Annotated in this window: 112 protein-coding genes and 9 pseudogenes (2 of these 121 cut by a window edge); 75 read left to right on the plus strand and 46 right to left on the minus strand. The window is 62.0% G+C overall.

Annotated features, from left to right (window positions below; translation table 11 throughout):
• On the minus strand, positions 1–753 hold the 5' end (the start) of the coding sequence (locus tag AOT96_RS30585) for an FAD-dependent oxidoreductase (RefSeq protein ID WP_042926008.1). 999 nt of this gene lie to the left of the window's left edge; 753 of the gene's 1,752 nt are visible here — the first part of the coding sequence; its start codon is at positions 751–753; its stop codon lies off the left edge, out of view.
• A 430-nt stretch (positions 754–1,183) separates the two neighbouring features.
• Between AOT96_RS30585 and AOT96_RS30590 the strand changes: the two genes are divergently transcribed.
• Positions 1,184–2,437 (plus strand): PucR family transcriptional regulator, encoded by a 1,254-nt coding sequence (locus AOT96_RS30590; RefSeq protein WP_042926010.1) that lies wholly within the window; start codon positions 1,184–1,186, stop codon positions 2,435–2,437.
• Between the two features lie 53 nt (positions 2,438–2,490).
• Here the strand turns inward: AOT96_RS30590 and AOT96_RS35475 are convergent, their stop codons facing one another.
• A complete protein-coding gene (locus AOT96_RS35475; RefSeq protein WP_128638070.1) occupies positions 2,491–2,895 on the minus strand; it encodes a hypothetical protein in 405 nt (134 codons plus the stop codon).
• Between the two features lie 711 nt (positions 2,896–3,606).
• Positions 3,607–4,911 carry an IS256-like element ISRer3 family transposase gene (locus AOT96_RS30600; protein ID WP_042927240.1) on the minus strand — a complete coding sequence of 435 codons (1,305 nt, stop codon included), beginning with the start codon at positions 4,909–4,911 and terminating at the stop codon, positions 3,607–3,609.
• Positions 4,912–5,038: 127 nt separating this feature from the next.
• Here AOT96_RS30600 and AOT96_RS30605 point away from each other — a divergent pair, with 127 nt between their 5' ends.
• Together AOT96_RS30605 and AOT96_RS30610 are read left to right on the plus strand one after the other, a co-directional pair.
• Positions 5,039–5,692 (plus strand): TetR family transcriptional regulator, encoded by a 654-nt coding sequence (locus AOT96_RS30605; protein ID WP_042920075.1) that lies wholly within the window; start codon positions 5,039–5,041, stop codon positions 5,690–5,692.
• Positions 5,693–5,891: 199 nt separating this feature from the next.
• Positions 5,892–6,920, plus strand: a complete 1,029-nt coding sequence (locus tag AOT96_RS30610) for a helix-turn-helix domain-containing protein (protein WP_051649474.1) — start codon at positions 5,892–5,894, stop codon at positions 6,918–6,920.
• Positions 6,921–7,052: 132 nt separating this feature from the next.
• On the opposite strand, the gene AOT96_RS30615 is transcribed toward AOT96_RS30610, so the two are convergent.
• On the minus strand, positions 7,053–8,171 hold the full coding sequence (locus AOT96_RS30615; RefSeq protein ID WP_051649475.1) for a hypothetical protein: 1,119 nt from the start codon (positions 8,169–8,171) through the stop codon (positions 7,053–7,055).
• Positions 8,168–8,425, minus strand: a pseudogene (locus tag AOT96_RS36145) (hypothetical protein); the annotation flags it as partial. The pseudogene AOT96_RS36145 and the gene AOT96_RS30615, both read right to left, overlap by 4 nt.
• A gap of 705 nt (positions 8,426–9,130) precedes the next feature.
• On the opposite strand from AOT96_RS36145, the gene AOT96_RS30620 reads away from it, so the two are divergent.
• The 8 genes from AOT96_RS30620 to AOT96_RS30655 all read left to right on the plus strand — a co-directional run bounded on the left by AOT96_RS30620 (position 9,131) and on the right by AOT96_RS30655 (position 15,740).
• Complete coding sequence (locus tag AOT96_RS30620; protein ID WP_042920077.1) at positions 9,131–10,237, plus strand: NDMA-dependent alcohol dehydrogenase; 1,107 nt, start codon at positions 9,131–9,133, stop codon at positions 10,235–10,237.
• Positions 10,238–10,265: 28 nt separating this feature from the next.
• Positions 10,266–11,276, plus strand: a complete 1,011-nt coding sequence (locus AOT96_RS30625) for an NAD(P)/FAD-dependent oxidoreductase (protein WP_042920079.1) — start codon at positions 10,266–10,268, stop codon at positions 11,274–11,276.
• A gap of 27 nt (positions 11,277–11,303) precedes the next feature.
• On the plus strand, positions 11,304–11,621 hold the full coding sequence (fdxA, locus tag AOT96_RS30630) for a ferredoxin (protein WP_042920082.1): 318 nt from the start codon (positions 11,304–11,306) through the stop codon (positions 11,619–11,621).
• 89 nt (positions 11,622–11,710) lie between these two features.
• A complete protein-coding gene (locus AOT96_RS30635; protein WP_042920084.1) occupies positions 11,711–12,706 on the plus strand; it encodes a R2-like ligand-binding oxidase in 996 nt (331 codons plus the stop codon).
• A gap of 1,003 nt (positions 12,707–13,709) precedes the next feature.
• On the plus strand, positions 13,710–14,060 hold the full coding sequence (locus tag AOT96_RS34950; protein ID WP_074447157.1) for a transposase family protein: 351 nt from the start codon (positions 13,710–13,712) through the stop codon (positions 14,058–14,060).
• Positions 13,993–15,012: a transposase gene (locus tag AOT96_RS30645; RefSeq protein ID WP_081558937.1), complete on the plus strand. Its 1,020-nt coding sequence runs from the start codon at positions 13,993–13,995 to the stop codon at positions 15,010–15,012. Before AOT96_RS34950 ends, AOT96_RS30645 begins: the two co-directional genes overlap by 68 nt.
• Positions 15,013–15,039: 27 nt before the next feature.
• Complete coding sequence (locus AOT96_RS36645; RefSeq protein ID WP_051649477.1) at positions 15,040–15,471, plus strand: tyrosine-type recombinase/integrase; 432 nt, start codon at positions 15,040–15,042, stop codon at positions 15,469–15,471.
• Positions 15,468–15,740: a hypothetical protein gene (locus AOT96_RS30655; RefSeq protein WP_058228369.1), complete on the plus strand. Its 273-nt coding sequence runs from the start codon at positions 15,468–15,470 to the stop codon at positions 15,738–15,740. Before AOT96_RS36645 ends, AOT96_RS30655 begins: the two co-directional genes overlap by 4 nt.
• Before the next feature lie 178 nt (positions 15,741–15,918).
• Here the strand turns inward: AOT96_RS30655 and AOT96_RS30660 are convergent.
• Both AOT96_RS30660 and AOT96_RS30665 read right to left on the minus strand, forming a co-directional pair.
• Positions 15,919–16,431 (minus strand): annotated as a pseudogene (locus tag AOT96_RS30660) (ATP-binding protein); the annotation flags it as partial.
• Between the two features lie 72 nt (positions 16,432–16,503).
• Positions 16,504–17,755, minus strand: a pseudogene (locus AOT96_RS30665) (Mu transposase domain-containing protein).
• Between the two features lie 67 nt (positions 17,756–17,822).
• Between AOT96_RS30665 and AOT96_RS36150 the strand changes: the two are divergent.
• Positions 17,823–18,251, plus strand: a pseudogene (locus tag AOT96_RS36150) (IS1380 family transposase); the annotation flags it as partial.
• Positions 18,252–18,330: 79 nt separating this feature from the next.
• Here the strand turns inward: AOT96_RS36150 and AOT96_RS30670 are convergent.
• On the minus strand, positions 18,331–19,017 hold the full coding sequence (locus tag AOT96_RS30670) for a response regulator transcription factor (RefSeq protein WP_058228370.1): 687 nt from the start codon (positions 19,015–19,017) through the stop codon (positions 18,331–18,333).
• Between the two features lie 102 nt (positions 19,018–19,119).
• Here AOT96_RS30670 and AOT96_RS30675 point away from each other — a divergent pair, with 102 nt between their 5' ends.
• From AOT96_RS30675 to AOT96_RS30745, 16 genes are all read left to right on the plus strand, one after another.
• Entirely contained in the window at positions 19,120–20,454 is a 1,335-nt protein-coding gene (locus AOT96_RS30675) for a sensor histidine kinase (RefSeq protein ID WP_051649478.1), read from the plus strand.
• 302 nt (positions 20,455–20,756) lie between these two features.
• Entirely contained in the window at positions 20,757–20,912 is a 156-nt protein-coding gene (locus AOT96_RS35480) for a hypothetical protein (protein WP_156519336.1), read from the plus strand.
• A 62-nt stretch (positions 20,913–20,974) separates the two neighbouring features.
• On the plus strand, positions 20,975–22,459 hold the full coding sequence (locus tag AOT96_RS30680) for an aldehyde dehydrogenase family protein (RefSeq protein WP_042920093.1): 1,485 nt from the start codon (positions 20,975–20,977) through the stop codon (positions 22,457–22,459).
• A 12-nt stretch (positions 22,460–22,471) separates the two neighbouring features.
• On the plus strand, positions 22,472–22,882 hold the full coding sequence (locus AOT96_RS30685) for a sterol carrier protein (protein ID WP_042920096.1): 411 nt from the start codon (positions 22,472–22,474) through the stop codon (positions 22,880–22,882).
• An 85-nt stretch (positions 22,883–22,967) separates the two neighbouring features.
• Positions 22,968–24,653, plus strand: a complete 1,686-nt coding sequence (locus AOT96_RS30690; protein ID WP_081558941.1) for a long-chain fatty acid--CoA ligase — start codon at positions 22,968–22,970, stop codon at positions 24,651–24,653.
• Positions 24,654–25,028: 375 nt separating this feature from the next.
• A complete protein-coding gene (locus AOT96_RS30695) occupies positions 25,029–25,706 on the plus strand; it encodes an MlaE family ABC transporter permease (RefSeq protein ID WP_231915856.1) in 678 nt (225 codons plus the stop codon).
• 141 nt (positions 25,707–25,847) lie between these two features.
• On the plus strand, positions 25,848–26,627 hold the full coding sequence (locus AOT96_RS30700; protein ID WP_081559622.1) for an MlaE family ABC transporter permease: 780 nt from the start codon (positions 25,848–25,850) through the stop codon (positions 26,625–26,627).
• A gap of 1 nt (position 26,628) precedes the next feature.
• Positions 26,629–27,792: an MCE family protein gene (locus AOT96_RS30705; RefSeq protein WP_058228372.1), complete on the plus strand. Its 1,164-nt coding sequence runs from the start codon at positions 26,629–26,631 to the stop codon at positions 27,790–27,792.
• Entirely contained in the window at positions 27,789–28,793 is a 1,005-nt protein-coding gene (locus AOT96_RS30710; RefSeq protein ID WP_042920102.1) for an MCE family protein, read from the plus strand. Before AOT96_RS30705 ends, AOT96_RS30710 begins: the two co-directional genes overlap by 4 nt.
• A complete protein-coding gene (locus tag AOT96_RS30715; RefSeq protein ID WP_042920103.1) occupies positions 28,793–29,791 on the plus strand; it encodes an MCE family protein in 999 nt (332 codons plus the stop codon). Before AOT96_RS30710 ends, AOT96_RS30715 begins: the two co-directional genes overlap by 1 nt.
• Complete coding sequence (locus AOT96_RS30720; protein ID WP_042920106.1) at positions 29,788–30,894, plus strand: MCE family protein; 1,107 nt, start codon at positions 29,788–29,790, stop codon at positions 30,892–30,894. The genes AOT96_RS30715 and AOT96_RS30720 overlap by 4 nt, the downstream gene beginning before the upstream one ends.
• Positions 30,891–32,030, plus strand: a complete 1,140-nt coding sequence (locus AOT96_RS30725) for an MCE family protein (protein ID WP_042920109.1) — start codon at positions 30,891–30,893, stop codon at positions 32,028–32,030. The genes AOT96_RS30720 and AOT96_RS30725 overlap by 4 nt, the downstream gene beginning before the upstream one ends.
• Positions 32,030–33,490 carry an MCE family protein gene (locus AOT96_RS30730; protein ID WP_042920112.1) on the plus strand — a complete coding sequence of 487 codons (1,461 nt, stop codon included), beginning with the start codon at positions 32,030–32,032 and terminating at the stop codon, positions 33,488–33,490. The genes AOT96_RS30725 and AOT96_RS30730 overlap by 1 nt, the downstream gene beginning before the upstream one ends.
• Positions 33,466–34,065 (plus strand): hypothetical protein, encoded by a 600-nt coding sequence (locus AOT96_RS30735; RefSeq protein WP_042920115.1) that lies wholly within the window; start codon positions 33,466–33,468, stop codon positions 34,063–34,065. Before AOT96_RS30730 ends, AOT96_RS30735 begins: the two co-directional genes overlap by 25 nt.
• The gene (locus AOT96_RS30740; protein ID WP_042920118.1) at positions 34,062–34,592 is read left to right on the plus strand and encodes a hypothetical protein; all 531 of its coding nucleotides are present in this window, start codon (positions 34,062–34,064) and stop codon (positions 34,590–34,592) included. The genes AOT96_RS30735 and AOT96_RS30740 overlap by 4 nt, the downstream gene beginning before the upstream one ends.
• A 59-nt stretch (positions 34,593–34,651) precedes the next feature.
• Complete coding sequence (locus AOT96_RS30745; protein WP_042920120.1) at positions 34,652–35,704, plus strand: ABC transporter ATP-binding protein; 1,053 nt, start codon at positions 34,652–34,654, stop codon at positions 35,702–35,704.
• A gap of 415 nt (positions 35,705–36,119) precedes the next feature.
• Here the strand turns inward: AOT96_RS30745 and AOT96_RS35485 are convergent, their stop codons facing one another.
• Positions 36,120–36,302: a hypothetical protein gene (locus AOT96_RS35485; RefSeq protein ID WP_128637843.1), complete on the minus strand. Its 183-nt coding sequence runs from the start codon at positions 36,300–36,302 to the stop codon at positions 36,120–36,122.
• A 1,071-nt stretch (positions 36,303–37,373) separates the two neighbouring features.
• Between AOT96_RS35485 and AOT96_RS30755 the strand changes: the two genes are divergently transcribed.
• From AOT96_RS30755 to AOT96_RS30770, 4 genes are all read left to right on the plus strand, one after another.
• Positions 37,374–37,565, plus strand: a complete 192-nt coding sequence (locus AOT96_RS30755) for a hypothetical protein (protein ID WP_042920127.1) — start codon at positions 37,374–37,376, stop codon at positions 37,563–37,565.
• A 117-nt stretch (positions 37,566–37,682) separates the two neighbouring features.
• Positions 37,683–37,991 (plus strand): hypothetical protein, encoded by a 309-nt coding sequence (locus tag AOT96_RS35490; RefSeq protein ID WP_058228373.1) that lies wholly within the window; start codon positions 37,683–37,685, stop codon positions 37,989–37,991.
• A gap of 174 nt (positions 37,992–38,165) precedes the next feature.
• Complete coding sequence (locus AOT96_RS30765; protein WP_042920323.1) at positions 38,166–40,070, plus strand: alkyl/aryl-sulfatase; 1,905 nt, start codon at positions 38,166–38,168, stop codon at positions 40,068–40,070.
• A 152-nt stretch (positions 40,071–40,222) separates the two neighbouring features.
• The gene (locus AOT96_RS30770) at positions 40,223–40,810 is read left to right on the plus strand and encodes a DUF4203 domain-containing protein (protein ID WP_058228374.1); all 588 of its coding nucleotides are present in this window, start codon (positions 40,223–40,225) and stop codon (positions 40,808–40,810) included.
• A gap of 333 nt (positions 40,811–41,143) precedes the next feature.
• Here the strand turns inward: AOT96_RS30770 and AOT96_RS34965 are convergent.
• Positions 41,144–41,719 (minus strand): annotated as a pseudogene (locus AOT96_RS34965) (steroid 3-ketoacyl-CoA thiolase); the annotation flags it as partial.
• Between the two features lie 306 nt (positions 41,720–42,025).
• On the opposite strand from AOT96_RS34965, the gene AOT96_RS30780 reads away from it, so the two are divergent.
• From AOT96_RS30780 to AOT96_RS30790, 3 genes are all read left to right on the plus strand, one after another.
• On the plus strand, positions 42,026–42,391 hold the full coding sequence (locus tag AOT96_RS30780; protein ID WP_019747233.1) for an ArsR/SmtB family transcription factor: 366 nt from the start codon (positions 42,026–42,028) through the stop codon (positions 42,389–42,391).
• Between the two features lie 122 nt (positions 42,392–42,513).
• Positions 42,514–43,371: a hypothetical protein gene (locus AOT96_RS30785; protein ID WP_042920135.1), complete on the plus strand. Its 858-nt coding sequence runs from the start codon at positions 42,514–42,516 to the stop codon at positions 43,369–43,371.
• Positions 43,372–43,439: 68 nt separating this feature from the next.
• A complete protein-coding gene (locus AOT96_RS30790) occupies positions 43,440–45,338 on the plus strand; it encodes a phosphoenolpyruvate carboxykinase (GTP) (protein WP_042920139.1) in 1,899 nt (632 codons plus the stop codon).
• 154 nt (positions 45,339–45,492) lie between these two features.
• On the opposite strand, the gene AOT96_RS35495 is transcribed toward AOT96_RS30790, so the two are convergent.
• Positions 45,493–45,666 carry a hypothetical protein gene (locus tag AOT96_RS35495; protein ID WP_154606736.1) on the minus strand — a complete coding sequence of 58 codons (174 nt, stop codon included), beginning with the start codon at positions 45,664–45,666 and terminating at the stop codon, positions 45,493–45,495.
• Positions 45,667–45,752: 86 nt separating this feature from the next.
• Between AOT96_RS35495 and AOT96_RS30795 the strand changes: the two genes are divergently transcribed.
• From AOT96_RS30795 to AOT96_RS30810, 5 genes are all read left to right on the plus strand, one after another.
• Positions 45,753–47,483, plus strand: coding sequence for a SulP family inorganic anion transporter (locus AOT96_RS30795; RefSeq protein WP_042920142.1), 1,731 nt, complete (start codon positions 45,753–45,755; stop codon positions 47,481–47,483).
• A gap of 6 nt (positions 47,484–47,489) precedes the next feature.
• A complete protein-coding gene (locus AOT96_RS30800; protein WP_042920144.1) occupies positions 47,490–47,876 on the plus strand; it encodes a DUF5313 family protein in 387 nt (128 codons plus the stop codon).
• Entirely contained in the window at positions 47,873–48,001 is a 129-nt protein-coding gene (locus AOT96_RS36400; protein WP_257784574.1) for a hypothetical protein, read from the plus strand. The genes AOT96_RS30800 and AOT96_RS36400 overlap by 4 nt, the downstream gene beginning before the upstream one ends.
• A gap of 93 nt (positions 48,002–48,094) precedes the next feature.
• Positions 48,095–49,291 carry an acetyl-CoA C-acetyltransferase gene (locus AOT96_RS30805; RefSeq protein ID WP_042920147.1) on the plus strand — a complete coding sequence of 399 codons (1,197 nt, stop codon included), beginning with the start codon at positions 48,095–48,097 and terminating at the stop codon, positions 49,289–49,291.
• 166 nt (positions 49,292–49,457) lie between these two features.
• Positions 49,458–49,805 carry a zinc ribbon domain-containing protein YjdM gene (locus AOT96_RS30810; protein WP_042926495.1) on the plus strand — a complete coding sequence of 116 codons (348 nt, stop codon included), beginning with the start codon at positions 49,458–49,460 and terminating at the stop codon, positions 49,803–49,805.
• On the opposite strand, the gene AOT96_RS30815 is transcribed toward AOT96_RS30810, so the two are convergent.
• Complete coding sequence (locus tag AOT96_RS30815) at positions 49,792–50,313, minus strand: hypothetical protein (protein WP_042926483.1); 522 nt, start codon at positions 50,311–50,313, stop codon at positions 49,792–49,794. The two genes, AOT96_RS30810 and AOT96_RS30815, sit on opposite strands and share 14 nt — an antisense overlap.
• A gap of 189 nt (positions 50,314–50,502) precedes the next feature.
• A complete protein-coding gene (locus tag AOT96_RS30820; RefSeq protein ID WP_042926492.1) occupies positions 50,503–51,648 on the minus strand; it encodes a thiolase family protein in 1,146 nt (381 codons plus the stop codon).
• A gap of 223 nt (positions 51,649–51,871) precedes the next feature.
• Here AOT96_RS30820 and acpM point away from each other — a divergent pair, with 223 nt between their 5' ends.
• The 5 genes from acpM (at position 51,872) to AOT96_RS35870 (ending at position 55,559) form a co-directional block, all read left to right on the plus strand.
• Positions 51,872–52,159, plus strand: a complete 288-nt coding sequence (gene acpM, locus AOT96_RS35500; protein WP_042926481.1) for a meromycolate extension acyl carrier protein AcpM — start codon at positions 51,872–51,874, stop codon at positions 52,157–52,159.
• Positions 52,156–53,412 carry a KasA/KasB family beta-ketoacyl-ACP synthase gene (locus tag AOT96_RS30830; RefSeq protein WP_042926479.1) on the plus strand — a complete coding sequence of 419 codons (1,257 nt, stop codon included), beginning with the start codon at positions 52,156–52,158 and terminating at the stop codon, positions 53,410–53,412. The genes acpM and AOT96_RS30830 overlap by 4 nt, the downstream gene beginning before the upstream one ends.
• A gap of 23 nt (positions 53,413–53,435) precedes the next feature.
• Complete coding sequence (locus AOT96_RS30835) at positions 53,436–54,257, plus strand: alpha/beta fold hydrolase (RefSeq protein ID WP_042926476.1); 822 nt, start codon at positions 53,436–53,438, stop codon at positions 54,255–54,257.
• A complete protein-coding gene (locus tag AOT96_RS30840; protein ID WP_042926474.1) occupies positions 54,254–55,207 on the plus strand; it encodes a hypothetical protein in 954 nt (317 codons plus the stop codon). The genes AOT96_RS30835 and AOT96_RS30840 overlap by 4 nt, the downstream gene beginning before the upstream one ends.
• 193 nt (positions 55,208–55,400) lie before the next feature.
• Positions 55,401–55,559, plus strand: coding sequence for a hypothetical protein (locus tag AOT96_RS35870; protein WP_167349918.1), 159 nt, complete (start codon positions 55,401–55,403; stop codon positions 55,557–55,559).
• Positions 55,560–56,062: 503 nt separating this feature from the next.
• On the opposite strand, the gene AOT96_RS36155 is transcribed toward AOT96_RS35870, so the two are convergent.
• Positions 56,063–56,203, minus strand: coding sequence for a hypothetical protein (locus AOT96_RS36155; protein WP_231917508.1), 141 nt, complete (start codon positions 56,201–56,203; stop codon positions 56,063–56,065).
• A 222-nt stretch (positions 56,204–56,425) separates the two neighbouring features.
• Here AOT96_RS36155 and AOT96_RS36650 point away from each other — a divergent pair.
• A pseudogene (locus AOT96_RS36650) lies at positions 56,426–57,096 on the plus strand (transposase); the annotation flags it as partial.
• A 202-nt stretch (positions 57,097–57,298) separates the two neighbouring features.
• On the opposite strand, the gene AOT96_RS36655 reads toward AOT96_RS36650, so the two are convergent.
• Complete coding sequence (locus tag AOT96_RS36655) at positions 57,299–57,370, minus strand: helix-turn-helix domain-containing protein (protein WP_408990032.1); 72 nt, start codon at positions 57,368–57,370, stop codon at positions 57,299–57,301.
• Between the two features lie 40 nt (positions 57,371–57,410).
• On the opposite strand from AOT96_RS36655, the gene AOT96_RS30855 reads away from it, so the two are divergent.
• The 7 genes and pseudogenes from AOT96_RS30855 to AOT96_RS30885 all read left to right on the plus strand — a co-directional run.
• Positions 57,411–59,036, plus strand: coding sequence for a hydantoinase/oxoprolinase family protein (locus AOT96_RS30855; protein ID WP_231917490.1), 1,626 nt, complete (start codon positions 57,411–57,413; stop codon positions 59,034–59,036).
• A 65-nt stretch (positions 59,037–59,101) separates the two neighbouring features.
• Positions 59,102–59,538, plus strand: a pseudogene (locus AOT96_RS30860) (acetone carboxylase subunit gamma).
• Between the two features lie 22 nt (positions 59,539–59,560).
• Positions 59,561–61,687, plus strand: a complete 2,127-nt coding sequence (locus AOT96_RS30865) for a hydantoinase/oxoprolinase family protein (protein ID WP_065352980.1) — start codon at positions 59,561–59,563, stop codon at positions 61,685–61,687.
• A gap of 49 nt (positions 61,688–61,736) precedes the next feature.
• On the plus strand, positions 61,737–64,064 hold the full coding sequence (locus AOT96_RS30870; RefSeq protein ID WP_042926467.1) for a hydantoinase B/oxoprolinase family protein: 2,328 nt from the start codon (positions 61,737–61,739) through the stop codon (positions 64,062–64,064).
• 98 nt (positions 64,065–64,162) lie between these two features.
• Complete coding sequence (locus tag AOT96_RS30875) at positions 64,163–64,972, plus strand: hypothetical protein (RefSeq protein ID WP_042926486.1); 810 nt, start codon at positions 64,163–64,165, stop codon at positions 64,970–64,972.
• 647 nt (positions 64,973–65,619) lie between these two features.
• A complete protein-coding gene (locus AOT96_RS34980; RefSeq protein ID WP_328587284.1) occupies positions 65,620–66,165 on the plus strand; it encodes a DDE-type integrase/transposase/recombinase in 546 nt (181 codons plus the stop codon).
• A pseudogene (locus AOT96_RS30885) lies at positions 66,081–66,632 on the plus strand (PDDEXK nuclease domain-containing protein); the annotation flags it as partial. The gene AOT96_RS34980 and the pseudogene AOT96_RS30885, both read left to right, overlap by 85 nt.
• 128 nt (positions 66,633–66,760) lie before the next feature.
• Here AOT96_RS30885 and AOT96_RS30890 read toward each other — a convergent pair.
• The 22 genes from AOT96_RS30890 to AOT96_RS30995 all read right to left on the minus strand — a co-directional run bounded on the left by AOT96_RS30890 (position 66,761) and on the right by AOT96_RS30995 (position 85,695).
• Positions 66,761–67,558 carry a hypothetical protein gene (locus AOT96_RS30890; protein ID WP_058228359.1) on the minus strand — a complete coding sequence of 266 codons (798 nt, stop codon included), beginning with the start codon at positions 67,556–67,558 and terminating at the stop codon, positions 66,761–66,763.
• Positions 67,558–69,519, minus strand: a complete 1,962-nt coding sequence (locus AOT96_RS30895; protein WP_231917492.1) for a hypothetical protein — start codon at positions 69,517–69,519, stop codon at positions 67,558–67,560. Before AOT96_RS30895 ends, AOT96_RS30890 begins: the two co-directional genes overlap by 1 nt.
• A gap of 16 nt (positions 69,520–69,535) precedes the next feature.
• Complete coding sequence (locus AOT96_RS30900) at positions 69,536–69,850, minus strand: type II toxin-antitoxin system PemK/MazF family toxin (protein ID WP_042926284.1); 315 nt, start codon at positions 69,848–69,850, stop codon at positions 69,536–69,538.
• The gene (locus tag AOT96_RS30905) at positions 69,851–70,072 is read right to left on the minus strand and encodes a hypothetical protein (protein ID WP_042926289.1); all 222 of its coding nucleotides are present in this window, start codon (positions 70,070–70,072) and stop codon (positions 69,851–69,853) included.
• A gap of 183 nt (positions 70,073–70,255) precedes the next feature.
• Positions 70,256–70,603, minus strand: coding sequence for a hypothetical protein (locus AOT96_RS35875; protein WP_063892177.1), 348 nt, complete (start codon positions 70,601–70,603; stop codon positions 70,256–70,258).
• A gap of 29 nt (positions 70,604–70,632) precedes the next feature.
• Positions 70,633–71,934, minus strand: a complete 1,302-nt coding sequence (locus AOT96_RS30915; protein WP_058228360.1) for an AAA family ATPase — start codon at positions 71,932–71,934, stop codon at positions 70,633–70,635.
• Between the two features lie 70 nt (positions 71,935–72,004).
• Positions 72,005–73,192, minus strand: coding sequence for a hypothetical protein (locus tag AOT96_RS30920; protein WP_058228361.1), 1,188 nt, complete (start codon positions 73,190–73,192; stop codon positions 72,005–72,007).
• Positions 73,189–73,383 (minus strand): hypothetical protein, encoded by a 195-nt coding sequence (locus AOT96_RS30925; protein ID WP_037129470.1) that lies wholly within the window; start codon positions 73,381–73,383, stop codon positions 73,189–73,191. Before AOT96_RS30925 ends, AOT96_RS30920 begins: the two co-directional genes overlap by 4 nt.
• Positions 73,380–74,618, minus strand: coding sequence for a vWA domain-containing protein (locus tag AOT96_RS30930; RefSeq protein WP_058228362.1), 1,239 nt, complete (start codon positions 74,616–74,618; stop codon positions 73,380–73,382). The genes AOT96_RS30925 and AOT96_RS30930 overlap by 4 nt, the downstream gene beginning before the upstream one ends.
• The gene (locus AOT96_RS30935; RefSeq protein WP_042926277.1) at positions 74,615–75,715 is read right to left on the minus strand and encodes an ATPase AAA; all 1,101 of its coding nucleotides are present in this window, start codon (positions 75,713–75,715) and stop codon (positions 74,615–74,617) included. Before AOT96_RS30935 ends, AOT96_RS30930 begins: the two co-directional genes overlap by 4 nt.
• A 388-nt stretch (positions 75,716–76,103) precedes the next feature.
• Positions 76,104–76,913 (minus strand): hypothetical protein, encoded by an 810-nt coding sequence (locus AOT96_RS30940; protein ID WP_128638076.1) that lies wholly within the window; start codon positions 76,911–76,913, stop codon positions 76,104–76,106.
• A 340-nt stretch (positions 76,914–77,253) separates the two neighbouring features.
• Positions 77,254–79,011, minus strand: coding sequence for an arsenical pump-driving ATPase (arsA, locus tag AOT96_RS30945; protein ID WP_003944661.1), 1,758 nt, complete (start codon positions 79,009–79,011; stop codon positions 77,254–77,256).
• A gap of 16 nt (positions 79,012–79,027) precedes the next feature.
• Complete coding sequence (gene arsD / locus AOT96_RS30950; protein WP_003944649.1) at positions 79,028–79,435, minus strand: arsenite efflux transporter metallochaperone ArsD; 408 nt, start codon at positions 79,433–79,435, stop codon at positions 79,028–79,030.
• A 31-nt stretch (positions 79,436–79,466) separates the two neighbouring features.
• Positions 79,467–80,549 (minus strand): ArsO family NAD(P)H-dependent flavin-containing monooxygenase, encoded by a 1,083-nt coding sequence (locus AOT96_RS30955; RefSeq protein WP_003944597.1) that lies wholly within the window; start codon positions 80,547–80,549, stop codon positions 79,467–79,469.
• Positions 80,550–80,602: 53 nt separating this feature from the next.
• Entirely contained in the window at positions 80,603–81,010 is a 408-nt protein-coding gene (locus tag AOT96_RS30960) for an arsenate-mycothiol transferase ArsC (RefSeq protein ID WP_003944607.1), read from the minus strand.
• A 27-nt stretch (positions 81,011–81,037) separates the two neighbouring features.
• Positions 81,038–82,024 carry a thioredoxin-disulfide reductase gene (gene trxB, locus AOT96_RS30965; RefSeq protein WP_003944628.1) on the minus strand — a complete coding sequence of 329 codons (987 nt, stop codon included), beginning with the start codon at positions 82,022–82,024 and terminating at the stop codon, positions 81,038–81,040.
• Between the two features lie 41 nt (positions 82,025–82,065).
• Entirely contained in the window at positions 82,066–82,482 is a 417-nt protein-coding gene (locus AOT96_RS30970) for an arsenate reductase ArsC (protein WP_003944644.1), read from the minus strand.
• Positions 82,479–83,567: an ACR3 family arsenite efflux transporter gene (gene arsB, locus AOT96_RS30975; protein ID WP_003944591.1), complete on the minus strand. Its 1,089-nt coding sequence runs from the start codon at positions 83,565–83,567 to the stop codon at positions 82,479–82,481. The genes AOT96_RS30970 and arsB overlap by 4 nt, the downstream gene beginning before the upstream one ends.
• Positions 83,564–83,947, minus strand: a complete 384-nt coding sequence (locus tag AOT96_RS30980) for an ArsR/SmtB family transcription factor (RefSeq protein ID WP_037131620.1) — start codon at positions 83,945–83,947, stop codon at positions 83,564–83,566. The genes arsB and AOT96_RS30980 overlap by 4 nt, the downstream gene beginning before the upstream one ends.
• A gap of 24 nt (positions 83,948–83,971) precedes the next feature.
• A complete protein-coding gene (locus AOT96_RS30985) occupies positions 83,972–84,298 on the minus strand; it encodes a DUF3349 domain-containing protein (protein ID WP_054186447.1) in 327 nt (108 codons plus the stop codon).
• A 36-nt stretch (positions 84,299–84,334) separates the two neighbouring features.
• On the minus strand, positions 84,335–85,006 hold the full coding sequence (locus AOT96_RS30990; RefSeq protein WP_011331629.1) for an arsenate reductase ArsC: 672 nt from the start codon (positions 85,004–85,006) through the stop codon (positions 84,335–84,337).
• On the minus strand, positions 85,003–85,695 hold the full coding sequence (locus tag AOT96_RS30995; RefSeq protein ID WP_058228364.1) for an arsenate reductase/protein-tyrosine-phosphatase family protein: 693 nt from the start codon (positions 85,693–85,695) through the stop codon (positions 85,003–85,005). Before AOT96_RS30995 ends, AOT96_RS30990 begins: the two co-directional genes overlap by 4 nt.
• 231 nt (positions 85,696–85,926) lie before the next feature.
• On the opposite strand from AOT96_RS30995, the gene pstS reads away from it, so the two are divergent.
• The 6 genes from pstS (at position 85,927) to AOT96_RS31025 (ending at position 91,788) form a co-directional block, all read left to right on the plus strand.
• A complete protein-coding gene (gene pstS / locus AOT96_RS31000; RefSeq protein ID WP_054827611.1) occupies positions 85,927–87,054 on the plus strand; it encodes a phosphate ABC transporter substrate-binding protein PstS in 1,128 nt (375 codons plus the stop codon).
• Between the two features lie 98 nt (positions 87,055–87,152).
• A complete protein-coding gene (pstC, locus tag AOT96_RS31005) occupies positions 87,153–88,133 on the plus strand; it encodes a phosphate ABC transporter permease subunit PstC (RefSeq protein WP_058228365.1) in 981 nt (326 codons plus the stop codon).
• Positions 88,130–89,032, plus strand: coding sequence for a phosphate ABC transporter permease PstA (pstA, locus tag AOT96_RS31010; protein WP_003944617.1), 903 nt, complete (start codon positions 88,130–88,132; stop codon positions 89,030–89,032). The genes pstC and pstA overlap by 4 nt, the downstream gene beginning before the upstream one ends.
• Before the next feature lie 21 nt (positions 89,033–89,053).
• Positions 89,054–89,830, plus strand: coding sequence for a phosphate ABC transporter ATP-binding protein PstB (gene pstB / locus AOT96_RS31015; protein WP_003944636.1), 777 nt, complete (start codon positions 89,054–89,056; stop codon positions 89,828–89,830).
• Between the two features lie 91 nt (positions 89,831–89,921).
• Positions 89,922–90,671, plus strand: coding sequence for a winged helix-turn-helix transcriptional regulator (locus AOT96_RS31020; RefSeq protein WP_054186436.1), 750 nt, complete (start codon positions 89,922–89,924; stop codon positions 90,669–90,671).
• A 52-nt stretch (positions 90,672–90,723) separates the two neighbouring features.
• Positions 90,724–91,788: a helicase associated domain-containing protein gene (locus AOT96_RS31025; protein ID WP_011331631.1), complete on the plus strand. Its 1,065-nt coding sequence runs from the start codon at positions 90,724–90,726 to the stop codon at positions 91,786–91,788.
• 360 nt (positions 91,789–92,148) lie between these two features.
• Here the strand turns inward: AOT96_RS31025 and AOT96_RS31030 are convergent, their stop codons facing one another.
• The gene (locus tag AOT96_RS31030; RefSeq protein WP_003944650.1) at positions 92,149–92,607 is read right to left on the minus strand and encodes a heavy metal-responsive transcriptional regulator; all 459 of its coding nucleotides are present in this window, start codon (positions 92,605–92,607) and stop codon (positions 92,149–92,151) included.
• 303 nt (positions 92,608–92,910) lie between these two features.
• Here AOT96_RS31030 and AOT96_RS31035 point away from each other — a divergent pair, with 303 nt between their 5' ends.
• The 4 genes from AOT96_RS31035 to AOT96_RS31050 are packed head-to-tail and all read left to right on the plus strand — an operon-like array spanning position 92,911 to position 96,409.
• Complete coding sequence (locus AOT96_RS31035; protein ID WP_003944657.1) at positions 92,911–93,291, plus strand: ArsR/SmtB family transcription factor; 381 nt, start codon at positions 92,911–92,913, stop codon at positions 93,289–93,291.
• Positions 93,284–95,236 carry a heavy metal translocating P-type ATPase gene (locus AOT96_RS31040; protein ID WP_003944623.1) on the plus strand — a complete coding sequence of 651 codons (1,953 nt, stop codon included), beginning with the start codon at positions 93,284–93,286 and terminating at the stop codon, positions 95,234–95,236. Before AOT96_RS31035 ends, AOT96_RS31040 begins: the two co-directional genes overlap by 8 nt.
• Positions 95,233–95,757 (plus strand): signal peptidase II, encoded by a 525-nt coding sequence (gene lspA, locus AOT96_RS31045; RefSeq protein WP_011133466.1) that lies wholly within the window; start codon positions 95,233–95,235, stop codon positions 95,755–95,757. The genes AOT96_RS31040 and lspA overlap by 4 nt, the downstream gene beginning before the upstream one ends.
• Positions 95,758–95,806: 49 nt before the next feature.
• Positions 95,807–96,409, plus strand: coding sequence for a cadmium resistance transporter (locus tag AOT96_RS31050; RefSeq protein WP_003944587.1), 603 nt, complete (start codon positions 95,807–95,809; stop codon positions 96,407–96,409).
• 362 nt (positions 96,410–96,771) lie between these two features.
• On the opposite strand, the gene AOT96_RS31055 is transcribed toward AOT96_RS31050, so the two are convergent.
• From AOT96_RS31055 to AOT96_RS31080, 6 genes are all read right to left on the minus strand, one after another.
• On the minus strand, positions 96,772–98,139 hold the full coding sequence (locus AOT96_RS31055; RefSeq protein WP_003944677.1) for an MBL fold metallo-hydrolase: 1,368 nt from the start codon (positions 98,137–98,139) through the stop codon (positions 96,772–96,774).
• A gap of 53 nt (positions 98,140–98,192) precedes the next feature.
• Entirely contained in the window at positions 98,193–98,462 is a 270-nt protein-coding gene (locus tag AOT96_RS31060) for a metal-sensitive transcriptional regulator (protein WP_003944639.1), read from the minus strand.
• A 78-nt stretch (positions 98,463–98,540) separates the two neighbouring features.
• A complete protein-coding gene (locus tag AOT96_RS31065) occupies positions 98,541–99,314 on the minus strand; it encodes a sulfite exporter TauE/SafE family protein (protein ID WP_003944622.1) in 774 nt (257 codons plus the stop codon).
• Complete coding sequence (locus AOT96_RS31070) at positions 99,314–99,730, minus strand: DUF302 domain-containing protein (RefSeq protein WP_011133463.1); 417 nt, start codon at positions 99,728–99,730, stop codon at positions 99,314–99,316. The genes AOT96_RS31065 and AOT96_RS31070 overlap by 1 nt, the downstream gene beginning before the upstream one ends.
• 44 nt (positions 99,731–99,774) lie before the next feature.
• Positions 99,775–100,026, minus strand: a complete 252-nt coding sequence (locus AOT96_RS31075) for a YgaP-like transmembrane domain (protein ID WP_003944652.1) — start codon at positions 100,024–100,026, stop codon at positions 99,775–99,777.
• Positions 100,027–100,052: 26 nt separating this feature from the next.
• Positions 100,053–102,209 (minus strand): MMPL family transporter, encoded by a 2,157-nt coding sequence (locus AOT96_RS31080; protein ID WP_030538075.1) that lies wholly within the window; start codon positions 102,207–102,209, stop codon positions 100,053–100,055.
• A 544-nt stretch (positions 102,210–102,753) separates the two neighbouring features.
• On the opposite strand from AOT96_RS31080, the pseudogene AOT96_RS36160 reads away from it, so the two are divergent.
• From AOT96_RS36160 to AOT96_RS31090, 3 genes and pseudogenes are all read left to right on the plus strand, one after another.
• Positions 102,754–103,140 (plus strand): annotated as a pseudogene (locus AOT96_RS36160) (HAD-IC family P-type ATPase); the annotation flags it as partial.
• Positions 103,141–103,196: 56 nt separating this feature from the next.
• Positions 103,197–103,622, plus strand: a complete 426-nt coding sequence (locus tag AOT96_RS36165; RefSeq protein WP_087503898.1) for a DUF3703 domain-containing protein — start codon at positions 103,197–103,199, stop codon at positions 103,620–103,622.
• Complete coding sequence (locus AOT96_RS31090; protein WP_003944633.1) at positions 103,609–103,947, plus strand: hypothetical protein; 339 nt, start codon at positions 103,609–103,611, stop codon at positions 103,945–103,947. Before AOT96_RS36165 ends, AOT96_RS31090 begins: the two co-directional genes overlap by 14 nt.
• A 364-nt stretch (positions 103,948–104,311) precedes the next feature.
• Here the strand turns inward: AOT96_RS31090 and AOT96_RS31095 are convergent, their stop codons facing one another.
• Entirely contained in the window at positions 104,312–104,677 is a 366-nt protein-coding gene (locus AOT96_RS31095) for a DUF4229 domain-containing protein (protein ID WP_019747393.1), read from the minus strand.
• 128 nt (positions 104,678–104,805) lie between these two features.
• On the opposite strand from AOT96_RS31095, the gene AOT96_RS31100 reads away from it, so the two are divergent.
• The 6 genes from AOT96_RS31100 (at position 104,806) to AOT96_RS34995 (ending at position 110,549) form a co-directional block, all read left to right on the plus strand.
• A complete protein-coding gene (locus AOT96_RS31100) occupies positions 104,806–105,444 on the plus strand; it encodes a TlpA family protein disulfide reductase (RefSeq protein ID WP_003944602.1) in 639 nt (212 codons plus the stop codon).
• Positions 105,441–106,085, plus strand: a complete 645-nt coding sequence (locus tag AOT96_RS31105; RefSeq protein ID WP_003944594.1) for a TlpA disulfide reductase family protein — start codon at positions 105,441–105,443, stop codon at positions 106,083–106,085. Before AOT96_RS31100 ends, AOT96_RS31105 begins: the two co-directional genes overlap by 4 nt.
• On the plus strand, positions 106,082–106,888 hold the full coding sequence (locus AOT96_RS31110) for a cytochrome c biogenesis CcdA family protein (protein ID WP_003944619.1): 807 nt from the start codon (positions 106,082–106,084) through the stop codon (positions 106,886–106,888). The genes AOT96_RS31105 and AOT96_RS31110 overlap by 4 nt, the downstream gene beginning before the upstream one ends.
• On the plus strand, positions 106,885–108,516 hold the full coding sequence (resB, locus tag AOT96_RS31115) for a cytochrome c biogenesis protein ResB (protein WP_058228113.1): 1,632 nt from the start codon (positions 106,885–106,887) through the stop codon (positions 108,514–108,516). The genes AOT96_RS31110 and resB overlap by 4 nt, the downstream gene beginning before the upstream one ends.
• 89 nt (positions 108,517–108,605) lie before the next feature.
• The gene (gene lnt, locus AOT96_RS31120) at positions 108,606–110,114 is read left to right on the plus strand and encodes an apolipoprotein N-acyltransferase (protein WP_231917504.1); all 1,509 of its coding nucleotides are present in this window, start codon (positions 108,606–108,608) and stop codon (positions 110,112–110,114) included.
• Between the two features lie 24 nt (positions 110,115–110,138).
• Positions 110,139–110,549: a PASTA domain-containing protein gene (locus AOT96_RS34995; RefSeq protein WP_058228112.1), complete on the plus strand. Its 411-nt coding sequence runs from the start codon at positions 110,139–110,141 to the stop codon at positions 110,547–110,549.
• Positions 110,550–110,843: 294 nt separating this feature from the next.
• Here AOT96_RS34995 and AOT96_RS31130 read toward each other — a convergent pair whose 3' ends face one another.
• Complete coding sequence (locus AOT96_RS31130) at positions 110,844–111,170, minus strand: metal-sensitive transcriptional regulator (RefSeq protein WP_051720984.1); 327 nt, start codon at positions 111,168–111,170, stop codon at positions 110,844–110,846.
• Positions 111,171–111,691: 521 nt separating this feature from the next.
• Between AOT96_RS31130 and AOT96_RS31135 the strand changes: the two genes are divergently transcribed.
• The 3 genes from AOT96_RS31135 to AOT96_RS31150 form a co-directional block, all read left to right on the plus strand.
• Positions 111,692–112,534, plus strand: coding sequence for a F510_1955 family glycosylhydrolase (locus AOT96_RS31135; RefSeq protein ID WP_030537778.1), 843 nt, complete (start codon positions 111,692–111,694; stop codon positions 112,532–112,534).
• Between the two features lie 7 nt (positions 112,535–112,541).
• Entirely contained in the window at positions 112,542–114,467 is a 1,926-nt protein-coding gene (locus tag AOT96_RS31140) for a copper resistance CopC/CopD family protein (RefSeq protein WP_030537779.1), read from the plus strand.
• Between the two features lie 521 nt (positions 114,468–114,988).
• A protein-coding gene (locus AOT96_RS31150; RefSeq protein WP_231917494.1) for a DUF305 domain-containing protein crosses the window boundary here: on the plus strand, positions 114,989–115,343 show its 5' portion. Its footprint extends 317 nt past the window's final position; the window shows 355 of its 672 coding nt (coding positions 1–355); its start codon is at positions 114,989–114,991; its stop codon lies off the right edge, out of view.

Consider the following 115,343-nt stretch of genomic DNA (forward strand, 5'->3'; position numbering starts at 1 on the left):
GCCGGTGCGCTCGGTGTCGACATCCCAGGTGCCGTCGGATCGGGGGCGCAGGCCGGACACCGTCGTCATCGGCACGATCTCGGCTCCTGCGCGCTCGGCGAGACCGAGGTAGTTCTTGAGCAGGGTGTTCTTGGCTCCGTGGCGGCAACCGGTCATGCACTCACCACATTCGATGCAACCGGTGCGCTCGGGGCCTGCGCCGCCGAAGTACGGGTCCGGGACGGTCTTGCCGGGCTCGTCACCGAAAAACACGCCCACCGGTGTCTGAATGAAAGTGTCGGCGACGCCCATGTCCTCGGCGACCGACTTCATCACCTCGTCGGCAGGGGTCATGTGCGGATTGCGCACCACGCCCAGCATGCGGGTGGCCTGGTCGTAGAACGGCGAGAGCTCACTGCTCCAGTCGGTGATGTGCGCCCACTGCTTGTCCTCGAAGAACGGTGTCTGCGGCTTGTAGAGGGTGTTCGCGTAGTTCAGCGATCCACCGCCCACTCCGGCACCGGCGAGGATGAGGCAATCGCGCAGCAGGTGTACGCGCTGGATGCCGTACAGACCGAGTTTCGGTGCCCACAGGAAACGCTTGAGATCCCAACTGTTCTTCGCGAAGTCCTTGTCCTCGAAGCGTTGCCCGGCTTCCAGGATCCCGACGCGGTACCCCTTCTCCACCAGCCTCAGCGCGGTGACACTTCCGCCGAAGCCCGAACCGACGATCAGAACGTCGTAATCGATTGAACTGCTCGGTGGCGTCGCCATGGCGTCTCCTTCTGGTTCTTCAAACCGGATAACTGCTCCTCGCCCCAGGGGCCTGGACCCCAGCGCAAGAGTGCGCCCCCTCGACGGTGAGACCAAAGCCGACCGCCTGCCTACCCGGGCACACTACTATACAGACGATGACTTTTTGTCCAATTAATTGACAGATGCAGCCTGCGTGTACAGATACTAGTGATGCAGCTCATCAACCACAAGCCGCTGACGCTTCCGTCACCGGCGAGCCGAACCGAAAGGAGCCGGTGCGTCAGAAGCCAGCAAGGAGGGCTCTGACGAGAAGCCGAGGTGCACAGGCGGCGGGGCAAGCCCCGAGATCGACAAGCTAGATCCGCAGCGATCGTCACCGAAATGGCGTGCCGCTCCAGAATTGAACTACCAGGGTAGGTATGACACTAAAATGATATCGACTCATTTGATGGAAACACTTGTGGACGAGATGGAGGACAGGAAGGCAGAGTTGACCGAGAATATCTCTTCATTCATAAGTGCATCAATCCATGAAATGAACGGCAATGCAGACGCAACCGGACTTCTACACACCAGTGTGAAAGCCAACATCAATGCGGCTATCGACTTCCTGGCCGACAGGACTGAGCACGACAACTTGCGAGCTCCGCATGCCGCCCTGTGCCATGCTCGCGTTCTCGCACACACGCATGTCCCGCTGACGGCGCTCGCCCGCGCTTATCACCTGGGCCAATCGAGATTTCTTGAGCATGTCCTGTTCTCGCTCTCGCGAGCTACGCACACGTTGGCCGCGAATCAACTTGCGCATCTGGTCAGCAGGTCTGCCGTCTTCATAGACCGCGTGTGTCAGGACGCATGTTCAGAATACGAAGCGGAGAAATCGAAGATACGTGAAGAAAATAGTTCTGTAAACACGGAACTCGAACGCGCAATGTCGCCATCATGCACAGATCCTTTGGACGCATACAAAATCGATTCATATTACAATCTCACAGGAAACCCTATTGCCATTGAGTTTTGGACGAATGACCGGGAACCATTCCCGAGCAAGTCCTGGCACCAGCTCGTAGATACCGTTAACGTCAGACTCGGTACGATCGGTCGACCGCAAGTCAACAGTAAAGGCGATGCCCGATCCCTGGTTTGGTTTCCGATAATTCACGCCGGAAGGATTTGCCTTGAAAGCGTTACAGACGTTCTTCAGAAGTACGGCCGAATTCGAGCAGCAATTGGAACCGTGCAGAGTGGTGAAAATGGTTTTCGGAAGACAGCCAGGCAGGCAGAGCGCGCGGCCCGCGTGGTTTCGGACGGCAAGGTCGATATCAGTCCGGTGGTAACTTTCGAGGAAGTTGCAGCCATCACTCTTCTGCTCGAAGATCCGGAAAGCCTAAGGGCTCTAGCGGAAGACTCACTCGGAGGCTTGCTTCTGGACAGTGCGCGGAACCGCTGGCTCCGCGAGACCTTGCGAGTCTACCTGGCAAACAACTGTAGCGTTACCGCGACCGCTCACGACATGACGATCCATCGCAACACGGTCAAATACCGCATCCGACAAGCAGCGAAAGAGTGCGGTTGCAAGCTGGACGATGCCGGCATCCTCATGAACCTCAGGATTGCGCTGGATGCCGCGTGGTGGACACCCAGCACAGTACTCAAATTACCCATACCGCTCGGCTCAGTAGACGCACGGTTGACGGTTTGAGCAGGGTGGCTGCGACCCGGCTCAAACCTTCCAGGTTTCCAGCGCCACGTTCGTCAGACTCCATTGCCATGCTGATTCACGATTGTTGCTATCAGAATATCGAATGCCGCATTCGGTGAAAGCGACTTGATTCGGTCATTGATATCCATTTCTTTGCCCTCGATTCCTTCACTTGTCGCAATGTTCGCCGCATTTGATTCGACAGATCCTTCGGACGTCTCCAAGATTCGACCGGCCCACACTCCGGCTGGCGAAGGATCAGTAGCAAGATACTGCTCGCAGTCGGTCAGTATATGACATTTCATGCAAGAGTCCGCTGCAGTTTTATGACGCGCAGCTCGCTGAGCAACCGTCTCGTAGGGTGGATCGGATTCGTAGTCCCACAGTTCGGGCTCCCCCTGGCAGGGTGTGACCAGCACCCGACCACGAACTGCGAGACGGTCCAATGCTCGATTCAAGGTTGATTCCTTTAAATACGGGAGCGAACTCGATACGACCTAGTTGTACGATAGCCATTCCTCATGTGTCAAAGAGGGAAGGATGAGTTGTGCATAAAGAACAAGGACTCCTTGCGACTTTGGCCAACTTGGACATATCACAGAACGGTGCCGATCCAGTACGATCGACACCACGACGACGGCTTCTTCAGGCCTCCATGAATGCAGTGGAAATCGAGGTATCGTGCTGGATTTTGTATTCTTCACATTGACACCGCTCCTACTGTTAATGTTGGCACCCGCGTGGATTCCGTTGACTTACCATGGGTGCGCGAGTCTGATCGAACGCCGAAATATTCGCGACGTGAAAACCAGCCAGATGTAGGTCGAGCTACGCAGACGAGGGGTGTGCGTAGCCGACCTCTGCAATGGAGAGCTTTTCTGACGCCACACGCCGGCAGTTGTGCCGAGTTGCATGCTCTGCGTTCGCTGCACGCCGCTCGGGAAACCTACCGAAAGAACAGATGAGTTCTTCGTAGGTGTTCGGCTCACCGCTGCGCCTGGTTCGTTCGCCCGCCGATAACGCCACTGGTCGCATCGCTGGCAGCATCGACGCGCTGGCGACAGCGACATCATCCCCCACCACCAATGTCCGAACGCGCCTAGACTTCTATTCATGAGTTCCGTCCACACTGCGCGGAGATATTGTCAAGACCTGTGGATGAGGGTGTTTCAGGCGACCTCCGTTTCGCTTGATTCGTCGGGCTCAGCGGGTGAGATGTCGATGGGTCGTTCGAGCAGCTTGCCTTTGTGGAACACCGCGCCGGCACGGACCAGCGCGACCAGATGGGGGGCGTTGACCGCCCGCCAGCGGGCTTGTGCGGCGTCGATCAGCTTGTAGGCCATGGCAATCCCCGCTGCGCGTGACCCAGGGCCCTTGGTGACCTTGGTTCGCAACCGCACGGTCGCAAACGTCGATTCGATCGGATTCGTAGTGCGCAAGTGGATCCAGTGCTCGGCCGGGTACCGGTAGAACTCCAGGAGCACGTCGGCGTCGTCGACGATCTTGGCGACCGCCTTGGGGTACTTCGCGCCGTAATCTACCTCGAAGGCCTTGATCGCGACCTGGGCCTTGTCGATGTCCTCGGCGTTGTAGATTTCCCGCATCGCCGCGGTCGCACCTGGATGAGCCGACTTGGGCAGCGCAGCAAGCACATTGGCCTGCTTGTGAAACCAGCAGCGCTGTTCACGGGTATCCGGAAACACCTCCCGCAGTGCCTTCCAGAACCCCAGCGCCCCATCACCGACGGCCAGCACCGGGGCGGTCATCCCGCGGCGTCGGCATGAGCGCAGCAGATCAGCCCACGACTCTGTGGACTCCCGGAACCCATCGGTGAGCGCGACGAGCTCCTTGCGGCCGTCGGCGCGGACGCCGATCATCACGAGCAAGCACAGCTTCTCCTGCTCCAGGCGGACCTTGAGATGGATGCCGTCGACCCATAGGTACACGAAATCGGTGCCCGAGAGATCCCGGTCGGCGAAGGCCTTCGCCTCGTCCTGCCATTGCGCGGTCAGCCGGGTGATCGTCGAGGCCGACAGCCCGGCACCAGTGCCGAGGAACTGCTCCAACGCCGCACCGAAGTCGCCGCTGGACAGCCCGTGCAGGTACAGCAGCGGCAACACCTCGGTCATCTGCGGGGACTTGCGTGACCACGCCGGCAGGATCGCCGAGGAAAACCGTTGCCGTTCACCGGTCTCGGCGTCGACACGGCGGTCGTTGACCCGCGGTGCGGTCACCGTCACCGCCCCCGCCGCGGTGAGCACGTCACGCTCGTGGTGATAGCCGTTGCGGACCACCAGCCGCCGGCCGTGCTCATCGAGATGCTCGGCGAACTGCTCGATGTATGCGGCGACTTCGGCGGCCAACGCCGCCGCGAGCATCTGCCGGGCACCGTCGCGAACGATCTCGTCAAGCAACGACCGACCAACACCGCTGTCGTCGTTGGAGGATTGCTGATCCTGAACTACCGTGAGCATGGGCGTACCTTCCCGAACCAGCGCGCCAACGCCGGTCCTGATCAGAGCTGATGGAATTTCAGATCATTCCCGGGAAGGTGCGCCCACTCACGCCGCCTCGCCGAGAACCATCCACAGGTTCTGATCATTGCTCACTGCGCGCCCTGATGGTGGCTACCGGACAGCGGCAAGCACTCTCCTTCGTGCGACCGCGTTAGACGCATTGAGCGCTCTCCTGCTGCGGCAGAGCTGGAAGTCCGTGACCATGTCCGAGGTCGCGAAGGAAGCCGGTTTGTCTCGACAGACCATCTATAACGAGTTCGGGTCCCGGCGCGGTGTGGCGGAGAGCTACGCGATACGACTGACCGATCAGCTGGTCAGTGTGGTGGACGATGGACTCTACACTTGCGTTGGTGATATCAGATTGGCGCTCGGCCGAGGTTTGGCTGCGTTTTTCGCCGTCTCCGAACGTGACCCATTGGTCAGATCGCTACGAGAAGAAGACGCATCCGCAGACCTCCTGCGGCTCATTACTGTTCACAGCACCCAGCTTGTCGAGCGAGCCGCAGATCACCTCTCTGCCACATTTCAGCGATGCTGGGTGCAAGCCCCGAAACGCCAAGCCGATATCCTGAGCACGTCCATCGTTCAGATGGCCTTGGCGTATGTCTCACGGCCCCCGACTGACGCAGCCCAGACCGCCACCGATATCGCAGACCTACTCGCTCCGTACATCGAGGGGTTCCAAGATTTTCAAGCCAATCCAGAGTTGAGCAAGACGACTCGATTCGGTCGACCGTAGCGACAGCGGTGTAGCGCCGCTAGCGTCGGTGTCACGCAATATTCCCATTCTCAAGAGAAACGAACTTCCGGACAAGAATCCGTCCAGCTTGCCACCACCTCAGTTCCTGGCGTGATCGACGAAAGTGTCGTCGCAAACGTGGGTGACGGCTATGTTCGGTGGAGTCATAAACTTGTGAATTCGGGTCAAAGGAATCACCGTGAAGCTGAGCGATGAGGGTTTGCCACCGCTTGCGTTCGTGCAGCTGCTCGAACGCCGCGCACTCGACCCTGGCGCCGCCGCGCGCCTTCGCGCGATCATGCACCGCGAAGGAACCAGTGAAGCGACGCTCATTCAGCATGACGTCCAGGCACCGATACGGTGGTTTCGGGAGGTCTATCCCGAACTCGATATCGCCCAGGCCACTCGACTCGGATTTGCGTTTGCCGAGCAGGCCCAGTTGACATCGTTCGGGCCCCTGAGTTCACCTTTGATCAGCGCTGGTTCGGTCGCCGAGATCGTCGATCTCCTAACATACCTGCCATTGATCTCCACGGCGTTGAAATCGCAGTTCCACACTGGCGACTACGGTCTGATCGTCGGGCTCACTGCGCACACAGGCGATTCCGCACTGGACTGCTTGGTCATCACCTACGGTGGGTCGGCGTTATTACGACTGCTGGACATGCTCGCCGGTGACATATCGCCGGTGACACTCCATCTGAGCTGGCCGGAGCCGACCGAGGTGAGCCACGACAAAGGTCCGGGGGCGAATCGCCGGTTCTTCGACGCTCCGATTTCCTTCGTCCACGTACCCGAGGACACACTAAACAAGGCTTGTCGGTTCTCGGACCCTCTCGCATATCGACTCGCTATCGCTGATCTGCAGCGAACACTCGCCCATCGGAGTGGGTCCATGCCATCCGCCGAGAAGGTGAGGCAACTGTTGGAAAAGGACCTCGGACAGCGAACCAACCATGATGTTGCACAAGCTTTGTCGATGTCCAGCAGCACGTTGAAGCGGCGGCTTGCCGAAGAAGGGACCACTTATAGCAAGTTGCGCCAATCGCTGCTGTACGAACGCGCGATGCTACGGCTCCTCGACCGCTCGGTTTCGGTCAGCGAGATCGCTTCTGAACTCGGATACAGCGACCTCGCCAACTTCTCTCATGCCTTCAAACGCTGGACCGGGCGCTCTCCGAAAGACTTCCGAAACCCACGACTCTCGGACGACCCGGATTCGACGTAGACCACACAGACGGGGTCAGATCGATGCCTCCGTTCGCGGCCTGGTCGATCTTCATCGCGGAGATTTCGGAGACGTCACCGCCACCCTGCCGTGAGAAGAAGAGTTTGTGCAAACCCGAGTACGAACCACTTGTCACTCGACGGTGTCGGCCGGTACGCGTGTGGTCTCCGATTCGAGAAAGTCGACGAGTGCTTCCAACAGGCTGTCCGCGCGCGTTTCGACATCGGCCAGAACGGAGTCCACGTCGTCGAGAAGACCGTGGGCGTGTCTACGCGCAAGCGTTCCGCGTTCGCAGTAGCCGGGGTCGAGTAGGACCCGCGGTACTGGATCCGGTGCCGCGATCTGCTCCGGCTGTTGTGACCGCGCAGTGGGCTGCAGGTGGGTGGGTGCCCGTCCGTCCAGGTGCATTCGCACGATGCCCGCGACCGCACGGGCGGTCAGCGGGGTCGCAGCCAACGGGGTGTGGCCCCACCGGTCGATAGGAGTCGACAGCGGCTGTTTCCCGGCCGGGTCGAAATACCGGTCGTATCCGCCGAGCCCGGCGCCGCCGTCCACGGCATCGAGAGCGTCGGCGATCATTCGAGTGCTCGGATACCGGGTCCGATGGCCGAGCACCTCACACCAGCGCTGGTACACCATCCGCGGCGAGATGCCCGTCCCCGCCAGCGCGAGGGAGGTGAGGGTATGAACGCCGCGGCCTGTCTCGACGCGAAGGGCGTCGAGACCCGCATCGGCGGTGACATCGCACGCCCGCAGGGCCGCGATGTGCGTGTACGGCAGACCTGTCGTAGCGAGCGTGAGGATCAGTGCGTCTCTGCGTGCGAACAACGCTGACGGCCAACCGTATTCGGGAAGCCGCGCGATGATTCCGCCGATCACGGCTGCCACCTCTTGCAGGCGCGACGTGCGGGCACCATCCAGCGCAGCCCGGACGGTCTCAGCGCGCCCGGGAGGAGGTAATAGATGCCGATGATGAGCGGTGTCGATCACCGCGATCCGACGGCGTTGGGTCGTCGGCGCGGCGGGGTGCGCGTGAAGGAACCGAGCAAGTGACTCCGGAGAGGCCGCCAGTGAGGGTTCGCCATGGGCGGTGCACCAGTCCTCGAACAGTGACCACGTGTGCCGATCCCGCCTCGGTATCGACGTGTTCGTGATGTCCGCTGGTCGTATCGGACAAGGGCGGTCGTCGTGGTCAGCATCTGCCCCGGTCGTCCCGTCGCCGGTCACGGGCTCGGTCGGGTGCCTGGTCATAGGCCGAGCTCGGTAACGGCGTTGCCGACCAGTGGCGCATTCTCGTGAGCGTATGTTTCGACCATTGCGGGTTGTGGTGTACCCGGTTTGGTGCATGATGGCGCGTACGTCTGCACCGTTACGGAAGGCTTGGGTGACGAATCCGGCACGCAGTGAAGCCCGCCCAGTTGGGCGACGGTGGCGGTATCGTAGCCAGCGCGACGCCGGATTGCCGCATGTACCGTAGCCCCGGACAGGGCTGTGTCGGAGAGATTTTCTCGTATGGCAAATAGGTCTCGCCCGCAAATAAGTCTCGACCTTCGAACTCGTTCCGTGAACCAGCATCAGCAGGAGCGCACGAGCAGGCGGGTCGAACCTCGTGTGCCAGCGCTCCGTCCAGTAAGCCGACGGCAGGGTGGAGTGGCCTTCGTGCGATTTCATTCTCCAAGACCGTGTCAGGGCACGGTCGGGCGTACGGCCACACCTCGCCGACACGTCTCGAGGCCGCGCAAGTATCCTCTTTCAACACCCGGGACCGTGTAGTAAGTAGGCCCGTGATCCATCAAATTCGCCCGAATCTGGTTCATCGCGCGGGCACGCGGTGCTAGCGCCGCCGTACGCACGGGAAGGATACCACGAAATGACGTACGGACCCTTGTCCCGGTGAATCCCGTCGATTGACGATGCCAACCCGCCGAAGACATAAGGATGCACAGACCGAATGACTTTTTGCCCTGCTCACAAAGGCCTCGTGGGGCCGAACCTAGTGGCACTGATAGACCGCTAGCACGCCCCACGCTAAGGACAACCACCTCGGACGAAACCCCACCAGCACACCCCAAAGGATCGGTCGAGGCGAATTCTGCCGTGATGCCGGGTGGCGCGCTCGGGCCAAAGGTGGCGCTCAAGGACCGCGCGGTGATGTACACCACACCGGCACAGTAGACGTGTCGGAGGTTACTGATGAATGGAGAATATGGATGAAAACTAAGGCTGCGGTCCTGTGGGGACTCGGCGAGAAATGGCAGGTCGATGAACTCGATCTCGACGATCCCAAGCCAGGCGAGGTGATGGTCAAGCTCACAGCCAGCGGCTTATGCCACTCAGACGAGCATCTGGTCACGGGCGATATTCCGATTCCCTTCCCCGTCGTCGGCGGTCATGAGGGCGCAGGGATTATCCACAAGGTGGGAGCCGGCGTCACCGAAGTCGAAGAGGGCGATCCCGTCGTCCTTTCCTTCCTGCCAGCTTGCGGACGATGCAGCTACTGCGCCCGAGGCATGACGAACTTGTGCGACATGGGCGCCTCCATCGTTCTGGGGCCACAGCTTGACGGCACTTACCGATTCCACGGACGCGGTGAAGACATCGGGCAGATGTGTGTGCTCGGCACATTCAGCGAGTACACCGTGGTCCCCGTGGCCAGCGTCGTGAAGATCGATCAAGGCTTCCCCCTCGACCGCGCTGCCTTAGTCGGCTGTGGCGTGACGACGGGCTTCGGTTCAGCGGTTCGCACTGGCGAGCTGCGCGCAGGCGACACCGCGGTGGTCATCGGAGTGGGGGGGATCGGCAGTAACGCAGTGCAGGGCGCGCGGATTGCCGGTTGCCGCTACGTGATTGCTATCGATCCGGTCGCATTCAAACGTGAGAAGGCACTTGAGTTCGGTGCAACGCATGCCTTCGCCACCGTTGACGAGGCATGGCCGGTGGTCGCGGACCTCACCCGCGGGCAACTGGCAGATGCATGCATCATCACCACTGGTGTAGCCGAAGGTTCCTACATTCTCCCTGCCCTTTCGTTGGTCGGAAAGCGTGGCCGAGTGGTCGTCACTGCCATTGGCCATCCGGACGAAGAATCGTTTTCCGGGTCACTATTCGAACTCACCCTGTACGAGAAGTCGATCAAGGGATCCCTCTTCGGCTCGTCCAACCCCCAGATGGATATTCCTCGCCTCCTTGAGCTCTACAACCTTGGTCAACTCAAACTCGACGAGCTCATTACCAAGGAGTATGCACTCGAGGACATCAATGAGGGCTACGAAGACATGCGTCAAGGACACAACATCCGCGGGCTAATCCGCTTCTAAACCCTGGGCTGACAGAGAGATCAGAAGAATGGCTAGCACGGAATATTCAGTCGATGTCGACCTGCTCATTGTAGGCGCCGGTCCGGTAGGTCTGTACGGCGCCTACTACGCAGGCTTCCGCGGACTGTCGGTCGCCGTCATCGACGCACTACCCAACCCGGGTGGACAGATCACGGCGATGTACCCGGAGAAGCTGATCTTCGACATCGCCGGATTCCCATCAGTAAAGGGACAAAAGCTGATCGACGGACTTCTTCAGCAGGGCGCACCGTTTCAATCGACATATCTGTTGGGGCAGCAGGCGGTTAGTCTCGACCCAGTTGGAGACCGGTGGAAGATTGCAACCAGTACAGGCTTGCAGATTCTGGCTTCGGCTGTTGTCATTACCGCCGGGGTGGGGTCCGTGTCGCCTCGACCTCTGCCCTGCGGCGAAGAGTTTGTGGGCAAGGGTGTGCAATATTTCGTCCCCCGGCTCGACGTGCTTGAAGGGCAAGACGTGCTCGTGGTCGGGGGCGGCGACTCAGCGGTTGACTGGGCGCTGGCTTCTGTTGAGCGTGCCCGATCGACAACCCTGGTGCATCGCCGCAAGCAATTCCGCGCCCACGCACACAGCGTCAAACTGTTGCAGGAATCGTCATGCCGCCAGCTCGTCGATGCCGAAATCATCTCACTGAACGGAAATGGCAGCGTCGACTCCGCCATCGTCAACGTCAAAGCCTCTACCGAGCCGGTCACGGTTCCCTGCACGCTGGTCGTCGCGGCCCTCGGATTCACGATGCAACTCGGTCCGCTCGCGAACTGGGGACTCGAACTTGAGAATCGGTCGATCCTGGTCGATACCACAATGAGGACCAATCGAAACCGCGTCTTTGCTGCCGGTGATATCGCCACATATCCAGGAAAAGTGAAACTTATCGCGGTCGGTTTCGGGGAGGTCGCCTCTGCGGTGAACAACGCCGCGGCCATCCTTCAGCCCGAAGTCGGTCTTGCACCCGGACATTCCAGCGACAATGCGCCGGTATTCGCAGCCATCAGCTAGAAACCCGGATCGGAAAGGAGCATCGTCATGGGCTTCGTCATCGGCGAAAATTGTATTGACATCATGGACAAATCCTGCATGGAGGAATGTCCGGTCGACTGCATCTACGAGGGCGGGCGGATGGCGTACATCAACCCAACCGAGTGCATCGACTGTGGCGCGTGCGAAATCGTGTGCCCGGTAGAGGCGATCAAACCCATGCAACGTCTGGCCGACAAGTGGAAGCCCTTCAAAGAAGCGGCTGCCAACATTTTCGAGACCATTGGGAATCCCGGCGGCTCAACCACAGTCGAGGAAGCACTTGAGGATCCGGAATTCGTCAAGAACTTTGTCAAAGACGACTAACCCGGCGAGTCACGCCACCGACACGCTATATGCATCAGTCGTCGCGGAACGCGCGGCGACATCACCGAAAAAACTGTTAGGAGCAGAGTATGGAGCGCTCGATCACACACAACGGTCGGACCGGTTTCGGCAGCCTTACCCCAGGTGGCCTGAAACTCGACAACTTCCCGATGAAACTTTTCACCAAGGGTAATGGGAAGGTCTGGAATCCGGCGGCCATCGACTTCACCCAGGATGCGGTGGATTTTGCCGCAATGAGCGCGGACGAACAGCGATTGACCATGGTGCTGGCGTCTCAATTCATCGGCGGCGAGGAATCGGTGACTCAGGACCTGCAGCCGTTCGCGGCGGCAATGGCTGCAGAGGGGCGCCTCGGTGACGAACTGTACCTGACACAGTTTATCTACGAGGAAGCTAAGCACACCGAGGGTTTCCGGCGCTTCTTCAATGCCATTGGCCACGAGAATACAGATCTGCACCAGTACGTCGAGTACAGCGACGCGTACAAGCAGATTTTCTTGGACGAATTGCCCAGTGCTCTATACACCCTGACCGAGGACCCATCCCCGGCGAACCAAATACGGGCGAGCGTGACGTACAACCACGTCGTTGAGGGTTGCATCGCTCTGACAGGCTATTTTGCGTGGGCCAAGATGTGTCAACGACGGGGGATCTTGCCCGGTATGCAAAAGCTCGTCAAACACATCGGTGACGACGAGCGCAGGCACATGGCGTGGGGAACATTCACGTGCCGCCGTCACATTGCAGCTGACGATCGTAACTGGGACGCTGTCAGTGACCGCATGCAGGAACTGCTCAATCCTGCGTTGAACCTAATCGTCAATCTCTTCAGCGAGTACGAGGATCGCGGAATTCCGTTCGGCATCACGATCGACGAGATGACCGACTACGCACTCGACAAGGTCAACCGTCGACTCGAATCGATGGAGAGTGCTCGCGGTCTAGATCCCGCGGGTATCGATCTCGACTACTCCCCCGCCGATTTGGAAGAACGCTTCCATATCCAGGATCAGAAGGCAATCGCTGACGCCATCGCACAGGACAAGAAACTGGTCGGCAGCTAGGCTATTTAGACCTTGGGGGGCTGGTCTCGACCAGCCCCCCAAGTCCCTTCAATCGCCGCCCCGTTAAGCCTGGATACACCGATCCAAATAGTGGCCGAACGCAAGTCGTAATGCGAAAAGCCTTGCCGTAGTGAATGAACAAGATTTCCTGAAGATCACATTCGGACGCAGCGAAGAGCACCTCGCAGATGCAACTATCTCAACCCCGACCATCGCAACTTCCAGATTCGACGACCCGAATCTTGTTTCCACCGTATGGCTGGGCCCCAGTGGTCGCGTTGGCCGAGCGACCCGGACTGCTCACCTGTCCGTACCGACTGATGCAGGCGCCAATGCCGGCCGAAGATTGATCACTCGGCGGCGCTCACGTCGACGGCACAGCTAGGCTAGCATGTTGCCATGGCGATCCTCCGCCACGGAGCAATGAAATCGCTATTCGACCACCCTTAGGCACCTTCGACGTCGGGTTCGTGCCTGCGCAAATTCGCCTTCGGGCACGCGCGCCAACTCGACGCCGTGGCGTCACGGTTTCTCTGCGGACTCGCTGAAATCGCCCTGACTGCCGGCGACGGCGGTCGGGTGCTAATCGACATCAACGACTCGATCATCGAAGTCCACGGCCACAGTTCAACAAGGACGCCCACACCGCGCCAACGATTGTCAGACAGACGGCTGAGGAAAGGTTCGTGCGGTTCCTCCCGAGAAACGGCCCGAAGGATCGCCGACAATGGCGCTGATCCCCAAAGGATATCGAAGCCATTACGCGCAAACTCCGCGTTTTCCGGATATCCCACTATCGGTGCGGCAGTTCGGGGAGGCTCTGTCAACGACGGGTTGGAATTGGTTCTGGCCCACTTTCCGTGACGGCTCCACCTTCACGCCGCGTGTCGTTCCGATATGACGTGGACCGTGTGGGAGATGATCGTTCTGATGTCCTGAGAACTGGTGTGACCTGCGTGCATTTCTTCCGCATCTGGCGGGTGTCGACATCGATTCGGTCGATGTGACCGCAGGCGGAGTCCGTATTCGGGCGTCACCGTTGTCGACGTTGGCGAGCTGCCCGACGTGCGGTGTTTCCTCGAAACGAGTGCACAGTCGGTACGAACGAATGCTCGCCGATACGGCTATAGCTGGCCGATCGAGTTACGTTGTCTTGCAGGTACGTCGACCTATGTGCTCGAACACCGGCTGTGACCGACGCACATTTGTCGAGCAGATCGACGGACTGACCAAGGCTTACGCACGGACCACTCCGCTGCTACGCGGAACCCTCGAGAAGATCGCATTTGGCATCTGCGCTGGGCATATATGTCGGACGCTCTACCCTGTTGCGCCTGGTCCGAGCGCTACCTGATCCGCCCACGACCACTGTCGAAGTGCTCGGTGTCGATGATTTCAAGCTGGGAAGGCGACATCGGTACGGCACAGTTCTGATCGATATGGACACTCACCGGCCCGTCGATGTTCTCTTACCAACCGGAAAGCCGAAACAGTCACCAAAATGGCTCACCGAACATCCGGGAACACAGGTGATCTGTCGTGATAGCGCTGGCGCGTATGCCGAAGCCGCCCGTGCCGGAGCGCCCGAGGCGATCGAAGTCGCCGACCGCCGGCACCTATGGCACAACCTCGCCGAAGCTGTGAGGAAAACCGTTGCAGCCCATCATAATTGCCTGAAGAATCCTGAGTTCGAGCCTGAACCTTCGATCGAACGCACCGCGTCGAAACAACTGAAGCAGGTCGCCGAGCAGGTACACACCACCCGTCCGGAGAGTTCAATGCTCGTCATCCGCACGAAGAATCGTTTCCAGGCGGTCGAGACTCTCAAGAACGAAGGCATGGGAATCCGAACTATCGCACGGCAACTCGAACTGGCACGGGAGACCGTTCGTCGTTTCTACTACGCGAACAGTGTCGATGAGTTGTTGGGGCATCGCGAGCCGGCCTGCCAACTATGTTGGACGAGTTCGCCGAATATCTTCACGAGCGTTTCAACGACGGCCATGCCTACGCTGCTGCACTTTACGAAGAACTTCAAGAATTGGGATATCGCGGCAGCTATACAGCTCCGTTCTGGATTACCTTCGCCCGTTTCGCAGGATAGGGGCAGCTCCACCGTCCACACCGAAAGGTGCCGAAAGTGCGGCGGATCACCTCGTGGATGCCGCGGCATCCCGACAACCTCACCGACGATGGGCAGATCAGGCTCAAGCAGGTTCTCGCCAGCTGCCGGCACCTCGAAGCAACTGCAGGCCATGTCAAGTCGTTTGCAGGGATGCTCACCGGACGCCTTGGCAAACAATTGAACCTGTGGATGTCGGCCGTTTCGGCTGATGATCTGCCGAACTTGCATCGGTTCGCTCGAACGAGGCCAAGCCGATACGTCGGCTTTGTGGGTCGGGCGACGTCAGGCAAAGGGTCGTCCGTTGCGCTACCCAGCTTTCGAGGCGTCGTTTCGGGCCACTGCGACTCGGCTCGGTGTTCATGCGACATCGCACATGTTTCGGCATACGGTGGCTCAGTTGCTGGTCGACACGGCGGGACTGCATGTGGCACAACAAATCCTCGGACATCGGAATGTGTCCACCACTGCCGATGTGTATGCCTATGTCGATGAGAAAGCTATGTTGAAGGCGCTCGTGGAAAGTCGCTCGCCGTCAGCGGAGCGCGCACCTGACTGTTGTGGAAGGAATCCGGACGTCGGTATGCGCGACTACGCCCCGGAGACAATTGCGGCATTGGACGATCTGGGAGGGTGCCGGTGAACGCGGTCAGCCTTCAGATCGATCGGGACCTGCGCAAAGAGCCATTCGAACCCGATCGGGTGATGGCTGCCGTCAGGGAAATGGTGCGCACCTGGGACTGCGGACCGCGGCGCCGACAGCACGTCATATCGGATACGGCGGCGATACTTACGAACACTCCTGCGCAAGAGGGTATTTCGTTGCAGCAGTGGTGGCTGATAGCCGAGGAACGGTGCACCGTCTCGGAGGGGCGGGCATTGGTGCTCGGCCGTTTCGTTCAGCCGACATGACCGTTCATCACATCCGCCCGGATTCCGCAGAACAAGGCACGAGCCATCGGTGAACCCGCCGGACGAATCGCTGCCCGCGAACTCGAAGTAGAATGACTCCGCAAGGCACTACGACGAGCCGAAGAACTCAACGACGACGTCGCCACCGCCCTCGAATCCTTCAGCTGACCAACACAGCATCAAACTCTTGAGACAAGACCTCGTCGATGATCAGTTTGTAGCGGCGAATCTTCTTCAGTTCCGCTTCGATCCGGCCTGCATGGTGTACGGCACCGAGACGAGCAATCCAGTTCGATGCCGTGTCGAAGAGGACGGAGTAGCCGGCGTGGGCCGCTTTTGCGCCGAGTCCGATTGCTATGTGTGTTTTGCCGATGCCGGGCGGGCCGAGCAGGATCACGTTCTCTGCCTTCGCCACGAATGTTTCGGTGGCCAAGGGCGCCAACACCTCACGACGTAGCGATGGCAGGCGGTCGAGGTTGAAGTCCTCGAGTGTTTTCACCGCCGGAAAGTGCGCAGTGCGGATCCGCATGATGGCACCCTTGGATTCGCGCTCAGCGACCTGCTGTTAAAAACAGCGCTGCAAGGTATTCCTCGTGTGGGACCAGTTCTCATCCCGCCCCTGGGCTGCGAGATCTTCCCAGGTTGCTCCGGTCGTCCGCGTTTTCAGTACCCGGGTGAGGTGGGCGATCATCGACGGCAACCCATCGGATGATCCTGCCGGCTTCGTTGGCGTTGTGGTCTTCGAACTGGTAAAGGTAGCCACTTACGTTCTCGCTTTCGTTGTGGGAATGCAGAAATCGACCCTGAAAAGGGCGTCATAGTCAGGCAGAGCACGCAAGGCGGCCCGGTGCCCGTCGAGATGGTGGCGGTCGGCGTCATGGTGACGTCGCTGGTCGGCGGTGAACTGTTGCCGCAACTGCGCGGCCGCCTGGACGTGAGCCGGATCGGTAACCACGGCATGTTCGCCCAGGATCGTCGGTAAGAGCCGACGACCTGTCCCTCGCAGGTGACCACCACCTCGTTCGGGTGATGCGGCGACGTCGACGAACCTGCCGATCACTCGTGGGTCGACGGAGTAGTCTACTGCATCCATCCTGATGTAATAGTCACGGGCCAACTGGATTCGGTGGTGCAGTCCGATCGGCGGGTTCACCGGCGGCGGTGGAAGCATCGCCGAATAGTCCGTGTCGAGCAGGTCGATCGCGCGGCCCCCGATCGAGCGAACCATCCGAGAGTTGGCGCGTAGGAACCAGTCGCCGAGTTAGTCGTTGAAGTCCTCGGGGGAAGCGAACCGGCGGCCAGGCGGAAACGAGGTCTCGAGGTAGCCGTTGTGCCGTTCGACTAAGCCCTTGTACTCGGGGTCCCGCGGTGGAGCGAGTTTGATCTGCGTGGCCAATGTTCCCGCGAACGCCACCGCTGGAGTGATCACCCTTCCAGTGCCACCGATCGCCGAATCTCTATCCCACAGCAGTGTTTTGGTCACTCGACCGATCTTCGCGACCGAGGTCCACATTCCCGAGAGAATACCCCCGCCCTGCCTCGAAGGAATCATCGATGCGGTCGTGAACCGTGAGAACGCAAATGTCATCACCCGCACAAGGCAGGATTCGTTCTTGCCCGGCTGCGACCGGGATTCTCGTCTCTGGGAACCAGAGATCGTATTGGGTGAGTTGACCAGGCTCCTAAGTGATTCGGTCGGCGGAGTCGATTCCCTGGTACTCCGGCCGGATCTGTCCCACCCGATCATTGAGTGTGGTCAGCGAATGTTCCCAGCCGATCCGTTCGGCGATCACCGTCGCGGGCATCCGCGGATACTCGGACAGCAGTTGCCTGATCTGTGGCTCGACTCCATCGGCGAGTGAGCCGCGTCCCCCGACCCGGCTCTGGCCCTGCGCGCGTAACGCAGTGCGCCCGGCGTCCCAGGCGATGCCCATCCGTCGTGCGATTTCCTTGATCGGTGTTTCTTCGCCGCGCTGCAGACGACGAATTTCTGCCCAATCCTCCACTGATATCACCCTCCTAGCATCGGAGACGGTCAATCCCAATCCGTCGCTAACCCCAACGGTTCAACGTGTGGCGCTCCACGCATTCTTCACCCCCACCGACCTCGCAGACATCGACACTTGTTGCGGCCGATGGAATCCATCGCCGGCATACGATCATCGAGCAAGTGCATGCGGATCTGGAGAACTCCGTGCTCGCACACAAAGCCCACAGTGCGTTTTGCGCGAATGCCGACTGGCTCGTCTGCGCTGGAATGGCCTTCAACCGCACGCACACTGCAGCGACACTAACCGGTGACTCCGCACTGGCGAAAAGCGAGCGCCGGCGCCATCCGCCGGACGGTGATCTCGGTCCCCCAACGGATCGCCTAACTCCGTCCAAAAACTGACCTTGCACCTCCCGCCGGGCTGGCCGTGGGAGAAACCGTGGACAACGTTGTTCGAGAGCATGTTCTACCGCCCCGATCATCGCCTGACCGGGTCCGACTCTTGCGCGCCCACGTTGTGAAGATCCAGTAGGACGACCCGACAGCTGAGGTCGGCTGATCGACCACGCTCACAGCTCACCCGATGGCGCGCAAGATAATTCACAACGACGAATCATTACCTCGGTGCATCCAGGAATCGGCGTCGAGTAGCCCATAGCGACCCGCCATGGCCGCTGCTTCGATACGATTTCGCGCCCCTACCCGTTGAATAAGTGATGCGACCATCCTCTTGGCTGTTCTTTCGCTGACATGCACTCGCTCAGCGATTTCCGTTGTCTCCAGACCATGAGCGAGCAGGCTCCACAGTTTCACTTGTTGTGGACCGAGCTTGTCTAGGAGATCATTCTCGGGCTTGCGACTACTTCTGAGTATTTTCTCAAGCACGCCCGCCTCGACGACTTTCATTCCGGCCGCAAGGGCGAGTAGCGGGGCCACGAGCGCGTCCGCGTCGGACGACTTCGCCATGAACCCGTCCGCACCGCTCCGCAATGCACGTTCGGCCAAGGCGAGGTCCTCAGTGCCCGAAAGTGCCAAGATCCGCGTCGTAGGATAGGCGGCACGGACTGCTGCGATGGCCTCCAATCCGCCTCGTGGTGGCAGAGTCAGGTCAATCGTCACGATGTCCGCTCGGTTCTTCCCGACCAGTGCGACTGCCTCATCGCCGTTCGTCGTGGTGCCAGCAACATCGAAAAGGTGGTCAGCCCTGACACCTAACAACAGTTCGAGCCCCTGAGTGAAGAGCGCATGGTCGTCCACGATAACTACGACGAGTGGGGTACCAGACATAGATTGTAGTGTGACATGCCCGACAAGTACGCGATGCTATGCGGGCTCTCACCTAGAGAATCTGAAGGGATCGACTCAGCGCAGCCTTGAGGAGCAACGATCATGTTCAGAGGGTATGACCCTATCGCGGGAGCTGCGATAAAGCCTGTTCATTGGAAGGAACCCGAGCGAGTAATCGCGGTGCTGCGAGTTCTCGTCATCGGCAGCATCACCGTGGTCGTAGCTTTCGGAACACCGATAAACCGTACATACCTGCCGATAGCGGTGCTCGGTCTCGGGTTCGCCTTCACGTATGCCAGTTACATTTTGATTGCCGATCTGCAGGGCCTGCGCCAACTACCCCAGGATGTGGTCGCGGCCCTCGACGGGGTGGCGTCGGTGACATTGGCGGCCGCAACTGGTGGAGCAATGAGCCACCTTGTCGCAGTTCTGCCTTTGGCGATCGTCGCGATCGCGATACGCCAGGGGATTCGGCACGCCATTGCCGGCGCCGCGTGCGTGGGTGCACTATTTGCCGTGGTTGCACTCGCCATACCGCTGCCTAGTGCGTCGATGGCGTACCGCATAGAGACGGCATGGTGGTGGTGCGGTTACCTAATTATGTTCGCAGTCTTGACCGGCACCCTACGGAGCCTCCTCGATCGTGAACATGACCGAGCGGTCCAGGCGAGGGCCGAGGCGCTCTCGGAGCATCTGACAATTGTCGAGGAACGCGATCTCCGAGCCAGACTGCTCGAAGCCCAAGCGATGCGAGATGATGGGCTGAGGATCGTACTGCACGAATTCCGCACGCCGATATCGTCATTGAGTTCGTTGGCTAACTCCCTCGCCACCCCGGGCCGGTTTGACACCCAGGCCCAGGAAAGGGCCATCAGTCTGATTGCAGCACATAGCCGGCACCTCACCGACATGCTCGACAGTTTGGCCGATGTGGCGTTGAGTACGGGCGATCCCACCGGCGTCGCCCGCGTGCGGCGCATCGCATTGGACGAGCTTGCCCACGGGTCGCTCGCAGCGGCTGGCATCTCGCGCGCGAACAGCAAAATCACCATCACACCGCCCGGTGCCGTGGTCCACTGCGATGCCCACCGACTACAACGTGTCATGACGAATCTTCTCGAGAATGCGCGACGATACGGTGCGGACCATCCCGTGGAACTGTCCCTGATCTGCACCCCATCGTCCCTGAAGGTCGAAATCGGCGACCGCGGACCGGGTTTGACCGATGACGAGGCCACCCTGGTTACCCGCAAGTTCGTTAGCCTCGGCGAGCGCAGAGGCACGGCGGGGCTCGGTTTGTGGATCGTCGCGGAAATATCGAGCGCGATGGGCGGTACCTTTGTCTTGGTACCGCGCCCGGGGGGAGGACTGATCGCCCGAGTCGTCATCCCACTGGACAGCCCTCCGGAGATCTCAGCACGCGTCGACCCACGCTGACGCGACTCCCGCACGCCGTAAGTGCAGGAAACGGTCCCAGTCTCAAGCCACGATTCCAACTGGTCAAACAGCACCGGCCTGCCTGACTCGCCTGCCTGCACCGCTCACCACCTTACGGAGAGCTTCTGCCCAGTCGATGCCGTCAATCCGGGTCCTGGTCACATATAGCTTTGCCCGTGAAAGCTGGCACCACCCCGCGACCAGAAAGCCTGTCACTGCGGATATTTCATCCCGATGCACCAAAACCAGCCCCTTTGCAACGCACTTTTCTCAAGCCTCGCACCGGCCCCGGATTGCCCGCAGTGACGGGATCCGCAGCGGTAGTCCTCTCGTGCATTATGGGCACCTCCCGCCCGTCCGCCAACTACCCGCTCGTCGGAAGCTTCGGGCCTTTCATCGCGGCCGCCGACGGCCCGCTCGGGCCATCCATGGCCCGTATGACCCGCGCAAAGACGTGACCTGGATCACCAGACTTGACCCCTAGTGCGCCGAAGTCCGGCGTCCATAAGCAGGAGATTCGATGACCACGATCATCCCTGAAGGCACGGCACCGTCCTTGGATGGTGCCGAGGAGAGTATCTTCATAGCGGGACAGCGCCGCCCAGCGTTGAGCGGCAACACTTTGGATACTGTCGACCCAGGAAACGGGAAGGTCCTGACCCGGATCGCGCTGGGCACCGGCGATGATGTCGACGCCGCTGTGCGCTCGGCCCATTCCGCCCAGACCGAATGGGGTGCGCTTAAGCCCACTGCACGTAGTCGTGCGCTTGCGGAGCTTGCGCACCTCGTCGAGCAAAACGCTGAGGAGCTTGCCACACTCGAAACCCTCGACAACGGTAAGCCCCTCACAGAGTCCCTCTTCCTTGACCTGAGCATCGCAACGGAAGTCTGGCGTTACTACTCGGGTAGTCCATCCCGGTTGACCGGCGATGTTTTGCCGGTGTCGCCACTGGTGGGCGAGGCCCTGACGTATACTCGGCGGCAACCACTCGGTGTCGTCGCGGCCATCGTCCCGTGGAACTTCCCGCTCCTTATCGCCAGCTGGAAGATTGCGCCCGCTCTGGCCGCTGGTAATGCCGTCGTCGTCAAGCCGAGCGAGATGACCTCGTTGACGACGGTGCGGCTCGCAGAATTGGCGATCGAGGCAGGGCTACCTCCTGGCTTGTTCAACGTCGTAACCGGCTTGGGTCACGAAGCGGGACAAGCACTCGTAGAACATCCCGGTGTAAACAAGATTACGTTCACCGGGTCGACTGAGACGGGTCGGCGCATCGTTGCCGCCAGTGCCCGCAACCTTGCGAAGGTGACGCTCGAACTCGGTGGCAAGTCCGCCAACATCGTCTTCGCGGACGCAGACCTCGATGCAGTGGTCGAGGGTGTCCTGACTGCCATCTTCGTAAATCAAGGACAGGTCTGTTGCGCTGGTAGCCGCCTGTTCGTGCACCGCAGCATTCATGACGAGGTGGTTGCCAGACTGGTAGAGGCGACACAGAGAATCGTGACCGGTCACGGCCTCGACGATGGCACGCAGATGGGACCATTGATCTCGGCAAATCAGCTCGACCGGGTCGAAGGTTTTGTTCAGGCCGCACTCGCGGAAGGAGCGGTCCTGCAAACCGGCGGCAACCGCTGCTCGGACTCCGCCGGCTACTTCCTCGAGCCCACGATCTTCACCGGCGTGACCGACCACATGCGTATCGCCCGCGAGGAAGTGTTCGGCCCGGTTCTGTCGGTCCTTGCATTCGATGACGAAGCCGAGGCAATCGCCCGGGCGAACTCGAGTGAATACGGACTCGCAGCCGGCGTGTGGACCCGTGATGTCTCACGCGCACACCGGGTTGCGCACGCACTCGACGCAGGGACGGTGTGGGTCAACATGTACAACATGCTGGACCCAACCTCGCCTTTCGGTGGCTTCAAAAATTCCGGGTATGGACGTGACCTCGGCGAGGAAGCGCTTCTCGGCAATACCCAGACCAAGTCGGTCTGGATAAATCTCGACTAAGGAGAAACACAAATGGGCATCTTCAAGAACGCCGACGATGTGTACAAGTATGTCGGCGGTGTATTCAATCAGGGAGTTTCGGATCCCGAATTGGGACCGAAGTTTGCGGAGTCGGGTGTGACTCTTCGGATTACGTACACCGACCCTGATTCGGTGATCACGGTCGACTTTCCAAACGGTAAAGTTTACACCGGAGTGGATGTCGGGCCCGACCCGAACGTCGAACTGTTCATGTCGGCCGACAGCGGAAACAAGTTCTGGCTCGGCAACCTCAATCTCCCCGTCGCCATGGCGAAGGGCACGGTGCGTGCCAAGGGGCCAGTGCCGAAGCTTCTCAAGATCATCCCTACAGCGAAGACACTGTTTACCCCGTACCGAAACATGCTTGCCGTCGACGAGCGGACTGATCTGCTGAACGCCTAGCCGTGTATGGGAGCGTGGTGCGTCAATTTCACCGCGCCGCGCTCCCGTCGACAAGTCCCCCTTTTTTCTGAAACCTGGAGACCCCGTGCTTAGTACGATGCAAAACTCCCCACTGCTGGTCCGCGAGATACTGCTACACGGGCAGCGCATATACGGGAACTCCACTGTCGTGACCTACGAGCCGGATTCCTGCCGTCGCACCACATTTGACGAAGTAGCCCGCCGTGCCGAACGCCTCGCCAGCGGGCTGACCGAAATCGGAGTTTCTCCAGGCGACCGGGTCGCCACGCTTCTGTGGAATACGCAGGAACATCTTGAGTGCTACCTCGCGATCCCCTCGATGGGTGCCGTCCTCCACACCCTCAACCTGCGACTGACCCCAGAGCAGTTGTCGTTCGTGATTAACCATGCTCAAGACAAAGTCATCATCGCCGACAGGACTACTCTTCCGCTACTGGCCCGAGTACTCGACCAGCTCACGACCGTCGAGCATGTAATCGTCGTCGGCGACACCGACCAGCTACCCAACAACCGATACTTTCACTACGAGGACCTCCTGACAGTGTCCCGCGCACCATACGTGTGGCCGGATCTGGATGAATCGCAGGCCGCGGCAATGTGTTATACAAGCGGCACGACGGGCGACCCGAAGGGTGTCGTCTACAGTCACCGCTCGACGTACCTACACTCCATGGCATCTGCCGCAGGGAACGTCTTCGGTCTCACCGAGCACGACATCGTGCTTCCAGTAGTACCGATGTTCCATGCGAATGCGTGGGGATTGGCCTACACATCATGGCTTTCCGGGTCCGATATGCTCTTACCTGGCCGCTATCTCCAGGCCGATCACCTGGCAAAGATGATCGAGTCCGAGCGACCCACCCTCGCCGGCGCCGTACCGACAATCTGGAACGATCTCCTCAGCTACGCCCGAACACACAGCACAGATCTGAGCAGTCTACGACTCGTCGCGTGTGGAGGATCCGCGGTTCCACGCTCTCTCATCGAGGGCTACGACTCCGATTTCGGTGTCCGCATCATTCAGGCCTGGGGAATGACCGAGACCAGCCCGCTCGCAGCGATAGCTCTGCCACCGAAGGGAAGCGCGCCGGAAGACGAAATGTACTGGCGATCCAAGACTGGCCGAGTGACCGCGGGCGTTGAAGCGCGTCTGGTAGACGACTCCGGCAACGAGGCGCCCTGGGACGGAAAGTCGATCGGCGAGATCCAGGTGCGAGGGCCATGGATTACCGCGGCATACTACGGAGTCGACGCAGCCGACAAGTTCGCGGACGGATGGCTGCGCACCGGCGACGTCGCCCATATTGACCCCCGCGGATACATCCAGATCACCGACCGAACGAAGGACGTCATCAAGTCCGGCGGCGAGTGGATCAGTTCGGTCGACCTCGAAAACGCCCTGATGGGACATCCGGAGGTCTTCGAAGCAGCCGTTATCGCCGTACCCGACGCCAAGTGGGAAGAGCGGCCGCTTGGCTGCGTTGTGCGCACCCCGGGCTCGACGATCGGCACCGATGAACTGCGCACATTCCTGAACGCACAGGTCGCACGGTGGTGGATTCCCGAACGCTGGGCATTTCTCGAGGCGGTGCCCAAAACCAGCGTCGGAAAGTTCGACAAAAAGGCGCTGCGCGCGCTGTACGCCCGAGGTGACATGGAAGAGCAACTCTCGACCCGCACAGCGCAGCTCAGTCATGATTCACCCAACGCCGACGGTACTCGGAGCCTCCGGCAGGGATCCCTCGGATAGCACGATCGGACCGTCACAAGTGGTGACGGCTTTCATTGGGTCACCGGGCTGTGCCGGGGTTCCCACAGTCGCGGGAACCCCGGCACAGCCCCTCTTCACCGTCGGTGTGGACCGCACCCCACTGGTACCGAGCGCCGAAAAGGGGCCCATCCCAGTCAAACCCGGCCGGAGGCGTCTCTGTCGACGCGAATCGAACGCTGCGGCATCCGTCGACACACTCATACACAGGCACTCATCATCGCGGAGGACTACGTGCAACTGCTGGACAGATCCCGATCGGCGGGCGAGAGTGGCGCGAAGGCTTTGGCCGCCTTACGCGTGGCACCCCGTGCGGTCGGTGCTTTCTACGCCACGTCCCTTGAGACGTTTCGCTTCATGTTTCGTCGCCCCTTTCATCTGCGCGAATTTCTCCTGCAGGCGTGGTTCATCGCCAGTGTGTCGATCATGCCGACTCTGTTGATGGCGATCCCCTTCTGCATGATGTTCGTCTATCAGATCAACATCCTGCTGGCAGAGATCGGTGCCGTGGACCTCAGCGGTGCGGGTGCCGGTGTAGCCATCGTTCGCGAAATCGGGCCAATCGTCACAGTCCTGGTCGTCGCGGGCGCCGGATCGACCGCGATCTGCGCGGATCTCGGCTCTCGGACGATCCGCGAGGAAATCGATGCGATGAAGGTCCTCGGGATTGATCCCATTCACCGGCTTTGTGTTCCGCGAGTGTTGGCCTCCATGGTCATCGCGATGTTCCTCAACGGCCTGGTCTCGTCCGTCGGTCTGGTGGGAGGTTATATCGCCACCGTGTACATGCAGGGCGCGTCGCCCGGTCAGTACGTCACCTCGATCTCCATTCTGACCGGTCTCGGGGACTTCTTCGTCGCCGAAATCAAGGCCGCGGTGTTCGGGATGCTCGCCGGACTGGTCGCATGCCACCTCGGCTTGAACGTACGAGGAGGACCGAAGGGCGTCGGTGACGCCGTCAACCAGACAGTGGTCTTCAGCTTCCTGCTGCTGTTCCTGGCGAACTCGGTGATCACGACTTTGGCCTTGCACTGAACACGTTTGGACAACTGACAGAAACCGAACGACAAGAATGACGGGAATCTCGTGTCGATAGCCAACAAACCTACGGTTCTCCGGGGAACCGGAGCCGCCGCGATCAAGTTGATTGATGCGCCGGTCAGCCATCTCGAGGAGATGGGCCGACAACTCTCCTTCTACAACCACACCATCGCGTCGATTCCGCGGACCCTTCGGCGCTACCGCGCTGAGACCGTCCGCCTCCTCGCCGAAGTGAGCATGGGCACCGGAGCCCTCGCCGTAATCGGCGGCACCCTCGTGGTCATCGCCATGCTCACCGCCGCCGTGGGATACGAGGTCGGCCAGCAGGGTTCAACCTCGCTCGGCCACATCGGCCTCGGCGCCCTGTCCGGTTTCATCTCTGCCTTCTTCAACACCCGCGAAGCGATCCCGGTGATAGCCGGCATCGCACTGACAGCGACAGTCGGCGCCGGTTTCACCGCACAGCTCGGGGCCATGCGCGTGAGCGAGGAGATCGACGCAATGGAAACCATGTCGATTCCGTCACTGCCGTACCTCGTCACCACAAGGGTGCTAGCCGGCGTGATCGCAGTGATCCCACTGTATTCGGTGGCCTTGTTCATCGGCTTCGCCGCCACCCAGCTGGTCACAGTCTATATAGTTGGGGAAGCCGAAGGCACGTTCTCGCACTACTTCAACGTCTTCCTCGTACCCAGCGATGTGATCTGGTCCGCGGTCAAGGTGCTGGCGATGGCCGTCGTGGTGATGTGCGTGCACTGCTACCACGGCTATAATGCCGTCGGAGGTCCAGCCGGTGTGGGGGTCGCGGTCGGTCGAGCAGTGCGGACCTCGCTGATTTCCATCATGATCATCGACCTACTTATCGGTATCGCCGTGTACGGCGGCACCGCCGGGGCTGTGCGGGTGTCGGGCTGACATGAGTGGACATCTGACAGAACACAGCCGCAAGGCCTACGTCACACTCGGCCTGGTCCTGATCGTGGTAGGAGCGCTCGCGACGGCGACCTCGATCGCCGTCTACCGGGGAAGCTTCACCTCGGCCATCCCCGTCAAGCTGTATGCGACCCGCGCCGGATTGTCGCTCGAACCCGGATCCGACGTAAAGATGCGCGAGGTCGTCGTCGGCCGCGTCATCGACGTGAAACTGGTCGACGGACACGCCGAGATATCGATGGACATCGACAAAAACCGTGCGTCCTCGATCGCAGCGAACGTCTCTGCGGCAGTAGATCCCACGACCCTGTTCGGCCGCAAGTTCGTAACCCTCATGCAACCCGAATCTCCCTCCCCCGAGTCGATCTCGGCGGGAACTGTGCTGTCGACCGGGCAGGTTGCGACGGAAATCAACGATCTGCTCGAATCATTGGTTACGGTGTTACGCACCGTTGAACCGGAGAAGGTCAACGGGACCTTGAATGCGTTGGCGACGTCGCTCCACGGCCGCGGCGACAAACTCGGCGACACCTTGGTCGACCTCGACACCTATCTGTCGAGTTTCAACGACAGCATCCCCACACTGCAACGTGACCTTGCGCAAGGCGCACAGACCACCGACATCCTCGCAGCCGCGACTCCTGACCTCATGGCAACTGTCGATCACGCCAGCACCACCGCGACGACGATCACCGAACGCCAAGACCAACTCAACGCGTTCATCCTCAGCTTTACCGGCTTCGGCAACAGCGGTCATTCCTTGCTCGACGCCGCCGGCGCACCGCTGAAAGAATCCCTGTCATCGTTGGCGCCGACCACGGACCTGCTCGCCGAGCGCGCGCCAGCCCTTCCCTGCTTCGTCGAAAGCCTGAAGCAGTCCAATACCTACCTCGAACGGACGCTCGGGGGAAGCGATATGCCGGGGTTGAACATCCTCGGCACCCTGTTGATGGGCGACCCGCCGTATACGAACCCGGCCAACCTACCAGTGGTGCAGGCGGACGGTCCCGTTGCCTGCTACGACTGGACACAGCCGCAGGGGCACACCAACTTTGATGACGGCAGTAACGCATATCGTCCCGCACGGACCCCGACGGATCTGATCGGGAACCCCTTCGCGCAGTTCTTCCTGGGAGGTCTGCGATGACCAAAAGCACACCGGTATTCAAGTTGCTGATCTTCGTGTTGGTGACCATGCTGACCGGGTTCGGTGTCGCCACACTGGTCGGCAATCTTCGGTTCGGCAGCACACACACTTACAGTGCAGTCTTCTCCAGCGCTTCCGGAATCGGGAGCGGTGCAGACGTCCGGGTGGCGGGAGTGCCAATGGGCAAGGTCACCGATGTCGCTCTCAACTCGGACAGCACGGCCGTGGTCACCTTCTCTCTGTCCACCGAGCGGCCGCTGACCTCTGCCACCGAAGCGAAGATCAAGTACAAGAACCTGATCGGGGACCGATATGTCGACCTGTCCCAGGGTGCATTCGATCCGCGTCCGCTCGACGGCCCCATCCCACTCGCGCAGACGACCTCCGCTCTGGATCTTGACCAGGTCGTCAACGGTTTCCGTCCCCTTCTCCAGGGCCTGGACCCGGACCAGACCAACCAATTGTCCACCTCTCTGGTCCAGGTCCTCAACGGTCAGGAATCGAGTATCAGCACGCTGATCACCCAAGTCGACACCCTCACTAACACCCTCGCTGACCGCGATCAGGCCATCGGTCAGGTGATCACCAACTTCAACACCGTTCTCGGCACCGTAAATAGCCGGCACGACCAGTTCGGGGCGCTCGTCGATCAGCTGCAGCACCTAGTCGCAGGTCTCAACGACGACCGGGGACTGATCAGCCGCTCCTTGGGACAGATCGACGACGCATCCAAGACATTGGCCGAGGTTCTTACCGAGAACCGTCCCGCCATCGCGCAGGACGTATCGGCCCTCGGCGACCTGGCCGGTCGACTCAATGCCAAGACCGACACCCTAAACATGATCTTGGCCAAGCTGCCCGAGAACTACCGCCTGACTGGTCGGGCCGGTGGATACGGAAGCTATATGAACCTGTTCGTGTGCGGGCTGGCGGTCAAGTACGCGCAGGGACCAGGCGGAGTCACGCCGATGTTCACCGCGCCCGCCGAAAGGTGTAAATAATGATGACTAAGTCATTCCTCGAACGGAACCCGATCCGTATCGGCGTCGTAGGCACCCTCATCCTCGTCGGTGCAATCGCCCTCGCCCTCAACTTCGACACGATGCCCGGTATCGCTGCGAAGACGTATCACGCCGAGTTCGGCGACGCGAGCGGTCTGGCGGTGGGTGACACCACCCAGATCGCCGGTGTCAAGGTCGGCGAGGTGCGGAAGATCTCGCTGGACGGAGACAAGGTCGACGTCGAATTCGATGCCGACAGCGGCGATATACGCCTCGGTGACGACACCCATGCCACTATCAAGGTCGAGACTGTGCTCGGACGCCGGTATCTCGAACTCGCGCCGGGAGGCGGCGGGGAGCTCGGTCGAGGCGGCACGATTCCGCTCGCCAACACCACGTCCGGATATGACCTGACACGATCGCTCGAAGAAGTGACCGACAAGGTTTCCAAGACGGACACCGTCGATCTGTCCGGCGCTCTCGATCAGCTCTCGCAGGTCGAACAGGCTCTCCCCCCCGACCTGCAGTCGTCACTGACTGGACTGTCCCGGTTGTCCGAGACGGTGGCCAGTCGCGATGCCGAACTGCGTCACCTGCTGACCAACACCGCAGGCGTCAGCAACGTCCTCTCCGACCGCAGTCAGCGTGTCGCCCAACTGCTCGGCCAGGGTCAGTCCCTGTTCTCCACGCTCAATCAGCGGGCCGACTCTATCCACAACATCCTCGTGCAGGCCCGGCAGATCGCCGACGAACTCACCGCGTTGAAGCGGGACAACGAAGGCACCCTCACACCCACCCTCTCGCAGGTGGACATCCTGGTGACCACCTTGAACAACAACTACGACAACATCAACGCCTCCCTAACCGGTCTCGAACGCTATTCCAAGCAAATCGGTGACGTCGTGGGCAGCGGGCCATTTTTCGGGGCGCTTCTGCAGAACATTCTGCCCGCGAATCTTGCAGGTCAGCTTCCCGGCAGTCTCGGAGGTCCTCGATGAAGGGGACACGCAAGCCCACTCGTATGCCGGCGAAAGTTCTGCTGCTCATCGTGGTCGTGGTCGCCGTCGTGGCCGGAACTGGGACCTGGGTCGCTACCAACGCCACCCACCAGGTCTCCGCTTACTTTCGGAGCACGACAGGACTATATGTCGGCGACCGCGTCATGATCCTCGGCGTCCCTGTCGGCCGGGTCAACGAGATCATTCCGGAAGGTGATCGCGTCCGGGTCGAGTTCGAATACGACGGCGACTACGACGTCCCGGTTGACGCACAGGCAGTGATCGTGGCACCGGTCCTGGTCACCGGCCGATACATCCAGCTCGCGCCGGCCTACACCGAGGGCGAGAAGATGCAGGACGGACAGATGATCCCCGTCGAACGCACCGCGATACCAATGGAGTTCGACGAGGTCAAGGAGCAAGTCGTCAAACTCGCGCAGGACGTCGGCCGCACGCCTGAGAACCCAGACGGATCACTAAACGACTTCGTGGCGAACACCGCAGACACCCTGCGCGGCAACGGCCAGACCCTGCACGATTCCCTCGTCCAGCTCGCCGACGCGACCACCACGCTCAGCAAGGGCGGGGAGGACCTGTTCGCCTCCGTCCGGAATCTGCAGTCGTTCACCAGCGCACTGGCCGCCAACGAGCAGCAAATCACGGCCTTCAGTAGGGAACTCGCCACCACGTCGTCGGTACTCAACGACAACCGCACCGAACTCGATGCCCTGCTCAACAGCATGCTCACAACCTTCAACGAGGTCACCCAGTTCCTCCAAAACAATCGCGGAGCACTGACCACCGACGTGGGTAAGCTCACCGACATCACCCGCCAGCTAGTCGACCGCGAGGACGCGCTCGCCTCGATACTGCACTCCGCTCCAACCTCGCTGACGAATTTCTACAACATCTACGACCCCGACTCGAACTCGCTGACAGCCGCGATAGCCGTTTCCGATACCCCCGACCCACGGTCATTGATCTGTGCCCTTCTCACCACAGTCGACGCTCCGGCCGACGAATGCATCAAGGCCACAGGAACACTCGCCAACGGCCTGGTCCAAGGCGCTGGCGCACCAGCTCCGAGTGGAGGAACCCGATGATTTCGATCAAACAGCTCGCCACCTGCTCGGCCTTGGCACTCGGGATCGCGGTGACAGCCACCGGATGTCGATTCGACGGCATCAATTCCATCCCGCTACCAGGAAACGCCGTCGGCGGCGAGACCTACGAAGTCACAGTCGAGCTCGCTGACATCCAGAATCTGGTTGGCAACTCGCCGGTCAAGGCGGACAACGTCATCGTCGGGAATATCGCTCGCATCGGTGGAGAGGATTGGATCGCTCACCTGACACTCGAGCTGCGCGACGACGCCGCGATCCCAGCGAACGTCACTGCGAAGCTGACACAGAACAGTGTGCTCGGCTCGCAGTATCTGGAACTGACGGTTCCAGCCGCAGAAGAGCCAACGGGAACCCTGCAGGACGGAGCCATCATCCCCCTGTCCCGTACCAGTCAGTACGCCTCCACTGAAGAAGTTCTGTCCGCCCTGTCCCTGGTTCTCAACGGCAGTGGGCTACAGCAGGTCCGCACGGTGACCTCCGAACTCGTTCGTGTCCTGGACGGTCGGGAGCAGAATCTGCATGAGCTCTTCGGGAACTTGGAGACCTTTATGGGCGGACTCGATCAGCAGCGAGCCGACATCGTGCGCGCTATCGACGGGCTCGACCGGCTCGGCGGCGAGTTGGCAGCGCAGAACGGAACACTCGACCGAGGCATCGAGACCATCACCCCGGCCATACAAGTGCTCAACGACCAGCAAAAGCAACTGACGACGATGCTGACCAGCGTCGGTGAGTTCGGCCAAGTCGCCACTGAGGTGCTCGACAGCAGCCGGGCGAATCTGCACGCCAATCTCACCGCGTTGCAGCCCACATTGAGTCAACTCGCCTCCGTCGGGGATTCGATCCCCGAGGCGCTCAAGATCGCCGCGACCATGCCGTTCCCGATCGAAACCACCGAGCGCGCGGCGCGTGGTGACTACGTGAACCTGTTCCTCACCCTCGATGTGAGCGCCGAGACAGTGGGCGGAAAGGTGCTCGGCAGCATTCCGTTTTCCGAGCTGGCCGGCCTCAACCCGGCCAGACAAGCCGCCAACCCGCTGCTGGCACCCACCGAGTCGCACCCGGCCGCACTTCCTGCCGTCGGGACACCCCAACAGCAGGGAGGTCAGCGTTGATGCGCACGAAACTTGTCCGCACCCAACTCGTCATTTTCACCGTTGTCGCAATCGTCGCCGTCGGTAACTCCGTCTACAGCTACATGGGGTTGAAGCGATTTTCAGGTATCGGAATGTACTCGGTGGATGTCGAACTCGAACGAGCTGGCGGACTCTACCCGAACGCGCTCGTCACCTACCGCGGCGTCGACGTCGGCGTCGTCGAATCCCTCGACGTGAACCCCGACCACGTGACCGTGCATATGCAGCTGGACTCAGACCACAAGATTCCCCAGGCGACCGATGCATACGTACGCAGCGTGTCAGCGATCGGTGAGCAGTACGTCGATCTGATGCCGACTACCTCCGAGGGACCATTCCTGGGCGACGGCGACGTCATCGATCGATCCCGCACCACCCTGCCCGTGCCAGCCGCGAAAGTGGTCGACGAGGTGAACACCCTCCTGGAAGGACTGCCCAAGGAGGACCTGAAGACCACCGTCGACGAGGCGTACATTGCTTTCGATGGTGCCGGCACCGCCCTGTCCCAGCTGATCGACTCCACCCGCCCACTCATCGCGCTCGCGCAAGCGAACCTGACACCGACCACCACCTTGATCGACGACGCCGAGCCTGTCCTCGCTGCAGCCAACGAGGCCGGCTCGGACATCACCAGCTTCGCCACCGATCTGGCCTCGTTCACCGAGCAGCTGACCATGAATGACACACAGATTCGCGGAGCATTGGACAGCGGCCCCGCATTCTTCGACGCATTCGGCGGAACTATGACCGATCTCCAACCGTCGCTGCCGCTGCTGTTGGCGAACCTGCAGAGCACAGGTGAAGTGTTGCGGGTCAACTTACCCGGTCTGCGCCAGATTTTGGTGGTCTATCCGGCGTTGTCGGCCGCGATCAACTACTCACATCTGGGCGTGCAGGGCGCAGACCGCACCTACGGCCAGGGACCTCTCGATATCAAGCTGGGCAACACCGCTAATCCCCTGCCCTGCACCGAAGGATACGGACAGACCCAGCGCCGGGACCCCGGCGATCTGTCCCCTGCCGAACCGGCCATCGACCCGTACTGCAAGTTGCCCCCGAACGAGCCCCGTGTGGTCCGTGGTGCTCGCAACCTCCCCTGCGCCACCGACCCTGCTGTGCGCACGGCCGAGGTCGGGGAATGCCCAGGCGGCCTGCCGTCGAACTGGCCGCAGATGCTGGCTCGGCCAGGGCAGCCCTACACCCCGGCGCCGGGGGAACCGCCCACGACGCCCGAACAGTCCGACAGCTCTCAGCCGACGCCCGTCACGGCAACCCCAGCCTCCTGGGACATCAGCAAAACGCCGGCGATCACCACTTCACCCTACGACCCGATCACCGGCACGTTCCGAGCCCCAGACGGCACCCTGTACTCCATCGACGCCACAACCCCCACCCGGTCCAAGGAGGAACTGACATGGCAAAGTCTGCTACTGCGTTAGCCACCGAGACGATCGACGACGAAAACGTCCTCGACCAACCCGAAACACACACTCACACCACCGATTCCGGCGACTCCGCAAGCCGACAGACCGGCCGTATTACCCTCGCTGCAATCGTGTTCGCCGGTGCTCTCGTGCTGGCGGGCACTGTTTTGGGGATAAACTCGTGGAACGACTGGCGGACTACGGAAACAGCCGCATCCCGCGACATCACCATCCTCGATACCGCCACACAGATGGCCACCAATCTGGTAACCCTCCGCCACCAGAGCCTCAAGGAGGATATCCAGAGGGTCTCCGACGGCACTACCGGAACATTCCACGACCAGTTCACCACCTCCTCAGGTGGTTTCGGTGATGTGCTGAACGAGGGACAGGTCGAGTCCACCGGGGAAGTGAAGTCCGTCGGAATCATCGACGCGACAGACGATCACGCCACCGTCCTCGCGGCAGTCACATCGACGGTCAAGAACACCGAGGCACCCGACGGTGAGCTGCGGGTCTACCGCATGAAAATGACACTCGACCAGGTCGACGGTCGCTGGCTGGTATCCAACGTGGAGTTCGTCGCATGATTACCTACATCTCTCGCATCACCTCGTTCCTCAACACGTGGAGCAGCCGCAAACGCACCCTGGTGGTCGCCGGCCTCGGCGTCCTGACGGTCGCGGTGACAATCGCCAGTGCGACGCTGACAATCCTCGCCTACGAAGGCCGCAGCCAGGAAGACACCCGGCAGCAAGCCCTCACGCAGGCCACGCAAATGGTCCCCGACATCCTGTCCTACGACTTCAACACCGTCGACGACCACTTCACCAGCGCACTCGCGCATCTCGGGGGCGACTTCCGCACTCAGTTCGAGAGCGTAAGCAAAGACATCATCATCCCGTCCGCGAAGAAGCGACAGGTAGTCACCTCGGCCACTGTCGTGGAATCTTCTGTAGTCTCGTCCGACACCGATGCCGCCACCGTGCTGATGTTCGTCAACCAGTCGACCACCAGCACTGACAGTCCCGCCCCCAAGCTGGACGGCAGCCGTATCCAGGTTTCGCTGCACCTCGACGACAACGGTTGGCAGATCACCGAAATGACCCCGATCTGAGCCCCGGCATCAACTACCCGAATTCCCCCGTTCACGAATCGATGTAAGGAAGTCACGCGATGGGTGTCGAAGTTTCAGTCAGCGACCTGACCAAGTCTTTCGGCTCGCAAAGGATTTGGCAGGATGTGTCGTTGACGCTCCCTGCCGGAGAGGTCAGTGCTCTTCTGGGACCGTCGGGCACCGGTAAGTCGGTATTTTTGAAGTCCCTGATCGGACTACTCCGCCCGGAACAGGGCTCCATCCTGATCGACGGCACGGACATCCTCCAGTGCTCGTCCAAGGAACTCTATGAGATTCGCAAGTTGTTCGGTGTGCTCTTCCAGGACGGCGCACTTTTCGGTTCCATGAACTTGTACGACAACATCGCTTTCCCATTGCGCGAACACACCAAGAAGTCCGAGTCGGACATCCGCAAGATCGTGATGGAGAAGCTCGATCTGACGGGTCTCGTCGGCGCCGAGGAAAAGCTCCCCGGCGAGATCTCCGGTGGTATGCGTAAACGTGCAGGTTTGGCGCGGGCGCTCGTTCTCGATCCCGAAATCATCCTCGTCGACGAGCCGGACTCCGGCCTCGACCCGGTTCGCACCACCTACATCAGCCAGACGCTCATCGACATCAACGCGCAGAGCGACGCCACGATTCTAATCGTGTCGCACAACATCAACCTCGCACGAACCGTGCCGGACAACATCGGCATGCTTTTCCGTCGCCAACTTGTCATGTTCGGCCCGCGTGAGGTACTCCTCACGTCGGACGAGCCCGTCGTCAAACAGTTCCTCAACGGCACCATGATCGGTCCGATCGGTATGTCGGAGGAGAAGGACGAGGCTCAGATGGCGCACGAGCAGGCGCTCGTCGACGCCGGTCACCACGCCGGTGGTGTCGACGATGTCGAGGGCATCGTTCCGCAGATGAAGGCAACGCCCGGTAACCCGGAGCGTCAGGCCGTCGGTCGCCGTCAGGAACGTGTCCGCCAGATCATGCACACCCTGCCTGAGAGTGCACAGATCGCCATCCAAGAAAGTTTCGAGGAACACCAGATCTACAGCGACTTCGATTCCGCTACAGAAGAACTCGGAGCCATCGACGTTCATGATTGGAGCATTCCCTAACCTATGCCTGTCTCCGTTGCGCATGTGCACACGGCCGGTGAAGCCGATAGCCGCGATTTCGGTCATGTCGGCGAGTTTCGAGGCGGCTACTGGTTTGCTGCACGTGCGCACCCCGGCTGCGATCCTCATGCAAAATCAAGTGATCTGCATCTACTGCCGGACAATGCGGTGCATCACGGCCGGAAACGTGGTGCGTGTGGGTGCGTCGAGAGAATTCCAATGGCGGTGTGGGCGAAACCGCGGAACTCGCGGGTGGTTCCGCTGAATTTCCTGGTGATGCGGGCATTGGATCTGTACTTGCTCGAACGGACAGAAACTGGGTGATGCTCGTCGTAGCGGCGAGTGCGACTTCGTGAGCGATGCGCTGCGCTCGGACTTTGACGAAAACTGAGGAATGCGCCTCACACCATCGAGATCACACGCCGGAAACTATCGCTGCGCTCCTGGCCGCTTGTGCGGCAGGCACCGCTGCGGTCGTTGCCGTCGACCCGCCAGCGAGTGCGTCGCCGATCTCTACCCGGCCGCGTTGTCCGACAGCTTCTACACCTCGCCCGCCGATCTGACCGACCACCGACCTGGTGACGTTCTCGCTGCGCAACCAGCACCTGACCTCCTCGCAGTCCTTCTCACCCCATCGAAACAGTGAGCGCCCTACTCCTCTTCAAGCTGCGTGCGATGATCACCTCCCCCCTGATGACGACAGGTTACCGAACCGACACCCGCTTCCTCGAAGCATCAAATTGGATTTACACCACCCGCCAAACGCATAAAATGCGGGACAGCCTGCAGTACAATACGATTCGATTCAGATGCACATCACCGAAAGGCCCATAACCGTCGATGGACAAGGGATACTTCCGCACACAATGCCGCCACTGTGGCAACCTCGTCTACGAAGGACCCTGGATCCCACCCCAGCGGCGCCACCACATCCATCACGACCACCGAACAACCTGCACCAGCAGTGCTGAGCAACGTCACCCGCTACGACCACTGCTCAGCCTCGTCGGAGCCACCTCGGCCGAGCCCCACTGACCGCGCGCGCCCCGGCTTCACGTCACACCCTCGCGCAGCACGCGGCGAGGCAACTCAGCTAGCCGCTCACTGTCCGCCTGCTCCGGCTACGCCCAAGGGTGCAAGCTGACAGTTCCGTTTCACCGCAACCCTCGACGGGTAGCCAACTTCACGGCGGAGAGCTGCACACGCAACGAGTCGCCGACCAGGGCCTTCCCCAGGTGAGCACCAACCGGAAAACGGCCTGCGGCATCCCCACACGCGAGCAAGGGATACACCCGATTCGTCGGCTGCCACCACCAGCAGCCGGCGAATCGCCCACACCACACGACACTCGCTGCGCTCGACGACTTCCGTCTCACTAGTGTTTACGACCGCCGAGCCCGGAGTTCGTGACTTCTATCGGGATGGCGGGCCTATCGCCGCCCTCCGCCCATATTGCTTTACGTGACTGACTGTTTCGGCATTCCACGCCCGTCTGCGCCATGTCCGCGCTGACATACTCGCCTCCTGGAACCGATGCAGGAGACCAGACGAGACCGTCACCTTTCTTCAACGTCGACCTCGCAATGTAAAACTCAGGGGTAGTAACACCTGACCATCGTGCTCGCCGACGCGGGAGACGAATGGCGCACTGACGCGAGCGGGCTATCTGGTGACGTACTCGAATGTCCTGCCGGACGCCGGCGCAGAGAATACCGTGATCGTCGGTCCCGGCGATGCGGTGACCGGGCTCGGATGGTCCGCACCCGAAGGCCCGGACGAGGCCATAGCCCTCGGAAGATTCGAGGGCTCGCCGGTTGTGACGATCACCCAACCAAACGGTGATCTCATCTCCGGTTTCTGACCAGACCGGTGGTGTCCACGTCCGATTCCGATCGCAGCGACCCACAGGCGCTACGCACGGTACCTGCCGTCGGCAACGAAGTTCCCGTGGACTCGCTCGGCGCCGACACCACGGCCCGTGCAGATCACCGACAGCATCGCTGGCGGATCGGATACTCCCTCGCTGATCTGCCAAGGTCACTGTATTCCGCAATCGATTCGGGTCGTCATGCAGATTCCCTCGCCCCCGGACGATCTCACCTGGATCCTCGATGTTCAGCTCAACGGCCAACTCATCGAGTGTCGCCGACTCGACCGCACGATGGCGGCGACACCATCGCCGCCGTCGACGAGGCCGCCGGAACCTACCCCGGACGGATTGCTTGATCTGGCAACCGAGCTCGGTGAAATACGTGCCTGGCTACCTGTGCTTTCGACTACTGCGTAGCTACTTCACCTTGAGGTCGACCCTGAGCTTGATCTATCCGCCGATACACCCGCGCCGTGCCGGCGCACGGGCGCGTCACGCTGTTGCACGACTTCACCGTTCGAGACTTCGTCGGCCGTCAATCACCCCTAACAGGTGAAGTGAAACATGCCCACCGCGCTCCACACTGTCGGTATGGCTACGACATCGAATGCGGCATCCGAGTCAATCATCCGCCAGCAGAAGGCACTCCTCGAGAGTCTGCCGTTCTCCGATACGCAGGATTTCGACGACGCACACCGCGGCCTTGTCGGCCGCCGCCAACCGAACGCGGTCACCGCCGAGGACGGAACCGTCCTCTGGGACAACGACACCTATTCGTTCCTGCAAGGCGACGCACCCGACACCGTCAATCCGAGTCTGTGGCGGCAATCCCAACTCGTTGCCATCGCCGGATTGTTCGAAGTAGTCCCGGGCATCTATCAGGTCCGCGGAATGGACTTGTCGAATACCTCCTTCATCGAAGGTGACGAGGGGGTCATCGTCATCGACACCTTGCTCTGCGCCGAAACAGGTAAAGCTGCCCTCGAACTCTATCGAGAACATCGCGGCGACCGGCCGATCAAAGCGATCATCTACACCCACTCGCACGTCGACCATTTCGGGGGTGTCAAAGGTTTCGTCTCGCAAGAGGAAGTTGACTCCGGGGCGGTGAAAATCATTGCACCGGAAGGATTCGTCGAACACGCCGTCTCCGAGAACGTCTACGCGGGAACCGCGATGGGGCGACGCGCCGGCTACATGTACGGCGCTGCACTGGCCCGCGGCCCACAGGGACAGGTTGGCGGCGGATTGGGACAGACCGTGTCCATCGGAACCGTCACGCTCATCGCTCCCACCGACATCGTCACCACCACCGGACACGAGGACACCATCGACGGCGTGCGCCTCGTCTACCAAATGGCGCCGGATACCGAAGCGCCCTCGGAGATGTTGATCTACCTCCCCGATTTCAAGGCGCTGTGCGCCGCCGAAGACGCGACCCACACCTTCCACAATCTGCTGACCTTGAGAGGCGCCGTCGTGCGTGATCCCCACGGCTGGTCGCAGTACCTCACTGAAACCATCGACATGTTCGGTGACGACGTCGAAGTCGTCTTCGCCTCGCACCACTGGCCGACCTGGGGCAAGGAACGTGTCGTCGACTTCCTGTCTACCCAGCGCGATCTGTACGCCTATGTGCACGATCAGACGCTGCGCATGATCAACCAGGGCCTCACCGGACCTGAAATCGCCGAGCGGATCCAGTTGCCACCCTCGCTCGAGAATGCCTGGAGCGCAAAAGGTTACTACGGTTCGATCAGCCATAACGTCAAAGCGATCTATCAGCGCTACATCGGCTGGTTCGACGGTAATCCGGCCAGTCTGTGGGAACACACACCGGTCGAACAATCCATTCGATACGTCGAATTCATGGGTGGTGTCGACGCGGTCGTCACGAAAGCCCGCGACTCGTTCGACGCCGGCGATTACCGTTGGGTCGCACAGGTACTCAATCACGTTGTGTTCGCGGAACCTGACCACGCCGGAGCAAAAGCGCTGCTGGCCGACGCCTACGAGCAACTCGGCTACGGTGCCGAAAACGGTACCTGGCGCAACTGGTATCTCTCCGGTACCACAGAACTGCGTGACGGCCAGTTCGGCACCCCGACCGAAACCGCCGCGCCCGACGTCGTCGGCCAACTGACCCCGGCGATGCTCTTCGACGCCATCGCCATTCAAGTCAACGGCCCCGAGGCGTGGGACGAGCGACTATCCATCGACATCGTGCTCACCGACGTGGACGAACGCTACCGACTACGACTTGCCAACGGCGTGCTCACCTACACCGCTCACAATCAGAAGGGCTCCGCCGACGCCACACTGACCACGACCAAACGAGCCCTACCTGCCTTGGCACTCGGAGGACTCTCTGCCGATGGACTCGCGGACGCGGGCATCGAAATCAGCGGCGACGCCTCTGTTCTCGGCCGCCTGGCAGCGGTGCTCGAACCAGGTGACAAGAACTTCGCGATCGTCACCCCGGAACGGCCGAGCTAACCCGCACTCCTCACCCGGGATTCTGCGTAACGGCGAAGACTCCCGGGCGAGGGGTTCGTGAATGACCAATCGACACCGGTCACCTCGCTGAACTTGGTCTGACCCGGTCCTGTCGCCACCATCCGCAGACCTGCACCGATCAAGGAGTGAACATGAACGGAATCGCGGTCCTACTGGTCGGGCTCCTGCTCTGCTTCTACGGCATCCGCTCCCTGCACCTGGGTGTGTTGGCCATCGGTTTCGGGCTCGGCTGGATGATGGCGGACCTCTTCCACGCCTCACTGACTGCGCTGCTGCTGTTCGGACTCATCGGCGCTGTCAGCGCCTGGATCGTGACCACTCTCGTCTTCAAGTTCTCCGCCTACTTCATCGGCGGGCTCGCCGGCGCGATGGCCGGCGCCCGCACCGCCGACGTGCTTCAACCCGGAGACAACGACTGGGCTTTGAGTGCGATCGTCATACTCGCCGTCGCGGTCGCCGCAGCCTTCCTGGCAGACAAATACCGCGCCCGAGCACTACTGTGGCTCACCTCCATCGGAGGTGCAAGCATGATCCTCAACGGGCTGGGACGGACCACGGACGCGCTCGAATTCCTCCGAAGCCCACAGCCAGGCTGGCAACAGATCTTCGCCACGGCCGCGTGGATCGCGCTCAGCGTCGCCGGATGGATCGTCCAGCGACACCTCTTCGCAGAGAAGCTCGGAGTAAAGAACACTCTAGTTGGTAGCACCAGTCCCTAGGCCGAAAGGTCCTGAATCCCTCCAGGACCTTGTGCGGTCGACTCCCCTGCATGCACCCTTAGCGTCATTACCCACACATGCAGTGATCCCCCACACATGCAGTGGCCAAATACTTTTCGAAACTCAACCCAGCGAACCCCCCAAGTGCAAATCGATTCGTCATCGCTGGGTTCGGATATTTCCGAGCATCTCGGCACTGCTCGATAGGGCGCAGACATCACCTGTATCGGTCGACCGATCAGCTCACCTTCGACTCCCATGAGAACGCCAAGACCGGCTACGCAAATCACTCGCAGAAGCCCGTTTAGCGAAAGGCCTAAAAAACTCGAATCCAACAGGCAGCACTTCGGTGTCGAAACGGTGCTCCGCCCACGCGCGGTGCGCTTTCACCTGCGAGTGCACACCGAAGGCTTCGATGTCGGCCCGGGTCAGATTGCGACGACGGGCGATGCGTTCGGCGGCCTCGAATTGATCGGGCATGTCGATGTTCCAGGAGGCAGGACGACGAGGTCCGGCATGCACACCGACATTGGCGCCGAGGGGCACCCGGCTCATCGCTTCGACGCCACAGCCGATCCCGACGTCGAGCGCATCGGTGGCGATCAGACCGGCGATCAGATGGGTCGACTGTTGGGCGGAACCGCATTGGCAGTCGATGGTGGTACACCCGGTCTGCCAGGGAAGACCGGCATGCAGCCATGCGGTCCGCGTCACGTTGTTGGACTGTTCGCCAGCCTGCGTGACGCACCCCCCGATGACTTGTTCGACGAGCATCGGATCGAGTCCCGCACGATCGAGTAGCCCTCGTTGAGCGGCTCCCAGCAGTTCGGCGGCGTGCAGACCCGAGAGCCATCCTCCGCGCTTTCCGATGGGAGTGCGTACCGCTTCCACGATCACAGGATTTCCCATGTGTTGTCGTACCTCCTCGAGTAGCAAAAATTATTAGAACGTGTTTGTCCTTTTCAGGGCGACGAATAAAGCTATACCACAACATGTTTCAAATCACTGACGCCCCTTTTCTGAAACATGTTGTGCTTTGAGTCTTCGCCATGGCCGACACTTCCCGCTCTGCGCCGACGAATACCCACGCAAATTGCTAAGATTCGCAAGTACCACAACCGGTGGGAGCTTCTGCGCTCGATTCGCAGGGGCAGGACAGCGGCGCGCCACACCTACGCGCATGCCGCCGATCCGACTCGAGTGACAGGAGGCGTCGTGGTTGTGAACTCGCGCCAGCCGCTTTATCAGATGAAGGCCGATTTCTTCAAGACGCTGGGACACCCCGCACGTATTCGCGTCCTCGAGCTCTTGAGCGAGCGTGAGCATGCCGTCTCGGAGATGCTTCCCGAGGTAGGGATCGAGCCGGCCAATCTGTCGCAGCAACTGTCCATTCTGCGTCGAGCAGGTCTGGTGACTGCGCGGCGGGAAGGGTTGTCCGTCTCATACGCTCTGACGTCGCCGCGTGTCGCCGATTTGTTGACCACGGCGCGCGCCATCTTGACCGGGATGGTCGCCGGCCAGGCCGAAATGCTGGTCGAGGAGATTCCGGAGCCGCCCGCTCTGGCCGGTAAGGCACGGTAGGGCGCACATCATGCAGGACTAGTTCCTGCACTTATCCACCAGTTGCGAAATTGCTAAAGTACGTACATTGTAGAACTGGTAACCGGACGACCGGTTGATCGATTCGAAAGAGGTGGCGTGCGGTGACGACCAACGACGTCCATCCGAACAGTGCAGTCTTGAGCCGCGGCGATGTCGCGGTGGTGGGAGTTGCGGCGGCCCGATCGCATCGCGCCGCGGTCAGGACGCGGTCACCGTGGGAGGCGATGGAGGACTACGCCGCCATGATCTGCGACCGGACTGCACTGCACGCAGTTCGGTTGCCCTTGGCGACGGCGGACGTCAACACCGTGATCGCCCGTGTACTGAGCCTGCGACCGCGGATCTCCGCTGCCTTCGTCGGCGGACTGGACGCGAATGCTGCCACAGCCGTGCAGCACGGGGTCGCCGAGCGTGGCGGCCCGCTGGTCGTCACCGAGATCGACGTCGTGACAGCAACATTGACCGCGATGACGATTTCGGCGCTGCGGAACCTCGTCGTGGGGCCGCGGGTAGGGCAAGTGATGATCACCGGGGCCCATCGAGCTCCGATGCTCGGGCCGACGTTGTTGATGTCCGGTGTCGCCGGTATCAGCAGCTGGCGTGCGAGTGATGCGCACCAGTTTCCGCTGCGCCGACTGATGGAACACAACGATGTTCTCGTCGATCTCGATGGCTGCGTGGGCGATTCGGTGCCCGCGCGGCAAGTGGTGAGCATGCCTGGTGACACTTTCGATCACGGCGCGGTCGTTCTTCCCGGATTGCTCGGTGTCCTCTGCGGCCATGGCGTCACGGTTCTGACCGCCGAGATGATCGCTGCCTGCGCGCGCTCACTGGCGTTGATCACCCCTGTGGGGTGCACTCTCCCGTCCGCGGACGAGCGGATGCTGCTCTCCTCCATCGCCAGGCAGGTCACCAAATCTCTCGGCCACGCCCCTCCATACAGCACCCACCTGCACTGATCGTATTTCCCGTCTATCCCGCTCGGACAGGTGCGTACCGCGCACCGAACACATGTCAGGAGAACACAGTGACAACCCATATCGACTCCGACCCGATTCGTCTCGGCGCGCTTCGTGCCGACATCGCGGCCTGGGTGGCCGAGGTCGAGGACCTGACCTCACCGCGAGAGGTGGTCTGGTGTGACGGGTCCGGCGCCGAATGGGATCGCCTGACCGATCTGCTCGTCGACAAAGGCACGTTCGTGCGCCTGGACCGCAAGCCGAACTCGTTCCGGTGTGTCTCCGATCCCGAGGACGTCGCCCGGGTCGAGGACAGGACGTTCATCTGTTCCCAGTCACGCGAGGCTGCCGGTCCGACGAACAATTGGATGGACCCGCTCGACATGAAAACGGTCATGACCGAGCACTACCGCGGCGCGATGTCGGGGCGCACGATGTATGTCATCGCGTTCTGTATGGGGCCCCTCGATGCCCCGGAACCGAAATTCGGGATCCAGATCACGGACTCCGAATACGTCGCCGTGTCGATGCAGATCATGACCCGATCCGGGACACCGGCCTGGGAAGCGCTGGCCGCAGATGTCGAGTACGTCAAATGCCTGCACTCGGTCGGCGCACCCCTCTACGACGGGCAGGTCGACGTCCCGTGGCCGTGCGATCACACCAAGTACATTTCCCACTTCCCCGAAGAACGCATCATCTGGAGCTACGGTTCGGGCTACGGTGGCAACGCGCTGCTGGGGAAAAAGTGCTACTCCTTGCGGATCGCGTCGAAAATGGCCAAAGACGAGGGTTGGCTGGCAGAGCACATGCTCATCCTCAAGCTCACCTCCCCGGACGAGGTGGTGCACTACATCGCCGCGGCATTCCCGTCCTCGTGCGGTAAGACGAACATGGCGATGCTCGATCCCACGCTCGAGGGGTGGACCGCGGAAACGATCGGTGACGACATCGCCTGGATGCGGTTCGGTGACGACGGCCGACTCTACGCCGTCAATCCCGAAGCCGGTTTCTTCGGTGTCGCCCCCGGTACCAGCACCGCGACGAACCCACATGCCATGGCGACGATCGAGAAAGGGAACTCCATCTTCACCAACGTCGCCCTGACCGACGACGGCGACGTGTGGTGGGAAGGGATGACCAAACAGCCCCCGGCGCATCTCCTCGATTGGCAACAGCGCGAGTGGACTCCGAAATCGGGAACACCGGCCGCACACCCGAATTCACGTTATTGCACCCCGATCGCACAGTGCCCGACAGTGGCGCCGGAATGGAACGACCCGGCAGGGGTTCCGATCTCGGCGATCTTCTTCGGAGGCCGGCGCGCCACCACCATGCCGTTGATCACCGAATCCTTCGACTGGCAGCACGGCGTCTTCCTCGGTTCGACACTCTCCTCGGAGACCACGGCCGCCGCAGCCGGCGCCGTCGGGGTGGTACGCCGCGACCCGATGGCAATGTTGCCGTTCCTGGGCTACCACGTCGGGGACTATTTCCAGCACTGGCTCGATATCGGCGCGCGCACCGATTCCTCGAAGTTGCCGAAGATCTTCTACGTGAACTGGTTTCGCCGCGGCGACCACGACGAGTTCCTGTGGCCCGGCTTCGGAGAAAACTCGCGGATTCTCAAGTGGGCGCTCGAACGCGTCGACGGAACCGGTGACTCCGAGGCGACCCCGATCGGTCACGTTCCGACCCTCGATGCCTTGGATCTGACCGGACTCGACCTTCATCGCCCCACCATTGCCGCTGCGTTGAAGGTCGACCCGGCGGAGTGGGCGGCCGAACTTCCCCTCATCGATCAGTGGTACGCCACGATCGGCGGCAACAGACTCCCCGACGCGCTGCGTGAAGAGTTGCGTGCCTTGCGTCAACGACTGTCGACATTCGATTACGAACTCACCGACGAGGCCCCGTCCCGCGACACGCATTTCCGGCGTGTGCGCACCCGCGCCGACGACTGCTGACCCCCGAGCAGGGCTGCCAGCGCATCTCACGTCGAGTCTCTCGCGCTGGAGGCCCTCACCGAAGGTCCCGATCCGGTCAAGTTGCCCCTCAACCTCCCGGATCGGGATCTTCTGACGTGAGACCGAACGTGGTGATCTCCCACCCAGAGCGCCGTCAACTCGACGAGCGCAGCGGGGAGCCCAGGACAGCCGTCGACAACGCCCGCTCCCCACACCATGGGCACACGTTTCCGCCCGGCGTCACCGCGGACCGACGGCACAACCTGGCACATTCGCGGCACTGCAGCAACGGCGCGCTCAGCAGTCCGCGCAGTGGTGTTACACGCATCACCGCTCCCTTCATCTGGTTACTTGCTAATATTAGCAAGTAACCAGACAGGCTTCCACTTTCTTCTCGCAGTACCGAGGAACCTTATGACCGCTACGCCCGCACCGAATTCCACTCCGTCCCCGCAGAACTCGCTCGGCCGCGCTGCCCAGGCCGTACGGGACCTGTTGCCGCGATGGAGCGAATGGAGTTCGTCGCTGCGCGCACCCGGCGCGGATCTGCTGGCCGGCCTGATCGTGGCACTGGTCGCTCTTCCGCTGGCCTTGGGATTCGGCATCTCCACCGGGCTCGGGGCGGCGGCCGGGCTGACCACAGCTGTCGTCGCCGGCGCCGTCGCCGCTGTCTTCGGCGGCTCCCGGTTCCAGGTGTCCGGGCCGACCGGGGCCATGACCGTGGTCCTGGTTCCCATCGTTCACGAATACGGCGGATCCGGTGTCCTGGCGGTCGGGTTGATCGCCGGCATCGTGCTGGTGGTGTTGGCGTTCGCCGGAGTGGGGCGGGCCGTGCGTTTCATGCCGGCACCGGTCATCGAAGGGTTCACCGCTGGTATCGCCGTGGTCATCGCCCTCCAACAGATCCCGGCCGCTCTGGGTATCACCGACGCCGAAGGGGACAAGGTGTGGCGCAGCGCAGCGGACGCGGTCGCCAAATTCGTCGCGCACCCCTCGATTCTCACCCCGGCAACAGCGCTCGCGGTGGCCGTCGCCATCCTCGTCGGCGGACGCTACTTCCCCAAGGTTCCGTTCTCGCTCGTCGCCGTGGCTGTCGCGACGTTGGCCGCGCAACTGCTGCACCTCGACATCGCCCGCATCGGTGAAATCCCCTCCGGCATCGCCGCACCCACACTGAACTTTCTGCATCTAGGGGATCTGACCTCGCTGGTGGCCCCGGCCCTGGCAGTGGCCGCGCTGGCCGCCCTCGAATCACTTCTGTCGGCGACCGCGGCGGATTCGATGGGAGTCGGGACCCGCCACAATCCCGACCGGGAATTGTTCGGACAGGGGTTGGCGAACATCGCCGCACCCCTGTTCGGCGGCGTCCCGGCCACCGGCGCCATCGCTCGCACGGCCGTCAACGTTCGCTCCGGCGCGCGCAGTCGCCTCGCCGCACTCACCCATGCCGTCATCTTGGCCGCGATCGTCTACCTGGCATCGACCATGGTCGCCGAGATACCCCTGGCCGCTCTCGCCGGGGTACTGCTGGCCACCACCGTGCGCATGGTCGAAACAGCCTCGATCATCGCCATCGCGCGCGCCACCCGAGCCGACACCGCGGTCATGGGCGCAACGTTCCTGGTCACCGTCGCACTCGACCTCGTCACCGCGGTCGCGGTCGGTGTCGCATTCGCCGCGATCCTGGCACTGCGCGCAGTGGCGAAATCGGCCAAGATCGAACAAGTCCCACTCGATGACGACGGGCACCAGAGCGAAGAACACGAACTGCTCCGTGAACACATCGTCGCCTACCGCATCGACGGCGCCTTGTTCTTCGCCGCCGCTCACCGCTTCCTGCTCGAATTGGCGGACGTCTCCGACGTCAAGGTCGTCATCTTGCGCATGTCACGGGTGACCGCGATCGATGCCACCGGCGCCATCGTCCTCAAGGACGCCATCGACAAACTCGAACACCGCCATATCACCGTCTTGATTTCCGGTATGAAACCGGACCACCTCCGGCCACTGAAAGCCCTCGGTGTCTTCACCACCTCCGACAGCGAACGCCGACACATCTTCTCCGACACACCACGCGCCATCGAATACGCCCGCATGCTGGTGCTTCCGAGGAACCAGTACCTATCGATGAACATCGAGGAATGAAACACCATGTCCCAGAACGGAACCATCGCACATCCCACCTTCGCCCAGCACCTCAAGTACCTCGCCGGACGCACCCTGCCGGACGAGTTCATTCCGTGGGTGATCGAGGACATCACCGGCCCCGGCGCCGCCCGCCGCTACGCGACACGGTGCATCGTCCCCTTGCTGCCGATCCTGCTGGGGCTGTTGCTGATCCCCGGCCCCTGGATCATCCGGATCAGCATGGTGCTCCTGCTCTTCCTGCCCTTCGTCTATTTCCTTCTCGCCTTGAAAAAGATCTACCTGCGGCACCGTCTGGTCAGCCACGGATTGAGCCCCGCGCTCCTCGACGTGCACGAGAAAAAGAAAATGGACGAGGAAAAGCAGGCCTACGAATCCCGCTACCGCCCATGACAGCGCGGCCGTTGACGGCGAATGATCCGATGAATCCGCCCCTTCCCTCCCTGACCGCGGCGATGGCATCCGCTGCCGCTGTGGTGCTGGCGATGACCGCAGTGTTCTACATCCTCACTGCCTGAACAGACGCACGACAACATCCGATAACAGGCCATTTCACCGACGCGGTCTCGGCAATCGACCCCCGAGACCGTCGCAAAAGACTGGAGAACGCGTTGAACACGACCACTGTGATTGTTGCGGGAGCTCGTACCCCGATGGGTCGACTCCTCGGATCGTTGAAAGACCTCTCCGGGTCCGACCTCGGCGGCATCGCCATCAAAGGCGCCCTCGACAAGTCCGGAGTCGCCCCCGAACAAGTCGACTACGTCATCATGGGACAGGTCCTCACCGCCGGCGCCGGCCAGATGCCCGCCCGCCAAGCCGCCGTCGCCGCCGGCATCCCCATGAACGTCCCCGCCCTGAGCATCAACAAAGTGTGCCTCTCCGGCATCGACGCCATCGCCCTCGCCGACCAACTCATCCGCGCCGGCGAATTCGACATCGTCGTCGCCGGCGGGCAGGAATCGATGTCCCGCGCACCCCACATGCTCGAAAAAAGCCGCGAAGGCTTCAAATACGGCGACGTCACCCTCCGCGACCACATGGCCTACGACGGCCTCCACGACATCTTCACCGACCAGGCCATGGGCCTGCTCACCGAACAAGTCAACCAACAAGAAACCACCCACATCACCCGCGCCGAGCAGGACGCCTTCGCCGCCGCCTCACACCAGAACGCGGCCCGCGCCTGGAAAGACGGCTACTTCGACAACGAAGTAGTCCCCGTCTCCATCCCCCAACGCAAGGGCGAGCCGATCGTCTTCGCGCAGGACGAAGGCATCCGCGCCGACACCACCACCGAATCCCTCGGCAAACTGCGTCCCGCGTTCAGCAAGGACGGCACCATCACCGCCGGCTCCGCCTCCCCGATCTCCGACGGCGCCGCCGCCGTGATCGTGATGAGCAAAACCAAAGCCGAAGAACTCGGCCTGACCTGGATCGCGGAAATCGGCGCCCACGGCGTCGTCGCCGGACCCGACTCCACCCTCCAGTCCCAACCCGCCCGCGCCATCGCCAAGGCCTGCGCCAAGGAAGGCATCGACCCCACCGACCTCGACCTCGTCGAAATCAACGAAGCGTTCGCCGCCGTCGGGATCGCCTCCACCCGCGAACTCGGCCTCGACCCCGCCAAGGTCAACGTCAACGGCGGCGCCATCGCCGTCGGACACCCCCTCGGCATGTCCGGCGCCCGCATCGCCCTGCACCTCGCCCTCGAACTGCAACGCCGCGGCGGCGGCATCGGCGCAGCCGCACTCTGCGGCGGCGGCGGACAAGGCGACGCACTCATCATCCGCGTCCCCAAGGCGTAAGCGTCCACGTGTGCACGGCCGACGAGTCACCAGAACCCGGGCAAGGTTTCGTCGGTGTATCGCGGCCGGTGGCGGGCACGTCGACTCTGCCTCAGCGCCGTGAACCCGGCGAGACGTGTCACGAATCGAAGAATCAGTATGCCGAACAAGGAAGAGGATGGCCCCCGTGAACAATGCACTGCCGCCGTGCCCACAATGCTCCAGCGAATACAGTTACGAGATGGGGGCGCACTGCGTGTGCCCCGAATGTGCTCACGAATGGATATCTCACCAGGGATCGCAGATTGTCGACCGGTCCATCGTTGTCGACTCCGTCGGAAATGAGCTTTCCGACGGGGACGCGGTCACCGTTGTGAAGAACTTGAAAGTCAAAGGCAGTCCGACAGGAATAAAAGCTGGAACCAAGGTGCGTAACATACGCCTGGTCGACGGTGCCGACAACCACAATATCGAATGCAAAATCGCCGGAATCGGGTCGATGCAACTGAAATCCGAGTTCGTCAAGAAAGCATGACAACCCAGGCGAGGCTACGGCGCGGTGAGGAATTCTCGTGTCCATGATCCGGGTACATGTGGTCTTCGCCGTTCTCGCGGTCCTGGGCCTCGCAGTTGCCGCGCCCTACGCTGCTCTGGCTTGCACGGCATCGCCATACCGGCGCTGTCGGCGGTGGGTGCTCGCGTGTTTCGGGTTTGTGATGATCGCTGTCGCGGCGATAGGCATTGTCGTCACCGGCATCTAGCCCGCCGCATTCCGTGCGTTGGCACATCGGGTCGTGTCGATACGAGTCCGGTCTGGGAGATTCGCCGTCACAGATACTCACCGACGAAATGTGTGCGCCAGATTGTCTTCGAAGATTTTCGCGCACGGCGACGAACGTGGTTGTCCGGTCGGTACGGTCTTTTCCCGTTCCGGAATCACGCTTGTCGAGTGAGCGCGCGTCGGTATCGTCGTCGAGGTATCGCGAGAAGAACAGTAGCGAACCGCTGATGACGTAGACCAGGACCAGAGGAGGAAATTTCACCGCCGGCGCCGCCAACGCCGCGGTCGATATCGTGACGAATACCGTACGACGGATGACGTGTCTGATGTTCGTATTCCTCTCTCCTCTATCCCGTTTCACCGCTCACATACCCCCACTGAACGTCGGGACGGCTCGGGTGATCCTCGCTTGAGAGGCTCGGCGAGGATCACCGCCGTGGATACGACTGGATCAGAGAAGTTCGAGGATGGTGGCGTTCGCTTGCCCACCGCCCTCACACATGGTCTGCAATCCGTAACGCGTTCGTGTGTTTCGCATGTGATGGATCATCGTCGTCATCAAGCGTGCACCACTACCACCGAGGGGATGCCCTAATGCGATCGCTCCGCCGTGCGGATTGAGCCGCTTCGGGTCTGCCCCTGTTTCGGCCAGCCAGGCAAGGGGCACCGTGGCAAAGGCTTCGTTGACCTCGAAAACTCCGATATCGGACAACGTCAAACCGCTGCGCCACAAGGCTTTCTCCGTGGCCGGAATCGGTGCGGTCAGCATGATCACCGGATCGGCGCCCGCCAGGACGGCAGTATGGACTCGAACGATCGGTGTCAGCCCCAACTGCGTGGCCTTCTCGCTGGTCATCATCAACAGTGCGGCCGAACCGTCGGAAATCTGGGAACTGTTTCCCGCCGTCACCACCCCGGTGTCGGAGAACGCGGTCTTGATCCCGGCCAGGGTTTCCGGCGTTCCGCCGCGGCGGATCCCCTCGTCGCGGGCGATCTTGGTGCCGTTGGCGAGCACGATCGGCAGGATCTGGTCGTCGAAGCATCCGTCGTCTTGCGCGTGCGCGGCTTTCGCATGCGAGGCGAGCGCGAAAGCGTCACATTGACGGCGCGACAGACCCCACTGCTCGGCGATCATTTCCGCACCGACCCCTTGCGAGGGGGCGACGCCGTGATAGCGCGCCAAGAACCAATCTCCCAGGGGATTCATCCCGCCGGACGAGGATCCCATCGGAACCCTGCTCATGGATTCGACGCCACCGGCGACCACCACGTCGTACTGGCCTGCAATCAACCCTGCGGCAGCGAAATGCACCGCCTGCTGTGATGACCCGCACTGCCGGTCGATGGTCACCCCGGTGACGGTGTGCGGCCACCCGGCCGCCAATACGGCGGTCCGTCCGATATCACCGGTCTGCTCACCGGCCTGACTGACGCATCCCCAGATGACATCGTCGACGACTGCGGGATCGAGGCCGGTGCGATCGGCCAGCCCCACCAGAATCTGGGCCGACAAATCGGCCGGATGAATGGTCGAGAGCACTCCGTTACGGCGACCCAAAGGGGTTCGCACGGCTTCGACGATCACTGCATCGCGCATTGTGTGTTCCTTCATCCATCAGCCGGCGAGATGCCCGGCTTCCCTCGGAGCTCACCAAACCCATGCGACCGAGTTGGTCACCGAGAGTCGCAAGCATCCCTGACCACAGCTACTTGCTAATCTTCTTAACTAGATATTATGGCAAGATGGCGTGAGCTTAGCCCTACCTGTCCGAGAGCACCAGAAGCCGAACACCACCCGTTCATTCGAAGGGACGTCATTGATGGCCAGCACGCAGGAAACCATCGTCACCGAGCTCGCACAGATCGTCGAAGAGGTCACCGGAATCGAACCGTCCGAAATCGGTATCGGCACGTCCTTCGTCGACGATCTCGGTATCGACTCACTGTCCATGGTGGAAATCGCGGTACAGACCGAAGACAAGTACAGCGTGAAAATTCCCGACGAGGATCTGATGGGTCTGCGCACGGTCGGCGACGTCGTGGACTACATCCACACCCTCGAAGCTGCGGCAGCGCTCGAACTCGCCGCGCCGAGCAGCGACAGGTGAGCACCACCGAGGCACGCTCCTGGCTCGGCCGCGCACCCAACGTCGTCGTCACCAGCCTCGCAGCGACCACATCGGTCGCCGGGGACGTCGCCGGCACATGGAGGGCGCTCCTCGCGGGAGAGAGCGGAATCGGTCTTCTCGACGATTCGTTCGTCGAGGAATTCGACCTGCCGGTCCGTATCGGCGGTCACTTGAAGGTCTCTCCGGACGATGCCCTCACCCGGGTGGAGATCCGGCGGATGAGTTGGCCGGCGCGGGTCGCGTTGACACTCGCTCGCACGGCATGGATCGACGCGGGCTCACCCGACGTCGACAGGGATCGTCTGGCTGTGGTCATCGGCACCGGACTCGGAGGCGGCGACACCCTGATCGATGCGGTCGACCGGCTCAGAACCGGCGGCTACCGCAAAGTGTCCCCCTTCGCAGTGCAGATGGTCATGCCCAACCGCCCCTCCGCGACGGTGGGCCTCGAACTCGGCGCCCGCGGCGGGGTGATGACCCCGGTGTCGGCATGCTCGTCAGGCGCGGAAGCCATCGCGCAGGCTTACCGGATGATTGCGATGGGTGACGCCGACATGGTCGTCGCCGGCGGAGTCGAAGGCCGCATCGATTCGTTTTCCATCGCCAGCTTCGCCACGATGCGCGCGCTGAGCTCGAACAATGCCGACCCTGCCGGTGCGTCGCGTCCGTTCGACAAGGACCGGGACGGTTTCGTCTTCGGCGAGGCCGGAGCGCTGATGGTCCTCGAAACCGAGACGCATGCCCTCGCACGCGGTGCGACGATCCATGCGCGTCTGCTCGGCTGCGGTACCACCTCCGACGGTTACCATCTTGTCGCTCCCGACCCCACCGGCCGCGGAGCCGCTCGCGCGATGACCCACGCCATTCAGCGAGCCGGGCTGACACCCGCCGACATCACCCACGTCAATGCCCACGCCACCGCCACCCCGGCCGGCGACATCGCCGAAGCACAGGCCATCACCACAGCGGTCGGCACACACGCGGCGATCTACGCCCCGAAATCTGCCCTCGGGCACTCCGTCGGAGCCGTCGGAGCGCTCGAAGCGGTTCTCACCGTCCTCGCCGTCCGCGACGGCGTCATTCCCCCCACACTCAACCTCGACACGCTCGACCCGAGGATCGACCTCGACGTGGTCACGACAGCGCCGCGCATCGGCCCCGTCGACTATGCCGTCAACAATTCCTTCGGCTTCGGAGGACACAACACCGCTCTCGTCTTCGCTCGCCCTTGACCCACCTCACGAAAACAGGACCCATGCCGACCGTCACCCTCAACCATGTTCCCGTCAACTACGTCGTCACCGGCTCCGGCCCGCGTGTACTGCTGATCATGGGAGCCGGCAGCCCCGGCCGAGTATGGAACACCTACCAGGTTCCTGCACTGGTGAAAGCCGGCTTCGAAGTCGTCACGATGGACAACCGCGGAATCTCGAGCATGGCCGGAATCGACGGGATGAGCATCGCCGACCTCGCCGCCGACGCAGCGGCACTGATCGAACATCTCGGCGGACCCGCCCACGTGATCGGCACATCACTGGGCTCACGAGTAGTACAAGAGCTGGCGATCACCCGCCCCGAACTGCTCGCCAAAGCGATCATGCTCGCCGCCACCGGCCGACCACACCCCGTCGAAGCCGCCCTCAACCGCGGACAAAAGGCCCTCCACCAGGCAGGGATCGACTTGCCCCCTTCCTACACCGCGGCCATCAGCGCGGTGCTGAACCTCTCCCCGCACACCCTCGCCGATCCGCAGAAGGCCCAGGAATGGCTCGACATCTTCGAATACTCCGCCCCCACCACCACCTCTGCCGGTGTCCGCGCCCAGACCGCGATGGATCGATCCCACAATCGACTGACCGATCTCGCCGCGATCCAAGCACCGACCCCCGTCATCGGATTCGGTGACGACCGCTTGACCCCGCCGGCGCAGGGCATCGAAGTCGCCGCAGCCATCCCCGGTGCCCGATACGAACAAATCGCCCAGTGCGGTCACTTCGGCTACCTCGAGCGACCCGAGGAGGTCAACGCTCTGTTGATCGCTTTCCTCCACGGCCGGCCCTTGCCGCAGCAGCCATGACGGACCGGCACCTTCCCTGCCGCAGCGAGCGACTGTCCGCACGCGGCGAGAACACACCACCTCAGGACAACATGACCGCTGATCACCCCGACCTCGACGCACCCAACCGACAACACGCCACGAATCCGATGCTGCCGGCCGGCGGGAAAGTTGTTGTGATCACGACAGATCCGATGTGGAGTCTCCTGCGTAGATTGCACCGCAACCGCAGGACCTGGGGTGAGGGATACGCCGCGCTCATCCGCTACCGCACCGCACTACGCGCGGAGCACACCGCACTCTCGTTCAACGACGTTCCGCGGTTGGTCGAAACCATTCTCGCGCTCCCGGATCACGTCGAGACCGTATTCCTGATCGGACTGCCGCCCTACGGGACCGCGATCGTTCAGCACGAAGTGGCTGCACATCACGGCCCCCTCGTCATCGCGGACAACGAGACCATGACCGCGTCACTCGCGGCCCTGACGCTGACCGCCCTCGACAGGCAAGGCGTGTGGCCGTGGATGGCGACTGTCTACATTTCGCAGTCCCGGCACGCGCCACTACTCGAAGATGTGCTGACCCAGTGCGGCATCGGCACCGTCACCGACATCGATACCACCAACTCAACACGCGAGGACACCCGCCGGATCATCGAACAGTGCGATGTGTTGATCGACTTGTCCACCACCGAGAAATCGATCTCACCTCTTCGGTGCATTCGCCCGCCAGCAGATCCCTTCGAATACTCGTCGTTGCCGCTCGCGGGCCTGCTCAGTGCAGGCTGCGGTCACCGCATCACCATGATGACCCCGAATCTGATCGCCGCATCGGCACGCGCTCTGCACTCGCGCACCGCCGCGCACCGCTTCCTACCGGACATCACCGATCGCACCCTCGTGCGAACGGTCTCCGAGCACGTCGGAGCAGCTATCACGGTCTCCGCGCTTCACACCAGGCTCCAGCGATGAGAACCCGACCACCGGTGCACCGCCACGGAACAGCACCACCTCGACCCGCAGTAGTGGCCGCACGAAAAGCCGTGACCCTGCGCAGGGTATTACACCGAAGTTCGTTCCGACACCGCACAACTCGACAGACTCCGGACCGTATCGCAGTCACCCCGCCAGATCATCCCGAACACTTCACCTGCAGGAGCCCGTCATGCGCTTTCGCTACATCGGAACAGAGGAAATGATCTACCAAGGACCGCCTGCCCGCGTTCTCGGATACGGCGACATCGTCAGAGCCCTCACCAACCCCAACCCCCGATACTTCGAACCACTCGAAGCGAACCCGGAACTGGACGGACAAGAACAGTAGGCACCCGTGCCCGCGCCTGACAAACCCACGATCATGGCCGCCCCAGAGGGTTAAACAAGAGCAACCCGTACAGATTTGCGCCGCGTTTAGGCCCGGCCACGGTGGCAGGTTCAGGAGATCGAAAGATCCCCTGAAGTACAGCCAGGCTCACCCGCACCGATCGAATGCGCTATGAAGCGCCTTCTCTCGCTCTGAGGTAGATGGACCAACTGGTGCTCGCGTACCGGGTCCGTGGCAGGGAGCTATCGGTGAGGTATCACCGCAACTACTCGGCGTGGTCTTCCTCATTCTGAAATTCTTTTGGGTAAGTGTCGTTGGGACGAACGATATCGATACCGGCGACGAGGCCGCGCGCGCCCATCAAGGAGATCTTCCCACGACGCCCTTCGACCCAGACGAACCGATAATGAACGAACCTCACGTGACCGACAGAGCGAGCCTGTCGAGAAGCAACTTCTACTCGGGGCGGCCTCGCTTTGAGCTTTGCGGAACAGACCTGCCACTTAAGGGTACCCGTCACGCTCGGTATCCTCGATGGAGGTCTGCATACACAATGCTTTGCTCAACGACGCTTCGACGAAGCGGATCAGGTTGTAGTTCTTGTTTCGCGTTCGAGTCGCCGCGCCGCTCTCTTGAGCGCTCATTGCCTTACTCCATTCTCACCCCGCCCGACTTTCCTTTGTCACTGGGGCGATACCTGACACAGAGGTCCTCCATGCACCGTTACCACACGAGAGAATCTGGCTCTTCCGGATCTGGAGTGCATGAGTCGATCCACCGGTGATCAAGTGAGGCAAAAGATGTAGAGGGTCCTGGGATACGAGGAGGAAGGTTCCGAGCCCGAATCCGAACACATCACAGGACCCATGGACCAGACTACTAACCTTGTCGCCGACACCATCTGCAGAACCGTCGAACTCGGCGTCACTATCACCGGCGCCGCCGTCGCAGAACACCTCACCCACATCGACTGCCGGCCCGTCGAACACGACCCGACCTGCCCAACGTGCGGCCAGCCCGGTCGGCTCCGCGACCACGTCACCCGCACTCTCCCCGTGGTCGCCGCACCACCGGCTAAATCCTCGAACGACTCGCCTGCGACAAGACATCCGTTTCGGCGGCGGCTGCAGCGTTGGGGTTGAGTTGGGACGTGGTAAACTTCCCGGCTCTGTCCACGGTCCGGCATGTGGTCTACGACCAGTCCGGTCACCTCGACAGGGTGCGAGCCTTTGGGTGCGGACGAGCACAAGCGGAAACACGTTCGCGGGCAGGGTAATCCGAGCTTCGTGACCGTGATCGTGATCAGGCGTTTCGGGACCGGGTGAAGGTCGTCTCGATGGACGAGTTCACAGGCTACCACTCCGCCGCGAAGGACGTATTACCGCAGGCCAAGAGGGTGATGGACCCGTTCCATGTCGTGCACCTCGCCGCCGAGACACACCGTGTGCCGGCAGCGGATCCAGCAGGTCACACTCGGGCATCGTGGCCGGTCCGGCAACCCCGGGTGTACGCCATCAAAAGGGCGCTGCTGACCCGCGCGACGTCAAGCAGAAAGCGCGACGCGAGGCAGTGTTCACCGACGAGGAACACATCGATGTCGCGGTCACCGAACGCACATTCCGACACATGCGATCGGGTGATCATCTATGCCCACAACCGCACTATGCCCCGCAACAGAAGTCGCACCGACTGAATCAGCACATCGGTGCATTCAGGCTTAATGCCACAGGTGTTTCGTTTCATATCTTATAGATTTTCATTTTTCGATACAGCGATGATCGAGCAATTCCGAGGCTCTTTGCTGTACGCATTCTGTTTCCATCATTCTCTTCCAGGCTTTTTACTATAGCCTTGCGCACCGACGCAGAGTCTGCATCACTCTTAGACGACCTTGTCGGTCCCCGCACCTCGGTGGTCTCGGACGAGCTCGATGCCGACGCCTTGACCACGACATTGGTCGCGGAGATCAACAGGTTGACGACAGCGGGTGCGGAACGGCTGATCCTCGCGGCGAAGACCAAAGGCCGTGAGGCGCTGTTCAAACGGATCATTCTCGAGAGCTTCCCGAGACATCTCCTCGGGTCAGTCCCCGTTCTCTTCAGCTGGGAATTCGCCTCCGACGAACTTCGATCACGCCGAATCTGGTCCGGCATCATCAACTCGTTCCTCCACCCCACCGTAGAACGCTTCCTCTACAGCGCCGAACGACGCCTACGCACCTACAAGATCAAGAACCCGCTCCTCATCTACCGCAATGACGGGGCGTCCTCGCGGGTCGCGAAGTCCGTGGCACTCAAGACCTATTCTTCCGGACCTCGCGGAGGGCTCGAAGGCACACGCGCACTTGCCCAAGCGTACGAGCTTCCCCATGTGCTCATGATCGACGTAGGCGGAACTACCACCGATGTAGGGACGGTGAAGAACTATGCCATCGCCACCGAACGCCGGGGTCATATCGCCGGTGTTCCTGTCTCGTACGAGCTCAGTGACGTTCACTCCACAGGAGTCGGGGGCAGTTCCATCATTGCGGTAGAGAACGGCCGGATCGTAGTCAGCCCGGAAAGCGTCGGCGCGTCCCCCGGACCCGCATGCTTCGGTTTCGGCGGCAAGAAGGCCACCATCACCGACGTCAATTTGCTCTTGGGTGTTCTCGATCCCGACACCTACCTCGACGGTGAAATGTTTCTCGACGCCGAACGATCCCGCGCCGTGATCACTGAGAGCATCGCCGAGCCTCTGGGGCTCACTGTCGAAGAAGCCCTGCTCGAGATGGCATCGGCCTATGCGGCGAAGGTATCGGAATCGTTCGCCTCTTCCGTCGAAAGCGCTGAGACGACAACTGTGGCCGCGTTCGGCGGCGGCGGCCCGATGAGTGCGTGTGATGCCGCACGAATCGCCGGAGTGCGCCGGGTACTCGTCCCGAGACTGGCCGCGGTGTTCTCCGCGTACGGTATCAGTTTCTCCGACATCTCCCAGTCCTACGAAACCAACATCACCGACTGCACCCCTGAGCAAATCGACGCAGCGAGAAACGAATTACGTTCCCGCGCAACACGAGACATGTTCCAAGAAGGATACGACACCGCAGAGTGCTCGTTGGAGTGGACCTCTGTAGTCGAGGACGCGGATGGGATGGCGGCGCGCACCCAGTTCGAGCATGATCTCGATGTCAGTTCTACCGCGGGAAACACGACCATCCTCGCACTGAAAGTGACACGGGAACTCCCCCATTCGGTTGTCAAGGGCGGGTCTCCCAAGAAGAAGACGCCGGCGGTGTCGACGCTGGCGAGATCGGTCCGCACCTCCCCCACGCTGGTCGAGGAACTACCTGTCTATCTACTCGATCAGCAGATCGCAGGTGCGGTCGCATCCGGTCCGGCCATTGTCGAGGGGCAGTTTTTCACAGCTCAAGTCCCGACCGGCTGGAACCTGGAGGTCTCCAATTCCGGTGACCTCATCCTGACCGACACCGTGTAATCGGGCCCGGCGGTACCGCCCGAACGATCACATCGACATTTCTCGACACGAAGGTAACGAACATCATGCGTATCCCCATGACCGAATATCTTGCGATCGATCTCGACTCCGAGCGGTGGCTCTGCCGGGTCTGCCAGCACGACCTGGGCAATGCTCGGGGGAACTACAAAGAAGGCACTCTGGTCTACGACCGAGACCCCGCGAGATTCACCCCTCAATTCTCGATCCGGAGAAATACGAGTACACCTTCGCCCCGGATCCGTTGTTCTGCCGCATCCTCGAATTCTATTGCCCGGGGTGCGGTACGCAGATCGAAACCGAATACACCCCACCCGGACACCCACCGACCGTCGACATGATCTGGGACATCGACGCACTCAAGAAGCAGTGGGCCGACCGCGACGGCGATCCGGAAACACTGATCAACTACGGGCCCGGCGAGAACGCCATCTCCGAACCTCGCACTTCGCATTCGCACTCCCATTCACACGCTCAGCGCTGACCCCGGATCGAAGGAGACTTTCATGAAACGCATTTCTGTTGACATCGGTGGAACATTCAGCGACTGCTTCTTTGTCTGGGACGACATTTACGTCGAAGCGAAGGCGTTGACCACCCACCACAACCTGGCCCTCGGCTTCAACGAAGCACTCGATTTGGCATGCTCACGCGCCGGCGTCAGCCGCAGTGACGCTCTACGCGAGGTCGACTCGGTCCGCTACGCCACCACCCTCGGCACCAACGCACTCATCGAAGGCAAAGGCCCCAAGGTTGCCGCTCTGGTGACACACGGATTCGAAGACACGATCCACCTCTCCCGTGGCCGCGGCTACGGCGAGGGCCTCGACGGCATCAAACAAGGTGACATGGCAGACGCCCAACGACCGGATCCTCTAGTGCCGCGTCACCTGGTTCGATCCGTCAAGGAACGGGTCGACGCTGTCGGCGAGATCCTCGTTCCACTGATGGTCGACGATGTTCGTCAGCAGGTTCGCGAGTTGGTGGACAACGGCGCCGAAGCCATCGTCGTGGCGCTGACCAACGCCACCGAGAACTCCGCCCACGAGCAACAGATCCTCGAAATCATCCTTGATGAATACCCCACGCACCAGCTCGGCGCGATCCCCGTTCTGCTCAGCAGTCAGGTATCGGGCCGAAAAGGCGAATACGTGCGAGCAACATCGACGATTGTCGACGCCTTCCTCCACGAGACGATGTTCCACGCGCTCAACCAACTGTCGAGCAATCTGCGTGACTCCGGGTACGAGAAGCCGATGCTGGTCATTCACAATTCCGGCGGCATGGCCCAGCCGAACTCGACCGATGCGCTCCAGACTATCCACTCAGGCCCGATCGCCGGAGTCGGTGGGGCACAACACTTGGCGGAAACCACCGGAATCGGTGACGTCGTATCGATGGACATGGGAGGAACATCGTTCGACATCGGCCTGGTCCCCGAAGGCGGAGTTCGGCACTACGATTTCCAGCCGACCATCGGCCGCTGGCTGGTGTCGGTCCCGATGATCCATCTCAACACCCTCGGCGCCGGCGGCGGCTCGATCGCTTCTTTCGACAGGATCCACAATTCGGTGCAGATCGGCCCCGAATCGGCAGGTTCGGACCCCGGCCCCGCCTGCTACGACCGCGGCGGTTTGCAGGTGACGGTCACTGACGCCGATTTGGTGCTCGGATACCTCGACCCCGAGAATTACGCCAACGGCTACATCGCGCTCAACAAGAAGCGCTCTACCTATGCGATCGACGAAAATCTCTCCGACGAGCTCGACATGGACGCTGTCGACGTTGCGAAGGTCATCAAGCGCACCGTCGACGAGCAGATGGCCATCGGCATCGAGAAGGAATTGCGCTCGCGTGGCGGTCTCGTCGAGGACTACACCATGCTCGCGTACGGCGGCAACGGCCCGCTGCACGCCTGCGGGATCGCATCCAAGGCCGGAATCAGCAAGATCCTCTTCCCCCCGTTCGCATCAGTTTTCTCCGCCCTGGGCGCGGGCAACATGAAGCCCCTCCACATCCACGAACGGAGCGCGTACATCGTGCTCTACGAACCTCGCGAGCGAACCATCTACGACCAGTACGAACAGCTCAACACCTACATCGGCGAGCTTGAAGCCAAGGGCGCCGAGGACCTGGTCCGTCAGGGCTACAACCGCAGCGACGTCAAGTACCGACTCGAGATGGACATGCGTTACGGCAACCAGTTGGTCACCACCGCAGTCTCTTTCGACATCAACCGAGTCAACGGTGTCGCCGATGTGCTGTACCTGATCAAAACGTTCGCCGAAATCTTCGGCCAACGGTACGGCGAAGGCACCCAGGCCCCCGAAGCCGGTGTCCGCTTACAGACCTTGCGCGTCGCCTCCTACATCGACGGCGACGTCGTCAAATTCGATTCCATCGACGCCGGCGGTGACCGCGCAACCCCGGCACCTGTGACCACCCGCAAAGTGCATTTCACCGACATCAGCGAACCTGTCCAGACCCCGGTCTACGACGAGAACGCCCTCCACCACGCGTACGTGATCGCCGGCCCCGCCATCGTGACGACAGAAAGCACCACTTACCTGGTCGAACCGGGCTGGCGACTCGAGCCGACAGTGCAAGGCGCCGTCTGGCTCCTCAAAGACTGACGAGCAGTCGAATCAAACCACAGTTCTTACTAAGGAGCCTGAAAACATCATGACGATTTTAGACAACGGCACCGGGCCATCCGCAGACCGCGACGGGACCCAGCAACTCAGCGAGCAAGAGCAGCAGTGGGTCGACAAGTTCATGGACGAGACCACCCTCTTCCTCGGACCCGACCCCGACATCATGCGTCATCACCAGATCGCGCCGCGCACAGCGCACGAAAGCTATTGCATGACATCGGATACCGATCCGATCGAAGCCGACCGCATCCGCAAACGCCTCGCAGGCGCACTGGACGAGGCCTTCGAGATGTGCGAAAGCATGGGCGCGGCACCCGGCGCAAAATGGGCTGACCTCTCCGTCGCCGTCTACACAGCCGAAGGCGATGTCAGCTACCTTTCCAACCGCGGCGTCATCGCCTTCTCCGCAGTGTTGCACCACCCGATTCGCTACATCATGAAGAACTGGAAAGACGAACCGACAGTCGGGATCCGGCCCGGAGACGGCTTCTTCCACAACGATTCCCGGTTCGGCATGGTGCACAACACCGACCAATCGATGCTGGTACCCGTCATGCGAGACGACCGGATCATCGCCTGGGTAGGGGCCACCATCCACGAAGGTGAAAACGGTGCCTGCGAACCCGGCGGCATGCCGTCAGGCTCCGAAACGCCCTTCGACGACGGGCTGCGCGCATCGCCGATCAAGATCGTCGAAGGCGGGCGACTGCGCCGCGATCTGTTGACCTTCCTCCAGCACTCGACACGTGACCCCAAACTGATGCTCGCCGACATCAAGGTCAAGATGGGCGCCGTCAGCAGAGTGATGGACACCGTCGACCGCCTCATCGACGAAGTCGGTGAAGAAGCATTCGTCTCTACTCTTCGCACCACCGTCGAGAACGTGGAAGCCGAGGTACGGCGCCGCATTTCGGATCTTCCGGACGGCACCGTCACCTTCAACCAGTTCGTCGATTCGACCCTCAAAGAAAACATTCTGATCAAGTTCGCCTGCAAGATCACCATCAAGGGTGACACGATGACCGTCGACCTGACGGGTACCGGGCCGGAGATCCTCAACCGGGCGATCAACTCCCCCCTCGGCTCGACCAAATCGTTCATGACGCAAGCGATTCTGTCGTACTGGTGGCCGGACCTCCCCCGCAGCACCGGCGCCCTCTCCCCCATCGAGGTCATTTCCGAGGAACACACCTGGGCCGACGCCGGATACGACGCACCCGTCGGACAGTCGCTCCAAGCCTCGTTCCGCGGATTCTCTGCCCTACAGACCGCGTACGCGAAACTTCAGTTCTCCTCCCCCACCAAGTACTCGAACGTGATCGCCCCCTGGTTCAACCAGATCAACGACTTCCTGTGGGGCGGAACCACGCAGCACAGTGAGCAGGTCGGCAACCTCTGTGCCGATCTGAACGGAATGGGCGGCGGCGCCAAGGCATTCCGAGACGGCGAAGACGGCGTAGCACCAATGTTCTGTGCAATGGCCGACATCGCCGAGCAAGAAGTCATGGAAGAAGAAGTCCCGTTCCTGCAACTGGTCAGTAAGCGACTGGTCACAGACAATCAGGGCTTCGGAAAGTACCGCGGCGGCATGGGCTACGAAATGATTGTCGCTTCACGCGGCACCCCCAGCTGGGGATTCATGACCGTCACTTCCGGCTCGAAGTTTTCGTCGGTGAGCGGAATGTTCGGTGGCTACGGATGCCCCACCTATCCGTTGTCGATGGTCAAGAACATCAATATCTACGACATCATCCGCAAGGACCCATCACAGTTCGACTTGTCGATCGAACGGGTGATGAACGAACAGCCCTACGAGGGCGGCAAATACCTGACCGGCCACATGGGGTTGCAGTTCGATGTCGCCAAGGAAGGCGAGCTGTACATGATCAGCCAAGGCTCCGGCGGCGGATACGGGGACATCCTCGAGCGAGATCCAGAACTGGTCATGGCTGACCTGCAGCTCGCGCGGATCTCGGACAAGGTGGCCGGCGAACTGTACGGCGTCGTCTACGAACCCGACACATTCGTCGTCCGCGAAGAAGAAACCACAGCGCTACGCGCACAAATGCGCCAGGACCGCTTGAAGCGAGGCAAGCCGTACAAGGAATTCGTAGCCGAATTCGTCAAGCCCGAACCTCCGAAAGAGTTGCTGTACTTCGGTTCCTGGGGCGATGACAACGACCAACTGGTTGCCACGCACTGGGGCAAGAGTGCGCCGGAGCGGGTAACCGCGCGGCTCGAGGATCTACCCCTCATCATGATTCCGGACCGTCGCGTGCTCAAGATCGAGGAGCTGAGCAAGCGGGTACGCGAGCTCGAGACCAAGTGCGGCGAGAAAGTCCAGCACAAGTCCTGACCCTGCCGATTTCGCGCGGTGATGCTCCGCTGACCCAACATCACGTCGGTGTGAGCATCACCGCGCGGTATCGCACCAATCTCTCGAGGAAGACCATCATGACCACCAGCCTTCTCACCGCAATCGCCTCACCACCCTCGGGCCGCGCCACAGCCCTCCTACTCGATCACCACGCGTACGCCCAATCGGTGTTTCTGCGCAACCGGCCCGCCCCCTGGGACGACCCCACCAGCTACGCCCGCTTCTTCAACCAAGCACAAGGTCTACTCAAACCCGACCTGGCCATCCTCGACCTGAACCACTTCTACACCCATCACCTCGAACAGAACCCCGCCCTGCGGGATTCAATGTCTCAGAAGAAACGAACCGGATATGCCCTGCGTACCATGCTCGCGGACAAGGGCCTCACCCGTAGCGTCATCGATCTTGCGCAAACACTGACAGCAATGGCGTCAGGACCAGTAGTCCTACAGATCCCCTCCCCCATGCAGTGGCTACGAGCCACACACCACTATTCGGGTTCTTCCGACATTGACAGCCTCGACGCCGACGACGCGGAAAACTCGTCAATGTACGTCGCCGATTGGCTCCGCGGCTTCGCAGCACTCCCATTCGCCGCGATACTCCTCGACGACCGACCGATAGACCCCTCCGCACCAACCACACCGGTCGGGTACGACGCCTACACCCCGATCACCAACATCACCGCGCACTACCGACTTATCGTCGGCATGCGCGACTCCCATGGGGTAACCCTCCATCAGCAGACCATCCGCGGAAGTGTCCTCCCCGAGAACTACTGGCGCGGAGAACAAACAACACTTCCTCCCTGCGACTTTCACATCACTCAGATCCCCGCCACCGCAGTACCCGAAGTAGTCCTCAATCAACTTGCCCAGCTCAAGTAACACAAACTCATCCGAACCAACCAACCCGACCCGAAATCGCAACGAGCGAGTCGTCAAGCCCCTTCAACAGGCATCAGCGCCACGCACCCTATGGGAACCGCATGAGCGTGCCGCTCGGATGAATAGCGGGTTGACACATTCATCCAGATACTCTCGATTGACCTCACGGAGGGTTCTCTGCATCTGCAAGATATTCGCGTACAGAGCCGACGCCGTCGGAGTGGGCACCCCGAACTCTTGGCGATATCCGTGAATGCCATACCCGCAGTAGGCCTCTCATACGCACGCTGCCGACGTGCAATCCGTTCGGCGAGCTTGTCCCGCTTGGCTTGCCTCTCGCGGCTTCCGCGGAATGACATTCTCCCGCTTAGCTTCCTGCCGTATCACTGCAAGATCGGGAATAGAACTGCATGCCAGTCACCATTCCAGCGGCAATTGGGCATCAGCTGCACATTGCTGCGAGCATCGTCACCTTGGCTGTGCTGGTGACCGCTGGGGTGGTGGGTGACTGTGATCACAGCCCAGAATTCGTCAGCCACGCCGTGTGACTGTATTACCGCTTCACGTTGAGCCTGCGTGATGTGGAGGAACTGATGTTCGAGCGCGGCGTCGTGGTCTCCCACCAGACGATCCGGCAGTGGTGCGCGATGTTCGGCCGGTCCTATGCCAATGAGCTGCGTCTCCGAAGGCCCCGCCCGGGCAACAAGTGGTACCTCGATGAAGTGTTCACCTCGAATCAACGGCGAGCAGAAGTATTTGTGGCGCGGGGTCGATCAGGACGGCCTGATAGCGACGCTATCGTCCAGTCGGGTCGAAACGCCACTGCTGCCAAGCGGTTCTTCCGCAAGGTACTCAAGGGTCTGCGGTACGTGCCGACGGTGCTCGTGACCGCCAAGCTGGCCAGCTACAAAGTGGCGTACCGCGAGATGCTGACCTCTGCCGAGCATCGCCGGTCGAAGTATTTTCAGCAATCGGGCCGAGAACTCGCGTCAGCCAATGCGACAATGGGAGCGCCGGGTGAAGAGAATCGCTTCAGCCGGGCAGGCGCAACGGTTCATGCTGGCTGTATTCGTCTAAGTGATCTCGCGGATGATGCGAGCGGTGTTACCGACAGTTGGTGCGTGACCCGTACGTCTTCGATTTTCTCGACATCACCGAACGTGTCGCGGAGCGGGAGCTGGAGTCCGCGCTGATGCGTCGGCTGGAGCAGTTCCTCCTCGAACTGGGACACGGGTTCGCCTTTGTTGGACGCCAATACCATTTCGAGGTCGGTGATCAGGATTTCTATATCGACTTGCTGTTCTTCAACTGGGTGCAAGCGAGGTTCGTCGTCGTCGAGTTGAAGGTAGGCAGGTTTGAGCCGGAGTATGTCGGGAAGCTCGGCTTCTATGTTTCGTGGATCGACGACAACCTCCGCAACAAGGACATCCACGCCCCGACTGTGGGAATCTTGCTCTGCGCCGGCCGCAACGACAACGTCGTCCGGTATTCACTTGCCGGGACAACTGCACCCCTCGCCGTAGCCGACTACACCTATGAGACTCTCCCCTCCCAGGTTCGCGATCTCGTCCCTACCGACGACGAGATCGCGGCAGCTGTGGAAGCCACTGTCTCCGAACTCGACTCCCAACTGCCCGTCAAACCTGACAACTCCGGCTGAGAGGCGCCATTCGATTTTCGAACCTGGCCGACATATCCTCTGGTGCCGAGATCGCTACCGGTGTTTCGCACGAGGGTCTGCGAACGCGATGCCTGGTCCCGCCCGGTGCGTCGAGGAGCAGGGCAGTTCTATGTCCAGTCGATGTGGACGGATTCGATGGAATCGAAGTGAAATCCGAAAGTGTCGCCGTACTGGTCGAATCCCTTGTTTTCAGGGTAATCCATCGTGGCGTGACGTTCGAGGATGGCAACCACCCGGGCATGATCGTCGTTGGCCAAAGCCATGGCGAGTTCTCGTGTTTCGTCGAGACTGAAGGGGCTGTCGGAGTTCGCGAAATCGAGGGTACGCACTCGATAGTCGTAACCTTCTTCGGAACCGTTGCGGACGGACACTCCCCCGCGGACTCGGATGGTGGCCTTTTTGGGTTGCCCGTCGGGTCGTAGGACGCCGGCGCGGTCCATGACGTCGTGCGCTTTGACGTTCTTGAGTTTCTTTTTCGCGTCAGCGCGCAGCTCGTTCGTTTCGCCGGAACGGTAGCGAGAGACCGCTGATCGTGAACGACCGATTTTCTTTGCGACAGCGTCGATTCCACCGAGGCGTTCGATGGCGGCTCGCCGTTGTGCACGTTCGGTGACGTCGGGGTGCGGGATTCGTCCTTGCTGCGCCCAGCGGCGCAGTGTTCGGTCAGATGGGGGCTTTCTCCCGGCGTCGACAGCTGCTTGCCGTAGGCCTTCTTTACCGATTTCGGTACGGATCTGACGTACGGAGACTTTGCTGGTGAGTCCGGCCAATCCCCCACTTTTGACCGATTTCGATTTTTCGACACCACTGGTCGCTGCTGTCGAGACAGATACGTTGAGTCCGTCCAAACCGACGGTCTTCTGTGCGGGTTTGGTAGATCGCGGTTTCGGAAGATGCAGGGCCACTATATGTTTCCTTCATCTTCGTCGGTGAACGCAGCTTTGAGTGCGAGGTTGATCTCGTGGGTGTCGCGGGCGTCGGTCAGCATGACGGTTATGTTTTCGGTGAGCGGGGCGCTCTTTTCCAGAGTCATTTTCCCGAGTGCGTCACTCTCGTCTGCGATGTCGATGCCCAGGGGCAGGGGGTAGACCCAGGAGTCGGTGACGGTGCGCAGTGGCCAACGCCCGGTTTCGCGCGCGATGCGCATCGCGACGCGGCGGCCTCGCCAGCGGCAGTGTGCGATGATCGCTGCTCGCCAGAGCGGCTGATGATGGTGTTGCATTTGTTTGGCGGTCCACATGTCGGGGTTGACCATTCGGCCGATATAACCCTTGTAGCAGGCGCCGATGAACCGTTTCATTGCTGTGTCGCCGGTGTCAACGGCAACTTTGCGGGCCTCTCTCAAGATTTTCGCCCACTTGTCGAGGGCTCGACCCTGTTCGGGGTAGACCCACGCTTCTGCGATGTCGAGGTCGTCGAGTTCTGCGCCGATTCCGCCATCGGCGATGGACGTTTGAAGTGCATCGAGGCTGACGGTGGTGATCCAGGTCTGCACAGGTTGGTCGGCGAGCATGTGTGGGTGAGGCAACGGTAGAGCGGGTGGGAGCGCCAGCATGTCACCCGGTGGGAGGGTTACACGCCAGAGTCCGAACGGGGTTTTCGATTGCCGCGCAGCATCGAGCGCGTCCTCGCCGCGAAGATGTCGAGGTTTTCCGTAGCCGAATTCGAGCATGCCAGCCGAAGCGAGGTACGCAGCTCGTTGGTCTATCGATACCAGTTGTGTTGCATCGGAAAGTTCTTCGAGGTCCGGGATGCGGGTCCATCCGAGGGCAGGTTCGAGATCTCCGCGGGGTTCGCCGTCCAACGGTGGGACCGGTCCACCGACAGTGACGACGATTCCTTTACCGCTGCGGGTGCGGTCGCGTTTGATCTTGTCGACGATGGCGGCGCCGGTGCGTGCGGGGGTGGGCCCGGGTAGCACGCCGAGGTGTTGTGCGCACCAGGCGAGTCGGCGTCCCAGTTCGCGGGCAGCGGGGAGGTCGTCGTCGGGGAGGTAGGTTCCGGCGGCCGGTGACCCGAGGATCCCCATGTCCCCCACGCGATTGCCCCATCCGAAGTCCTTGTTCCAGTAGGTCCACACGTAGGGTTCGATGAAAATGTCGACCATGGATGTGAAGTTCCCGGTGGTGCGGGAGAGGTGAACGACGTGGCCGGGTTCTCCGCGCAGTTCCCATCCTGCGGTCAGCATCGGGGTCAGCGTGGCGTGGAGGATCGCGGTGAGCTCTTCGGCAGCGCGGGTACGGAGGACTTCCATGTCGTCGACATCGTCTTCACTGCCCGGGTCGATGATCCATCCGAGCATCTCGCACGCTTCGATTCCCACTATCCAGATCTGTGCCGGCGCGCCCAGCGGGGTGAGCGTTGCCCATCTGATGAGTTTGTCAAGTTTTTCGATGGAATCGACTGGGCCGGTGAGTGTATGGCCAGACGGTGTGTAGGTGCCGGCTGCTGTGACAATGACGGCGTGGCCGTCTGCTGCCTCGCCGGCGGGAGGAAGGGCGGCCGGTTCGGTTGCGCCCCGTTCGGACGCCGGGGGAGGTTCCGGTCCCACGTCAGCAATGGGCTTATCTTGGGGCACAACTGTTTCCGTGCTGTAATCCGAAGACGGTGACGAGTCCGTACCTTGCCACGCTATGGGGGCGCTTTCGCCTGCCACTGGTTCGACCTCTGGTTCCGCGGCGACACGATCCTCCGCAATCGGCGCACGGGCATCCATCACGTCAGCATCGGGATCCGGCGCCGCGGCGTCGTCGAGATCGAAGAGCGCTGGTTCAGAATCGACCTCAGAACCATCCCCATGAACTCCGGGCACCGGAGAAGGATCGAGGTCGAACAGGGGAATCTGCTCCCACTTCCTCACCACCATCGCTGCCCCATCCCCGCTACTGGCGTCCTAATGACTCGAGATCAAATGCTGATCGCAATGCCCTGGTCAACAACACTTCCTGAGCAGGCAAGAGAAATCCTCGATTCACCCCGAGTGCCGACACCGGGATGGTCGTCACCCCGTCGCAGTCGACAACCGATCCGTCCTCGACACCGTTGTCTTCGCCCAAACTCAGCTCGGTCGATAACCCCCGCCCCTCCGCACGAACGGGAGCAACAGTGACCGTCCCCAGATGAGGCCGAACCAGCTCCCTCGTCAGAACCAAGACCGGACAGAGCGTTTCGAGGTGGGCGTCATGGATTGGCCGCACTCAGTTCTTCTTCCCGTGCGCGGCGGCGATATTCACATCGCTACCGGTTCCGAGACCATCAGACAAGATCTCCACGTCTCGGGCTGCAAGCTGTCGACGCTGCTCACGCTCCAACGCTCGAAGCACAACTTGAGCACGGCTTTTCGCGCGCCCACCACTGACCTCACTGTCGAGAAACACCACGATGTCCTCGGGTAGCCGTACCGCGATCTGCGTGCTCATAATCATCATGATACCGAATTGGGATGTAAACCGGTACCGGCCATTCCGTTCATCTTCCCTCAGCCTCCGCCCCTGACACTCCCGGTGCCGTGGACTGCCGGCCGAACGTCCGTGGACTGCCGGCCGAACGTCCGTGGACTGCCGGCCGAACGTCCGTGGACTGCCGGGCCGTCAGTGCCCCGATTACTCGGTGCCGTACAACTCGGCGGTGTAATGCCCCTCCCCATTGCGTGTGGCCTCATCCCAATCGACGCCCAACGCGTCGGCCAGGTGATGTGCATCGGAGAGGAAGTCCGCGAACACGGTGGGCAATTCTTCGGTGCCGGTTCCGCAGCGGCGGGCATACGCGATCATTCCGTCTGCTGCCCGCACAGCGCGGACGCCGTTGTCGTGGATCTGCGACTCGGGGTCTTGCTCGTAGCGGAAGTCATCGCGCTTGCTGCCGCCTGCTGTCGATGCCGCGACTGCATCGAATGTGTCTATTCCTTCCCAGACGCGTGCACGGCATTCGATCTTCGTTGTTTCGGACATTGCCCAAGTCCCTTTCTTTTTCGGTTGAACTACACAGCGGGGGTGCTGTGCAGCGCGGCCAACAGGCCGGTCTGGACCTCGAGCGCGGGCGACGGCGCACCATGTGCAAGAACGCTCGCAGTCGCGCTGTCGATGACGACGGACATGTGGGCGCGGTGACGCGAGAGCATCACGCAGGCGCGGCCCGCATCGAGGTTGAAAGGTTCGGCGGTCCGGTATCCCGCCAACGGGTGCAGCACCACGACGGCAGGACGCTCGAGGCCTTGCAGCGAGTTGGCGGTGCCGACCAGTACGTCGGGGTGCTCGCTCAGTAGGGCACGGATTGCCGCAGCCTGAGTCACGTGCGGGACCACCACGGCCACGTCGGCGGCCGTCATTGGCCGCTGGCCTGCGGTGGTGACCAGATCCGCTGCCAGTAGTTCCGCCGCCCGCGCGGCGCATGCGGTCACCAGGGCCGGATCGGACGGGCCTCCGCAGGCTGTGATCGGGCGGTGCGCCAATTCGGGCCACACGGCTCCGCTCGAATCGGTGAGGTGTTCCGGGGGCCGCTTCGAGGTGAACGGCAGATCGGGGTAGAACAGTGGCGCGATCAGTGCTGTGGTGTCGGGGCCAAGTCTCCAGGTGTGCGCCAACCGCACCATCCCCACCACGTCGCCGTGCGCAGCCAACAGTGCAATCGGGGCGGGTAGATCGGGTGCGGTTTCGCTTCCCTCCCAACGAGATACATCGCCGGTCACCACCGGGTCGATCTGTCCGGGATCACCGACGCACACCACCTGTTTCGCCATGGCTCCCAGCGCTCCCAGATCGGCGTAGGTGCATTGCCACGACTCGTCCACGATCAACACGTCCGCACCGACTCGGTCCGGGTCCGAGAACAACCATCGCGCCGTCGTGCCGATCAGAATTGCACCGACGTCGCCCTGCCAGCGCACTTTCTGTCCCGAGACCACCGGTGTGTCGCCGCTGTCCGGTGCCGGTGCTTTCGCTTTCCACATCAATGCGGCGCGGTCGGTGAGTGTTCCCAACCGGCGTGCAATCTCCACCGCCTGTTCGCGGGTCTGCGCCGCGATCCCTACGCGCAGATCCGCCCGGTGCGCCAATGCCGCAGCCAGTAATGCAACCAAGCGGGTCTTGCCCGCACCGGGAGGGGACGGCACCACCACCGCAGGATCACCCGACCACACCGAAAACAGCACACGCGCTGTGATCGGGTCGGCCATGATCTCCGACCCCGGCCACCCCGTCAGCGACGGGACGGGCGGACGGGACGACGACGGCACCGGGCCGGAGGGGGCAGCAATATCGGACGACGAGGCAGTAATGCGCATGACGAATCAAACCTTTCAGGAAAAAAGTCTCTGAACTGGCTATTTACATACTTTGTGCCCAGTGCCGGCGTTATTCCTCTGCGCCCGCGATGAGCACGTCCAACGGCACGCCGCGCCGGGAAGGAACGGGTGTCTGCCCCGTCGAAAGCCAGGACCGCCGCCCTCGGTAGAGCCGCCAGTACCGGCCACGACCAGCGCGCATCGTGTGCGGTGACGCCGCTTGCGGCATCAACACCACCGACGCCCCACTCGGCGGCGCATACATCCCTACCGAACCGAGTCCGAGCACCAACTTCCCGCCGACAACCTCGGTCGATGTGACTTCGACGGTGAACTGCTCGAACGGACGCCGTCGCGGTGTACCGACCCACCCGGTGACAGCAGATCCGACCCGCAGCCGTGAATCCAGACGCTCACACGTCACCGACAGCGACCCGTTGCGCCGACGTGAGCCTTTCGGTGGCGGCGTCATCGATGCCACACCTACCGCGACGTGGCCGGTGTGCAGTGCGCGCTCGCGCCACATCGGATCATCGAGCAAGGCTGATGACATCACATCTGCTGCGTCACAACGACTTCGCAGGCCCATCGCGGCGCTGGCCGTGTTGTCGGGACGCGACCAGTCGTGACCGTCCACCAGTGCAGACTGTGCCCGAGAAAACGAATACGCGTCGTCTTCACCGATCGCAGCGAGCAGCGGCAGCAACGGGCCACTGCCGATCGCACGCGCCCACTCGTGCATCCCGGCGACACTCTCGTCCGCGATCTGCAACCACGTCCGCCACACCCGCGCCGACCGCTGCGCTTCCGGCACCACGCCGAGCACGTAGCGGGCACTGGAGGTGGCCGGAAGATTCACCACCGCCGACGTGCCGGGATGATCCGCCCGATCTGCCCACCACCCCACCATCGCGGCGCTACCGGAGATGTTCGGGTCACTGTGGTGAGCGTGCGCCCGCGCCAACCCCACCAGCGCCGGAATCGTGCCGCCGTCGTCGGTGAGCAACATCGCCGGGGCATCCGCCGCCAGCGTGCCGCCCAACCTGGCCAGCAACGCCAACCCGGCCTCGTCACACGCGGTTTCCTCACCTCCACCGACCGCCGCAGCGGACACGCTCACACTGCCGCCGCGTACCGTCGCCCGCACCGCCAGCGCCGACGCTGACGGGGTGAACGTAGTGTGTGCGAGCCGAGCAACGGGACGCCCCGTTTCGGCGGCATAGAGACGCTGAGCCAGATCGAACCATTCCACGCTCACGACACGTCCTCCGTCTGTTCGCACGCCAGGACCACCGGATTCGCAGCGCACTCCCACCCCGCACGCAAGGCCAGCGCCGCCGCATCCTCGCCGGTACCGACGACCACGCTCGCCACCTGATCCGGCGCGTGACCGGTACCCGTCAACACTTGCTGCGCGTACCGCAACAGATCACCGCTCACCGCGTTCACGACGCACCGACCGGGATCTGCACACGTGACGCCCATTCCGGGGTCCGAGACAGTGCGGCGTCGTTGCCGATCACCGCGCACACCAGATGCGCCCGCGACGGCCGATCCGGCCACGGCGTATCCCCGTCCGTCAACACGATCACCACGTGCGGGGCAGGACGGGCCGCGTTCCCCGCGTCGATCCCGACGCGCATATCCGTACCGCCGCCGCCCACCAACTGCACATCGGCCACCGACCGCACCGCCTGCGCAGACGTCGATGCCGCATCGCACGAGAGAATCCGTACCCGCTCCCGCGCCACACCGCCCGCCCGCAGCACACCCGCCACCTCACCCATCGCCGCCGACAGATCACCCGCCGACATGGACCCCGACGTGTCGATCACAATCGACACCGTGATCGACGGACCCCGCATCGCCGGGGCCACGATCCCCGGCAGGCTGCGCCGCGACGGACGCGCATAGCTGTAGTTCGTCCGCCCCGACTGATCCGCCAGCGCTCGCCGGATCACCGCACGCAACACCCGATCCCACGGCACGGTCGGCGGCGTGAGAACCTCACCGGCCCAGCGCGCCAACCCTTGCGGCGGCATCCCGCGCCCCTTCCCCTGCGCCGCCTGCACCGCCCGCGCCACATGACGGCGAACCAGATCTGCTTCCGCGCCGTCCAACCCGTCCGCGACCTCCCCCGCTGCCGCGCCCAACTCCCCCGGCACCGGCGCGCATCCCGCACCGGATCCGCAACCCACGTCGTCGTCGTCTGGAAACTGTTGTCCCGTAGCCGGATCGATCAGGTGCGTGTAGTAGTCCTCTGCGATTCCGCCGTCCTCGCACCCGAACGATTGTGGAGTGATCACCCCGTCCGGTAACCCGACGCCCGCCGCCAGCAAGTCGTCGTTGATTTCCGCGTCCGCCGCGTAATTCCACGCCACGTGGTGCACCGGCTTCGGCAAGGACTGCCCCCGCACACCGTGTGCCCGCAGCAAGTGCCCGACCTCGTGCAGCAACACCGCACCCGCCACCGGCACCGGCCACGCACCCGCCCCCACCAACAACGCCGGATCTAGATAGAGCCGCCATTGCGCATCCACCGCGAACGTGCCCAACCCCGGTGCAGCAACAGGCTGCGCCGCGAACAATGCCCGCATGAAATACGGCATCTGTTCGGCAGAAACCAGTCGTGCCAGGCGAAACGCCCGCAACTCATCCGGCGCGAGGACCCGAACCCCGCTCATGCTGCCGCCTCCATCAGACCCGCAGCGGTCAACATCGGCGCGAACCGACGAGCAGACGCCGGGACAGTCGCCTTCGCCGGTCGCGCCTTCGCCAGCGTGCGCGCCGCCGCGCCCGCCACGTCCGGTGCGCCCGCCTCCGCAGCCGCGATCAGCGGACCCCACGCACTGCGCCAGGCCTCCACCGTGCCCCGTCCCACCGCCCACGCCGTGACACCGGACAGCACCGCCCACACCAGATCAGGACGCGACTGCCAATCGAACGCCGAATCGGGATTCTCCACCACCGCAACCGGATCGGGAAGATCCGCGCTACGCCGCCACTCCAAGAACTCCACGCCCGCGCCCTCACCGATCAACCCGAACACCGCCGTGTTGATCGCCGCGTTGTCGTCCTCCCGCAAATGCGGCAACACCGCCGCCAACATCGACCACGTACGACGCGACGGCCACGCACCACCGGTCTGCGCAGCCGACGACGGAAACGCATCCAACGCATCAGGATTGCGCTGCACAAAGCCGGTGATCGAACTGCGCACCAACGCAACCCGTTGCTCATCGGTGGCCACCGCACGCGAGGCAGGCGGTGCACCCCACCCCGTCGCCATACCGTCCAACCACTCATCCACAGACGGCGTGAACTCCACATGGCAGAACCGATTCGCCAACGGCGCTTCCAACTCGTACCCACCAGCAGCGCAATCCGGAGGATTCGCCCCCGCAATCACCCGAGTCCCCTTCGGCAACTGCACATCACCGACAGTCAAATCCAACGCCACCGCCAACATCGCCGCCTGCACAGCAGGCGGACTCGTCGTCAACTCGTCCAAAAACAGATACCCACCACCACCGGCAACCAATTCCTTCGCCCACGCCGGAGCCTCCAACGCCACACCGTGCTCCCGCACCACCGGCAACCCCGCGAAATCCGACGGCTCACGCAACGACCCCAACACCGTCTTGCACAACACCCCATCCGCCGCAGCCAACCCACGAACCAAACTCGACTTGCCCATACCCGGACCCGAAATCAACAACGACGGCACACCCGCCCGCCCATTCGCATCCAACACAGTCACAGCAGTAGCCAAATCAGCCACAGGAATCCTCCAGAATCGAGCGAACTGGTCAGGTCCGCTACCGAATTAGACTCCCCAATTATATAGGTTGACCTGCGCAAATAGGCGCTAGAATCGTTTCTCACGTCCCCGGCGCACCCTGTGCCGGGGACGTGAGAAACCACTACCTCACCGGCCGCCGGCACCACCGCAGACAGGCGAAGGAAAGGTGGCTACAAGACCGCGATTTCGACCTCCGATCAGCGGTCCCCAGCATGCCGACCTCTACGACATCTTTTCGGGCCGGCATCTGCACACAAGAAGTCAAACCTGCGAAACGCCACGCTAAAAAGCGGATAGACCGCAAACGATGTCCGGGCTTGGCTGTCAGCTCTTGAGCTCGCCGACCCACAACACCTCAAACAACCCGTTACTCAAGTCGAAATATGTACGGAGAGTTCGTTTCACCGTCGATACGACGCTGAAACTCAACTTGGACTTGCTGCAGCAACTCGAGGTCGTCCCAAGCAGATGAGTGATCCTTGCTCTGTTCTCGAGAGTCAAACAACAGATTCACCCACCGGGCATTGTGGGATGACCACATCACAAAGAAGACATCCGGCCACATCACCCAGACGGTGTCTACGCCAACAATCCCGTCCAGTGGGTTCAGAAGGTGTGCCACGATAGGAGCAACGTCCATTTCAACGACGGGATAGTCAAAGGGATGGGCAATCAGAAATATGTTCTTCGAGTGCGCAACCCTCACTTTCTTGTTTAGTTGGCGGAGCGCGCGATCAATCTGATTGAGGCCTTCACCTGCCAGGACCTCGTTTACAGTCGTAACAGCTGCGGTGAACGTCGTCACCATCGGAATTTCGCCACGCCCAAGGGATTGATCAATCGTGGCGTCAAACTTTCGGTACCAAAGACCAATCGATTTCACTTCGAAGTCCGCAAACCTCTTATTCGCCAAACCCATCGACGATATGGGGCTGCGCTCCGATTTCGAATGCGAAAGATCGAAGATCAAGTCTGGTTCGCCAGCACAATCAACGCTAGTCGGCGCACAGGCTAGGAATGCAGTCGTTGAAATGGCGGCTAGGTCCTCGCCCGATCTCACTTTCAGTTTTCGAAGCACCTCGTGCGGCAACGCACGGCAGAGCTCGTCGACCGCCCACCATAAAGTTCGTTGCGGTATCACCACTACGTCACTGCCCTTTGCGCCCGGATCGAGCATGAACTTATAGTCGCACATCGCAAAGCAAAGCCCCGGGAGTTCGGGTCACTTCAATCCCGGGCTTCGGCGATAGCATCAGCGGTCACCAGCATGTCGATCTCAACAACATTGGTTCCGCCGGCATCGGTGACGCGCACGGTTACTCCGGCGAGCTTGTGTACCGTCGGTCATTGACCGCAGAGGGGAAACCGAGATGCTGTTGTCTTCCTGGCGAGTGTGTATCACCGAGAGTCGTGTGGTCCGACCCCGGATCACGGCATACCGGAGCGCGGCGAGAGAAGCCGTCGCCACCATATCCAGCCAACGAAAATGACCAGCCAGAAGTCGATTCCTACTCCCGTCAGGCCTTACTCAACGCCGCCAATGCATCTGTGCCGACGGGTTCTTCGGCGAGCATCGGGACGATGGCGGTTCGCTGGCTGTATTTGTTTGTGATGCTGTCGATTTCGGTGATCTCTCCGGCTGCGCGTTGCTGCAGGAGCGTCGAGGTCGGTTCGGCTGCCGCGAGGGAGTTGTTGACCACCCACGCCCAAGGGTGAATGCCTGCGCGTTGCAGGTCGGCTTGCAGACCGGCGGCCTCGAGGACAGGTGTGGTTTCAGCGAGGGTCACGAGTAGGACTTTCGTGGCGTTCGGGTCCTGGAGCCGCATGAGCGGGGTGGTGAAGTTCGTGTTCTCACCCATTTGGCGGGCGATTTCCCGGTGGTAGGAGCCGGTGGCGTCGAGCAACAACAAAGTGTGCCCGGTCGGGGCGGTGTCGACGACGACGAATTTGCGGCTCGATTCGTGAATCACCCGCGAAAACGCCTGAAAGACCGCCACTTCCTCGGTGCAGGGTGATCGGAGGTCTTCGGCGAGGTTCGCGCGTCCGCGTTCGTCGAGGTTCTTGCCTTTGGTGGTCAGAACCCGGGTGCGGTACTGCTCGGTGGCTTCGGCGGGGTCGATTCGGGAGACCTGGAGGTTGTCGAGTTCCCCGTTCAAGGTTTCTGTCAGATGTGCGGCCGGGTCGGTGGTGGTCAGGTGCACCTGGTGGCCGCGTTCGGCGAGGGCGACAGCGATGGCGGCTGCGATGGTGGTCTTGCCGACTCCGCCTTTGCCCATGCACATGATCAGGCCGTGATCGTCGGTGTCGAGTTCGTCGATCAGGGATGAGAGCGGAGCACTGGGTAGCTGCAGGGCCGGGTCCGCTGAGGCGGCGGATACCGGGCTGAGGTCGGGGGTGAAGAGGCTTTCGAGTGCGTCGATGCCGACGATATTGGTCGCTTTGAGCGGGACCTGATCGGTGGGCAGCTGCGCCAATTCGTCGGGCAGGCCGGCTATCGCGGCTTGTTCACGCCGGTAGATCGCGGTCGCGAGTGGATCGGTGTCGTCGCCCGGTGCCGGGAGGACACCGTTGATCACGACATGCTGATGGGTCAGTCCGATGTCGGCGAGTTCGCGGTGGGTGCGGGTAATTTCGGCGAGCGTCGAACGCTGGGCGCGCGAGACCAGGACGAGGCGGGTCCGCTGCGGATCTGCGAGCGCGGCAACAGCGTCAGCGTAGATGGCTCGCTGCTTCTCGAGCCCGGACAGCGGCCCCAGGCACGATGCGTCGCCCCTACCGTCGTCGAGGAACTCGGTCCACGATCCGGGAAGCTGCAGCAGCCGGATGGTGTGCCCCGTCGGAGCGGTGTCGAAGAGGACATGGTCGAAGTCGGCGGTGATGTCGCCTTGGCAGGAGAGCAGTCCGGTGAACTCGTTGAACGACGCTATTTCGGTGGTGCAGGACCCAGAGAGCTGTTCGGCGATCGCCGCGATCTCCTTCTCGGGGAGCAGTCCGCGGACGGGGCCGATGATCCGCTCGCGATAGGCGGCGGCGGCTTGTTCCGGGTTGATCTCGAGCGCCGACAATCCGGGAGCGGCGGGAATGTCGGTGATGGTGTTGCCGATGCTCACGCCGAAGACCTGCCCGACGTTGGAGGCGGGATCGGTGCTCACGAGCAGCACTTTCTTCCCGGCGCGGGCGAGGGTGATCGCGCTCGCGCAGGCGATGGAGGTCTTTCCGACACCGCCTTTGCCGGTGAAGAACAGGAATCGGGGTGCATCGTTCAGGAACTTCATTGCGTTGTGGGTGCTTTCAGCAGCAGGTGGTGGAGTCGGCGTCGTCGGTGGAGCAGCATGCTGAGCCGTCGGCGAGTCCGAGCATGGCGATCCCGGCCGGCGCGTCCGCGGCTCCGGCTTCGGTGATGCCGGCCCATTTCGCGAGCTGGTTGCGGGTGGGATAAGTACCGGTCAGGGCGGTGACTCCGTCGACGATCGCCAGCGGGAGTCCTTCGGAGCCTGAGATTTTGAGGAATGCTGCGACGGTGTCGTTTCCGGCGAAGGCAAGGGGGTCGTTGGCGAGGTTGTGACGGGTGATGGTGCCGCCGTTGCTCGCGACCCAGTCGAGGTCGGCGGTGAAGGTGATCAGCGCTTGGTCGACGTCGTCGCCGCAGACGCCGGTGTTGCAGCACAGGGCGGGTTCGAATACTTCGATGGTGCTCATGATGTGTCCTCTGTTTTGTTTCGGATGTTGCTCAGATGGCCGGGACTGTGAAGAGGTCGTCGTCGAGTGCGGTGATGGCGTCGCGGGCGGTGCGGCCGACTCCGATCAGGGTGGCCGATGCGGGACCGGTCCAGTCGCCGTATCCGAGGAAAATCAATCCGGGTTCACCGGCGACGTGCGCTCCGTCGAGTTCGATGCGTCCGGTGTCGCCGTCTCGGAGTCCAAGGGGCTGAAGGTGCCGTAGTGCGGGGCGGAATCCGGTGCACCAGATAATGGCGTCCACCTGTTCGACGTGATCGCCGAATCCCAATCCGGTGGCGGTGAGGCGGTCGAACATCGGGTGCGCCACCATCACGCCGCGCTCGCGGGCGGCTTGGACCGGGGGCACCATCACGATGTCGCCGAGGCCGGCGATGCCACCGGAATCGGTTTCACCTGAAGCGATTTCACGGGCATGTTCACGGGCGACGTCGAAAAGGATCCGGCCGTCGACGTCGTCGGGCAGGAACCGCGGTTCCCGGCTCGTCAGCCAGAGTGTCTCGGCGACGGTGGAGACTTCGGCGACGATCTGCGCGGCAGAGTTTCCGCCGCCGACCACGGCGACCTTGCTACCGGCGAACGGGGTCGGCGAACGGTAGCTGGTGGTATGGATTTGGGTGCCGGTGAACTCGCGGATACCGGGGTAGATCGGCCAGAATGGTTGCCGCCACGTCCCGGTGGTGTTGACGACGGCCCGCGCGGACCAGCTGCCGTGATCGGATTCGACGAGATACCCGTCACCGGAGCGGGTCACGGACGTGACGCGGACCGGGCGGCGGACCGGTAGGTCGTATCGGGTCTCGTAGGCGGTGAGGTAATCCACGACGTGTGAGGCGGGCGGGAAACCGGGACTCCAGCCCGGCATCGGCCAGCCGGGCAGCGAGGAGTATTCGGCTGGTGAGAACAGGTGCAGTGAGTCCCAGTAGTGCTGCCAGGATCCACCGGGCGCTGTTTCGGCGTCGAGGATGACGAAGTCGCGGCCGGAGCGGCGCAGGTAGTACCCGGCGGCCATTCCGGCTTGACCACCACCGATCACGACAACGTCGACCGTGATCGGTGTCCCTTGCGAGTGCACGAGTGTCCTTTCCTTATCCAGATCTTCTGCTGACAGCCGGGGTGATACGTCGATTACGTGGTCAGACGCCCGGCCAGGGCGTCGACGCGGGCAGCGATGTCGTCGCGGACCAGCCGCATTCGTTCGATTCCGTCGATGCCGCGTTCGGACGGCTCGTCGGTGTCCCAGTTCTCGAAGTCGGTACCGGCGACGGGATCGACCTTCGCTTCGCTGCCCAGGGTGACGACGAGGTCGACATTGCGCACCAGTTGCGGATCGATCAACGTCGGGGTCTCACCGGAGATGTCCACCCCGACCTCGAGGAGCGTTTCGGCGGACAGGGCGTTGACCGCGTCGCCGGGTTTGGTGCCGGCCGAGTACACGTCCACCTGGTCGCCGGCGGCTTTGCGCATGAGGCCGGCGGCCATCTGGGATTTGCCGCCGTTCTTGACGCACACGAACAGCACTGAAGGCTTGCTCATCGAAGTTCCTTTCGCTGGGTGTGGGAGTCAGACGGCGTCTACGGTGTGGCCGGCTGCGTCGAGCGTGTTGGCGGTGATGTCGCCGCGGTCGGCCAGCCAGCGTTCGGCGTCGATTGCTGCGGAGCATCCGGTGCCGGCAGCGGTGATCGCCTGACGGTACGTGTGATCGACCAGGTCACCGGCAGCGAAGACGCCGTCGACGGAGGTCGCGGTGGAACCGGGAGCGACGCGCACGTATCCGGCGTCGTCGAGATCGACCTGGTCCTTGACGAGCTCACTGCGCGGGTCGTGGCCGATGGCGACGAACATGCCGGTGATCTCGAGTGTGGAAGTTTCGCCGGTGACGGTGTCGCGCACGACGAGGCCGGTGACGCTGTTCTCACCGAGCACCTCGACGGGCTCTGCGTTGGTCAGGAAGCGGATCTTCTCGTTGGCCTTGGCGCGCTCGAGCATGATCCGTGAGGCGCGGAACTCCTCGCGGCGGTGCACCAGGGTGACCGAGCGAGCGAAGCGGGTGAGGAAGGTTGCTTCTTCCATCGCGGAATCGCCGCCGCCGACCACGACGATGTCCTGGTCACGGAAGAAGAAGCCGTCGCAGGTGGCGCAGGCGCTGACGCCGCGGCCGAGGAGGCGTTCTTCACCGGGAATGCCCAGGTAGCGGGCTGCTGCGCCCATGGCGAGGATGATCGCGTGCGCGGCGTAGGTTTCGCCGTTCGCGACGACCGTCTTGATCGGGCCGCTGAGATCGATCTCCTCGACGTCCTCGGTGCGGATGTCGGTGTCGAAGCGCAGTGCCTGCTCGCGCATCTGTTCCATCAGATCGGGGCCCATGATTCCTTCGCGGAATCCGGGGAAGTTCTCGACCTCGGTGGTGGTCATGAGGGCGCCACCGAACTGGGTTCCCTCGAAGAGCAGGGGCGCGAGCTCAGCGCGCGCGGTGTAGACACCAGCGGTGTAGCCGGCCGGTCCGGAACCGACAATGATGACGTCATGGACCGCGGACGGGATGGTCATAGTGTCTCTTTCACGGGATCGAATACGGGCAGTACGAGCGGTCAGCGCGATACCGACGGGGCGGTGAGTTCGCTGATCAAGGCTTGGACGCGGGTTTTGATCTCGTCGCGGATCGGGCGAACCGCGTCGATGCCTTGGCCGGCGGGATCGTCGAGGACCCAGTCGCGGTAGCTCTTGCCGGGGAAGATCGGGCAGGTGTCGCCGCATCCCATCGTGATCACGACATCCGAATCCTGCACGGCGTCGGTGGTGAGGATCTTCGGGGTCTGGGCAGAGATGTCGATTCCGAGCTCGGCCATCGCCTCGACCGCGGCGGAGTTGATGGTCTCCGCGGGGGCAGATCCGGCGGAGCGGACCTCGATGGCATCGCCGGCGAGGTGGCTCAGGAATCCCGCGGCCATCTGCGATCGGCCGGCGTTGTGGACACAGACGAACAGGACGCTGGGCTTGTCGGTCATGGGGCTGAAACCTTTCCGTCAGTGGGTGTGAAGCGTTTGCGTAGAGCAAGGGAGACATAGACCAGCCCGACGAGCACCGGTACCTCGATCAGCGGGCCGACTACGCCGGCAAGAGCTTGCCCCGAGGTGGCGCCGTAGGTGGCGATGGCTACGGCGATCGCGAGTTCGAAGTTGTTGCCCGCGGCGGTGAACGCCAGGGTCGTCGTGCGTTCATAGCCCAATCCGATTGCGGCGCCGAGGACGTAGCCTCCGCCCCACATGAGCGCGAAGTACGCGAGCAAGGGCAGCGCGATCCGGACGACGTCCCAGGGCTGGGAGGTGATCTGTTCGCCCTGCATCGAGAAGAGCACGACGATGGTGAACAGCAGACCGTAGAGCGCCCAGGGGCTGATCTTGGGGATGAACTTGTTGTCGTACCAGTCGCGGTCTTTGGCGCGTTCACCGAAGAAGCGGGACAGAAAACCTGCCAGCAGCGGGATACCGAGGAAGATCAGGACCGATTTCGCGATCTGCCAGGGCGAGGTGTCGATGGTGGTCTGTTCGAGGCCGAGCCACCCGGGCAGGACCGAGAGGTAGAACCAACCGAGCACGGCGAACATGATCACCTGGAACACCGAGTTGATGGCGACCAGCACCGCGGCGGCTTCGCGGTCTCCGCAGGCCAGGTCGTTCCAGATGATCACCATCGCGATGCAGCGAGCGATGCCGACGATGATCAAACCGGTTCGGTATTCCGGCAGGTCAGGCAGAAACAGCCAGGCGAGGGCGAACATCAGCGCCGGGCCGAGAACCCAGTTCAGGAACAGGGAGCCGGCGAGGAGTTTCTTGTCCCCGGTGACAGTGTCGAGGCGGTCGTAGCGAACTTTCGCCAACACCGGGTACATCATGATCAGCAGGCCGAGGGCGATCGGTAACGAGATGCCGTCGATCTGCACCTTGTCCAGGGCAGTGTTCACGCCGGGGATCCAGCGTCCAACCAGCAGGCCGACGACCATGGCCACGCCGATCCAGACCGCCAGATAGCGGTCGAGGGTGGAGAGTTTTCCGACGACTTCGGGGTGTTCGGTACTGGACGGGGCGCTCATACGGCGGTCTCCTGTGGGACGTCGGCGGCAGTGGATGATGCTTCCACGAGCAGAACGGCGGAAAGTTGTTGCAGGGCTGCGGGTATCACCCAGTAGTACACCCAGGTCCCGCGACGTTCGCAGTCGAGGAGTCCGGCCTGGCGCAACACCTTGAGGTGATGCGAAATCGTCGGCTGGGACAAGTCGAAGGTGTCGGAGATGTCGCAGACGCAGGCTTCACCGCCCTCGTGGCTGGCCACCAGGCTCAGCAGTCGCAGCCGGACGGGATCGCCGAGCGCTTTGAACATCCGGGCCAGATCACCAGCCCAGTCTTCGGTCAACGGTTCACGGTTGAGTGGCGAACAACAGGCGCCGGTCTCCGCCACATCTTGATTCGACATACATCAATATTGACATCGATCAAATCAGTTCGCAACATGGGGCACGCCTCTGGTTCTGCAGCACGGGAAGGCCCCTTCCCTGGACGCGGATTTCTCGATGGCCGCGCATACGGCACTCAGATCGGCGGGTGAGGGCATCCGCCGTGCGACAGCCGTGATGGCCACTTGGATGTCGATGGCCTCGGTGGCCGGCTCCCAGTCGAGCGCGATCACGATCTCACTGATCTGCGCAGGTGAGAGCCGTTGATCCATCAGAGCCAGTAGCGGGCTGTGACCGTATCTCGGTGCGTCCTGCGGGTAGCCGCTGCGAAGCCAGTGCACAAAAGCGGTGACCACTGCCGGAATGAACATGAGAGACCTTCTTCGCAAGGAATTCATCGACGAGCATCAGTGCTGGGCGGCGATGTCGATCTCGTCGAGCAATGTGAGTACTCGCCGTTCGATCTCGTCACGGATCGGGCGGATCGCGTCGACCCCGAGACCTGCGGGGTCGGGAAGGACCCATTCTTCGTAGCGGCGTCCGGGGAAGATCGGGCATGCATCTCCGCAGCCCATCGTGATGACGACGTCCGCTGCGCGGACCACTTCGTCAGTCCATGGCTTGGGGTATTCACCGCTGATGTCGATGCCACGTTCGGCCATTGCTTCGATGGCAGCTTCGTTGACGCTGGTGCCGGGTTCGGATCCGCCGGACCATGCGACGGCACGTTCCCCGGCGAGTTTTTCGAAGAATCCCATGGCCATCTGGGAGCGTCCGGCGTTGTGCGTGCACAAGAACAACACGGTGGGTTTGCCGTCGTTGGAGAGTCCTTCGACCTTGGCCAGGGCGCGTAGTCGCTGCCGGGCGAAGCGTTCGGCCAGGAGAGGGAGGTAGTTGACGACGGAGGCGCGGCCGGCGAACTGGTCGTAGGAAGAATGCAGGAAACGCTCGATGGTTTCGGTGTTGAAGACGTCGGTGAATTCCGTGGCCAGGTGTGCGGCGGCGCTTTTGAGGGCTAACCGTTGATCGATGGTCAGGTCGTCGCGGTGATGTGTTGTGGTGCTGAGGTTGTCGGTCATGAGAGTTCTCCGTTCGGGAGGCAATGGGGGGCGAGTCGAGCGACTCGGTGGTCGATGTCGTCGAAGGCTCGGTCGAACGCTGCGGCACTACCGGTGCGGGCAGGGTCCGGAATCGACCAGTGAAGAGAGTTCGGGTTTTCGCGCATTTCTTCGTGGGCGTTGTCGCACACGGCGATGACCATGTCCCCGGGCGCGAGGACATCGGCGACATCGGCCGGGCGCGTGGCGTCGAGAGGTAGGTCGTGGCGGCGGGCGGCGGCGAGGGCTCCACTGTGAACTCGGGGAGCGGGGTGGGTGCCGGCCGATGCTGCCGGGATGTGGGATTGCTTGTTCCACAACGCCGCGGCCAGTTGCGAGCGCGCGGAATTGTGGGTGCACACGAACACGATCCGCGTCACAGCCAAGGGCGACGAGGTAGGAACGAGCACCTCCAGCGCGGTGGGCTCGAGTCGTAGGTAGGTACGGCGCTTGTCGCCTTCGGATCTCGATCGGTGCACGAGACCAGCGCGTTCGAGGACCCCGAGGTGGTGGGCGAGCAGATTCGAGGAGATGGAGAGTCGGCGTTGCAGTTCCGACGGCGATGCGTCGCCGAGGACGAGCATGTCCACGATCGACAACCGTGCCGGATCGGCCAGGGCGCCATAGAGAGCGGCGCGTTGTTCGAGCGAGAACTTTTGCTCAATACTCATTGAGTCAATAATCACTGAGTTAATTTGAGATTGTCAAGCAATACCTGCCGGTAGCCGGGCTGTTCATTCAACTTTCGCCCATGGATTCATGTTCCGTTCATTTTCGCAGCGATATCCGTTCATCCCCGGCCTCTAGGTTCATCACCCGAGCGGCAATCAGCGCTGCTCAGTGTCACTCGATCTCGGTGGCCGCGCGCCGCGCGAGCAACCCCGATACTTCGAAGGAACTACGTGAAGCTCAAGCGATCTGGCGCCGCCCTCAGTGTGCTGGCGGCCAGCACCCTCCTGCTTTCAGCGTGCGGCAGCGACAACAACACCGGCGCGACGGGTTCGACCGGAGCTACTGGCGCGGGCTCGACCTCGAATGTCGAGTGCGGCGGCAAGTCGGCACTCAAGGGCAGTGGTTCCACCGCCCAGGCCAACGCCATGACGCGTTTCGTGAATGCGTTCGAGCAGGCGTGCAGCGGACAGACCCTCAACTACACCTCCAACGGCTCCGGCGCCGGTGTGAGTGAGTTCATCGGAAACCAGACCGACATCGGTGGTTCCGATTCTCCGCTCAGCAAGGACAAGGGCGAGTACGACCGCGCGAAAGAACGCTGCACCAGCGACGCCTGGAACCTTCCCGTCGTCTTCGGCCCGCTCGCGGTGACCTACAACGTCAAGGGTGTCGACGACCTCGTCCTCGACGGCCCCACCTCTGCCAAGATCTTCAACGGTGCGATCACCACCTGGGACGATCCGGCGATCAAGGCTCTCAACGAGGGCGCTTCGCTGCCGTCGGAGAAGATCAACGTGATCTACCGCAACGACGAGTCGGGCACCACCGACAACTTCCAGAAGTACCTCGACGCAGCCTCGGACGGCGCCTGGGGCAAAGGCGCGGGCAAGTCGTTCGTCGGTGGCGTCGGTGAGGGCGCCAAGGGCAACGAGGGCACCTCCGCCGCCATCAAGAGCACCGAAGGCGCGATCACCTACAACGAGTGGTCCTTCGCCAAGGCTCAGAACCTGCAGACCGCCAAGATCGTGACCTCCGCCGGTCCCGAACCGGTCGAGATCACCACCGAGACCGTCGGCAAGACCATCGCCGGCGCCACCATCAAGGGTGAGGGCAACGACCTCGTGCTCGACACGTCCACCTTCTACAAGCCCGCCGAGACCGGCGCGTACCCGATCGTGCTGGCTACCTACGAGATCGTGTGCTCGAAGTACCCCGACGCCGAGGTCGGCACCGCTGTCCGCGCGTTCCTGCAGTCCACGATCGGCGCCGGCCAGAACGGTCTCGAGGAAAACGGGTACATCCCGCTCCCGAGCGCGTTCCAGCAGAAGCTGACCACCGCAGTCAACGCGATCTCCTGATTGCCTGATCAGCGATGGCTCTGCACCCCGACGACGTAACCCGCTCCCCGGAGACGCCCACTGCGGCGGCTCCGGGGGCGGGCGGAAAGATACCCGGCATGCCTGATCACAGCGGCAAGACTTCCCCGACCATTCCCTCGTCTCTTTCGACCGGAAAACACCAGTTCGGTGACAAGGTCTTCCGGTGGCTGGCCACCGGTGCCGGTGCCACGATCGTCGTCTCCATCGGCCTGATCGCCATCTTCCTGCTCATTCGCGCCATCCCGTCGCTGCAAGCGAACAACGCGAACTTCTTCACCAGCACCGAATTCGTCACCAGCGATGCATCGAATCTGCGTTTCGGTATCCGTGACCTCCTGACGGTCACCGTGCTCAGTTCGGTGTTCGCTCTGGCGATTGCGGTGCCGATCGCACTGGGTATCGCTGTGTTCTTGACGCAGTACGCGCCAGCGCGTCTCTCCCACGCTTTCGGCTCGATCGTCGATCTCCTCGCCGCAGTGCCCTCGATCGTGTTCGGTCTCTGGGGAATTTTCATCCTCGCCCCCAAGCTCAGCCCGGTCGCGGAGTTCCTCAACGACAACCTCGGCTGGTTCTTCCTCTTCAGCGAAGGCAACGTCTCCTTGACCGGAGGCGGAACCATCTTCACCGCAGGAATTGTTCTCGCGGTGATGATCTTGCCGATCATCACCTCCGTCACCCGTGAGGTATTCCGCCAGACACCGCGCTCGCAGATCGAAGCGGCACAGGCCCTCGGCGCCACCAAATGGGAAGTCGTGCGTATGACCGTGCTGCCTTTCGGGCGCAGCGGCATCATCGCCGCGTCGATGCTCGGTCTGGGTCGCGCTCTCGGTGAAACCGTGGCCGTGCTGATCATCTTGCGTTCGGCTGCCAATGCCTCGACCTGGTCGCTCTTCGACGGCGGTTACACCTTCGCCTCGAAGATCGCCTCTGCAGCGGCAGAGTTCAGTGCTCCCCTTCCGACCGGCGCGTACATCGCCGCTGGTTTCGTCCTCTTCGCATTGACCTTCGTCGTCAACGCACTCGCTCGCATGGTCGCGAAAGGCAAGGTCAACGGATGAGCGCCGATCTCCTCGATGCGCCGGCCAAGGCGCCGACGTTCCAAAGCATCAGCACCAGCCGCAAAGCCAAGAACGGTATCGCCACCGTACTGTTCTACGCTGCCTTCGGTATCGCGCTGATTCCTCTGGTGTGGGTGCTGTTCACCGTCATCGAAAAGGGATGGCGCGCCATCACCTCCTCCGGTTGGTGGACGAATTCTCTGCAGGGTGTGCTTCCGGAACAGTTCGCCGGCGGCATCTACCACGCGCTGTACGGCACCTTGATCCAAGCAGCGATCGCAGCGCTCATCTCCGTCCCGCTCGGCATCATGGCCGCGATCTACCTGGTCGAATACGGGCGCGGAGCCTTCGCTCGCACAGTGACCTTCATGGTCGACGTTCTCGCAGGTGTGCCCTCGATCGTTGCGGCGTTGTTCGTTTTCAGCCTGTGGATCGCCACCCTCGGATTCGAACAGAGCGCTTTTGCCGTCTCGCTGGCGCTGGTGCTGCTGATGCTGCCGGTCGTCGTACGCAACACCGAGGAAATGCTCAAGCTCGTCCCGGACGAGCTTCGGGAAGCCTCCTACGCACTGGGCGTCCCGAAGTGGAAGACGATCATGCGCATCGTCATCCCGACCGCGATGCCGGGCATCATCAGCGGAGTCTTGCTCTCCATCGCCCGAGTCATGGGTGAAACAGCTCCGGTCCTCGTGCTCGTCGGCTACTCCCGCTCGATCAATTTCGACGTCTTCGAAGGCAACATGGCCTCGCTCCCGCTGCTGATCTACACCGAGCTGATCAACCCGCAGCCTGCAGGCCAGCTCCGAGTGTGGGGCGCAGCCCTGACGCTGATCATCGTCATGGCACTCCTCAACCTTCTTGCGGCGCTCGCGACCCGCTTCCTCACCAACAAGCGCTAGAAACGGACAGGAACACCAGACATGGCCAAGCGCCTCGACATCAAAGATCTCAACATCTACTACGGCAAGTTTCACGCTGTCGCCGATGTGGGCCTGTCCGTCCCGCCCCGGAGCGTGACCGCGTTCATCGGTCCGTCCGGCTGCGGAAAGTCGACGGTCCTGCGCACTCTCAACCGCATGCACGAAGTAATTCCCGGTGCGCGCGTCGAGGGTTCGGTCCTGCTCGACGGCGAGGACATCTACGATTCCAGCGTCGATTCGGTAGGCGTTCGCAAGACCATCGGCATGGTCTTCCAGCGACCCAACCCCTTCCCGACCATGTCCATCAAGGACAACGTCGTCGCCGGCCTGAAACTGAGCGGTGAACGCAACAGGAAGAAGCTCGACGAGGTGGCCGAGCGTTCGCTGCGCGGCGCCAACCTGTGGAACGAGGTCAAGGATCGCCTCGACAAGCCCGGTGGTGGCCTCTCAGGCGGTCAGCAGCAGCGTCTGTGCATCGCGCGTGCCATCGCCGTCTCGCCCGACGTCCTGCTCATGGACGAGCCGTGCTCCGCGCTCGACCCGATCTCGACTCTCGCGATCGAGGACCTGATGACCGAGCTGAAGAAGGACTTCACCATCGTCATCGTCACGCACAACATGCAGCAGGCTGCGCGTGTGAGTGACCAGACGGCTTTCTTCAACCTCGAGGCAACCGGCAAGCCCGGTCGACTCGTCGAGATCGACGACACCGAGAAGATCTTCTCGAACCCGACACAAAAAGCCACCGAGGACTACATCTCCGGTCGCTTCGGCTGAGCGACACTGTGGCTGTGCGGGCAGTCGACCTCCTCCTCACCGGCTACTTCAGGTGAGACAATGGGTACGTTCTGAAATAGGGGGTCGACAGTTGACTATCGAATTGCGTCAGCCGGACCGGGAGGTCGCTGCGGGAGCGCATTACGGCTACTCCTTGGCCGATTCGCATACGCGTCTGCTTCTGGCGGAGCCGGACCCAGCCACCGCTGCGCAGTTCATGGCGGCCGCCGACCACATGGGGATTCGCACCGACTGGTGCCGTGACGGTGCCGAGACTCTACTGGCGGTGGGTGCAGAGGTGCCGACCGTCCTGATCTTGGCTGCTCACACCGACAACGTCGACGCCGCACGAGTGGTGGCCACGATTCGAAGCCGGTCCGATGTTCCGATCCTGGTCGGTGCAGCCAAGTCGGGCGACGAGCGCATCGTGCGCGAAGTCCTCGCCGCGGGCGCCTCGGCGGTCGTTGCCCGCCCGTACGACATCACCACCATTGCTCCGTTCGCCGGCATCACCACACTCTCACCCGCCGAAGACAGTGTCGTCACCGCCGGACCGATCCGGGTCAACCCCAGTGGCTACGAGACCCGCGTCGGAAACCGCGAAGTACAGTTGACTCAGCGGGAACTCGAACTGCTCGTCTACCTGATCAAACGCCGCGGCCACGTCGCCAGCCAAAGCGAGATCAGCCTCGCAGTATGGGGTCACAGCGCCGAAACGAACACCGTCGCGGTGCACGTGAAGCGGCTACGTGAAAAACTCGGCTCGGATGCGCAGCACGGACAGTTCATTCGCACCATCCGCGGCGCCGGCTACCGCCTCGCTCCTTCCTTATGTGCATGAACCCATCAGCTCTCTGCGGTAGCAGAACCCGGAAGAACTCCCAGGTCGTGTGATGGGCGCACCCACAGACGACTGGGAATCAGGATTCCGAGCGCTGACGAAGTTCGTCGAACTCAAAGGTCATGCCGGCCCCGCAGGTCGAGTCCATGCGTTCGGAATCGACCTCGGCGGGTGGGTGGCACGTCGACGGATCGCATACTGGGACGGCACACTCTCCGCCGGTGAAGCCGACCTCCTCGAAAACCTACCCGGCTGGACCTGGGGGAAACCGCGACGCAAAAGTTGGCGAGCAGCACTGTCCGCATTATCGGACGAGCTCGCCGCGCGCCCCGACACGGACCTGTCGTCGACTCTCGTGATCGATGGTATCGATCTGGTCGCATGGGCGAACGCCCAGCGCACAGCCCACCAGAATGGCGAGCTCACCGACACCCAGATTCTCATGCTCGAAGCCCTACCCGCCTGGATGTGGGACAACGACACCGTTCGTTGGGAAACCGGGCGCTCTGCACTCGAGATGTACCTCCGAGAGCACGATGGTGCCGATGTCCCTCGCTCAGCGCGCGCCAACAGCTTCGACGTGGGCAAATGGGTGTTCCGCTGCCGAGAAGAGCATCGCGCCGGCACCCTGCCCCCGGATCGTATCGCCGAACTGAACAAGCTCCCAGGGTGGCGATGGGGCCGCGAGAGCGACGCGTGGATACAGGGGATCTCGGCCCTTAAGGCCTACACCGCCATCCACGGAACAGCCTCCCCCCGACAATCAGAGATCCTCGACGGGTTCTCCCTCGGACAGTGGGTCCACCACCGGCGCCGCGACTACAAAACCGGCACCCTGGCGATCGAGAAAATCGCCGCCCTCGAAGCGCTGCCCGGCTGGGACTGGGATCCTTTCCAAACACAATGGGAGAGAGGGTTTTCCGTATTGACTCAGTTCGTCGCGAACTCCGGTCATGCTCGACCATCCAAGAGCGCGGTCACCGGAACTTATCCCCTCGGCGAATGGGTCAGCACCCAACGAAAACACCACCACCGAGGAATTCTGTCCGACGCCCGCTCCGCACGACTCGAACAACTTCCAGGTTGGCGCTGGATCGACGACAAACAGCACGAGTAAACCCGGCAAGTGAACCGTCGCAAGACAACCCCACTCATGCTCGCCAGCAACCTTGGATCACAGCGATGCAGGTTTCGCAGAGGATTCCTGCTTTCCAAGGCAAGGCGAAGTGCACATGGCTCCCTGGGAACGAAAGTTCCGGAAACGCTCAATGGTGACCTCGGCCCCCGAGTGGCGGCGCCTGTCAATTCCCGCACCCGGAGAATCCGCCGAATCGATGTTCCCGACAGATCCCGACACCACTACTTCTGCACCGGACTGATCAACACACCGGCAACACCGCTACAACCGCTTCGCTCACCTCATCACATTGCTGAGCGCCGAACCTGCTGAAACAGGGGGGTGCACCCGCAATCGATTTCACGATTCAGCAACACCGTCCTGAGGCTCAGATTCCAGGATCCAGCACACACCGACATCGTCGGTTTCCGGCGGAATCCCACTTTCCGCTCGACCCAGCAGCGCAACAAGGTTTGTTTCGAGGGTGGCAAGTTCGCGGATCTTGCCACGAACCTGGGAGAGATGCTCCGAGAGCATCTCCACGACCTGCTCACAAGGAGCCGCCCCGCGGTCATGGGTGGTGAGGATCTGGCGGATCTCTCGCAAGGTGAGACCTGCAGACTGGGCGCTGCGGACGAACCGCAAACGCGAAAGAGATTCCGGACCGAAATCCCGGTAGCCGTTGGACTTTCGGACCGGGACGGGAATCACCCCACTGTCCTCGTAGAAACGCAGCGTCTTCGGGGCAACGCCACTCCGAGCGGCCAGTTCACCAATTTTCACGAGATCCTTGACCTTCCATCGCACTGGAATGTCCATTATGGATGACGTTCGGGAACCGCAGGTGACTCGGACCGCTCGTCGTCGCGCTGACGGCGAACGCTCAGAAGGAGGTGTGAAATGAACCCACTGGAGATGTTGTGCGACTGGCTGTGTCGAGCGATGGGTCCTTGCTGTCCCCCCATGTGATGCCGTGGCGAGCAACTCGGAATCTACCGATGTCACTTCGCCGTTCCTGGTGAGGTACGTCGGCCGGCCACCGTTCGGCTGGCGTACCGCATTCACTTCCAAGTCCGGTGCATCACCCTTCCTCGAATCGCCCTACATTGCTATCATCGTTTTATGACGATGAATAACGAGTCGGGATGCCTCGCTGCAACCGGCAGCGGGTCCAGTCTGGATGCGGCAGTGGCACTGTTCCACAGTCTCTCGGATGGCACCCGGTTGTCGATCGTGCGCCGTCTCGCCGAAGGAGAAGCGCGGGTTGCGGATTTGATCGGTGAACTCGGCCTCGCCCAGTCGACGGTGTCCGCACATGTCGCATGCCTACGTGATTGCGGTCTGGTCGACGGCAGACCAGAAGGTCGGCAGGTGTTCTACTCGCTGGCCCGACCGGAGTTGATGGACCTACTCGCCTCGGCGGAGACGCTGCTTGCCGCGACAGGGAACGCGGTTGCCCTGTGCCCGAATTACGGCACCGACACCGGAGATAGCCGTGAGTGACGCGTGCGGCTGCGGCCACGACGAACCCCGCGCCGAGGGCGAGGAAGAACACGAGATCGAAAAGTGGTGGCAGGTTACCGAGATCCGGGCGGCCGCAGCAGCGGGCGTGCTGCTGATCGCGGCCCTGACAGTCCGGCTGGCCGGCGGGCCTGATGCTCTCGGGATCGGCTTCGAAGCGGGCGCGCTGATCATTGCCGGCTACACCTTCGTCCCGTCCACTCTCACACGCCTGGCCAAGGGCAAGATCGGCGTCGGCACCCTGATGACGATCGCGGCCGTCGGCGCGGTACTGCTCGGCGAGGTCGGCGAAGCAGCCATGCTCGCATTCTTGTTCGCGATCAGCGAGGGACTCGAAGAGTATGCCGTCACCCGCACTCGCCGTGGCCTGCGCGCCCTGCTGTCCCTGGTCCCGGACACCGCGACAGTGCTCCGCGGCGGCCGGGAGGAAACCGTCCCGCCCTCGGAGCTCGAGCTCGGTGAGGTCATGATCGTCAAGCCCGGGGAACGGATCGCCACCGACGGCATCATTCGCAGCGGGCGCACCGCCCTGGATACCTCCGCGATCACCGGAGAGTCGATGCCCGTCGAAGCCGGTCCCGGCGACGAGGTGTTCGCCGGGTCGATCAACGGCACCGGCGTCCTCGAAGTCGAGGTCACCGCAGATGCGCAGGACAATTCGCTGGCCAAGATCGTGCGGATCGTCGAGGCCGAGCAGTCCCGCAAGGGCGAGGCGCAACGCCTCGCCGACAAGATCGCCAAGCCGCTGGTTCCGGGCGTGATGATCGTCGCCGCGGCTATCGCCGCGGTCGGTAGCATGCTCGGTGATCCGCTGGTGTGGATCGAACGAGCCCTGGTGGTACTGGTCGCCGCGTCGCCGTGCGCGCTGGCCATCGCGATCCCCGTCACCGTTGTCGCCGCAATCGGCGCAGCATCCAAGCTCGGCGTCCTGGTCAAGGGCGGCGCTGCCCTCGAAGCGCTCGGCCGGATCCGCACCGTCGCGTTGGACAAGACCGGCACCCTTACCCGCAACCAACCCGCCGTGATCGACGTCGCGACCGCGAACGGCGCCGACCGCGGGGACGTTCTCGCGGTGGCCGCAGCGTTGGAAGCGCGTAGCGAGCACCCTCTCGCTCGCGCGATTCTCGCCGCCGTCGAGGACTATGTGCCTGCCGACGACGTGGACGCGGTCACAGGGGCGGGCTTGACCGGCTACATCGACGGCATACCTGTGCGCCTCGGTCGACCGGGCTGGATCGACCCGGGTCCGCTGGCAGGGGATATCGAGCGGATGCAGCATGCCGGCGCCACTGCGGTGCTGATCGAGCGCGCCGGAACGGTCATCGGGGCGGTCGCCGTCCGTGACGAGCTCCGACCGGAAGCACGTGAGGTGGTTGCCGGGCTACGACGCGGCGGGTACACCGTCGCGATGCTCACCGGCGACAACGAACGCACCGCCCAAGCGCTGGCCGCCGACGTCGGCATCGACGACGTGCACGCCGACCTGCGCCCGGAGGACAAGGCACGGATCGTGGAAACCTTGCGTGCGCGCCGCCCGACGGCAATGGTCGGGGACGGTGTCAACGACGCCCCCGCCCTGGCCACCGCCGACTTGGGCATTGCCATGGGCGCGATGGGATCCGACGTGGCCATCGAGACCGCCGATGTTGCTCTGATGGGCGAAGACCTGCGGCACCTGCCGCAGGCGTTGGCGCACGCGCGCCGCTCCCGGACCATCATGCTGCAGAACGTCGGACTGTCGCTGGCGATCATCACCGTCCTGATGCCGTTGGCCTTGTTCGGGGTCCTCGGCCTGGCCGCCGTGGTCCTGGTGCACGAGGTCGCTGAGATCGTGGTCATCGCCAACGGTGTCCGGGCCGGCCGCGCGCAAGCCTTCCCCACCGGATCGGTACCCGCACCGGCGGGGAAGGTCGAGGCCCGCACGTGAGCGAATTAGCGGCTCGATCAATCCGCACAGGTAGCACGCGGCGGGTGATTCTCGTGGTCGTCGGTCTCGCTCTCATCGCGATCGCACTGTCGGCCGAACCCGTTGCGCGCCGTACCCTTTCCGGTGCACGCACCGTCGATATGGGATTGCTGCAACTGAAGTTGGCGTACAACAGCGGTGTCGCGTTCAGCATCGGCCAACAGCTTCCGGCCTGGATCATCCTCGCGGTCACCGCCGCCATCACTCTCGGCGTCGGAATTTACGCCTGGCGCACCGTCCCCACCGCTTCACTGGTGGGGACGGTGGGTTGGTCGGCGATCCTCGCCGGAGCTGCCGCCAACGTGATCGATCGTGCCGTCGACGGAAAGGTCACCGACTATTTCCACACCGGCTGGTGGCCCACCTTCAACCTCGCCGACACCTACATCACCTGCGGCGTCGTGCTGCTCGTCGCATCACTGATCTTTGAGTCCACCCACGACCCGGCCGATCCCCCGCCCGCACAGGAGAGTTCGAAATGACAGCAATACCCGAGATCAGGCCGCGCCGCGGCAGCCGCCGGATGCGAGGATGATCGGCACCATCGCCGCGGCGGTAGCGATGTTCGCCGGCACCAACATCGACGACATCGTCGTACTGACCGTCCTGTTCGTCGCCTCCGCCAGTCAAGGACGGCCGCGGGCATGGCAGATCGTTGCCGGCCAGTACCTCGGCCTGATCACCCTCGTCGCGATCAGTGTGGTCGCCGCCCTCGGGTTGGTGATCGTGCCCGAGGACTGGGTTGGACTACTCGGATTACTTCCCCTGTCGCTAGGAATCTGGGGACTGATCCAGGGCTTACGCAGCGACGGAGACGGTGAACCCGTAGTGGTCGCGGCCGGGACGATCAGCGTCGCCGCCATCACCATCGCCAACGGCGCCGACAACATCGCCGTCTACACCCCGGTCTTCCGCACTCTCGGTGCGCCCCAGACCATCGTTACCATCGCCGTGTTCCTGATCTGTGTCGGACTCTGGTGCGCCGCCGGCAGAATGCTCGGCACCCACAAGAAGGTCATCGACACCCTCGAGCGCGTCGAGCACTGGCTCGTGCCCACAGTCTTCATCGGGCTGGGCGTCATCATCCTGCTCGAATCCGGTGTGATCGGCCGCCTGATCGCCGCCGCGGCATGACCGACACTGCTGGCACGGTGGCACCTTGATCCGTCCCGGCTCCTCGCGGTCGCCGGGGCACGCGGATGTCTGCGACTCCGCGCACCGCATCCCGGCCGGAACCGTGCATGGCGCGTCACAACGGTCCGGCCACCGAAGCAAAGGCGAGCGGAAGATCCAGTGCGAATTGGCAGAACGACAAACTCGGACGGCGCCCGAATGATCGTTGGACCAGCGGTGGCCGCCTTCTCGGACGTCGGCACGGGCAGGGGTTGGGCTTCCTGCCCTCTGTCGGAATTATCCGATGGCCGTTTGCTGAAATCGGGGAGATCAGCCCCGTGAACCACTCGCATCGTGCGGCTTGCGCAGCGGCGGCGCATTCGTCAGGCGGGCGATGTGTGGAGGCCGAGCTGCACGGCATGCTCGTAGTCATCGTCGATGAGGACCACTGTGCGGTGTTCGCGGTCGAGAAGTGAAGCGGCGATCGATGCGCGGTAACCGGATGCGCAGTGCACCCACACTTCGGCCGCGGAAACTTCCTCGAGTCGGTGTGGTAGCTCGTGGAGGGGGATGTTCACGGCACCAGGAAGGTGGCTGTCCGCGTACTCGGACTGTTGACGCGCATCGAGGACGCTTATCTCACGTTCGCCGGTGGCCGCCGCGAGTCCGGCGAAGTCGGATACATCGTAGGAGCGGACCTTTCCGTCGCCGACGAGCGAGTGAATCTCACCGACGGCGGATCCGGAGGGACTGTCGATGCCGATCCGAGCCAGCTCGCGGGTCGCCTCGGCGATCTGGTCGGTTGTTTCACCGATCAGCGTCAACGGCACGCCCCACTGATAAAGCCATCCGAGATAGGTGACGAAGCTGGTCGACAGTTCGAACCCGAGAGAGCCATCGACGTGGCCGGCGGCGAAAGCGGTGCGTGCTCGTAGGTCAACGACCCATTGCCCGGCGTCGATGCGGCGACGTAGTTCGTCTGGATCGACGGGCTCGGGCATGGACAGGTCGATCGGGGCCGGCCCTTTGGTGTTGATGACGCCCATATGGGCGTAGTACGCGGGATATGCAGACAGGCCCGCGATCAGCTCGTCGACATAGGTGTGTTCGTCCTGAGTCAGTGCGGGGTTGGACTGCTGCTGTTCACCGATGGTGGATGAGTCCCCGCTGGTCGGAGTTGCGGCACAGAAGCTACCGAACCCATGTGTGGGGTAGACCTCCACCTCAGCGGCCAGTTCGGCCGCGATACGGCGGACCGAATGGTACTGCGCGTGGGTCAGTTCATCAGTGTGCTCGGAGCCGAGCAGGTCAGTGCGCCCGGTGGACCCGTAGAGCATGGAGCCGCCGGTGAAGATTGCGATCGGCTCGCCGCGCCGGTGCAGAACGTAACTGACGTGGTGATGAGTATGCCCTGGGGTGTGCATGACCTCGAACGTCGTCGATCCCGCGTCGACGACATCGCCGTCGACGACTGCTCGGCGCTCGTATTCGACCGGATCGCCGTCCGGGACGACGTATTCGGCACCCGTGGCGCGCGCAAGTTCCAGGCCGCCAGTGACGTAGTCGTTGTGGATGTGAGTTTCCAGCACGTGGGTGATGACAGCGTTCTTTTCTGCTGCCAGCGCCCGGACGCGGTCGATGTCGCGTTGTGGATCGATCACCACGGCGATACCGTCGTGGCTGATCAGATAGCTGCGGTCGCCGAGGCTGGAAGTTTCAATGATGGCGATGTCCGGGTCGGTCGTGCTCATGGGGAGCTCCTACATGTTGTCGGTCGGCCTCGTTCCTGATGTGAAGCGGGCGTTCAGGCCAGCGCCAGGAAGAGCTTTTCCAGTTCTGCTTCGGTCATGGGTTCTTTGTTGTCTGCCGCTTCGCCTGTCATGCACTCTCGGAGACCGGTAGCGACGATCTTGAAGCCAGCTTTGTCGAGGGCCCTGGAAACAGCGGCGAGCTGGGTGACAACGTCTTTGCAATCGCGTCCGTTCTCGATCATGCCGATCACTCCCGAGAGTTGGCCGTGTGCGCGGCGGAGGCGGTTGAGGACCAATGCGATGCTGTCTTCGTCGCCGATCATGGGGTCTCCTTCAGATGCATGATGATGCCAGAAATTGCCAGATTACCCCCGGGGGCATCCAACGGGGTGCACGGTAGATCATCCGAGAACGAGAGTGTCGATGAGGACGTAACCTGCCACGACAAACACCAGGTAGGCGAACCACTGCCGAAGTGAGTCCGTGGCGATGCGTGTACCGAATCGTCCGGCCACCAACGAACCCGCAATGGCTGAACCTGCGAACGCTGCCGTCAAGGGCCAGTTTCCACCTAGGCCGTCGGCCTGAGCGATGAGTCCGGCGGCGGAGTTGGCGACGATGACCACCAAAGAGGTTCCGACGGCGACACTCATCTCGATTCCCAGCAGCAGAACCAATGCGGGGATGATCAAGAAGCCCCCGCCGACGCCGAACAGTCCGGTAAGGACACCGACGCCGAATCCGGTCGGTATGGACCGAGGTGCGCATCGGCGCCAGTTGATCCCGGAATTGCTCGTCCTGCAGGCGGTTCCGGGATTGTCGGGGCTGCGCAGCATGCGTGCCCCCGCGAGGATCATGACGATCGCAAAGCCGATCATCACGGCAGTTTCAGGTAGATGCTTGCCAAGGGCAGTGCCGGCCAGGGTGCCGAGGACTCCGGTGGCGGCGAAGATTGCCGCGAGTCGCCATTCGATGAGCCGCGCCCGCACCTTGGAGATGACCCCGACCGCGGAGGCGACACCGATCACCAACAGCGAAGTCGGTATCGCCTCCGGCAGGGGGAACCCGAGAGCGTACACGAGGATCGGGACAGCGAGGATCGATCCACCGCCTCCGAGGAGACCGAGCAGGATTCCGACGGTGAGGCCGAGCGCCAGCGCCAGGGTCAACGTCATCAACTGCGCACTGCATCCCGACTGCCGAGCGTGTCCAGGGCGGCTTGGAGTTTGGTGGTGGCCTCGGCCGCGACATCTGACAGTGCTGGTTCGCCCGTCACTTGGACCATGAGGTCCGGGTTCATCGCCTCGACGATGACCGATCCGGCGGTGGTGTCGGCACGGACGACGACGTTGCAGGGCAGTAGCAGGCCGATCTCACGCACGATTCCTACGGCGCGGTGTGCAAGCGTGGGATTGCACGCGCCTAGGATCAGATACTTCTCCATGTCTGTGCCAAGTTTGGCTTTCAGGGTGGCCTGCATGTCAATTTCGGTCAGCACACCGAAGCCTTGCTCGGACAGTGCTGCTTTGGTGGCGGTGACCGCCGTCTCGAAGTCGGTGTCGGTCAAGGTGGTCGAGAGTGCGATGGTCATGGTGGAGAATTCCTTCCGTTCGTCGAACTGCGGCAATTGTGTGCCTATCCGCTTCGGGGGTGGCGAAGACTTGGTACGCCCGCTCTGGTGAGAAGCGCACTTGCCGGGCACCAGCCGACCGCGGCGTAGAGGGCGAGGTTCGCGGCGGCGAAGGCGCTGAGCAGCCTCCACCGTGGTGCGTGGAGTTCGCCGAGGGTCAGGCCCGTCGCGGTGACGCCGGCGGCCAGTGCGGGGACGATACGTTCGATCGGCCACCCGGCAGACGTGCTCGAATGCGTGATGTTCGGATCGGTCATGATTCCTCCGTGAGGTGTTGTAATGGTCAGTGCGAGAAGCGGATCGACGGCAACATTCTGCGCAGCCAGCCCGGTGCCCACCATGCAGCGTGACCGCTCAGCCGGAGCAGGACCGGGAGCAGGATCAGCCTGATCAGGAAGGCGTCGAGCAACACCGCGACGCCGAGGATGATGCCCATTTCCTTGGGTGGGAGCGGATCGGAGAGCGCGAAGGTGAAGAACACGGCGACCATGACCGCCGCAGCGGCGAAGATGACGCGTCCGGAGTGCGCGAGGCCGTCGACCTGAGCAGCCTTCGGGTCCCCGGTCTTCTCGTAGTGTTCTTTCGCGGTGGCGAGCAGGAACACGGTGTAGTCCATGGCGATGGCAAAGATCATCGCGAAGAAGAACACCGGCCCCCAGCCGTCGAGGAAACCTTGAGGGGTGAAGCCGAGCAGCGACGATCCGTGTCCGTCTTGGAAGATCAGCTTCGCAACCCCGAACGCTGCGGCGGTCGACAGCAAACTGACGGCGGTGCCGAGGATCGCGATCAGTGGTGCCTGCAGAGCGACGAGCAGCAGGATGAAGCCGAGGGCGAGGATGATCCCGATAACCAACGGTAGGTAGTCGTTCAGGGCTTGCTGCAGGTCGAGGTTCTCCGCTGGCGCGCCGCCGACGAGCGCGGACTCCGGTAGTTGTGCGCGTAGGTCACCGAGGATCGTGCCCATGGCCTCTGCGGAAGGGTCCACGGCAGGAAACGCTTGCAGCAGTGTGTAGTTCGAATCGTCTGTTGATGGTGTGGGCGGGGTGACCATCGAGATCCCGTCGACGCTGCTCGCTGCCGCGGCGGTAGCAGCCGCATCGGAAGACGGGACAACTATCTGCAGCGCGCCGGGTGCCCCGTCACCGAACTGGGCCTGAACCAACTCGTAACCTTGCCGAACGGGCGCATCGTCGGGAACGACAGCGATGGACGGCATTGCCACCTTCAGTCCCAGGACAGGTAAGGCCAGGGCGACGAGGATGCCGACGGAGACCAGCGCGAACGGCCATGGGTACTTGTGAAGCAATTCGCCCCACGCAGCGAACTTCGGGGATCGGTGCTGTTGGCGTTTCGCGTAAGGCAGGGATGCTGCGTTGACCTTGGGGCCGAGTGCGCCCAGCGTGGCCGGAAGAAGTGTCATGGTGGCGATCAGAACGAACGTGACGGCCAGCATGATGCCTACGGCCATGGTGCGCACGGCCGGTGCGGGAACGAGCAGCACTGCCGAGAGGCTGACCAGGACGGTAAGTCCGGACAGGAGCACCGCTTTGCCTGCGGTGTCCATGGTTTCGGCAACGGCTGCTCGTGGATCGGCCGTACGGAGGGCGTCGCGGAAGCGGGCGACGATGAACAAGGCGTAGTCGATGCCGAGAGCGAGGGCGAACATCATCGCGAAATTCATCGCCCATACCGAGATCGGTGTGACCTCGTTGAGCAGCACCAAACCGCCGGCGGAGGCGACGAGTCCGGCCACTGTGAGCAACAGCGGCAGCCCGGCAGCGACGAGGGAGCCGAATGCGAGCACCATGATCGCCAAAGTGACTGGCCAAGAGAATAGTTCAGCCTGAATCATCGCATCGTGGTTGGCTTTGTTGAAGTCGGACCACAACGCGGAGGATCCGGTGGGATAGACCTCGATACCGTCGCCGGAGAGTGCGGTCAGCTCGTCTTTGACATCGTCGACGGCTTTGACCATGTCGTCCGCGTTTGCGTTGGCGCCGGCGATGAGGATGCCGGTGTGGCCGTCGGGGCTGATGGTCATACCAGGCTGTGGGGCGATGACGGCACCGAACCGGGTGTCACCGTCGAACACAGCTGTGACGTCGATGAGTCTCTGCTGCACGGTGGGATCGTCGATCGACGCGGTGTCCGAATGGACCACCACCTGAACCGCGGCCGAGGAGTTCCCGCCGAAATGCTGTTGCGCGAGTTCACGGACCTGGACCGATTCGGATCCGTTGGCTTGCCACCCAGCACCCGCCAGTGACGAAAAAACCGACGGCGCTGCAGATCCGAGCGCGACAAGCGCGATCAGCCAGACACCGAACACCCATCGGCGGCGTGCGACCATCGCGCTTCCCAGGCGTCCGAGTATGCCGGGTGTAGATACGCGATCACGATCGTCACGACCGGTGGCCGTCACGGTGTCGGGCACAGACATAACTTCTCCTAAAATACGGGCTGGGGTATTCAAATGAGCGAGCTAGACCTCGGTAAACCTGACCCAATTGGAAGGTTAGGCCCTTGCACTCGCGACCGGGATTGGCGGCGAAACAGCGATCGCGAGGCGCTGGCGCCGATCGATAGGACCAACGGTCTCAGCAGAGCAGGTGCACTGCCGAGGCCGTGAAACATCCTTCGTGACGTCGTCGACATGTCGATCGCAACCTGCCCACGCGATCTTGTCGCATATCGGGCACGGGACGGGGTAACACATAGACAGTCCTTTCTGACGAGCGTCTACCCACTGTTGCATATACCCAGGGGGGTATGCAAGTACCCCTGGGGGTATACGCTCGGGTAGGCCGTTCGCTCCTCTCGGGCGCCCACCCGAGGGGGTGGGCCGTCCGGGTCGTCGAGTGCCCAGGCGAGGTACCGCTTTCTGGGTAGCCGACGCACACGTCGGCGCATCCGTCGAGACGACTCAGTCCGGGTGCGGCGGCCACGCCATCGGTGAGAGGTCTCGGGAACTCGTGGCGTGGATCGAGCGCGCCGGAACCGTCATCGGGGCAGTCGCCGTACGAGACGAGCTCCGACCGGAAGCACATGAGGTGATCGCCGGGCTACGACGCGGCGGGTACACCGTCGCGATGCTCACCGGCGACAACGAACGCACCGCCCAGGCGCTGGCCGCCGACGTCGGGATCGACGACGTGCACGCCGACCTGCGCCCGGAGGACAAGGCACGGATCGTGGAAACCTTGCGTGCGAACCGCCCGACGGCAATGGTCGGGGACGGTGTCAACGACGCCCCCGCCCTGGCCACCGCCGACTTGGGCATTGCCATGGGCGCGATGGGTTCCGACGTGGCCATCGAGACCGCCGATGTTGCTCTGATGGGCGAAGACCTGCAGCACCTGCCGCCGGCTCTGCATCCGATGAACCGAATGCTCGCACAATTGCGCAGTGTCTACACGAAGCGCATCGCTTGCACGACCGACACAGCGCCGTCGCGTTTCGGCCCGCAAAGAGGACCGCAGCCGGCCGCACCAGCGATGACACCCAGCGTTGGCATCACCTCGAACGCACACATGTCCTCTCCCAGCCCTGTCCATGGCCACACAAACCACCTCGCCATGCTCCCCTGGCCTTACATCAGCGTGACTGCCGCGAAGCCGTCGGGCAGGTTCTTCGCATCATCGTCGTCGCCGCCCCGGGATCCGCACTGGGCCGCTATCCGGAGGGCAACACCGAACGAACTCGTGCCGGTCTTATGACACCGATGCCGATACCTGACGATCTTGCCGAGAAAATGCAGACCTACCAGTCCTGGGTTTCGTTTACCGCGAGCTGTCCTGCACTGCCGCATACTCGAAACCACACGCCGACGGAGGAACACCATGATGCACCTTGAAATTTTGCAAGTCCCGGACTGCCCGAACGTGCAGCTCCTCGAACAACGGATCGAGCACGTTCTCGCGGAGGAGTCCATCGATTGGGAACTGCGCCACGTAATCGTCGACGATCCTCGATCCGCAAGGCTTGCGGGCATGACCGGATCGCCGACGTTGCTCGTCGACGGCCGCGATCCGTTTGCCGAACCGGACCAGGTCCCCAACGTGTCATGCAGGCTCTATCGAGATTCCACGGGCGAGGTCGGTGGCGCTCCTACCGTTGCTGCACTGAGGGGTGCGTTCGGTATGGCTGCGCCCACAGCTGATGTAGAGGGCGATGAGTGAAAGTATCGGCCACCCACCGGTGGTCCCAACAGGGTCGTCTCCAGCAGCAGCCCCGGGGTTCCTCACAAGGGCGAGCTGACTCAACGGTCCTCCGTACTGCGCCTGCTCGAGTCTCGTCCGCCTGATCCCGCAGCTTGTACCGATTCCGAAACTCGAGACCACCACGGATACCGCCGACTCCGCACCTGATCCCGTCACCTGACATCTTCATCCCAATGCCAATCAATGCATGATCGCGCGCCCTCGGCATCACCCAGGAAGGCAGCTTTGAGCGGTCATACGTCCAAAAAAGACAGGTTGTGGCACCGATGCTGGGCATTTTCGTTACTGGAGCTTTCACGCGCACCTAACCGGAGGGAACCCTTCACCGGGTGCGCATTGCACGCCGTTTTTCATCTACGACCATCACTTCTTCATTGATCCGGCGGCGCAATGACCGGAACGCGATCGCAGAGATGGCGAATCCGAGCAGCACCGCCCCGAACAGTGCTAACACACCGGGGATTTCGAGTTCGAGTATGGCGTTGATTCCCATGATGATCACTGCGAGGCCGGCGATCAGGGCGAGTCGAACCGCGGTGTAGTACATCACCAGACGCACGAGCTTTGACCGTGCTACACGGTTGATCCGCGCCACGCGCGTCTGCGGTGCTTGATGGGCACCCAGTGCCGCAATTTCTGGGCTGACTGGTGGATTGATACGGCCCTTCGGAGCGGACTGGCGTTTCACGATGCTCGATTCTCGGGTTCGGATCCCGCCTCTGGTTGGCGGGGGCGACAGAACGAACCATATGTCTACTATGCACAATAGTAGTTCAGTGTTGTCCCGGTTCACCGCACCACGCTTGGAGGAAGTGCATGCAGGCACAGTCTCGGTGGTTCCTGCTCTTCCTGGTTGTGATCGGTCTTCTCGTCGTGGCGATCTGGCCTCGATCAACGTCAACCGAGACCCATTCCTCGACCCGGCCTCAAGTGCCTCCGGCCGCCCAGGCAGATGAAGATCGCGTCGACTCGGGGTTTTCCTCGAAGTCCGCGGCAGCAGCGGTTCCCTGTCCTGTGGCCCCGGCAGTACCGCCCGCTGGAGGAGAACTCCTGGGAATCAAAGCGACGTGTCTTGGCGAGAATACTGTGGTCGACCTCGGTGCAGCGCTGTCCGGGGAGCCGACCCTGATCAACCTCTGGGCCTCGTGGTGCGGGCCGTGCCGATCGGAAATCCCGGTCCTGAATGACTATGCAGGTACTCCGGGCTCCATCCGAGTAGTCGGGATCAACGTCCAGGACGACATGTCCACAGCACTAGCGCTTCTCACCGCTGCAGGCGTGCACTATCCCTCGTTCGCTGCGGTCGACGACATCGGAATTGCGCTATCGGCGCCGCCAGTTCTGCCGCTGAGCTTTCTCGTCCAACAAGACGGGTCCGTCGAACAGATTACAACCCCCATGGTTTTCGAAAACACTGACCAAATACGCTCCGCTGTAAGTGAGTTGATGAAATGAATGCCCCCGCACTCCCTCGCAAATCGAGACAACGCGTACTCGGAAAACCGACCCGCATCCTCCCACTGGTCGCTATTCTCACTGCGATCGTCGTCGCCGCGAGTGGATGTGCAACCGGCACCGATGCAGTCGCTTCGGGTGCGAATTTCGATTTCGTGTCACCGGGAGGACAAACCGATATTTTGTACGACCCGCCCGAATCGCGAAACATGATCGGTGTATTGGCCGGACCTGACCTCATGGCCGACGGTAGCGATATTTCACTCACTGATTACGCCGGTCAGGTCGTCGTGATCAATCTGTGGGGGCAATGGTGCGCCCCGTGCCGGTCCGAGGCCGACGATCTCGAGCGCGCGTACGAAGCAACCGAAAGTCTCGGTGTTCAGTTTCTCGGGATCAACGTTCGAGATCCTCAACGAGACAAGGCCCAGGACTTCGTCGTCGACAACAACGTCAGCTACCCCTCGATCTACGACCCGTCGATGAGAACTTTGACAGCGCTCGGCGGAAACTATCCGACAAGCGTGATTCCCTCCACCTTGGTGTTGGATCGCAGACAGCGCGTCGCCGCTGTGTTTCTTCGCGCACTTCTCACCGAGGATCTGCAACCGGTCATCGAGCGCGTGGCGGCCGAGCGGTGAACGAACTCGCCCAAGGTGTCGGCTCCAGCTTCCAGACCGCCGCCGCGAGCGGCCCGTTACTGCTCGCCGTAGCAGCGTGCATTCTGGCCGGTCTGGTGTCGTTCGCATCGCCGTGTGTGGTGCCGCTCGTTCCCGGATATCTGTCGTATCTGGCCGGCATTTCCGGAGCTGATTCTCCAGCGGTGACCCGTGGCGACGAGACCTCGGAACCTGCAGGCAGATGGCGGGTTACCGGCGCGGCAACGATGTTCGTTGCCGGATTCACCGTGGTGTTCGTTCTCGCCACCGCGTCGGTGTTCGGGGTGATCGGAACCCTGCGCATCAACGAAGACCTGCTCCAACGGGTGGGTGGTGTGATCACCATCGTGATGGGGTTGACCTTCATCGGCTTGATTCCTGCCTTGCAGAAAGACACACGGTTCGCCCCGCGGCGTATCTCCTCCCTTGCCGGCGCGCCCTTGTTGGGGGGCGTGTTCGCGTTGGGTTGGACACCATGTCTCGGCCCCACCCTCGCCGGAGTTATTTCGGTGGCGGCCGGAACTGAAGGCACGACAGCAGCGCGGGGCGTGATACTGATTGTCGCCTACTGTCTGGGATTGGGACTGCCGTTCATCGTGCTTGCGTTCGGGTCGGCGAAAGCTCTCCGCGGCGTCGGGTGGCTCAAACGCCATTCACGGACGATTCAGATCGTCGGCGGAATAATGCTCGTCGCTGTCGGGCTCGCACTGGTCACCGGCGTGTGGGGCATGTTCGTCGGCTGGTTACGCAACGAATTCGTCAGTTCGGTCGTGCTGCCGATATGACAGATAACGCCACCGCGGGAGGTCGCATCCGCCGCCTACCGAGACTGATTATCCGAGAAAGCGTTCGACTACTGCGCCACAATTGGCGCCGGTTGACGTCGATGAGCACCGCGCTCGTGCTCCTGTTCCTCTTGGCACTCGCAGCACTTCCCGGTGCTATGTTGCCTCAGCGAAATCTCAACGTACAGAAAGTTTCCCAGTACATCGCGGCGCAGCCAACCCTCGGCCCGCTATTCGACAAGCTGGAGTTGTTCGACGTCTTTTCCAGCTTCTGGTTCACTGCGATCTACGTCCTGCTGTTTCTCTCTCTCATCGGCTGTCTTGTTCCACGCCTGCAGGCGCATCTCGGCGCGCTTCGGAGCCAACCTGTACGAGCACCTCGGAATCTGTCCAGGTTGCCGCACCATTTCCACGGCGTAGTTGACATCTCGCATGACGAGGCCCTCACCAGAGTGCGGCAGTCGCTCAAGGGCTGGCGGGTAGCCGTCAGGTCCGAAAAGGATTCCGAGGTATCGGTTTCCGCGGAAAAGGGGTATCTGCGTGAGGCCGGGAATCTGGTGTTCCACTTCTCGCTGATCGGGTTGCTCGTCACCGTCGCGATCGGCAAGTTGGTGGGGTACGAGGGTTCGGTGATCGTCATTGCCGACGGCGGCCCCGGTTTCTGTAATACGTCACCTGCCGTGTACGACTCGTTCCGCGCGGGAAGTGCTACTGACGGCACGGGTCTCGCGCCCTTTTGCATCAAGGTCAACGACTTTTCCGCAGATTATCTCGATACTGGTCAGGCCGAAATGTTCACCTCCAACATTTCGTATCAGAGCGGGCAGGATATCGCGACCAATACCTGGAAAGACTATCGTCTTCGGGTCAACGAACCGCTGCGTACCGACGGTGCCCGTGTTTATCTGACCGGCCATGGGTACGCGCCGCAGTTCACCGTCACTTTTCCCGACGGACAGTCCCGTACCGAGACGATGCAGTTTCAACCGGACGATGCGGTCACGTTCCTGAGCAGTGGGGCGTTGCGGTTCGATCCGCCAGGTGGATCGTTTCCGAATCCGGACGAGCGCCGGAAGAATCAGATCGCCATCGAGGGACTCTTCGCGCCGACCGCTTCCTTCAGCGGGACGCTTCTGACTTCGTCGTTTCCCGATGCGCGTGACCCTGCGGTCGCGATCGACATCTACAAGGGCGATACGGGTCTGGACACCGGCATCCCGCAATCGATCTTCTCGTTGAACAAGGAAATGATCAACCAAGGAAGGCTGGTCAAACAAGATCGTGTGAACCTCCGCCCTGGAGAGACGCGGACTCTCACCGATGGAACACAGGTTCGGTTCGACGGCGCCAAGGAATTCGCCAATCTGCAGGTGTCGTACGACCCTGCGCAACAGTGGGTTCTCGTCTTTGCGATCACGATGATGCTCGGACTTCTGATCTCGCTCGTGATCAGGAGGCGGCGAGTGTGGATCCGCCTACGCCCGGGGACGGGACCGGAGCAGGCTGATCTCGAACTCGGTGGACTCGCGCGGACCGATCATGCCGGCTGGGGCGGCGAATTCGACGATCTCTGTGAGAAATTGTTGACTGACCAGCGCAGTTCTCCTTCTACGAGAGCGGGCCTGTGAGGGTCCTTTCGGTCGACCGTGCGATCACTGCCGACAGTGAATTAGATGCATGCCTGAAGAGTGGTCGCCCCAAACGGCACCACGGTGGGATCGCTTTGCGTCTCGCTCTTTCGGTGGGCGCTGGGTGGCTGCTGTTTCTCAGCTTTCCGCCGCGCACGCTGTGGTTTCTCGCCCCTGTAGCCATCGCCCTGCTGACCGTCGTTCTCCAGGGGCGCAGTCTCCGTGCGGGTTTCGGATTCGGCTATGCCGCGGGACTGGGATTCTTCGTTCCCTTGCTGCCATGGGTCGGAGCGTACGTGGGTGCAACGCCTTGGTTGGCGTTGGCGGCGATTGAAGCGCTCGCGTTCGGAGTGTTCGGCGTACTGGCGGTGGCCGTCGGCCACGCTCCGCTTTCCCCGGTGTGGATTGCGGGTGCATGGGTCACCGCAGAAGCACTTCGTAGCCGAGTTCCGTTCGGCGGTTTCCCGTGGGGGCGTTTGGCCTTCGGGCAGGCAGACGGCCCGCTGCTGCCGTTGGCTTCGATCGCGGGGGCGCCAGGTCTTTCCTTCGTGACTGCACTGATCGGAACACTCATCGCCTGGTCACTGGCTGGGCCCTTGAATGTTCGATGGCAAGCATTGGCGAAAGGTGGCGCTTGCATCGTCCTCATCTTTGTGAGTGCATTGGTGACCGGTTCTCCCGGTGCCGCCCCTGACGAGGTCGTCACTGCGACCGTCGTTCAGGGCAACGTGCCGCGACTCGGCCTCGATTTCAACGCCCAACGCCGAGCTGTGCTCGACAATCATGTTGCCCGCACCGAACAACTCGCAGCTGAGGTCACAGCGGGCCGAGCAGCCCGGCCACGACTTGTCATCTGGCCCGAAAACGCTTCGGATATAGATCCTTTGACGAATCGGGATGCGGCGGATCGACTGGACCGAGCAGCCCGTTCTATCGGCGCCCCGATCCTGGTCGGTACGGTCCTGCAGGGCGAGCCAGGAACATCGATCAACAGTGCCATGGTCTGGGATCCGACGGACGGCCCTGGGCAGCAACACATCAAGCGGCAGCTTGTGCCCTTCGGGGAGTACCTGCCGCTCCGATCGATCGTTAGTGCGGTGTCGTCATATGCCGATTCTGCGGGCAATTTCGTTGCCGGGAACGGGAACGGCGTCGTCGACCTCAACGGAATTCAGGTAGCTGTTGCCACGTGTTACGAGGTGGCCTTCGACGATCTGGTGACCGAGTCCGTCAAGGCAGGAGCCACCGTCATCGCGGTTCCCACCAACAACGCGACCTTCGGCCGGACCGAGATGACCTTTCAGCAGCTGGCCATGTCGCGGGTGCGGGCGGTCGAACACGGCCGCAGTGTGCTGATCGCAGCAACCAGCGGTGTCAGCGCAATCATCACGCCAGCGGGTGTGGTGCGTCAACAGAGCGAGATCTTCACAGCACAAGCATTGACCGACGAGATCGCCGTTCGCTCCGATCTCACGTTGGCAACACGTGTGGGTTCGATTCCGGAACTCGCGTTGTCTGCGATCGTGCTTTCTCTCGCCGCTTCGGCACTCTTCAGAGGCATGTACCGGGTTCGGCGGGGTGAAAGAACGAGAACATGAATTACTATGCATGATAGTAATTCAGTGTCGGTGCCAGTGCACAAGCGAAACGAGTTCACCAATGACGATTTGTACGGCGGCAATGAACCTGCCCGAACGTGGTACAACGCGATGGGACCGATCGCGAGCAACTTCGGACCCATCACGCTACCCCCGCTGGACCAGAAATATGTTCGCGGTTCGGCCGGGGATCAGGTACCCGACGTGGTCGGGATGACCGAGTCCGCCGCAACATCTCTGTTGCAGAACGCCGGGTTCAAAGTGACGGTCTCCCTCACGTCAAGTCCGAGCGCGAGAGGGACAGCAACCGCGACAGCTCCGTCGGGAGCGGCACTTCCGGGCTCCACCATCACCCTGTACATAAGTGACGGATCCTCGACACCGAGCACCACCACGACGAGCCCATCACCGTCAGATACCCCAGGCCCACGATAAGCCCGGGTGCGCCACCATGATGCTTCGGCGATCCCCACCCGGTGGGGACTGCCACCGCACGCGCTCATCATGAACTCGATTCCCGTCGAGGACCTCGGATCCCGGTTGTGGCGAGCAGAAATCGCTCCGGAATACGGAACATGCGGAGTGCTTCCCTATGTGCCGCCCGCTCCCGCATTCAAAAAACATGATTCGATCGTAACTACATTCTAAGTAAATGACTTTCGATAAAACGGCATCGAAATTCCGCCCCACCGACTAGTAGATCGTTTCGGACATCAGATGGGAGGGTCCTCACGAATTCACGAGCCGTCTGATCGCCTCGGCGGCCTCCCTGATCTTGGCGTCGGATTCGGCGCCCCCTCTTGCGGCGGCATCGACGACACAATGACTGAGATGGTCTTCGAGCAATTCCATAGCTACTGCATGCAGCGCTTTTTTCATCGCCGATATTTGGGTAAGGATGTCAATGCAGCACCTTTCTTCTTCAACCATTCGCTGCAGCCCTCGCGACTGACCCTCAATACGCTTGAGGCGTTTGAGGTACAAGTCCTTTGCGCTGATGTATCCGTGGGTCGCATAGTCACGACGGCCTGGACCAACCGGATTAGTTGTGCCCACGAGATTCCCCTGGTCTCGTCGCCCGTAGTGGGCCAGACGCGAAATCACGTCGTCTCCATGGTGGGCGACAATCGATTGGACCTGCCCTGGCTACGGTGTAGTGCAGCAGTGGCACACACGAAGGCACGTTGAGCAGCATCCCGTCTGTATGGGCGCTTCGCCAACTGCAAGATCTCCGGGTAAGTGACCACACGAGAAGAACTCTCAATCATTCCTGCCACCAGGGCTAGGCAGTACCGCTGCACCCGCCCTGTGTTCAAACTTCCTGCCCACCGCCGGTTGCGCCACCAATGACGCGATGCGCCGTCATCCCGTCGACCCGTGCGTGGGACCAGACCAATTGCACCTCCCTGCCGTATCAGATCAGGGGCTTCGACGGCGAGCATTTCCCTTGCACTAGACCATTGCAGGGGGTGAATTCGCAGCCAGCCAACACCCTCATCTACTATGCATCTTAGTAGATAAGGTACCAGTCGCCCGGAAATGTTGCCATCCCTTCGAATACAGGACGAGACACCCAGATGCCCAATAGTCGTCGTGCGCGAACGTCCCCAATCGTGGGGCTCGTCGGCGCCGCTCTCATCGCCGTTTCTCTTGCGGCTTGTTCGACGCAGGGAAACGACGACAAGGCCGGCCAGTCCATCGTCCCGCCCATACCAGGGGTGGAGCTCACACCCGAACTTGACCATCTGCACGGGTTGCATATCAACGCCGATGGCACCATCTTGGCGGGTACGCATCGCGGACTGTTCGCGATCGGAGATTCGGGCGACACAGTGCGAGTGGGTGATTCCGACGACGATTTGATGGGGTTGGCGGGCGTGGCGGGCAGTGACACGCTCTTTTCCTCAGGGCACCCGGGACCGTCCAGTACCGCAGCCAACCCACTTGGCCTACGCACCAGCAACGACGGCGGCCGAACCTGGACGGATAGCTCGCTCGCGGGACAGGTCGACTTTCATTCTCTGGTTACAGATGGCACGACACTCGTCGGCTTCGACGGGGCCAGAGGTGTCACGGTGTCGAAGGATCAGGGAAAGTCGTGGGAATCCGGCGGTGCCCTGGGTGTGGCGTCCCTCGCTCTCACCGAGAGTGGGACATGGGCTGTCACCTCGTCAGGGCTGCAGTACAGCAGCGACGACGGGCGCACCTTCACAAAGTTCGCTGGAGCGCCGTCCATGGTGCTGATCGCGGGCTCCTCGGATGCACTGTGGGGGGTCGATCAAGATGGATTCGCCTGGCGGAGCAGGGAGGGAAAAGGCTGGGAGAAGCGCGCTAATGTCGGAGCAGTCGAAGCGTTGACTGCGGCGAGTTACGACAGCGCGTACGCGGCGACTTCTCAGTCTCTGTATGCCTTGAACTGACCTGAACATGTCGTTGTTCGTTCGAATGTTCCAGAGCATCACACTTGTGCTCGTTGCGGGAGTCCTTGTGGTTCTGGGCGCCGGCATCGCCAACGCTCACCCCACGCTGCTCTTTACCGAACCTGGCTCGGAGACTGCCGTTTCCGAGCCTCCGCAAGCCATCACCCTGATCTTCAACGAACAAGTCACCGCCGGGACCGATGCGATCAAAGTCCTGGACGGCGCAGGCCGTGAGAGCCCGATGGAGGCAGCAGAGTCGTCCAAAGGTGGCCGTGCAATCACTTCCCGGCTCTCGGATGCTCCGTCGCCGGGCACCTACACCGTCCGGTGGCAAGTGATCGGCGCAGATGGTGACCTCGTCGAGGAAGACTTTCGGTTTGCCGTCGGCCTCGCTTTGACCGACAGCGGCGGTGGCGGTGGCGACGACAGCGCCTCGACCTCGTGGACGGAAACCGTGCTCCGGTGGCTGCTGTTCGTCGGGTTCGCCCTCGCGCTCGGGACACTTGTCGCGGAGAGATTGTCGTCTGTACCGCACGCCGAGAACCCTTCGTTGAAGAAGTTGCGCACCTGGTTTCCGGCCGGCGCTTGTATTGCTTTGGTAGGTGTTGCAGGCCTTATGGTTTCGCTCGCCGCTTCGTCCAGCGTTGCTGCGCTATGGCAAGAACGTGCGGGCATCATCTTGCTCGTAGAGACGTGTGGGCTCATGTTGGCCTTGGCGCTGAAAGCCGCGGGGAGCCCCAGACTTGCGAGCGCAGCCCTTCTGCTGGTCATTGCCGCCGAAGGGCTGCGCTCGCACGCAAACGTCGTCGCTCCCGGATGGGGCGCGTTTCTCACCGCCGTTCATCTCGCGGCAGCGGCAATCTGGGTCGGCGCTTTGCTCCACACGGTTCGCACTGCATTCGCGTGGCGGGGTCAGCATGCCCCGGTTCGGTGGGTCGTGGCCGGTTACACACGACTTGCGCTGTGGACCTTCATCGTCGTCGTGACCACCGGTACGATCTCGGCATTGTTGCTGATCCCCGTTGCCGCAATGTTTTCCACCCCGTACGGGCAACTTCTGACGGTCAAACTACTCTTCGTCATCGCCGCCTCGGGTGTGGCGATATCTGCACGGCGGACGATGCGCAGAACTGAACAAGTGGGCAAACTGCGCAATCAGATTCGTATCGAGAGCATCCTCCTGATCTCCGTGCTCGCCATCAGTGCTGCATTAGTCTCGACGGCGCCTGCCAATTCACCCGCCCAGCCGGGACCACCTGCAGCCATCGGTCCGGTTCTGCCGCTGGGAACATTGGCTGGACAGATTGGGGTGAGCGTCGCCGCCAGCGAAGGGCAGCTGGTGGTTCGACTGTCGACTCCGCGCCGCGTCGACTACTACGCTCAGGAACCGGACCAGGAATACACCTTGATCGGCGCACTGCGGGCGAGCGGGCAGAACACTTCCCTTCCCTTGCGCGGGTGCGGATCCGGATGCTTCGTGGCGCAAGCCGATTGGCCACTGGGTGAAAGCATGCTCACGCTCGAGGCCGCGGCGACAGGGTGGCTGGGCGGGACGGTCAGCATGTTAATTCCATGGCCTGTTCAGTCCGGGGACACCGATCTCGCTCGAGCCGTAGATATCACCCGCACTCAGAAGAATCTGACCTTTTACGAATCGGTGACCAGTGATGCCGCAAACGTCGGACCCGAACCTCAGCAACTAAGTCTGTCCAGCGAGTTCTTCCTCGCCCAGGAGCCGTATGCGGACGGGACTGCGCCCATCGCGGTGCGCTTACCCAGCGCCGGACGGCAACTCCGTCTGGCATTGGGCTATCCGGCTGCGGGTATGAACGTACTGCTCGACCTCGACCAAACTGGACGAATAGTTTCCGAAACACTAAGCGATGCAAAACATCTCATCACCCGCACCTTCGTCTACCCCGAAGTGAACTGATGGGGGAGAACTGACGAGATATTCACGTCCACAGTGAACTGTCACCGTGCAATAGGAACGGAAGCTGCGATGATCTCCCCTTACTCGTTCATTCACCCCTGCCAGTTCTGTCGCACCCGCGCACTGGCCGCGCCCAGGCCTTCGAAATTCCTACGGCATACGCAGGGTGACGAACCGGTAGCGGTGGCTCTGGCCTGCAGTCTGTTCAACCACTCATCCCCTGCTGTCGCTTGTCTTGATCACCGCAACCTTCTGATTGCAGGTTCCACCGTCACCTCGCTGGTCCTGCCCGGCGCGCACGACACCACGCTGATCACCGCGACAGTCGTCATCGAGCGCGAAGACAAGGATCATACCGGCACGCGTGAGTGGAGGGTTGCACGTTCCCCTGTTGCCGCAGACGTGCATCGTGCACGACACCTTGCCCCTACACAACCAACTGTCGGCGCTGCGGATACGACAGACGCTCATAGCGGAACTACTGACCATCCGAGTCGACGGCCCCTCCCCAGAAGAATTTTTTGCACAACAACACATTCCAGGAGAAAAATATGATGCTTACACGTGCTGTTTCCACACGTATCGCAGTCTCAGCGGGGTCTGCCGCCGGTCTGATGCTGATCGCCGGCTGCGGCGGCCATGACATGAGCCAAATGTCGAGCAACGACAGCGGAAACATGTCCAACTCCTCCGCGGCCTCGCAGCCCAACGGCGCCAACAGCGCGGATATGCAGTTCGTCGCGATGATGTATCCACATCACGCACAGGCCGTCGAGATTGCAAAGATGGTTGACAGTCGCACCACCAATCCTCGAATACTCGAACTCGCCGCTTCGATCCAAACCGCTCGCGGGCCCGAAATGGATCAGATTGCAG

Source organism: Rhodococcus sp. 008 (assembly GCF_001682295.1).
Taxonomy (GTDB): domain Bacteria; phylum Actinomycetota; class Actinomycetes; order Mycobacteriales; family Mycobacteriaceae; genus Rhodococcus_F; species Rhodococcus_F qingshengii.

Excerpts from the sequence above, each read along its gene's own strand:
- AOT96_RS30590 (WP_042926010.1), top strand. The coding sequence starts at position 1,184 with ATGGAAACACTTGTGGACGAGATGGAGGACAGGAAGGCAGAGTTGACC.
- AOT96_RS30600 (WP_042927240.1), bottom strand. The coding sequence starts at position 4,911 with ATGCTCACGGTAGTTCAGGATCAGCAATCCTCCAACGACGACAGCGGT.
- AOT96_RS30615 (WP_051649475.1), bottom strand. The coding sequence starts at position 8,171 with ATGACCAGGCACCCGACCGAGCCCGTGACCGGCGACGGGACGACCGGG.
- AOT96_RS30620 (WP_042920077.1), top strand. The coding sequence starts at position 9,131 with ATGAAAACTAAGGCTGCGGTCCTGTGGGGACTCGGCGAGAAATGGCAG.
- AOT96_RS30625 (WP_042920079.1), top strand. The coding sequence starts at position 10,266 with ATGGCTAGCACGGAATATTCAGTCGATGTCGACCTGCTCATTGTAGGC.
- fdxA (WP_042920082.1), top strand. The coding sequence starts at position 11,304 with ATGGGCTTCGTCATCGGCGAAAATTGTATTGACATCATGGACAAATCC.
- AOT96_RS30635 (WP_042920084.1), top strand. The coding sequence starts at position 11,711 with ATGGAGCGCTCGATCACACACAACGGTCGGACCGGTTTCGGCAGCCTT.
- AOT96_RS36645 (WP_051649477.1), top strand. The coding sequence starts at position 15,040 with ATGATCTGCCGAACTTGCATCGGTTCGCTCGAACGAGGCCAAGCCGAT.
- AOT96_RS30670 (WP_058228370.1), bottom strand. The coding sequence starts at position 19,017 with ATGTCTGGTACCCCACTCGTCGTAGTTATCGTGGACGACCATGCGCTC.
- AOT96_RS30675 (WP_051649478.1), top strand. The coding sequence starts at position 19,120 with ATGTTCAGAGGGTATGACCCTATCGCGGGAGCTGCGATAAAGCCTGTT.
- AOT96_RS30680 (WP_042920093.1), top strand. The coding sequence starts at position 20,975 with ATGACCACGATCATCCCTGAAGGCACGGCACCGTCCTTGGATGGTGCC.
- AOT96_RS30685 (WP_042920096.1), top strand. The coding sequence starts at position 22,472 with ATGGGCATCTTCAAGAACGCCGACGATGTGTACAAGTATGTCGGCGGT.
- AOT96_RS30695 (WP_231915856.1), top strand. The coding sequence starts at position 25,029 with ATGTTTCGTCGCCCCTTTCATCTGCGCGAATTTCTCCTGCAGGCGTGG.
- AOT96_RS30700 (WP_081559622.1), top strand. The coding sequence starts at position 25,848 with ATGGGCCGACAACTCTCCTTCTACAACCACACCATCGCGTCGATTCCG.
- AOT96_RS30705 (WP_058228372.1), top strand. The coding sequence starts at position 26,629 with ATGAGTGGACATCTGACAGAACACAGCCGCAAGGCCTACGTCACACTC.
- AOT96_RS30710 (WP_042920102.1), top strand. The coding sequence starts at position 27,789 with ATGACCAAAAGCACACCGGTATTCAAGTTGCTGATCTTCGTGTTGGTG.
- AOT96_RS30715 (WP_042920103.1), top strand. The coding sequence starts at position 28,793 with ATGATGACTAAGTCATTCCTCGAACGGAACCCGATCCGTATCGGCGTC.
- AOT96_RS30720 (WP_042920106.1), top strand. The coding sequence starts at position 29,788 with ATGAAGGGGACACGCAAGCCCACTCGTATGCCGGCGAAAGTTCTGCTG.
- AOT96_RS30725 (WP_042920109.1), top strand. The coding sequence starts at position 30,891 with ATGATTTCGATCAAACAGCTCGCCACCTGCTCGGCCTTGGCACTCGGG.
- AOT96_RS30730 (WP_042920112.1), top strand. The coding sequence starts at position 32,030 with ATGCGCACGAAACTTGTCCGCACCCAACTCGTCATTTTCACCGTTGTC.
- AOT96_RS30735 (WP_042920115.1), top strand. The coding sequence starts at position 33,466 with ATGGCAAAGTCTGCTACTGCGTTAGCCACCGAGACGATCGACGACGAA.
- AOT96_RS30740 (WP_042920118.1), top strand. The coding sequence starts at position 34,062 with ATGATTACCTACATCTCTCGCATCACCTCGTTCCTCAACACGTGGAGC.
- AOT96_RS30745 (WP_042920120.1), top strand. The coding sequence starts at position 34,652 with ATGGGTGTCGAAGTTTCAGTCAGCGACCTGACCAAGTCTTTCGGCTCG.
- AOT96_RS30765 (WP_042920323.1), top strand. The coding sequence starts at position 38,166 with ATGGCTACGACATCGAATGCGGCATCCGAGTCAATCATCCGCCAGCAG.
- AOT96_RS30770 (WP_058228374.1), top strand. The coding sequence starts at position 40,223 with ATGAACGGAATCGCGGTCCTACTGGTCGGGCTCCTGCTCTGCTTCTAC.
- AOT96_RS35495 (WP_154606736.1), bottom strand. The coding sequence starts at position 45,666 with ATGCGTGTAACACCACTGCGCGGACTGCTGAGCGCGCCGTTGCTGCAG.
- AOT96_RS30795 (WP_042920142.1), top strand. The coding sequence starts at position 45,753 with ATGACCGCTACGCCCGCACCGAATTCCACTCCGTCCCCGCAGAACTCG.
- AOT96_RS30800 (WP_042920144.1), top strand. The coding sequence starts at position 47,490 with ATGTCCCAGAACGGAACCATCGCACATCCCACCTTCGCCCAGCACCTC.
- AOT96_RS36400 (WP_257784574.1), top strand. The coding sequence starts at position 47,873 with ATGACAGCGCGGCCGTTGACGGCGAATGATCCGATGAATCCGCCCCTT.
- AOT96_RS30820 (WP_042926492.1), bottom strand. The coding sequence starts at position 51,648 with ATGCGCGATGCAGTGATCGTCGAAGCCGTGCGAACCCCTTTGGGTCGC.
- acpM (WP_042926481.1), top strand. The coding sequence starts at position 51,872 with ATGGCCAGCACGCAGGAAACCATCGTCACCGAGCTCGCACAGATCGTC.
- AOT96_RS30835 (WP_042926476.1), top strand. The coding sequence starts at position 53,436 with ATGCCGACCGTCACCCTCAACCATGTTCCCGTCAACTACGTCGTCACC.
- AOT96_RS30840 (WP_042926474.1), top strand. The coding sequence starts at position 54,254 with ATGACGGACCGGCACCTTCCCTGCCGCAGCGAGCGACTGTCCGCACGC.
- AOT96_RS35870 (WP_167349918.1), top strand. The coding sequence starts at position 55,401 with ATGCGCTTTCGCTACATCGGAACAGAGGAAATGATCTACCAAGGACCG.
- AOT96_RS36155 (WP_231917508.1), bottom strand. The coding sequence starts at position 56,203 with ATGAGCGCTCAAGAGAGCGGCGCGGCGACTCGAACGCGAAACAAGAAC.
- AOT96_RS30865 (WP_065352980.1), top strand. The coding sequence starts at position 59,561 with ATGAAACGCATTTCTGTTGACATCGGTGGAACATTCAGCGACTGCTTC.
- AOT96_RS30870 (WP_042926467.1), top strand. The coding sequence starts at position 61,737 with ATGACGATTTTAGACAACGGCACCGGGCCATCCGCAGACCGCGACGGG.
- AOT96_RS30875 (WP_042926486.1), top strand. The coding sequence starts at position 64,163 with ATGACCACCAGCCTTCTCACCGCAATCGCCTCACCACCCTCGGGCCGC.
- AOT96_RS34980 (WP_328587284.1), top strand. The coding sequence starts at position 65,620 with ATGTTCGGCCGGTCCTATGCCAATGAGCTGCGTCTCCGAAGGCCCCGC.
- AOT96_RS30895 (WP_231917492.1), bottom strand. The coding sequence starts at position 69,519 with ATGGTGGTGAGGAAGTGGGAGCAGATTCCCCTGTTCGACCTCGATCCT.
- AOT96_RS30905 (WP_042926289.1), bottom strand. The coding sequence starts at position 70,072 with ATGAGCACGCAGATCGCGGTACGGCTACCCGAGGACATCGTGGTGTTT.
- AOT96_RS35875 (WP_063892177.1), bottom strand. The coding sequence starts at position 70,603 with ATGTCCGAAACAACGAAGATCGAATGCCGTGCACGCGTCTGGGAAGGA.
- AOT96_RS30915 (WP_058228360.1), bottom strand. The coding sequence starts at position 71,934 with ATGCGCATTACTGCCTCGTCGTCCGATATTGCTGCCCCCTCCGGCCCG.
- AOT96_RS30930 (WP_058228362.1), bottom strand. The coding sequence starts at position 74,618 with ATGAGCGGGGTTCGGGTCCTCGCGCCGGATGAGTTGCGGGCGTTTCGC.
- AOT96_RS30940 (WP_128638076.1), bottom strand. The coding sequence starts at position 76,913 with ATGCTCGATCCGGGCGCAAAGGGCAGTGACGTAGTGGTGATACCGCAA.
- arsA (WP_003944661.1), bottom strand. The coding sequence starts at position 79,011 with ATGAAGTTCCTGAACGATGCACCCCGATTCCTGTTCTTCACCGGCAAA.
- arsD (WP_003944649.1), bottom strand. The coding sequence starts at position 79,435 with ATGAGCACCATCGAAGTATTCGAACCCGCCCTGTGCTGCAACACCGGC.
- AOT96_RS30960 (WP_003944607.1), bottom strand. The coding sequence starts at position 81,010 with ATGAGCAAGCCTTCAGTGCTGTTCGTGTGCGTCAAGAACGGCGGCAAA.
- trxB (WP_003944628.1), bottom strand. The coding sequence starts at position 82,024 with ATGACCATCCCGTCCGCGGTCCATGACGTCATCATTGTCGGTTCCGGA.
- AOT96_RS30970 (WP_003944644.1), bottom strand. The coding sequence starts at position 82,482 with ATGACCGACAAGCCCAGCGTCCTGTTCGTCTGTGTCCACAACGCCGGC.
- arsB (WP_003944591.1), bottom strand. The coding sequence starts at position 83,567 with ATGAGCGCCCCGTCCAGTACCGAACACCCCGAAGTCGTCGGAAAACTC.
- AOT96_RS30980 (WP_037131620.1), bottom strand. The coding sequence starts at position 83,947 with ATGTCGAATCAAGATGTGGCGGAGACCGGCGCCTGTTGTTCGCCACTC.
- AOT96_RS30985 (WP_054186447.1), bottom strand. The coding sequence starts at position 84,298 with ATGTTCATTCCGGCAGTGGTCACCGCTTTTGTGCACTGGCTTCGCAGC.
- AOT96_RS30990 (WP_011331629.1), bottom strand. The coding sequence starts at position 85,006 with ATGACCGACAACCTCAGCACCACAACACATCACCGCGACGACCTGACC.
- AOT96_RS30995 (WP_058228364.1), bottom strand. The coding sequence starts at position 85,695 with ATGAGTATTGAGCAAAAGTTCTCGCTCGAACAACGCGCCGCTCTCTAT.
- pstC (WP_058228365.1), top strand. The coding sequence starts at position 87,153 with ATGCCTGATCACAGCGGCAAGACTTCCCCGACCATTCCCTCGTCTCTT.
- pstA (WP_003944617.1), top strand. The coding sequence starts at position 88,130 with ATGAGCGCCGATCTCCTCGATGCGCCGGCCAAGGCGCCGACGTTCCAA.
- pstB (WP_003944636.1), top strand. The coding sequence starts at position 89,054 with ATGGCCAAGCGCCTCGACATCAAAGATCTCAACATCTACTACGGCAAG.
- AOT96_RS31025 (WP_011331631.1), top strand. The coding sequence starts at position 90,724 with ATGGGCGCACCCACAGACGACTGGGAATCAGGATTCCGAGCGCTGACG.
- AOT96_RS31030 (WP_003944650.1), bottom strand. The coding sequence starts at position 92,607 with ATGGACATTCCAGTGCGATGGAAGGTCAAGGATCTCGTGAAAATTGGT.
- AOT96_RS31035 (WP_003944657.1), top strand. The coding sequence starts at position 92,911 with ATGACGATGAATAACGAGTCGGGATGCCTCGCTGCAACCGGCAGCGGG.
- AOT96_RS31050 (WP_003944587.1), top strand. The coding sequence starts at position 95,807 with ATGATCGGCACCATCGCCGCGGCGGTAGCGATGTTCGCCGGCACCAAC.
- AOT96_RS31055 (WP_003944677.1), bottom strand. The coding sequence starts at position 98,139 with ATGAGCACGACCGACCCGGACATCGCCATCATTGAAACTTCCAGCCTC.
- AOT96_RS31060 (WP_003944639.1), bottom strand. The coding sequence starts at position 98,462 with ATGATCGGCGACGAAGACAGCATCGCATTGGTCCTCAACCGCCTCCGC.
- AOT96_RS31065 (WP_003944622.1), bottom strand. The coding sequence starts at position 99,314 with ATGACGTTGACCCTGGCGCTGGCGCTCGGCCTCACCGTCGGAATCCTG.
- AOT96_RS31070 (WP_011133463.1), bottom strand. The coding sequence starts at position 99,730 with ATGACCATCGCACTCTCGACCACCTTGACCGACACCGACTTCGAGACG.
- AOT96_RS31075 (WP_003944652.1), bottom strand. The coding sequence starts at position 100,026 with ATGACCGATCCGAACATCACGCATTCGAGCACGTCTGCCGGGTGGCCG.
- AOT96_RS31080 (WP_030538075.1), bottom strand. The coding sequence starts at position 102,209 with ATGTCTGTGCCCGACACCGTGACGGCCACCGGTCGTGACGATCGTGAT.
- AOT96_RS31090 (WP_003944633.1), top strand. The coding sequence starts at position 103,609 with ATGATGCACCTTGAAATTTTGCAAGTCCCGGACTGCCCGAACGTGCAG.
- AOT96_RS31100 (WP_003944602.1), top strand. The coding sequence starts at position 104,806 with ATGCAGGCACAGTCTCGGTGGTTCCTGCTCTTCCTGGTTGTGATCGGT.
- AOT96_RS31105 (WP_003944594.1), top strand. The coding sequence starts at position 105,441 with ATGAATGCCCCCGCACTCCCTCGCAAATCGAGACAACGCGTACTCGGA.
- resB (WP_058228113.1), top strand. The coding sequence starts at position 106,885 with ATGACAGATAACGCCACCGCGGGAGGTCGCATCCGCCGCCTACCGAGA.
- AOT96_RS31135 (WP_030537778.1), top strand. The coding sequence starts at position 111,692 with ATGCCCAATAGTCGTCGTGCGCGAACGTCCCCAATCGTGGGGCTCGTC.
- AOT96_RS31140 (WP_030537779.1), top strand. The coding sequence starts at position 112,542 with ATGTCGTTGTTCGTTCGAATGTTCCAGAGCATCACACTTGTGCTCGTT.